The 111,685-nt window shown below is 67.2% G+C and carries 108 protein-coding genes and 1 riboswitch (1 of these 109 cut by a window edge); of the genes, 58 read left to right on the top strand and 50 right to left on the bottom strand.

Annotation, left to right across the window (positions count from 1 at the left end; all coding sequences use genetic code 11):
* The 4 genes from DBZ45_RS06500 to DBZ45_RS06485 all read right to left on the bottom strand — a co-directional run.
* Positions 1 to 507 carry the 5' portion of a heavy metal translocating P-type ATPase gene (locus DBZ45_RS06500; RefSeq protein WP_111903115.1) on the bottom strand. The gene continues 1,860 nt to the left of window position 1, outside the view, so the window shows 507 of its 2,367 coding nt (coding positions 1-507); the start codon lies at positions 505 to 507; the stop codon falls past the left edge of the window.
* Positions 508 to 567: 60 nt separating this feature from the next.
* On the bottom strand, positions 568 to 798 hold the full coding sequence (locus tag DBZ45_RS06495) for a heavy-metal-associated domain-containing protein (protein WP_003799993.1): 231 nt from the start codon (positions 796 to 798) through the stop codon (positions 568 to 570).
* A gap of 59 nt (positions 799 to 857) precedes the next feature.
* Positions 858 to 1,214, bottom strand: coding sequence for a metal-sensitive transcriptional regulator (locus DBZ45_RS06490; protein WP_111903114.1), 357 nt, complete (start codon positions 1,212 to 1,214; stop codon positions 858 to 860).
* Positions 1,215 to 1,498: 284 nt separating this feature from the next.
* Positions 1,499 to 2,005: a universal stress protein gene (locus DBZ45_RS06485; RefSeq protein ID WP_111903113.1), complete on the bottom strand. Its 507-nt coding sequence runs from the start codon at positions 2,003 to 2,005 to the stop codon at positions 1,499 to 1,501.
* A gap of 177 nt (positions 2,006 to 2,182) precedes the next feature.
* On the opposite strand from DBZ45_RS06485, the gene DBZ45_RS06480 reads away from it, so the two are divergent.
* Positions 2,183 to 2,383, top strand: coding sequence for a hypothetical protein (locus DBZ45_RS06480; RefSeq protein ID WP_102972543.1), 201 nt, complete (start codon positions 2,183 to 2,185; stop codon positions 2,381 to 2,383).
* Positions 2,384 to 2,410: 27 nt separating this feature from the next.
* Here DBZ45_RS06480 and DBZ45_RS06475 read toward each other — a convergent pair whose 3' ends face one another.
* On the bottom strand, positions 2,411 to 3,694 hold the full coding sequence (locus DBZ45_RS06475) for a Y-family DNA polymerase (protein ID WP_111903112.1): 1,284 nt from the start codon (positions 3,692 to 3,694) through the stop codon (positions 2,411 to 2,413).
* Positions 3,687 to 4,118 carry a LexA family protein gene (locus DBZ45_RS06470; RefSeq protein ID WP_111903111.1) on the bottom strand — a complete coding sequence of 144 codons (432 nt, stop codon included), beginning with the start codon at positions 4,116 to 4,118 and terminating at the stop codon, positions 3,687 to 3,689. The genes DBZ45_RS06475 and DBZ45_RS06470 overlap by 8 nt, the downstream gene beginning before the upstream one ends.
* Before the next feature lie 175 nt (positions 4,119 to 4,293).
* On the opposite strand from DBZ45_RS06470, the gene DBZ45_RS06465 reads away from it, so the two are divergent.
* From DBZ45_RS06465 to DBZ45_RS06455, 3 genes are all read left to right on the top strand, one after another.
* Entirely contained in the window at positions 4,294 to 4,581 is a 288-nt protein-coding gene (locus DBZ45_RS06465) for a hypothetical protein (protein WP_111903197.1), read from the top strand.
* 75 nt (positions 4,582 to 4,656) lie between these two features.
* Complete coding sequence (locus tag DBZ45_RS06460; protein ID WP_111903110.1) at positions 4,657 to 5,787, top strand: WD40/YVTN/BNR-like repeat-containing protein; 1,131 nt, start codon at positions 4,657 to 4,659, stop codon at positions 5,785 to 5,787.
* Between the two features lie 9 nt (positions 5,788 to 5,796).
* Entirely contained in the window at positions 5,797 to 6,084 is a 288-nt protein-coding gene (locus DBZ45_RS06455; RefSeq protein ID WP_111903109.1) for a MoaD/ThiS family protein, read from the top strand.
* 5 nt (positions 6,085 to 6,089) lie between these two features.
* Here DBZ45_RS06455 and DBZ45_RS06450 read toward each other — a convergent pair whose 3' ends face one another.
* Positions 6,090 to 6,326, bottom strand: coding sequence for a hypothetical protein (locus DBZ45_RS06450; RefSeq protein WP_102972536.1), 237 nt, complete (start codon positions 6,324 to 6,326; stop codon positions 6,090 to 6,092).
* A gap of 253 nt (positions 6,327 to 6,579) precedes the next feature.
* On the opposite strand from DBZ45_RS06450, the gene DBZ45_RS06445 reads away from it, so the two are divergent.
* On the top strand, positions 6,580 to 8,388 hold the full coding sequence (locus DBZ45_RS06445; RefSeq protein WP_111903108.1) for a glycoside hydrolase family 13 protein: 1,809 nt from the start codon (positions 6,580 to 6,582) through the stop codon (positions 8,386 to 8,388).
* On the opposite strand, the gene DBZ45_RS06440 is transcribed toward DBZ45_RS06445, so the two are convergent.
* Together DBZ45_RS06440 and DBZ45_RS06435 are read right to left on the bottom strand one after the other, a co-directional pair.
* Entirely contained in the window at positions 8,385 to 10,079 is a 1,695-nt protein-coding gene (locus tag DBZ45_RS06440; protein ID WP_111903107.1) for an alpha-amylase family protein, read from the bottom strand. The genes DBZ45_RS06445 and DBZ45_RS06440 overlap by 4 nt on opposite strands.
* Positions 10,076 to 11,047, bottom strand: a complete 972-nt coding sequence (locus DBZ45_RS06435; RefSeq protein ID WP_111903106.1) for a TIGR03885 family FMN-dependent LLM class oxidoreductase — start codon at positions 11,045 to 11,047, stop codon at positions 10,076 to 10,078. Before DBZ45_RS06435 ends, DBZ45_RS06440 begins: the two co-directional genes overlap by 4 nt.
* Positions 11,048 to 11,154: 107 nt before the next feature.
* On the opposite strand from DBZ45_RS06435, the gene DBZ45_RS06430 reads away from it, so the two are divergent.
* Complete coding sequence (locus DBZ45_RS06430; protein WP_111903105.1) at positions 11,155 to 12,222, top strand: ATP-dependent DNA ligase; 1,068 nt, start codon at positions 11,155 to 11,157, stop codon at positions 12,220 to 12,222.
* A gap of 140 nt (positions 12,223 to 12,362) precedes the next feature.
* Here the strand turns inward: DBZ45_RS06430 and DBZ45_RS06425 are convergent, their stop codons facing one another.
* Positions 12,363 to 13,682: an MFS transporter gene (locus DBZ45_RS06425; protein WP_111903104.1), complete on the bottom strand. Its 1,320-nt coding sequence runs from the start codon at positions 13,680 to 13,682 to the stop codon at positions 12,363 to 12,365.
* A 227-nt stretch (positions 13,683 to 13,909) separates the two neighbouring features.
* Between DBZ45_RS06425 and DBZ45_RS06420 the strand changes: the two genes are divergently transcribed.
* From DBZ45_RS06420 to DBZ45_RS06335, 18 genes are all read left to right on the top strand, one after another.
* Complete coding sequence (locus DBZ45_RS06420) at positions 13,910 to 14,761, top strand: IclR family transcriptional regulator (protein WP_190243040.1); 852 nt, start codon at positions 13,910 to 13,912, stop codon at positions 14,759 to 14,761.
* A gap of 159 nt (positions 14,762 to 14,920) precedes the next feature.
* Positions 14,921 to 15,802, top strand: coding sequence for a shikimate dehydrogenase (locus DBZ45_RS06415; RefSeq protein WP_111903103.1), 882 nt, complete (start codon positions 14,921 to 14,923; stop codon positions 15,800 to 15,802).
* Positions 15,802 to 17,703 (top strand): bifunctional sugar phosphate isomerase/epimerase/4-hydroxyphenylpyruvate dioxygenase family protein, encoded by a 1,902-nt coding sequence (locus DBZ45_RS06410; RefSeq protein WP_111903102.1) that lies wholly within the window; start codon positions 15,802 to 15,804, stop codon positions 17,701 to 17,703. The genes DBZ45_RS06415 and DBZ45_RS06410 overlap by 1 nt, the downstream gene beginning before the upstream one ends.
* A 58-nt stretch (positions 17,704 to 17,761) precedes the next feature.
* Positions 17,762 to 18,664, top strand: coding sequence for a protocatechuate 3,4-dioxygenase subunit beta (gene pcaH / locus DBZ45_RS06405; protein ID WP_111903101.1), 903 nt, complete (start codon positions 17,762 to 17,764; stop codon positions 18,662 to 18,664).
* Positions 18,657 to 19,247 carry a protocatechuate 3,4-dioxygenase subunit alpha gene (pcaG, locus tag DBZ45_RS06400; RefSeq protein ID WP_111903100.1) on the top strand — a complete coding sequence of 197 codons (591 nt, stop codon included), beginning with the start codon at positions 18,657 to 18,659 and terminating at the stop codon, positions 19,245 to 19,247. The genes pcaH and pcaG overlap by 8 nt, the downstream gene beginning before the upstream one ends.
* Positions 19,248 to 19,315: 68 nt before the next feature.
* Positions 19,316 to 20,779: a lyase family protein gene (locus DBZ45_RS06395; protein WP_111903195.1), complete on the top strand. Its 1,464-nt coding sequence runs from the start codon at positions 19,316 to 19,318 to the stop codon at positions 20,777 to 20,779.
* Positions 20,772 to 21,590, top strand: a complete 819-nt coding sequence (locus tag DBZ45_RS06390; protein WP_111903099.1) for an alpha/beta fold hydrolase — start codon at positions 20,772 to 20,774, stop codon at positions 21,588 to 21,590. Before DBZ45_RS06395 ends, DBZ45_RS06390 begins: the two co-directional genes overlap by 8 nt.
* Complete coding sequence (gene pcaC / locus DBZ45_RS06385) at positions 21,587 to 22,027, top strand: 4-carboxymuconolactone decarboxylase (protein ID WP_111903098.1); 441 nt, start codon at positions 21,587 to 21,589, stop codon at positions 22,025 to 22,027. The genes DBZ45_RS06390 and pcaC overlap by 4 nt, the downstream gene beginning before the upstream one ends.
* The gene (locus DBZ45_RS06380; protein WP_111903097.1) at positions 22,024 to 23,235 is read left to right on the top strand and encodes a thiolase family protein; all 1,212 of its coding nucleotides are present in this window, start codon (positions 22,024 to 22,026) and stop codon (positions 23,233 to 23,235) included. The genes pcaC and DBZ45_RS06380 overlap by 4 nt, the downstream gene beginning before the upstream one ends.
* 4 nt (positions 23,236 to 23,239) lie before the next feature.
* Entirely contained in the window at positions 23,240 to 23,947 is a 708-nt protein-coding gene (locus DBZ45_RS06375; protein ID WP_111903096.1) for a 3-oxoacid CoA-transferase subunit A, read from the top strand.
* A gap of 1 nt (position 23,948) precedes the next feature.
* On the top strand, positions 23,949 to 24,632 hold the full coding sequence (locus tag DBZ45_RS06370) for a 3-oxoacid CoA-transferase subunit B (RefSeq protein WP_111903095.1): 684 nt from the start codon (positions 23,949 to 23,951) through the stop codon (positions 24,630 to 24,632).
* Between the two features lie 131 nt (positions 24,633 to 24,763).
* Positions 24,764 to 25,603 carry an IclR family transcriptional regulator domain-containing protein gene (locus DBZ45_RS06365; protein WP_111903094.1) on the top strand — a complete coding sequence of 280 codons (840 nt, stop codon included), beginning with the start codon at positions 24,764 to 24,766 and terminating at the stop codon, positions 25,601 to 25,603.
* 177 nt (positions 25,604 to 25,780) lie between these two features.
* Positions 25,781 to 27,010, top strand: a complete 1,230-nt coding sequence (locus tag DBZ45_RS06360; RefSeq protein WP_111903093.1) for a Re/Si-specific NAD(P)(+) transhydrogenase subunit alpha — start codon at positions 25,781 to 25,783, stop codon at positions 27,008 to 27,010.
* On the top strand, positions 27,010 to 27,360 hold the full coding sequence (locus DBZ45_RS06355) for an NAD(P) transhydrogenase subunit alpha (protein ID WP_111903092.1): 351 nt from the start codon (positions 27,010 to 27,012) through the stop codon (positions 27,358 to 27,360). The genes DBZ45_RS06360 and DBZ45_RS06355 overlap by 1 nt, the downstream gene beginning before the upstream one ends.
* Entirely contained in the window at positions 27,357 to 28,730 is a 1,374-nt protein-coding gene (locus DBZ45_RS06350; protein ID WP_111903091.1) for an NAD(P)(+) transhydrogenase (Re/Si-specific) subunit beta, read from the top strand. Before DBZ45_RS06355 ends, DBZ45_RS06350 begins: the two co-directional genes overlap by 4 nt.
* Before the next feature lie 149 nt (positions 28,731 to 28,879).
* Positions 28,880 to 29,050, top strand: a riboswitch (cyclic di-AMP (ydaO/yuaA leader).
* A 4-nt stretch (positions 29,051 to 29,054) separates the two neighbouring features.
* Positions 29,055 to 29,984: a C40 family peptidase gene (locus tag DBZ45_RS06345; RefSeq protein WP_111903090.1), complete on the top strand. Its 930-nt coding sequence runs from the start codon at positions 29,055 to 29,057 to the stop codon at positions 29,982 to 29,984.
* Positions 29,985 to 30,258: 274 nt separating this feature from the next.
* Positions 30,259 to 30,672: a YybH family protein gene (locus DBZ45_RS06340; protein WP_111903089.1), complete on the top strand. Its 414-nt coding sequence runs from the start codon at positions 30,259 to 30,261 to the stop codon at positions 30,670 to 30,672.
* Positions 30,669 to 32,216 carry a purine-cytosine permease family protein gene (locus tag DBZ45_RS06335; RefSeq protein WP_111903088.1) on the top strand — a complete coding sequence of 516 codons (1,548 nt, stop codon included), beginning with the start codon at positions 30,669 to 30,671 and terminating at the stop codon, positions 32,214 to 32,216. Before DBZ45_RS06340 ends, DBZ45_RS06335 begins: the two co-directional genes overlap by 4 nt.
* 20 nt (positions 32,217 to 32,236) lie before the next feature.
* Here the strand turns inward: DBZ45_RS06335 and DBZ45_RS06330 are convergent, their stop codons facing one another.
* Positions 32,237 to 33,142, bottom strand: a complete 906-nt coding sequence (locus tag DBZ45_RS06330) for an ArgP/LysG family DNA-binding transcriptional regulator (RefSeq protein WP_111903087.1) — start codon at positions 33,140 to 33,142, stop codon at positions 32,237 to 32,239.
* 69 nt (positions 33,143 to 33,211) lie between these two features.
* Here DBZ45_RS06330 and DBZ45_RS06325 point away from each other — a divergent pair, with 69 nt between their 5' ends.
* On the top strand, positions 33,212 to 33,817 hold the full coding sequence (locus DBZ45_RS06325; protein ID WP_111903086.1) for a LysE/ArgO family amino acid transporter: 606 nt from the start codon (positions 33,212 to 33,214) through the stop codon (positions 33,815 to 33,817).
* Between the two features lie 9 nt (positions 33,818 to 33,826).
* Here the strand turns inward: DBZ45_RS06325 and pdxR are convergent, their stop codons facing one another.
* Complete coding sequence (gene pdxR / locus DBZ45_RS06320) at positions 33,827 to 35,212, bottom strand: MocR-like pyridoxine biosynthesis transcription factor PdxR (protein ID WP_440130505.1); 1,386 nt, start codon at positions 35,210 to 35,212, stop codon at positions 33,827 to 33,829.
* 100 nt (positions 35,213 to 35,312) lie between these two features.
* Here pdxR and DBZ45_RS06315 point away from each other — a divergent pair, with 100 nt between their 5' ends.
* The 3 genes from DBZ45_RS06315 to DBZ45_RS06305 all read left to right on the top strand — a co-directional run bounded on the left by DBZ45_RS06315 (position 35,313) and on the right by DBZ45_RS06305 (position 38,583).
* Positions 35,313 to 36,242 (top strand): dihydrodipicolinate synthase family protein, encoded by a 930-nt coding sequence (locus DBZ45_RS06315; RefSeq protein ID WP_317616948.1) that lies wholly within the window; start codon positions 35,313 to 35,315, stop codon positions 36,240 to 36,242.
* Between the two features lie 11 nt (positions 36,243 to 36,253).
* Entirely contained in the window at positions 36,254 to 37,540 is a 1,287-nt protein-coding gene (locus tag DBZ45_RS06310; RefSeq protein WP_111903083.1) for an MFS transporter, read from the top strand.
* A gap of 125 nt (positions 37,541 to 37,665) precedes the next feature.
* The gene (locus DBZ45_RS06305) at positions 37,666 to 38,583 is read left to right on the top strand and encodes a diacylglycerol/lipid kinase family protein (protein WP_111903082.1); all 918 of its coding nucleotides are present in this window, start codon (positions 37,666 to 37,668) and stop codon (positions 38,581 to 38,583) included.
* Positions 38,584 to 38,636: 53 nt separating this feature from the next.
* Here DBZ45_RS06305 and DBZ45_RS06300 read toward each other — a convergent pair whose 3' ends face one another.
* The 7 genes from DBZ45_RS06300 to DBZ45_RS06270 form a co-directional block, all read right to left on the bottom strand.
* Complete coding sequence (locus tag DBZ45_RS06300) at positions 38,637 to 39,383, bottom strand: maleate cis-trans isomerase family protein (protein WP_111903081.1); 747 nt, start codon at positions 39,381 to 39,383, stop codon at positions 38,637 to 38,639.
* Positions 39,384 to 39,392: 9 nt separating this feature from the next.
* Positions 39,393 to 40,814: an amidohydrolase family protein gene (locus DBZ45_RS06295; protein ID WP_111903080.1), complete on the bottom strand. Its 1,422-nt coding sequence runs from the start codon at positions 40,812 to 40,814 to the stop codon at positions 39,393 to 39,395.
* Between the two features lie 33 nt (positions 40,815 to 40,847).
* Positions 40,848 to 41,633, bottom strand: coding sequence for an aspartate/glutamate racemase family protein (locus DBZ45_RS06290; protein ID WP_111903079.1), 786 nt, complete (start codon positions 41,631 to 41,633; stop codon positions 40,848 to 40,850).
* Positions 41,630 to 42,313 carry a GntR family transcriptional regulator gene (locus DBZ45_RS06285; RefSeq protein WP_111903078.1) on the bottom strand — a complete coding sequence of 228 codons (684 nt, stop codon included), beginning with the start codon at positions 42,311 to 42,313 and terminating at the stop codon, positions 41,630 to 41,632. The genes DBZ45_RS06290 and DBZ45_RS06285 overlap by 4 nt, the downstream gene beginning before the upstream one ends.
* A 57-nt stretch (positions 42,314 to 42,370) precedes the next feature.
* Positions 42,371 to 43,882 carry an amidase gene (locus tag DBZ45_RS06280; RefSeq protein WP_190243039.1) on the bottom strand — a complete coding sequence of 504 codons (1,512 nt, stop codon included), beginning with the start codon at positions 43,880 to 43,882 and terminating at the stop codon, positions 42,371 to 42,373.
* A gap of 11 nt (positions 43,883 to 43,893) precedes the next feature.
* The gene (locus DBZ45_RS06275) at positions 43,894 to 45,261 is read right to left on the bottom strand and encodes an MFS transporter (RefSeq protein ID WP_111903076.1); all 1,368 of its coding nucleotides are present in this window, start codon (positions 45,259 to 45,261) and stop codon (positions 43,894 to 43,896) included.
* 175 nt (positions 45,262 to 45,436) lie between these two features.
* A complete protein-coding gene (locus DBZ45_RS06270) occupies positions 45,437 to 46,795 on the bottom strand; it encodes an MFS transporter (protein WP_111903075.1) in 1,359 nt (452 codons plus the stop codon).
* A gap of 267 nt (positions 46,796 to 47,062) precedes the next feature.
* On the opposite strand from DBZ45_RS06270, the gene DBZ45_RS06265 reads away from it, so the two are divergent.
* Positions 47,063 to 48,046, top strand: a complete 984-nt coding sequence (locus DBZ45_RS06265; protein ID WP_111903074.1) for an aldo/keto reductase — start codon at positions 47,063 to 47,065, stop codon at positions 48,044 to 48,046.
* Here DBZ45_RS06265 and DBZ45_RS06260 read toward each other — a convergent pair.
* Complete coding sequence (locus DBZ45_RS06260; RefSeq protein ID WP_111903073.1) at positions 48,028 to 48,903, bottom strand: amino acid-binding protein; 876 nt, start codon at positions 48,901 to 48,903, stop codon at positions 48,028 to 48,030. The genes DBZ45_RS06265 and DBZ45_RS06260 overlap by 19 nt on opposite strands.
* A 203-nt stretch (positions 48,904 to 49,106) precedes the next feature.
* Here DBZ45_RS06260 and DBZ45_RS06255 point away from each other — a divergent pair, with 203 nt between their 5' ends.
* The 5 genes from DBZ45_RS06255 (at position 49,107) to DBZ45_RS06235 (ending at position 54,706) form a co-directional block, all read left to right on the top strand.
* Complete coding sequence (locus DBZ45_RS06255; protein ID WP_111903072.1) at positions 49,107 to 50,108, top strand: hypothetical protein; 1,002 nt, start codon at positions 49,107 to 49,109, stop codon at positions 50,106 to 50,108.
* Between the two features lie 161 nt (positions 50,109 to 50,269).
* Entirely contained in the window at positions 50,270 to 51,346 is a 1,077-nt protein-coding gene (locus tag DBZ45_RS06250; protein WP_111903071.1) for an FUSC family protein, read from the top strand.
* A gap of 194 nt (positions 51,347 to 51,540) precedes the next feature.
* Positions 51,541 to 52,290, top strand: a complete 750-nt coding sequence (locus tag DBZ45_RS06245; protein ID WP_111903194.1) for an IclR family transcriptional regulator — start codon at positions 51,541 to 51,543, stop codon at positions 52,288 to 52,290.
* A gap of 131 nt (positions 52,291 to 52,421) precedes the next feature.
* On the top strand, positions 52,422 to 53,606 hold the full coding sequence (locus DBZ45_RS06240; protein WP_111903070.1) for a 4-hydroxybenzoate 3-monooxygenase: 1,185 nt from the start codon (positions 52,422 to 52,424) through the stop codon (positions 53,604 to 53,606).
* Between the two features lie 68 nt (positions 53,607 to 53,674).
* Positions 53,675 to 54,706, top strand: coding sequence for an FAD-dependent monooxygenase (locus DBZ45_RS06235; protein WP_111903069.1), 1,032 nt, complete (start codon positions 53,675 to 53,677; stop codon positions 54,704 to 54,706).
* A gap of 43 nt (positions 54,707 to 54,749) precedes the next feature.
* On the opposite strand, the gene DBZ45_RS06230 is transcribed toward DBZ45_RS06235, so the two are convergent.
* From DBZ45_RS06230 to purB, 4 genes are all read right to left on the bottom strand, one after another.
* Positions 54,750 to 55,184, bottom strand: coding sequence for an acyl-CoA thioesterase (locus tag DBZ45_RS06230; protein WP_111903068.1), 435 nt, complete (start codon positions 55,182 to 55,184; stop codon positions 54,750 to 54,752).
* 74 nt (positions 55,185 to 55,258) lie between these two features.
* Positions 55,259 to 55,762, bottom strand: coding sequence for a GNAT family N-acetyltransferase (locus tag DBZ45_RS06225; RefSeq protein WP_111903067.1), 504 nt, complete (start codon positions 55,760 to 55,762; stop codon positions 55,259 to 55,261).
* A 103-nt stretch (positions 55,763 to 55,865) separates the two neighbouring features.
* Positions 55,866 to 56,531 (bottom strand): histidine phosphatase family protein, encoded by a 666-nt coding sequence (locus tag DBZ45_RS06220; RefSeq protein ID WP_111903193.1) that lies wholly within the window; start codon positions 56,529 to 56,531, stop codon positions 55,866 to 55,868.
* 131 nt (positions 56,532 to 56,662) lie between these two features.
* A complete protein-coding gene (gene purB / locus DBZ45_RS06215; protein WP_111903066.1) occupies positions 56,663 to 58,105 on the bottom strand; it encodes an adenylosuccinate lyase in 1,443 nt (480 codons plus the stop codon).
* Positions 58,106 to 58,310: 205 nt separating this feature from the next.
* Between purB and DBZ45_RS06210 the strand changes: the two genes are divergently transcribed.
* Both DBZ45_RS06210 and DBZ45_RS06205 read left to right on the top strand, forming a co-directional pair.
* Complete coding sequence (locus tag DBZ45_RS06210) at positions 58,311 to 58,655, top strand: hypothetical protein (RefSeq protein ID WP_223256957.1); 345 nt, start codon at positions 58,311 to 58,313, stop codon at positions 58,653 to 58,655.
* The gene (locus DBZ45_RS06205) at positions 58,655 to 60,250 is read left to right on the top strand and encodes a PE-PPE domain-containing protein (RefSeq protein ID WP_111903065.1); all 1,596 of its coding nucleotides are present in this window, start codon (positions 58,655 to 58,657) and stop codon (positions 60,248 to 60,250) included. The genes DBZ45_RS06210 and DBZ45_RS06205 overlap by 1 nt, the downstream gene beginning before the upstream one ends.
* On the opposite strand, the gene DBZ45_RS06200 is transcribed toward DBZ45_RS06205, so the two are convergent.
* Positions 60,204 to 60,632: a phage holin family protein gene (locus DBZ45_RS06200; RefSeq protein WP_111903064.1), complete on the bottom strand. Its 429-nt coding sequence runs from the start codon at positions 60,630 to 60,632 to the stop codon at positions 60,204 to 60,206. The genes DBZ45_RS06205 and DBZ45_RS06200 overlap by 47 nt on opposite strands.
* Positions 60,633 to 60,691: 59 nt before the next feature.
* On the opposite strand from DBZ45_RS06200, the gene DBZ45_RS06195 reads away from it, so the two are divergent.
* The 5 genes from DBZ45_RS06195 (at position 60,692) to DBZ45_RS06175 (ending at position 66,521) form a co-directional block, all read left to right on the top strand.
* Positions 60,692 to 61,810 (top strand): histidinol-phosphate transaminase, encoded by a 1,119-nt coding sequence (locus DBZ45_RS06195; protein ID WP_111903063.1) that lies wholly within the window; start codon positions 60,692 to 60,694, stop codon positions 61,808 to 61,810.
* Positions 61,811 to 61,957: 147 nt separating this feature from the next.
* Positions 61,958 to 63,202: a pyruvate dehydrogenase (acetyl-transferring) E1 component subunit alpha gene (pdhA, locus tag DBZ45_RS06190; protein ID WP_111903062.1), complete on the top strand. Its 1,245-nt coding sequence runs from the start codon at positions 61,958 to 61,960 to the stop codon at positions 63,200 to 63,202.
* Positions 63,202 to 64,182, top strand: a complete 981-nt coding sequence (locus DBZ45_RS06185) for an alpha-ketoacid dehydrogenase subunit beta (RefSeq protein WP_111903061.1) — start codon at positions 63,202 to 63,204, stop codon at positions 64,180 to 64,182. Before pdhA ends, DBZ45_RS06185 begins: the two co-directional genes overlap by 1 nt.
* Positions 64,183 to 64,268: 86 nt before the next feature.
* Entirely contained in the window at positions 64,269 to 65,804 is a 1,536-nt protein-coding gene (locus DBZ45_RS06180) for a dihydrolipoamide acetyltransferase family protein (protein ID WP_111903060.1), read from the top strand.
* A gap of 87 nt (positions 65,805 to 65,891) precedes the next feature.
* A complete protein-coding gene (locus tag DBZ45_RS06175) occupies positions 65,892 to 66,521 on the top strand; it encodes a phosphatase PAP2 family protein (RefSeq protein ID WP_111903059.1) in 630 nt (209 codons plus the stop codon).
* A 14-nt stretch (positions 66,522 to 66,535) separates the two neighbouring features.
* On the opposite strand, the gene DBZ45_RS06170 is transcribed toward DBZ45_RS06175, so the two are convergent.
* From DBZ45_RS06170 to DBZ45_RS06160, 3 genes are all read right to left on the bottom strand, one after another.
* Positions 66,536 to 66,874 (bottom strand): hypothetical protein, encoded by a 339-nt coding sequence (locus tag DBZ45_RS06170; RefSeq protein ID WP_111903058.1) that lies wholly within the window; start codon positions 66,872 to 66,874, stop codon positions 66,536 to 66,538.
* A 212-nt stretch (positions 66,875 to 67,086) separates the two neighbouring features.
* Positions 67,087 to 67,518 (bottom strand): universal stress protein, encoded by a 432-nt coding sequence (locus tag DBZ45_RS06165; protein WP_111903057.1) that lies wholly within the window; start codon positions 67,516 to 67,518, stop codon positions 67,087 to 67,089.
* Positions 67,519 to 67,572: 54 nt separating this feature from the next.
* Positions 67,573 to 68,868: an aminotransferase-like domain-containing protein gene (locus DBZ45_RS06160; protein ID WP_111903191.1), complete on the bottom strand. Its 1,296-nt coding sequence runs from the start codon at positions 68,866 to 68,868 to the stop codon at positions 67,573 to 67,575.
* A 124-nt stretch (positions 68,869 to 68,992) separates the two neighbouring features.
* On the opposite strand from DBZ45_RS06160, the gene DBZ45_RS06155 reads away from it, so the two are divergent.
* On the top strand, positions 68,993 to 69,880 hold the full coding sequence (locus DBZ45_RS06155; RefSeq protein WP_111903056.1) for an isocitrate lyase/PEP mutase family protein: 888 nt from the start codon (positions 68,993 to 68,995) through the stop codon (positions 69,878 to 69,880).
* Here DBZ45_RS06155 and DBZ45_RS23170 read toward each other — a convergent pair.
* Together DBZ45_RS23170 and DBZ45_RS06145 are read right to left on the bottom strand one after the other, a co-directional pair.
* The gene (locus DBZ45_RS23170) at positions 69,877 to 70,833 is read right to left on the bottom strand and encodes a GerMN domain-containing protein (RefSeq protein WP_223256956.1); all 957 of its coding nucleotides are present in this window, start codon (positions 70,831 to 70,833) and stop codon (positions 69,877 to 69,879) included. The two genes, DBZ45_RS06155 and DBZ45_RS23170, sit on opposite strands and share 4 nt — an antisense overlap.
* Before the next feature lie 214 nt (positions 70,834 to 71,047).
* Positions 71,048 to 71,614, bottom strand: a complete 567-nt coding sequence (locus tag DBZ45_RS06145; RefSeq protein WP_111903055.1) for an NAD(P)H-dependent oxidoreductase — start codon at positions 71,612 to 71,614, stop codon at positions 71,048 to 71,050.
* 124 nt (positions 71,615 to 71,738) lie between these two features.
* Here DBZ45_RS06145 and DBZ45_RS06140 point away from each other — a divergent pair, with 124 nt between their 5' ends.
* Positions 71,739 to 72,359 carry a TetR/AcrR family transcriptional regulator gene (locus tag DBZ45_RS06140; protein ID WP_111903189.1) on the top strand — a complete coding sequence of 207 codons (621 nt, stop codon included), beginning with the start codon at positions 71,739 to 71,741 and terminating at the stop codon, positions 72,357 to 72,359.
* A 32-nt stretch (positions 72,360 to 72,391) separates the two neighbouring features.
* Positions 72,392 to 73,456 carry a Gfo/Idh/MocA family protein gene (locus DBZ45_RS06135; RefSeq protein WP_111903054.1) on the top strand — a complete coding sequence of 355 codons (1,065 nt, stop codon included), beginning with the start codon at positions 72,392 to 72,394 and terminating at the stop codon, positions 73,454 to 73,456.
* Between the two features lie 75 nt (positions 73,457 to 73,531).
* Here DBZ45_RS06135 and ald read toward each other — a convergent pair whose 3' ends face one another.
* Entirely contained in the window at positions 73,532 to 74,650 is a 1,119-nt protein-coding gene (gene ald, locus DBZ45_RS06130; RefSeq protein ID WP_111903053.1) for an alanine dehydrogenase, read from the bottom strand.
* Positions 74,651 to 74,883: 233 nt separating this feature from the next.
* Between ald and DBZ45_RS06125 the strand changes: the two genes are divergently transcribed.
* Complete coding sequence (locus DBZ45_RS06125) at positions 74,884 to 76,101, top strand: PucR family transcriptional regulator (RefSeq protein WP_111903052.1); 1,218 nt, start codon at positions 74,884 to 74,886, stop codon at positions 76,099 to 76,101.
* Between the two features lies 1 nt (position 76,102).
* On the opposite strand, the gene DBZ45_RS06120 is transcribed toward DBZ45_RS06125, so the two are convergent.
* The 4 genes from DBZ45_RS06120 to DBZ45_RS06105 all read right to left on the bottom strand — a co-directional run bounded on the left by DBZ45_RS06120 (position 76,103) and on the right by DBZ45_RS06105 (position 78,577).
* Positions 76,103 to 76,390, bottom strand: coding sequence for a hypothetical protein (locus DBZ45_RS06120; protein WP_146617458.1), 288 nt, complete (start codon positions 76,388 to 76,390; stop codon positions 76,103 to 76,105).
* 119 nt (positions 76,391 to 76,509) lie between these two features.
* On the bottom strand, positions 76,510 to 77,229 hold the full coding sequence (locus DBZ45_RS06115) for a PDC sensor domain-containing protein (protein WP_111903050.1): 720 nt from the start codon (positions 77,227 to 77,229) through the stop codon (positions 76,510 to 76,512).
* A 1-nt stretch (position 77,230) separates the two neighbouring features.
* The gene (locus DBZ45_RS06110; RefSeq protein ID WP_111903049.1) at positions 77,231 to 78,007 is read right to left on the bottom strand and encodes a FadR/GntR family transcriptional regulator; all 777 of its coding nucleotides are present in this window, start codon (positions 78,005 to 78,007) and stop codon (positions 77,231 to 77,233) included.
* Between the two features lie 135 nt (positions 78,008 to 78,142).
* Positions 78,143 to 78,577: a helix-turn-helix domain-containing protein gene (locus tag DBZ45_RS06105; RefSeq protein ID WP_111903048.1), complete on the bottom strand. Its 435-nt coding sequence runs from the start codon at positions 78,575 to 78,577 to the stop codon at positions 78,143 to 78,145.
* 48 nt (positions 78,578 to 78,625) lie between these two features.
* On the opposite strand from DBZ45_RS06105, the gene DBZ45_RS06100 reads away from it, so the two are divergent.
* A complete protein-coding gene (locus tag DBZ45_RS06100) occupies positions 78,626 to 79,462 on the top strand; it encodes an alpha/beta fold hydrolase (protein WP_223256955.1) in 837 nt (278 codons plus the stop codon).
* A 75-nt stretch (positions 79,463 to 79,537) separates the two neighbouring features.
* Here DBZ45_RS06100 and ptsP read toward each other — a convergent pair whose 3' ends face one another.
* Complete coding sequence (gene ptsP, locus DBZ45_RS06095) at positions 79,538 to 81,223, bottom strand: phosphoenolpyruvate--protein phosphotransferase (protein WP_111903046.1); 1,686 nt, start codon at positions 81,221 to 81,223, stop codon at positions 79,538 to 79,540.
* Positions 81,224 to 81,385: 162 nt separating this feature from the next.
* On the opposite strand from ptsP, the gene DBZ45_RS06090 reads away from it, so the two are divergent.
* The 3 genes from DBZ45_RS06090 to DBZ45_RS06080 are packed head-to-tail and all read left to right on the top strand — an operon-like array spanning position 81,386 to position 85,355.
* Entirely contained in the window at positions 81,386 to 82,114 is a 729-nt protein-coding gene (locus DBZ45_RS06090) for a TetR/AcrR family transcriptional regulator (protein WP_087872806.1), read from the top strand.
* Between the two features lie 53 nt (positions 82,115 to 82,167).
* On the top strand, positions 82,168 to 84,192 hold the full coding sequence (locus DBZ45_RS06085) for a PTS mannitol transporter subunit IICBA (RefSeq protein ID WP_111903045.1): 2,025 nt from the start codon (positions 82,168 to 82,170) through the stop codon (positions 84,190 to 84,192).
* Positions 84,192 to 85,355, top strand: coding sequence for a mannitol-1-phosphate 5-dehydrogenase (locus tag DBZ45_RS06080; RefSeq protein ID WP_111903044.1), 1,164 nt, complete (start codon positions 84,192 to 84,194; stop codon positions 85,353 to 85,355). Before DBZ45_RS06085 ends, DBZ45_RS06080 begins: the two co-directional genes overlap by 1 nt.
* 306 nt (positions 85,356 to 85,661) lie before the next feature.
* On the opposite strand, the gene DBZ45_RS06075 is transcribed toward DBZ45_RS06080, so the two are convergent.
* Positions 85,662 to 86,534, bottom strand: a complete 873-nt coding sequence (locus DBZ45_RS06075; protein ID WP_111903043.1) for an SDR family oxidoreductase — start codon at positions 86,532 to 86,534, stop codon at positions 85,662 to 85,664.
* Between the two features lie 97 nt (positions 86,535 to 86,631).
* Here DBZ45_RS06075 and DBZ45_RS06070 point away from each other — a divergent pair, with 97 nt between their 5' ends.
* On the top strand, positions 86,632 to 87,012 hold the full coding sequence (locus DBZ45_RS06070) for a winged helix-turn-helix transcriptional regulator (RefSeq protein WP_111903042.1): 381 nt from the start codon (positions 86,632 to 86,634) through the stop codon (positions 87,010 to 87,012).
* Positions 87,013 to 87,105: 93 nt separating this feature from the next.
* Here DBZ45_RS06070 and DBZ45_RS06065 read toward each other — a convergent pair whose 3' ends face one another.
* From DBZ45_RS06065 to rraA, 3 genes are all read right to left on the bottom strand, one after another.
* The gene (locus DBZ45_RS06065; RefSeq protein WP_111903041.1) at positions 87,106 to 88,542 is read right to left on the bottom strand and encodes a sugar porter family MFS transporter; all 1,437 of its coding nucleotides are present in this window, start codon (positions 88,540 to 88,542) and stop codon (positions 87,106 to 87,108) included.
* 316 nt (positions 88,543 to 88,858) lie between these two features.
* A complete protein-coding gene (locus DBZ45_RS06060) occupies positions 88,859 to 90,523 on the bottom strand; it encodes an MDR family MFS transporter (RefSeq protein ID WP_111903040.1) in 1,665 nt (554 codons plus the stop codon).
* Between the two features lie 209 nt (positions 90,524 to 90,732).
* Positions 90,733 to 91,221 carry a ribonuclease E activity regulator RraA gene (gene rraA, locus DBZ45_RS06055; RefSeq protein ID WP_111903039.1) on the bottom strand — a complete coding sequence of 163 codons (489 nt, stop codon included), beginning with the start codon at positions 91,219 to 91,221 and terminating at the stop codon, positions 90,733 to 90,735.
* A 159-nt stretch (positions 91,222 to 91,380) separates the two neighbouring features.
* Here rraA and DBZ45_RS06050 point away from each other — a divergent pair, with 159 nt between their 5' ends.
* The 6 genes from DBZ45_RS06050 (at position 91,381) to DBZ45_RS06025 (ending at position 96,952) form a co-directional block, all read left to right on the top strand.
* On the top strand, positions 91,381 to 92,682 hold the full coding sequence (locus DBZ45_RS06050; protein ID WP_111903188.1) for an MFS transporter: 1,302 nt from the start codon (positions 91,381 to 91,383) through the stop codon (positions 92,680 to 92,682).
* Positions 92,683 to 92,838: 156 nt separating this feature from the next.
* The gene (locus tag DBZ45_RS06045; RefSeq protein ID WP_223256954.1) at positions 92,839 to 93,402 is read left to right on the top strand and encodes a TetR/AcrR family transcriptional regulator; all 564 of its coding nucleotides are present in this window, start codon (positions 92,839 to 92,841) and stop codon (positions 93,400 to 93,402) included.
* 291 nt (positions 93,403 to 93,693) lie between these two features.
* Positions 93,694 to 94,899 carry an NAD(P)-dependent malic enzyme gene (locus DBZ45_RS06040; protein ID WP_111903038.1) on the top strand — a complete coding sequence of 402 codons (1,206 nt, stop codon included), beginning with the start codon at positions 93,694 to 93,696 and terminating at the stop codon, positions 94,897 to 94,899.
* Between the two features lie 139 nt (positions 94,900 to 95,038).
* Positions 95,039 to 95,542 carry a DUF456 domain-containing protein gene (locus DBZ45_RS06035; protein ID WP_111903037.1) on the top strand — a complete coding sequence of 168 codons (504 nt, stop codon included), beginning with the start codon at positions 95,039 to 95,041 and terminating at the stop codon, positions 95,540 to 95,542.
* Between the two features lie 26 nt (positions 95,543 to 95,568).
* Positions 95,569 to 96,531 carry a hypothetical protein gene (locus tag DBZ45_RS06030; protein ID WP_111903036.1) on the top strand — a complete coding sequence of 321 codons (963 nt, stop codon included), beginning with the start codon at positions 95,569 to 95,571 and terminating at the stop codon, positions 96,529 to 96,531.
* 61 nt (positions 96,532 to 96,592) lie between these two features.
* On the top strand, positions 96,593 to 96,952 hold the full coding sequence (locus DBZ45_RS06025; protein ID WP_111903035.1) for a YybH family protein: 360 nt from the start codon (positions 96,593 to 96,595) through the stop codon (positions 96,950 to 96,952).
* A 68-nt stretch (positions 96,953 to 97,020) separates the two neighbouring features.
* Here the strand turns inward: DBZ45_RS06025 and DBZ45_RS06020 are convergent, their stop codons facing one another.
* Positions 97,021 to 97,668, bottom strand: a complete 648-nt coding sequence (locus tag DBZ45_RS06020; RefSeq protein WP_111903034.1) for a LysE family translocator — start codon at positions 97,666 to 97,668, stop codon at positions 97,021 to 97,023.
* Positions 97,669 to 97,773: 105 nt separating this feature from the next.
* On the opposite strand from DBZ45_RS06020, the gene DBZ45_RS06015 reads away from it, so the two are divergent.
* Positions 97,774 to 98,229 carry an Lrp/AsnC family transcriptional regulator gene (locus DBZ45_RS06015; protein ID WP_111903033.1) on the top strand — a complete coding sequence of 152 codons (456 nt, stop codon included), beginning with the start codon at positions 97,774 to 97,776 and terminating at the stop codon, positions 98,227 to 98,229.
* Positions 98,230 to 98,353: 124 nt separating this feature from the next.
* On the opposite strand, the gene DBZ45_RS06010 is transcribed toward DBZ45_RS06015, so the two are convergent.
* Positions 98,354 to 101,077 carry an FG-GAP-like repeat-containing protein gene (locus DBZ45_RS06010; protein WP_111903032.1) on the bottom strand — a complete coding sequence of 908 codons (2,724 nt, stop codon included), beginning with the start codon at positions 101,075 to 101,077 and terminating at the stop codon, positions 98,354 to 98,356.
* Positions 101,078 to 101,262: 185 nt separating this feature from the next.
* Complete coding sequence (locus tag DBZ45_RS06005) at positions 101,263 to 101,721, bottom strand: Lrp/AsnC family transcriptional regulator (protein WP_190243046.1); 459 nt, start codon at positions 101,719 to 101,721, stop codon at positions 101,263 to 101,265.
* A 368-nt stretch (positions 101,722 to 102,089) separates the two neighbouring features.
* Between DBZ45_RS06005 and gluQRS the strand changes: the two genes are divergently transcribed.
* Complete coding sequence (gene gluQRS / locus DBZ45_RS06000) at positions 102,090 to 102,983, top strand: tRNA glutamyl-Q(34) synthetase GluQRS (RefSeq protein WP_111903030.1); 894 nt, start codon at positions 102,090 to 102,092, stop codon at positions 102,981 to 102,983.
* On the opposite strand, the gene DBZ45_RS05995 is transcribed toward gluQRS, so the two are convergent.
* The 7 genes from DBZ45_RS05995 to DBZ45_RS05965 all read right to left on the bottom strand — a co-directional run.
* The gene (locus DBZ45_RS05995) at positions 102,980 to 104,230 is read right to left on the bottom strand and encodes a low temperature requirement protein A (protein WP_111903029.1); all 1,251 of its coding nucleotides are present in this window, start codon (positions 104,228 to 104,230) and stop codon (positions 102,980 to 102,982) included. The genes gluQRS and DBZ45_RS05995 overlap by 4 nt on opposite strands.
* 3 nt (positions 104,231 to 104,233) lie before the next feature.
* Complete coding sequence (locus DBZ45_RS05990) at positions 104,234 to 104,851, bottom strand: transmembrane-type terpene cyclase (protein WP_111903028.1); 618 nt, start codon at positions 104,849 to 104,851, stop codon at positions 104,234 to 104,236.
* Between the two features lie 109 nt (positions 104,852 to 104,960).
* Positions 104,961 to 106,277 (bottom strand): ATP-binding protein, encoded by a 1,317-nt coding sequence (locus tag DBZ45_RS05985; protein ID WP_111903027.1) that lies wholly within the window; start codon positions 106,275 to 106,277, stop codon positions 104,961 to 104,963.
* A gap of 108 nt (positions 106,278 to 106,385) precedes the next feature.
* Positions 106,386 to 106,934, bottom strand: coding sequence for a universal stress protein (locus DBZ45_RS05980; protein ID WP_223256953.1), 549 nt, complete (start codon positions 106,932 to 106,934; stop codon positions 106,386 to 106,388).
* Positions 106,935 to 106,973: 39 nt separating this feature from the next.
* Positions 106,974 to 108,344: an MBL fold metallo-hydrolase gene (locus DBZ45_RS05975; RefSeq protein WP_111903026.1), complete on the bottom strand. Its 1,371-nt coding sequence runs from the start codon at positions 108,342 to 108,344 to the stop codon at positions 106,974 to 106,976.
* Between the two features lie 130 nt (positions 108,345 to 108,474).
* Entirely contained in the window at positions 108,475 to 109,851 is a 1,377-nt protein-coding gene (locus tag DBZ45_RS05970) for an FAD-binding oxidoreductase (protein ID WP_111903025.1), read from the bottom strand.
* A gap of 418 nt (positions 109,852 to 110,269) precedes the next feature.
* On the bottom strand, positions 110,270 to 111,685 hold a 1,416-nt coding region (locus tag DBZ45_RS05965; RefSeq protein ID WP_111903024.1), incomplete at its 5' end, for an amino acid permease.

Below are 111,685 nucleotides of genomic sequence, written 5' to 3'. Positions count from 1 at the left end.
GGCGAAGTGGCGGGCATTGATGGCGGCCGCCTTGTGGAAGGGCCACGCCGCCCAGCTGACCACAGGCAGCGCCAGGGCGCCGGCCACCCAGCCCCAGTTGGGGAACTGGAAAGCCGGGAACATTGAGATGAGGAACACCGGTACGGCCAGGACCGCCGCGACGAGCAGGCGCGGCTTCAGCTCCGATGCCTTGCCGCCGTGCGCCATATGGTCTTCGTGGTGCGGGGCGGCGTCGGCCGGGGTCTCGTCGTGGTCCTCCCCGATGACCGTTTTGATGCTCGCCTTGTAGCCGGCGGAGGCTACCTGGTCTGTGATCTGTTGGTCCGTGATGCCAGCCGGGACGGTCACGTGCGCTGTTTCCAGGGGGAGGTTGACGGTGGCCTCGACGCCTTCGAGCTTGGCGAGCTTCTTTTCCACCCGGTTCACGCACGACGCGCAGGTCATGCCCTCGACGTCGAGTTCGATCACCCGGCTGGCGGAGCCTGCGGAAAGGTGTTCGGTGCCCATGGCTGGCCCTTCTCTGGTCGTGCTGAACTTCTGCCGTGTTCGGTGACAACGGGAGGCGGGTCAGGCCTCGTTGGCCACCACCAGGTAGCCCGCCTCGGCCACTGCCTCACCGATTTCGGAGGGGGAGAGCTTCTGCGTGGAGGTAATGGTGACGGTCGAAACGCCGCCGGCATTGAGGTCGATGTCGATCTCCTCGACGCCGGCCAGTGCCTCAAGCTCCTCGCTGACGGCCGATACGCAGTGCCCGCAGGTCATGCCGGAGACGTGGACTTTGGTGGAGATGGTGCTCATTACTGACTCCTTGTAGGTGTGACGACGGGGTTTGGTCGGCTGATGGGTGGTGGTTGCGGCTACCGCAGCAGGCGCCCGATGGCACCCGCCGCCTCCTTCACCTTGAGGTCGATGGCTTCAGCCCGCAGGTCAGGATCAGGTTCGGAGGCCGCCCCGACAACGCAGTGGCCTATGTGTTCTTCCACCAGCCCCAGGCTGACGGCGTGCAGGGCTTTGGTCACGGCCGCCACCTGCGTCAGGATGTCGATGCAGTACTTGTCTTCTTCAACCATCCGGGCGATGCCACGGACCTGTCCCTCGATCCGCCGGAGCCGGCGCAGGTAGGCATCCTTGTCCGCCGTGTAGCCGTGCTGCGGCCCCTCCGCGATCGCTTCTTCGTTAGGCGCCGTGGACGTCCGTCCTTCGGAAGTTTCCATCTCCTCAAGATATACCCCTAGGGGGTATCAGTCAAGGGTGGCGCGACAGGTCGACGGGGGTGCGGGAAGTGATGGTGCGCACAGGAACAGTCCGGCGCCGGAAGCCCTCCGGGCAACAAAAAAGCTCCGGAGCGCGTTATTGGGGGATACGCACTCCGGAGCAGTCTTTGGGCGGGCCTGCGTAGGCCTGCCTGATCAGCTTACTTGCCGGTAGCCATGTTGGCCACCACCTCGAATAACTACTTTCGCTTTACTTTTCCGCGGCTGCCTTGGGCCACTACTGGCTATTCGGGCTGGTCCTGGTGAGCGGCCATCCGGAACGGGACCACCAGCACGGGACGGCTTTGATGGTGGGTGAGCCAGGCGGCCACGGAGCCGTTCAGGAGTTCCGTGATCCGGTGCCCGAAGCCGCGCTCCGGAGTGCCCACAATGATCATGGGAGCATTGACTTCCGACGCCAGCCTGCCGAGGGCGCGGGCGGGATCCCCGGCAAGCGTGCGCAAGGTCCACGCCGGCCCTCCGTCCTGCAGGGCCGAGCCGATGGCCGACTTCAGTTCCGTCGTTACGGAACGGATGTCGTCGTCGTCCCTGTCGGGATGCAGGGAAAGCCGGTGCGCAGAGCGCCCGGGATCCCACTCCACCAGGTAGCTTGCCTCGTCCACGTAGGCGCACAGCAGCGGGGCGGACAGCTTTTGCGCCAGAGTGACGGCAGTCTTGAGGACCTCCGGATGCTGGCCGGGAACCATGCCCACTAGGAGGGGAGGCGGGCCGCTGAAATGCTCTGCATCCATAATCAATTGTGTGCCTGCGGCATCAGGAAAGACCAGAGCCACAGCGGCCTTCGCCCCAGCTCAGGGGCGGTTTCTACCCCCGCGGGACGGCTGCTGTCCCGCGGAGAAGAGTGCTGATTTTCCCTTGAATCCCGGCCGCGCCGAGCCTAGCGTGGAGACGTAGAAAGGCGGCGTCCCATGCAGATTTACATGTGGTGGCTTGATCTGGACCTGAAAAGCAAGGAATGGCTTCGCGAGAACCTGCGGGCCGGCGACGTTCCGCTGTTCGTGATGCAGGGGATTGCCGAGGCGGGAGGTCCGCACCCGGATACGCCCCAGGCAGTCCTGACCGAAGCCGAGTGGGATTTCATCGAGACGCAGTCTGAATTTGTGGACTGAGCGGTCCGTGGTGGACGCGCGGGCCGGTCAGGCCGCGCGCACCACCGGCAACTCGTCCCAGTGCGTCGTGTAGCGTGGCGAACGCATTCCACGCTTCATGCTCCAATCCAGGCCGGTCCTCAGGCCTGCAAACCCGAGACCGATGGTGCCCCTGCCGTACTTGCGGCTGATCTGTTCAACCAGCGGGCCGATCCCGCGTTCCTCGTGCGGGTTGGCGAAGGGCTCAAGGGGCTGCTGGTTGCCGGACGGCCGCAGGTCGGTGACGAGGATCCCGGCGCGGGCGTATTTGACGCCGTCCTGGATCGCGGGAAGCAGGGCCTGGGCAGCCCTAGTGAGCAGTACCGGGTCTGAGGTGGGCATGGGCAGCGGAACGCATACCGAGGGGAACGACTTGTCCTCCGCGTTGTAATGGGACGTGCCGGCGAACGCGGTGAGGACCTTGGCCTGAAGGTGGTGCCGGGCCAGCCGGGCACTCGCCTGTTGCGCGTAGACGCTCAGAACCTGGCGAAATTCCGGAGCTGACGTCAGGGGAGTGGAAAACGAGCGGGAGAAGATCAGCTGGTCCCGGCCCATGCGCTCTTCCTCCAGCGGTATGCAGGGTGTTCCGCGCAGTTCGAGCACGGTGCGCATCAGCACCACCGAAAAGCGGTCGCGGATCACTACCGGATCTGCCCGGCTGAGCTCCAGGATGGTGCAGATCCCCAGGGCGTTCAGCCGCTTTTCGAGCCGGCCCGCAATACCCCACACCTCCGAGACCGGCAGCCGGGCCATGAGCAGTTCACGTACCTCCGGCTCCATCGACTCCCAGCGGCACACCCCGCAGAGCGCGGGGTTGTTCTTCGCCCACCGGTTGGCGAGTTTGGCGAGCGTCTTGGTGGCGGCGATGCCGACGCATACGGGCACCCCGACGTTGCGCTGGACCGCGGCCTTGATGGTCCGGCCGAGACCCAGCACCTGATCGGGGCTGCCCTTGATGCCCAGGAACGCCTCGTCGATGCTGTACACCTCAAGCCAGGCCGAGTAGCGCCCCAGCAGTTCCATGACGCGGGCGCTGATGTCGCCGTACAGTTCATAGTTGCTGGACCGGGCAATGAGGCCCCACTCCTTGGCCCGAGGGGCGAGCTTAAACCACGGATCGCCCGTGCTGATCCCCAGGGCCTTGGCCTCCGGACTGCGGGTCACGGCGCAGCCGTCATTGTTGGAGAGCACGACGAGCGGCTTGCCTTCCAGGGAGGGGTCGAAGGCCCGCTCCGCACTGGCATAAAAACAGTTCACGTCCACCAGCGCTATCTGCTGCGGCGAACTAGACATGATGCAGGCACCTCGTGGCCACGCCCCAGATGGTGAGGTCGGCCAGGACGGGGACGCTGATGTCCGGATACAGAGGGTTGGCGGCCTGGAGCACCACGCCTGCCGCGGTGATCTTCAGGCGCTTGACGGTGAGCTCGCCGTCCAGCACTGCGACGACCACGGATCCGTCGCGTGGTTCCAGCGCCCGGTTGACGATCAGTTCGTCGCCGTCGCTGATGCCGGCCTGTTCCATCGAGTCCCCGGAGACCCGCACGATATACGTGCTGGTGATGTCCTTGATCAGGTGCTCGTTGAGGTCGATCCGCCCGTCAAAGTAGTCCTGGGCGGGGGACGGGAAGCCCGCCGCCACGGCCACGGGCGAAATCAGCACCAGCCGCAGGGAAAGTCCCGCCTCTATCACGCGGGGTCCGATGATCACGCCCACAACACACCTTTTTCGAATATATGTTCGATAGTTCAGTGTAGTCCCCGCGACTGACAGAATGCAGCCAGGCCAGGCAGCGGTTGTATTCATCACACGTTCGCCGTGCCGTCTCCGTGACGGCGGGTCTGCGTCGCATACTGGTCTCATGGGGATGCAAGGCGCAGGAGGATCAGTGGTGGAAACCTTGAAGAGGGTGGTGCGGAACGAGTACTTTCCGGCGGCAGCCGTGCTGACGCTGGTGGTGCTCTTCTGGGTGGCGGGCCTGTTCGGTGGCCTGTCCCTGCTGAGCCGGAGCCAGCCTCCGATCGCCACGCTGACCTGGCTGCTGTTCGTTTACGCCGCCGCCGTCCTGACGCCCCTGGCCGGAATCCTGGCAGCCGCCGACCTGCTCCGCCGGTGGTGGCGAAACCGCCGTGCCGGGAAGGCCGGCAGCGCCAAAGCCGGTGCGGGGATCGGGTCCTAGGTCCCGCCCGGGCGACGAACCCAGGAAAACCCGCGGGGGCCCAAACCATTGCAGCCCCTCCACCGGAGTGGTTGCATGGGGAGCATGAATGCCGCAGAGAGTTTCGTCTTAGCGATCGGGACCAAAAAAGGCCTCTGGCTGGCCACCAGCCAGGACCGGAAACAATGGTCCTTTTCCGGCCCGCACTTCCTGATGAGCGAGATACCGAGCATCGGAATCGACACGCGGGACGGCCGCACACGCATCATGGTGGGAGTGCGCTCCGAGCACTGGGGCCCCCACGTTGCCCACTCGGATGACCTCGGCGCCAGCTGGACCGAGCCCGAGCAGGGTGCCATCAAGTTCCCCGAAGGCACCGACGCCGCCGTGGAACGCATCTGGCAGATCTACCCCGACGCCGAATCCCGCCCGGGGGTGGTCTGGGCCGGCGCGGAGCCGATTTCGGTGTGGAAATCGACCGATGGCGGCGAGCACTTCGAGCTGAACCGCGGACTGTGGGACCACCCGCACCGCAGCGAATGGGGTGCAGGATATGGCGGCGCGGCCGCCCACTCGATCGTGGTCAACCCCTCCGGGGACAACGTGCACGTCGCCATGAGCACGGGGGGCGTCTACCGCTCGCTCGACGGCGGGACGTCCTGGGAGCCCCGGAACAAAGGCATCTCCGCCTACTTCATGCCCGACCCCAACCCGGAATTCGGCCAGTGCGTCCACAAGATTGCCGCCGATGCCGCCGTCGACGGCCGCCTTTACGCGCAGAACCACCACGGCGTATACCGCACCGACGACAATGCCGAGAACTGGGAATCGATAGCGGAAGGCCTGCCGGCCGATTTCGGGTTCGTCATGCTGACGCACCCCCGGCGCGCAGGCACGGCCTGGGTTGTTCCCCTGAAAGCCGACGGCGAACGCATCCCGCCGGACGGAAAGCTCGCCGTGCACCGTACGGACGACGCCGGCACCACGTGGAAGCGCCTGGATTCGGGGCTGCCGCAGTCAGAATTCAACGCTGTGCTCCGTGACGCGGCCTCCGTGGATTCCGCCGAACCCGCCGGGGTCTACTTCGGAACGCGCGGCGGCACGGTGTATGCCAGCGCCGACGAAGGAGAAACCTTTGCGGAAGTGGCCTCCCACCTTCCGGATGTGCTGTGCGTCCGCGCTGCCGTCGTGGCCGGAGCCCCGGTTACAGCGGGGACTCCCGCATGAGGAAGTGCAGTGGCTGAGATCAGTGTGGTCCTTCCCGGCGTCCTCCAGCCACTCGCCGGCGGGCAGTCCATACTGACTACACCCGCCGACGGGGCGGTGACTGTGGGTTCGTTGCTGGATTCCGTGACCGGGACGTATCCGGTACTGGCCAGGCGGCTGCGGGACGAGACGGGTGCGCTCCGCCGCTACGTGAATATTTACGTGAACGGTGAGGAGGTCCGGCGTCTCCGCGGCCTGGAAACGGAAGTTTCTGCCGGCCAGGAAGTGCTGATTATTCAGTCGGTGGCTGGCGGCTAGCTGGCTCAGGCGACCCGCCAGACGCTGCATTCGTCCGTATTGATGGCCTTGCGCATGCCCGAGTGATGATCCATGATCCACACGACGCCGATGCCCGGGGCTGTCTCCTGGACGCTGCCGCGGCGGACGATGACGTCGTCATAGCTGGGGCCCACCGACAGGCGGGCCTCGATCTCGTCGCCGCGATGCAGCTGGTCCAGGGCACGGACCCGGGTGATGTGGGGTTTGGCTTCCTTCAACATGGCGTGGCCTCCTGAGCTGGAGCTGGTGCCTGCAATTGCCGGCACAACCAAGTGTGGCGTGGCATTGTTGCGCACGCGTTTCCTGCCCGTTAGCACCCGGTTAGTTTCCGGCGCCAAGGCGGTTTCCGCCGCCATCACTGTCCGGACGGCTATTCCGCGTAGGCCTTTGAGTCAAACCATTGACCGCCGATTCTTCTGGAACAAGACTTTCAGGGGGCAGCAGCCCGCCACCGTCGACCAGGAGGAGCCAGCGATGACCACGCAGGAAACCGAGGCAGAAGCGGCCTACCGCGCCGGCAGGGAGTGGTTCAAGAGCGCGGTGGTCTACCAGATCTATCCGCGCAGCTTCGCTGACTCGGACGGCGACGGCGTCGGCGACCTCCGCGGGATCATCGGCAAGCTGGACTACCTGCAAAAGCTGGGGGTCGACGTCGTCTGGCTTTCACCCGTGTACCGCTCACCGCAGGATGACAACGGCTACGACATCAGCGACTACCGCGACATTGATCCCGTGTTCGGCGACCTGGAAACCCTCGACGAACTGCTGGACGGCCTGCACTCGCGGGACATGAAGCTGGTGATGGACCTGGTGGTGAACCACACCTCGGACGAGCATCCGTGGTTCGCTGAGTCCCGCTCCAGCAAGGACAACCCCAAGCGGGACTGGTACTGGTGGCGGCCGCCGCGCGAGGGCGCCGGGCCGGGTGCACCTGCTCCTGGAATGCCGGGTGCAGAACCCAACAACTGGGGCTCTGCCTTCTCCGGGCCCGCCTGGGAGTACGACGCGGAGACGGGGGAGTACTACCTGCACCTGTTCTCCCGGAAGCAGCCGGACCTCAACTGGGAAAACCCGGAGGTGCGGGCCGCCGTGTACGACATGATGAACTGGTGGCTGGACCGCGGCGTGGACGGCTTCCGGATGGACGTCATCAACTTCATCTCAAAACAGCAGTCGCTGCCGGACGGCCCGCAGGCCGAAGGCATGCTCTACGGCGACGGCGGCCCGCACTTCATCTGTGGCCCGCGCATCCACGAGTTCCTGCAGGAGATGCACCGGGAAGTCTTCGCGGGGCGGGACAAGGACCTGCTCACCGTGGGCGAGATGCCGGGCGTCACCGTCGAGGACGCCGCCCTCTTCACCGATCCCGGCCGCGGGGAGGTGGACATGGTGTTCCAGTTCGAGCACGTGGCCCTCGACCAGGAGGGCGGCAACAAGTGGCGGCCCAAGAAGCTGCTGCTCACCGACCTCAAGAAGTCCCTGGGCCGCTGGCAGGAAGGGCTCGCGGAGCGCGGCTGGAACAGCCTCTACTGGGGCAACCACGACCAGGCCCGCGCCGTCTCCCGGTTCGGCGACGACGGCCAGTACCGCGAGCTGTCGGCGAAGATGCTGGCCGCCGTCCTGCACCTGCACCGCGGCACGCCGTACGTCTACCAGGGCGAGGAACTGGGCATGACCAACATGGCGTTCGGCGCCATCAGCGACTACCGCGATATTGAAGTCCTCAACCACCACCGCGAAGCCACCACACACCTGGGCCACACCGACGCGGAGGTCCTCGCCGCTCTGGCGCCGCTGAACCGGGACAACGCCCGGACACCCGTGCAGTGGGACGCCAGCCGGCACGGCGGCTTCACCACCGGGGCGCCCTGGATTGCAGTGAACCCCAACGCGAACACCATCAACGCCGCCGCCCAGGTTGACGACCCCGACTCCGTCTTCAGCTTCTACCGCAAGGTGATCGCGTTCCGGCACGCGGACCCTGTCGTGGCGTACGGGGATTTCAGCATGCTGCTGCCCGACGACGAACACGTCTACGCGTTCAAGCGCTCGCTTCCGGAAGCGGAACTGCTGGTGCTGGCCAACTTTTCGGGGACCGTCCGGACGGCCGGGCTCGACGACGGCTGGTTTGGCAGCGGCGGCTTGGACGGCCAGGGAACGGCCGAGCTGGTGCTGGGGAACTATCCGCCGGACGCCGGCGAAGCGCCGGCGTCGGGACCACAACAGTTGGACCTGCGCCCGTGGGAGGTGAAGGTGTTCCGCCGGGACCTCCAGAGCCCCTAGGGCGCCAGGCGGTCACCGGGCCGGTGGACCCGGAACCAGCGGTAGCCGTACCGTCCCAGCTCAACGGTGAACCCGCCGTCGGCCTCCAACGGGACGTCCCCGCCGTCGAACAGATCCAGCAGGATGGCGTCCCTGAAAGCCCGCGCCGAACTGTCCCCGGATCCGACGTTCGCGGCGACCTTGACCGGCGCCTCGCCGAAGTTGTGCAGCAGCACCACGGTGGCCTCCGCCGAGCTGCAGCGGTGGGCAAAAACGGCCGGCTCCGGCTGCTCAAGGACGGCGAACTCGCCCCATCCCAGCTCCGGTGATTCGCGGTACCGCTGGATGAGCGTTGCCATGAAGTTCCACAGCGACTCAGGGTCCCGTTTGGCGCTGGCGGCGTTCACCTTTTCCGGGCCGTACTCACCGCGGGCCAGCGGGACCACCAGCTCGGACGCCTTCGCGCTGGAGAAGCCGCCGTTCTTCTCGCCGTTCCACTGCATGGGCGTGCGGACGGCGGCGCGGCCCTTCTGCCGCAGGTCCTCGCCCATGCCGATCTCCTCGCCGTAGAAGAGCACCGGCGTGCCCGGCAGGGAGAACATCAGGGAGTAGACCATGCGGATCCGGTCGGCGTCGCCGTCCAACATCGGCGGCAGCCTGCGCCGCAGCCCCCGGCCGTAGAGCTGCATGTTCTTGTCCGGTCCGAAGGCGGCGAAGACCTCCTCCCGCTCGCCGTCGCTGAGCTTGTCCAGGGTTAGCTCGTCATGATTGCGCACGAACATCGCCCAGTGGTTGTCCGGATGCAGCTGCGGTCGCGTCTTCAGCGTCTCGGCCAGCGGGCGGGCGTCCTGCCTGGCGAGCGACAGGTAGATGTGCTGCATGGACATGAAGTCGAACTGCATGTTCAGCTCGTTGCCTTCGGCACCGCCGAAATACTCCAGCTGGTCCTTGTACGGCAGGTTCACCTCGCCCAGCAGCACGGCGCCGCCGTTGCGCCGGTTGACGAAGCTGCGCAGGGCGCTGAGGTAGTCATGCGGGTCGATGGTGGCTGCCTCGTCCTTGGGTGCCCCGCGGGTCTCCAGGAAAAACGGCACCGCATCGAGCCGGAAACCGTCGAGCCCGAGCTCCAGCCAGAGGCCCATGGCCTTGGCGATCTCGTTGCGGACCTTGGGGTTGGTCACGTTAAGGTCCGGCTGGTGCTCCATGAACATGTGCAGGTACCACTCGCCGGTGGCATCGTCCTGGGTCCAGATGGAGGTCTGCTCGCCCGGAAACACCACTTCCGAGGACGTGTCCGGCGGCGGATCGCCCCGCCAGACGTAGTAGTCCCGGTACGGGTTGTCCACAGATTTTCGAGCCTCTACGAACCAGGGGTGCTGGTTGGAGGTGTGGTTGACCACGAAATCCGCGATCACCCGGATGCCGCGGTCCTTCGCGGTGCGGATGAACTCCACAAAGTCGCCCAGCGTGCCCAGCCGGCGGTCTACGTCGAAGAAGTCCGTGACGTCGTAACCGTCGTCCCGGTCCGGGGACGGATAAAACGGCATCAGCCAGATGCAGTTCACCCCCAGCGCCGCCAGGTAGTCCACCCGCTGGGTCAGGCCGCTGAAATCGCCGGTGCCGTCACCGTCGTGGTCAAAGAAGGTTTCCACATCCAGGCAGTAGACGACGGCGGTTTTCCACCACAGGTCCGATGTCTCCGCGATGTTCATGCCACCGGCACCTTCCGCAGCTGCGGCAGGACACTGTCCGCGAAGGCGTCGATGAACGGGGCCTGGTCCTGTCCCACGAAGTGAAGGTACAGCTCGTCGAAGCCGAGGTCCAGGTACTCGCCCAGCCACTGCACATGGCGGTCCAGACTGGCGGAGACGTTCACCGATTTCCGGACCTGGGCCTCCCCGACGTCGGAGCTGACGCCGTCGAAGTGCGCCGCCGTCGGCAGGTCCCACGGGATGGGCGGGGCGAAGACGTTCGAACGCCACTGGTCCAGGGCAATGGCGACGGCGTCCTCCTCCCGGGAAGCCCAGGACAGGTGGATCTGCAGCACGGCCTTCCCCTTGCCGCCCCCGGACCGGTACGCTCCCAGCATTTCGGTGAGCTTTTCGGCCGGCTGGTTCACCGTTACCAAGCCGTCAGCCCAGCCGGCGGCCCGGCGGGCCGTTTCAACGCTGATGGCCGGTGCGATCAGGGGCGGCGGTGGCGAAGGCACATCCCAGATCCGCGCCTGTTCCACCGTGACGAGGCCGTGGTGGGTCACTTCCTCGCCGGCGTGCAGCCGGCGGATGACGTCCACGCACTCCTCCAGCCGTTGCTGGCGGGTCTCCTTCAGCGGCCAGGGGTCGCCGGTGACGTGCTCGTTCATGTTCTCGCCGCTGCCCGGAGCCATCCAGAACCTCCCCGGAAACATGGACGCCAGCGTGGCCGAGGCGTGGGCGATGATGGCGGGGTGGTACCGCTGCCCCGGAGCAGTGACCACGCCGAAGCGCAGGTTGGTGCTGGCCAAGGCAGCCCCGAGCCAGGACCACGCGAAGCCCGAGTGCCCCTGCCGCGCGGACCACGGTTCGATGTGGTCCGAGCACATTGCAGCGTCGAAGCCCGCCTCCTCAGCACGTTGCACGTCCTTCAGGAGCTGGCCGGGGCTGATCTGTTCGTGCGATGCGTGGAAACCGATAGCTGCCATCGTTAATGTCTACCGGCGAGGGGGGGCCATGTCGAGGGGCCGGCCTGGTGCGGGCGCGCCGGGGATGGGGGTGGCGTCCGGGCGGGTGCCGGGCAAGAATGGGGCCTATGCAGCTGCCGGTCATGCCCCCTGTCGCCCCCATGCTGGCCAAATCGGTCGGCGCCATCCCCGAAGGCCGCCTGAGCTACGAGCCGAAGTGGGACGGATTCCGCTCCATCATCTTCCGCGACGGCGATGACGTGGAGATCGGCAGCCGCAACGAGAAGCCGATGACGCGCTACTTCCCTGAACTTGTGGAGGCGCTGAAGGCCAACCTGCCGCCCAAGTGCGTGCTCGACGGCGAGATTGTCCTGGTGGGCTCCTCCGGGGACCGGCTGGACTTCGACGCCCTGCAGCAGCGGATCCATCCCGCCGCCAGCAGGGTCAAGATGCTGTCCGAGCAGACGCCGGCGAAGTTCGTGGCCTTCGATCTGCTGGCCCTCGGCGACGAGGACTTCAGCGGCCGTCCCTTCGCGGAGCGGCGTGCGGCCCTGGAACAGGCCTTCGCCTCCGCCAGCGCCCCGGTCCACCTGACCGCCGCCACGCAGGACCCGGAGTTGGCCGGTAAGTGGTTCCACCAGTTCGAGGGCGCCGGCCTGGACGGGATCATTGCCAAGCCGCTGGACGGGCCCTACCAGCCGGACAAGCGCGTCATGTTCAAGATCAAGCACGAACGGACCGCCGACTGCGTCCTGGCAGGCTACCGCGTGCACAAGAGCGGGCCCGGCACGATCGGCTCGCTGTTGCTGGGCCTGTACAGGCCCGACGGCGAACTCGCCAGCGTGGGCGTTGTGGGAGCCTTTCCCATGAAGCGGCGCAAGGAACTTTTCGAGGAACTCCAGCCCCTGGTCACCAGCTTCGACGAGCATCCCTGGGCCTGGGCCAAGCAGGAGGACGGCACCCGGACACCCCGCAACGCGGAGGGCAGCCGCTGGAGCGCGGGCAAGGACCTGTCCTTCACGCCGCTGCGGCCGGAACGGGTGCTGGAAGTGAAATACGACCACATGGAGGGTGAGCGGTTCCGCCACACCGCCCAGTTCGTGCGCTGGCGGCCGGACCGGGACCCGGAGTCCTGCACCTATGAACAGCTCGAGGAGCCGGTGAAGTTCGACCTCGCCGAAGTGCTTGCCACCTGAAAACAGGGGGGCCGCCGTCGCGACCTTCTTTAAAACCAAAATGGCCTGAAATCGCGGCGACCCGCCGGTCGTGACCCGGTCTGGGGAGCAAACGGGGTCACGACGGCGGGACGCACGTTAGGTAGGCGGCCTGAGTAGGGCTACTTAAGGCCGAGCTCCTTGGTGGGAACCTTGAAGGTCTCCTTGGCCGTCAGGGCCGAGATCGCGGCGACGCCGCAGATGACCGCGGTGAAGATGCTGATCTGCACCCAGCCGCCGGGCTTGATGCCGCCCATGGCCGCGACGATGGCCGGCGCGAACCCGGCCATCAGGAAGCCGAGTTGCGTGCCGATGGCCAGGCCGGAGAAACGCACCCTGGTGCTGAACATCTCGGCGTAGAAGGACGGCCAGACGGCGTTCGAGGCTGCGTAGCCGCAGGAGAAGAAGCCGATGGCGGCGAGGAACATCAGCGGGACGCTGCCGGATTCGAGGCTCAGCAGGAACACGGGGGTCAGGACGGCGCTGACCACTGCGCCGTAGATGAACACCGGCTTCCGGCCGATCCTGTCGGCCAGCTTGCCGAACAGCGGCTGGGTGCCCAGGGCCACCAGGTTTGCGCCGACCACGAGCCACAGGGTGGTGGTGCCGTCCACGCCGGCAACGGTCTTGGCGTAGCTGATGGCGAGGGTGCCGAACACGGTGGAGACGGCGGCGATGAAGGCGCAGCAGATGACCCGGAGGACGTCGCGCCAGTGGGACTTCAGCAGGTCGGCCACGGGCAGCTTGGCGATTTGGGCGGTCTTCTGGGCTTCCTCGAAGGCGGGCGGCTCGTGCAGCGTGCGGCGGATGAAGAACGCCACGATCACCACCACGGCGCTGAGCCAGAACGGGATGCGCCAGCCGATGCCGTATTTGATCTCGTCAGGCAGCGCGAGGACCGGGATGAAGACGAGGGCGGCGAGGATCTGGCCGCCCTGGGTGCCGGTCAGGGTCCACGAGGTGAAGAAGGAGCGCTGGTTGTCCGGAGCGTGCTCCAGGGTCATGGAGGATGCGCCGGCCTGTTCACCGGCGGCCGAGAGGCCCTGGCAGAGGCGGGCCAGCACCAGCAGCGCAGGCGCCCACCAGCCAACGGTGTTGAAGTCCGGCAGGCAGCCGATCAGGAAGGTGGAGGCACCCATGAGGACCAGGGTGAACATGAGGACCTTGCGCCGGCCCACCCGGTCACCGAAGTGGCCCAGGATGACGGCGCCGACGGGACGTGCGATGTACGCAAAGCCGAAGGTCGCAAAGGACATGACGGCTGCATTGGCGTCCGCGTTCGGGAAAAACACGTGGGGGAAGATCAGCGCGGCTGCCGAGCCGAAGATAAAGAAGTCGTAATACTCGACGGCGCTGCCGAGGAAGCTGGCAAGGGCTGCCTTCTTCGGTGTCCCGGCCTGGGCAGCGTTGCCCGCCGTAGGGGACTGGGTGGTGTGGCTCATGGGTGTTCCTTCAGGGGGACGACGTTGTCGCGGGACAGATCAGGGGTCGCGGCCGCCGTCCCGGTTGGGGAAGGGGCGGCAGGAGGTTCTTGGAAAGACCCGGACTCAGTAGCCACATGGTGGGAGCTACTTGTGCGATACAGCAATGATGGCTGTGAGGGCAGTCACCTGTCAAGAAACTTACTCACGATCTAGAAACAGCTCTCACATTGTGGCAGCATCAAGATATGAGTGTGAAGGAAGCCACAGGCGAAGACGCCTCCTCGGGGCGCCCCGTCGCTGCCGCAGATACCCCCGCCGAAGAAGCAAGAACCGCCAAAGGAGAATCCCGCACCGACATGGTGGGCAAGGCTCTGGGCCTGCTGGTCCTGCTGGGGGATGAGCCCCGCGGCGCCAGCGCGGCCGAGATTTCCCGCCGCGCGGACCTTCCCTTCAGTACCACCTACCGGCTGCTTGGCTCGCTCACCCGCGACGGTTTTGTGGACTACGAGCCGGACGGCCGCCGCTACCACCTCGGCCTGCGCATCTTCCAGCTCGGCCAGCGCGTCTCCAATCATCACGGCTTTGCCGGCACGGCGCTGCCCATCCTGCGCCGGGTGACTGAAGAGACGGGAGAGGCCACCATCCTGTCCGTCCGGGACGGCATCCACCACCTGACCGTGAACAAGGTGGACGGCCCGCAGACGTTCCGCGTGACCAGCGACCCCGGCTTTCTCGGCGCGCTCCACACCACCTCCGTCGGCAAGGCGCTCGTCGCCTTCGCTGAGGACGAGGACCGCGAACAGTTGCTCGAGGAACTCCCGTTGGAGCCGCTGACTGCCCTGTCCATCACCGACCGGGATGCCTTCCGCGCCGAGATCGAGAAGGTTCGGCGGCAGGGGTACGCGGTCATGGATGAGGAGAACGAGTTGGGCATGCGCGCCGTGGCGGTCCCCGTCTTCAACTCCCAGGGCGTCGCGTTTGCGTCCCTGGCCACCGCCGTTCCGGTGTTCCGGCTCAGCATGGAGGCGCTGGTGGCGCTGGTTCCCCTCCTGCAGGCGGCCGCCGTCGAGCTTTCTGCCCGGCTGCCGCAGCGCTAAGACGCGCGAGAAACAGATGCGCGGGAACCAATTGTTCGCATGTAGAACGGAAGTGCATCATATGAACTTCTGTTGTATTGTTATCCGTATCACCCGGCCAGCACGGGGCGCTGCAGGCGCCCGAGCCGGCCGAGTGCCGTTGTCAAAGGAGCCGCACGCATGAGCAATCGAACCGAGTCCTATCTGATAGGACTTGTCGGGGACGGCGTGATGCCGTCGCTCTCGCCCCATATGCACGAGCGTGAAGGTGACGTCCAGGGCGTCCGTTACCTCTACCGGCCAATCGACCTGCATGAGCTTGACCTGCCGGCCACCGCCGTTGGCGATCTGCTGCAAAGTGCGTACCGGATGGGCTTCAACGGGCTGAACATCACCCACCCGTGCAAGCAGCTGGTCCTCGAGCGCCTGGACGAGATCGCCCCCGATGCCGAACGCCTAGGCGCCGTCAATACCGTGGTGATCCAGGACGGACGGTTCATCGGCCACAACACCGACTTCTCCGGCTTTGCCGCCGCCCTTGCCTCCGGACTTCCGGACGCCAAGCTTGACCGCGTGGTGCAGCTGGGAGCGGGCGGCGCCGGATCCGCCGTCGCCTACGCCCTGCTCACCGCCGGCGTGCAGACGCTGGAGCTCGTGGACATGGATCCGGCGCGCTGCGCGGAACGTGCCGCCGAACTGGCCGGCTTCTTCCCGGACCGCACCGTCACGGCACGCGCGACGGCGGAGCTGCCGCAGCTGATGCCCGCCGCCGACGGACTGGTGCACTGCACCCCCGTGGGCATGGCCGCCCACCCGGGCACCCCGCTGGACATGGCGCTCGTGGAGCCCCGGCACTGGGTGGCGGACATCGTCTACCGCCCGATCGACACCGAGCTGGTCCGCGAATCGCGCGCCAAGGGCTGCCAGGTGCTGGACGGCGGACGCATGGCCGTGGGCCAGGCCGCCGACGCCTTCCGCATCTTCACCGGGCTCGAGCCCGACGCCGAACGGATGCGCGCCCACTTCCTCGAGCTCATCGCGGCCGAAGAGATGGCCGTCTGATGCGCACCGGAATCGCCACCGTCTGCCTCTCCGGGACGCTGAAGGAAAAGATGCAGGCCTGCGCCATCGCGGGCTTCGACGGCATCGAAATTTTCGAGCAGGACCTGGTCACCTCAGCACTCAGCCCCGAGGACGTCCGCAAGATGGCCGCGGACCTGGGCCTCACGCTGGACCTCTACCAGCCGTTCCGCGACTTCGACAGCGTGACCGAGGACCTGCTCGCCGCCAACCTCCGCCGGGCCGAGGCCAAGTTCCGGCTCATGTCCCGGCTGGGCATGGACACCATCCTGGTCTGCACCAACGTCGCCACCGCCACGATCGACGACGACGACCTCCGCGCCGCTCAGCTCGCCGCCCTGGCGGGCCTTGCCGGCGAGCACGGCGTCAAGGTCGCCTACGAGGCCCTCGCCTGGGGCAAGTACGTCAACGACTACGAGCACGCCCACCGCCTCGTGGAAATGGTGGATCATCCCCACCTCGGCACCTGCCTGGACTCCTTCCACATCTTGTCCCGGGACTGGGACACCGCGCCGATCGAGGACATCAACGCGGACAAGATCTTCTTCGTGCAGGTGGCCGACGCCCCCAAGCTCTCCATGGACGTGCTCTCGTGGAGCCGGCACTACCGCGTCTTCCCGGGGGAGGGCCAGTTCGAGCTCGCCAAGTTCATGGGCCACGTGGTCCGCGCCGGCTATACCGGCCCGGTGTCCCTTGAGGTCTTCAACGACGTCTTCCGCCAGTCCGACGTCGAACGCACCGCCGTGGACGCGATGCGTTCGCTGATCTGGCTGGAGGAGCAGAGCGCCAAGTGGCTGGACACTGCCCTTCTTGGCGCCACCGGTTCCGCCGGCACGCAGGCGGCATCGCGCCGTCGTTATCCCATGGAACTGGCCACCCTGCCGCAGGTGGCGGAGCCTGCCGGCTTCAACTTCGCCGAGGTGAAGGCCGCGGACACCGGGGTGCTGGAAGAGGTGCTCGGCCAGCTTGGCTTCGAGTTCAACGGCCGCCACCGCACCAAGGATGTCCAGCTCTGGTCCATGGGCCACGCCCGGGTGATCATCAACGAACAGGCTCCCGCGGCCGCCGAACCCGCCATTGCCGCCCTGGGGTTCGACGTCGACTCCCCGGTGATTGCCTCCGCCCGCGCCCAGCAGCTCAAGGCCCCCGTGGTTCCCCGGAAGAGCCAGGCCAACGAGGAAGTGTTCCAGGGCTTCGCCGCCCCCGACTCCACCGAGATCTTCCTGTGCCAGGGCAACCCGGACGGGACGGCCGCCTGGACTGCTGAATTTGGGCAGGGGCTGGAGGTTCCGTCCGGTGCCCGGACCGCGGTGATCGACCACGTGAACCTGGCCCAGCCGTGGCAGCACTTCGACGAGGCTGTCCTTTTCTACACGAGCGCGCTGGCGCTGGAGCCGCAGCCGTACGCAGAGGTCGCCAGCCCCAGCGGCCTGGTCCGCTCGCAGGTCATGCAGACCTCAGACCGGGACGTGCGCCTGGTGCTGAACCTGGCCCCGGTCATCCAGCAGGACGGCGCCGACGCGGGAACCGCACCGCGGAAGACCTACCAGGAGCACATCGCCTTCGCGGTGGAGGACCTGGTGGCAACAGCCCGCGCCGCCCGCGACCGGGGACTGGCCTTCCTGCAGATCCCGGAGAACTACTACGAGGATCTGGACGCCCGCTTCGACCTCGAGCCCGGTTTCCTGGACACGCTCCGGGACCTCAACCTGCTGTACGACCGTGACGCCGATGGCGAGTTCCTGCACTTCTACACCGCCACGGTGGGCAGCGTGTTCTTCGAAATGGTGGAACGCCGCGGCAGCTATGACGGCTACGGTGCGCCCAACGCGCCGGTGCGCCACGCCGTCCAGTACGACCACCTGCACCAACCGACCAAGTAGCCACCCACCGCCCAAACCACAAAAGATTTGCCCAACCACAGATTGAAAGGAGGCTGCTGTGCCTGAAGACGTGAATCTCGCAACGTACAACGCCGACGCGCTGACCGAGGACCTGTCGGACGCAGTACCCGCAACCCCGGCCGCCGGGACGGCCGTTCCGGCTGAAGCGCCGCGGGTGGAAACCCAGCAGGATCTCACCGAGGAGATCAAGGCCATCGGAGACGCCTACGCCCGGGCGCTGAAGGACGGTGCGGCGCCGGAAACCCAGCCGCGCCTGGACTTCGCGCCGTACCGCAGCAGCCTCCTGCGCCACCCCACCAAGAGCCTGCACCACGCTGACCCGGAAACCATCGAGCTGTACTCCCCGGCGTTCGGCCACCAGGACGTCCACGCCCTGGAATCGGACCTGACCATCCAGCACAACGGCGAACCGCAGGGCGAACGCATCATCGTCGCCGGCCGCGTGCTCGACGGCGACGGCAGGCCGGTAGCCGGCCAGCTGGTGGAGATCTGGCAGGCAAACTCCTCCGGCCGCTACATCCACAAGCGCGACCAGCACCCCGCACCGCTGGACCCCAACTTCACCGGTGTGGGCCGCTGCATCACCGGCCCGGACGGCTCCTACCGCTTCACCACCATCAAGCCGGGCGCCTACCCGTGGAAGAACCACCTGAACGCCTGGCGTCCAGCGCACATCCACTTCTCGCTGTTCGGCCAGGAGTTCACGCAGCGGATCGTCACCCAGATGTACTTCCCGGGCGACCAGCTCTTCCCGCTGGACCCGATCTACCAGTCGATCGTGGACCAGGATGCCCGCGACCGGCTCGTGGCCACCTACGACCACGACCTGACCGAGCCCGAATGGGCGCTGGGCTACAACTGGGACATCGTCCTGACGGGCTCCAAGCGGACCTGGACCGAGAACGAGGCGCTGGGCGCGGAAGGCGACGACCATGAGTAACTCCACCAAGCTAGTTCCCACCCCGGGCCAGACCGTGGGCCCGTTCTACGGCTACGCCCTGCCCTACAACAAGGACCGCGAGCTGCTGGCGCCCGGTTCCCCGGGCTCCATCCGCCTGCAGGGCACCGTCTACGACGGCGCCGGGCACACGATCCCGGACGCCATCCTCGAAATCTGGCAGCCGGATACCGAGGGCAACATCGTCCACCGGACCGGCTCGCTGGTCCGTGACGGCTACACCTTCACCGGCTTCGGCCGGAGCGCCGTGGGCAACAGCGGCATCTACACCTTCACCACGGTGAACCCCGGCCCCACCGAACCGGGCGCCGCGGCATTCATCTCCGTCGCCATCTTTGCGCGCGGCCTGATGAACCGCCTCTTCACCCGCGTTTACCTGCCGGAGAACGAGGAAGCGCTGGCGAAGGACCCGCTGCTGTCCTCACTGGACCCCGAGCGCCGCAAGACGCTGATCGCACGCCGCGACGCCGACGGCGGCCTCACCTGGGACATCCGCCTGCAGGGTGAAGGCGAAACCGTCTTCCTCGACTTCGAGGGAACCGGAACCGGGGGCGCCGCAAAGTGACCGGGTTTCAGGCAGCGGGCGCCGGCGGCGGCCTTCACGGCGATGCCGGGCTCCACGGTGATGCGGGACTGAACGGCGACTTCGGCCTGCTCAGTCCTGTGTCGGCGTCGCCCCTGGTGGCGGCGCTGACCGGTGACCGGGCCGTCCTCGCGGCAATTCTCGCCGTCGAGGCCGGCTGGGCCGCCGTGCTGGAGCAGCATGATCTCGCTCCCGCCGGTTCCGCTGCCGTGGTGGCCCACGCCGCCGATCCCTCCCGGTACGGTCTTGCCGATATTTCCCGGCGGGCGCAGGGCGGCGGAAATCCGGTCATCCCGCTGCTGGCCGACCTCAGGGTCCAGGTCAAGGCGCTGGACACTGCCGGCGTCGGTGCTGCGAAGGCCGTGCACACCTCGCTGACCAGCCAGGACGTGCTGGACACGGCCCTGATGCTGGTGGCCCGCAACACCGTCGAAGCGCTGCTCGCGGACGTGAAAGGCACGACGGCGGCCCTCGCCCGTTTGGCCCAGCGGCATGCGGACACGCTGTGCGTGGGCAGGAGCCTGACCCAGCACTCGCTGCCGTTTACGTTCGGGCTTCGGGCGGCGCAGTGGTTCCATGGGCTGGCGGCCGCGGCTCGCCGGCTCGAGGGACTGGAGCTGCCGGTGCAGTTCGGCGGCGCGGCGGGCACGCTGGCCGCGGGCACCGTGTTGACTTCAAATGCAGGGCTGACGTCCGGTTCCGCCACGGATCCCTTTGCACTCTCCGATGCGCTGGCCACCCAGCTGGGCCTGGCCGCCGCGCCGGCACCGTGGCACACCAACCGGCTGGCCGTGACGTCGCTGGGTGACGCCGTGGCCTCCGTAGTTGACGCGCTCGGCAAGATCGCCGCGGATGTCCTGTTCCTGAGCCGTCCCGAGGTAGCCGAAGTGGCCGAACCGCGCGCCCCCGGCCGTGGAGTTTCCTCGGCGATGCCGCAGAAGCAGAACCCCGTGCTGTCCGTGCTGGTCCGCAGTGCCGCCCTCCAGGCCCCCGCCCTGGCTGCGCAGCTGCACCTTGCCGCGGCAACTTTCAACGACGAACGCCCCGACGGAGCATGGCACAGCGAATGGCCGGCCCTGCGCCAGCTGCTCGCGCTGGCCCTCGGCGCCTGCGGCCACATCCGTGAACTCGCGGAGGGGCTGCAGGTCTTCCCCGACGGCATGCGGAAAAACCTGGACCTGTCCGGTCCGCTGCTGCTCAGCGAGGGCGTCTCCGCCGCGGTGGCGCCGCTCCTTCCCGCCGGGGAAGCCGGAATGGACGGGAAGCAGCAGCTGCAGGCCGTCGTCGACAAGACGCTGCAGGCGCCGGTAGCCGAACAGGCCGCCACCTATTGCCGGCTGCTGCGTGAGGCCGTCCCCGCGGATACGCTTTCCGACGCCCAGCTGGAGGAGCTGCTCAATCCCGCCAGCTACCTCGGACAGGCAGCCGGGATCTCGCGTCGGATCGTGGCGGCTTTTCCGGATTTTGCGCTTACTTCAACCGAACCAGACGGAAACGGAGATTCCCGTGGCTAAACCAGCAGTCAAGGCAGTGCTGCTTTCCCCCCAGCGCACGCTGGGGGACAAACCGCTCCTGATCGTCGGGCCCTCGCTCGGCACCTCCTCGGTGCTGTGGGCGCAGGTCGGCTCGCTCCTGGGCAACGATCTCGACGTCATCGCCTGGGACCTGCCCGGCCACGGCGTCTCTCCCGCCGCCGCCGAAACGTTCAGCGTCGCCGACCTGGCGGACGCCGTCGTCGAACTCGTGGATTCGATCGCCCCCGGCGAGAAATTCCACTACGCCGGCGTTTCCCTGGGTGGGGCCACCGGCCTGCAGCTGGGCATCAAGCACGCCGACCGGCTGAAGAGCCTCTCCGTGCAGTGCTCCGGCGCCAAGCTTGGCACCCCCGAGGGCTGGCTGGAACGCGCCGAGACCGTCCGCAGCCAAGGCACTCCCGTGATGATCCAGGGCTCCGCCGAACGCTGGTTCGCGCCCGGGTTCATGGACCGCGAACCGGAACTCAGCAGCCGGCTCCTGCACTCCCTGCGCGACGCCGACCGCTTCAGCTACGCCTTCTGCTGCGAGGCCCTGGCCGCCTTCGATGTGCGTAACCAGCTCGGCAGCATCACTGTCCCGACGCAGGTGGTGGCGGGTGCGCTGGACGGCGTCGCCCCGCCGTCGGTCGCCGAAGAGGTGGCCGCCGGAATCACCGCGGGTGGAGGCACCGCCTCCGCAGCCACGCTGGAAGGCGTGGCGCACCTGGCGCCCGCCGAGGCGCCGGCCCACGTGGCCGAGCTGATGCGGAGCCTGATTTCCTGGACTGAATCCCGGGGAGCTGCCAAGTGAGCGGCGCTGAAGTTACCGGCAGCCAGCGCAACGGGGTGGTTCAGCCGGACGCCACCAGCCAGGAGATTTACGACGGCGGCATGGTGGTCCGGCGCGAAGTGCTCGGCGACGCGCACGTGGACCGGGCGAACGCCAAAAAGGATGCCTTCACCGAGGACTTCCAGGACATGATCACCCGCATCGCGTGGGGCGGCATCTGGACCCGTCCGGGCCTGCCGCGCCAGATGCGCTCCGCCGTCACCATCACCGCGATGGTGGCGCACGGACACTGGGAAGAACTGGCCATGCACATCCGCGCGGCCATCACCAACGGGCTGAGCAGGGACGAGATCAAAGAGATCCTGCTGCAGACCGCCATCTACTGCGGAGTTCCTTCCGCCAACACCGCCTTCAAGACCGCCCAGCAGGTCTTCAAAGAAATGGACAGCACGCCATGAACCAGGCCTTCATCTACGACGCCGTGAGGACGCCCTTCGGCAAGTTCGGCTCCGGCCTCGCCGCCGTCCGCCCGGACGACCTCGCCGCCCACGTGATCCGCGAATCCGTGAAGCGCGCCCCGCAGCTCGACGTCGAGCGCATCGACGAGGTGGTCTTCGGCAACGCCAACGGCGCCGGCGAGGAGAACCGCAACATCGCCCGGATGGGAACGCTGTTGGCTGGCCTTCCGGTCTCGATCCCGGGCACGACTGTGAACCGGCTGTGCGGTTCGTCGCTGGACGCGGCGATCATCGCCTCCCGCCAGGTCAACGCTGGCGACGCCGAGGTCATGCTGATCGGCGGCGCCGAATCCATGAGCCGCGCCCCCTGGGTGCTGCCCAAGACCGAGAAGCCCTACCCGGCCGGGGACATGACCCTGGCGTCCACCACGCTGGGCTGGCGCCTGGTGAACAAGGCCATGCCCAAGGAGTGGACCATCTCCCTGGGCGAGGCGACCGAACGGCTCCGCGAGAAGTACGGGGTGACCCGCGAACAGCAGGACGAATTCTCCGCCAACTCCCACAACCTGGCCGCGGCCGCCTGGGACGAGGGTTTCTACGACAACCTCGTGGCTCCGGTTCCGGGCACCGAGCTGGTCCGGGACGAGGGCATCCGCGCCGGCTCCTCGGCCGAAAAGCTGGCCGGGCTCAAGACCGTGTTCCGCACCGAGGACGGCACCGTCACGGCCGGCAACGCCTCCCCGCTGTCAGATGGCGCGTCCGCGGCGTGGGTCGGGTCCGAGAACGCGTCCTCGATCCTGGGCCTGGAGCCGCTGGCCCGGATCGCCGGGCGCGGTGCGCACGGCAACGACCCGCAGTACTTCGGCTTCGCCCCCGTGGAGGCGGCAAACAAGGCCCTTGCGAAGGCGGGCATCGGCTGGGACCAGGTGGGCGCCGTCGAACTTAACGAAGCGTTCGCCGCGCAGTCCCTGGCCTGCATCAACGCCTGGGGCATCGACCCCGCAATCGTGAACCGGCACGGCGGCGCGATCGCGATGGGCCACCCGCTCGGCGCATCCGGCACCCGCATCCTGGGCACCCTCGCCCGGTCCCTCCAGGTGTCCGGAGAGCGCTGGGGTGTCGCGGCGATCTGCATCGGCGTGGGCCAGGGCCTCGCTGTGGTGCTTGAAAACGTAACTGCTTCCTCCCCTGCAAACGGAAAGGCGTAGGCGAATGCTGAGCTTTGTAGATTCGGTCCAGGAGGCTGTGGCCGGCGTCAAGGACGGGTCCACGGTGATGATCGGCGGGTTCGGCAATGCCGGGCAGCCGTTCGAACTGATTGACGCGCTGCTCGAGTGCGGCGCCACGGACCTGACCGTGGTGAACAACAACGCCGGCCAGGGCGACCAGGGCCTGGCGCTGCTGATCAAGGAAGGCCGGGTCCGCAAGATGATCTGTTCCTTCCCGCGGCAGTCCGACTCCTGGCACTTCGACGCGAAGTACAAGGCCGGGCAGATCGAGCTGGAGCTGGTGCCGCAGGGCAACCTGGCCGAACGCATCCGCGCCGCCGGCGCCGGCATCGGCGGGTTTTTCACCCCCACCGGGTACGGCACCATGCTGGCCGAGGGCAAGGAAACCCGCATCATCGACGGCCGTGGGCAGGTGTTCGAGACCCCCATCCACGCCGACGTCGCCCTGATCAAGGCGCTGAAGGCCGACGGCGTCGGTAACCTGGTCTACCGCAAGACTGCCCGGAACTTCGGGCCGATCATGGCCGCCGCCGCCAAGCACACCATCGTGCAGGTGTCCGAAATCGTGCCCACGGGTGCGCTGGATCCGGAGAACATCGTGACGCCCGGCATTTACGTCACCAGCATTGTCCGTATTGATTCCAGCGGTGCTGCCGCCGCCGGCGCGGACCTGAAAGGACAGGTGGCCTGAGATGAGCCTTGTAGAGACGAGCATCCAGACGTCCGAAACGCCGCTGGGCCGCGACGACCTCGCCCGCATGGTGGCGCGGGACATCGCGCCGGGATCCTTCGTGAACCTGGGCATCGGCCAGCCCACCCTGGTGTCGAACTACCTCAAGCCCGAGCAGAACATCACCCTCCACACCGAGAACGGCATGCTCGGCATGGGCCCGGTGGCAACCGGCGACCAGATCGACGGTGACCTCATCAACGCCGGCAAGATCCCCGTCACCGAACTCCCCGGCGCGTCCTACTTCCACCACGCCGACTCCTTCGCGATCATGCGCGGCGGGCACCTGGACATCTGCGTCCTCGGCGCGTTCCAGGTTTCCGCCACCGGCGACCTCGCCAACTGGCACACCGGGGCACCGGACGCCATCCCCGCCGTCGGCGGCGCGATGGACCTGGCCACCGGAGCCAAGGACGTCTTCGTGATGATGACTCTCCTGACCCGCGAAGGTGCCTCCAAGATCGTGGAGGCCTGCACCTACCCGCTCACCGGCGTGGGCTGCGTGACCCGCGTCTACACCGACAAGGCTGTCTTCCTCACCGGCCCCGACGGCGTCCGCGTCCGCGAAACCTTCGGCTGCACCCTCGAAGACCTCCAGAAACTCGTCCCCGTCCCCCTCACGGCCGCCCCCGCCGTCGAGCACTAACGCTTTCCCCCTCCCAGCGCGAACTGGCAGCAAATGACCGCAAACCCGGGTTTTGAGGGCATCAGCTGCCAGTTCGCGTGAGTGGTGGCGGGGCCGGAAGTGTCCGTTCGCGCCGATTAGGATTGGTAACCATGACCGACGCAGCAGCAGCGACCACGCCTCGGGCGGGCCGCCAGCCGAAAGACGGCGCGACACCGGCGGCGAGCGACCAGTATGTGCAGTCGCTCGCGCGCGGGCTCGCGGTGATCCGCGCGTTCGACACCGAGCATGCCGACATGACGCTCACCGAGGTGGCTGCCCGCACGGATCTCACGCGCGCCACGGCCCGGCGATTCCTGCACACGCTGGTGGAGCTCGGCTACGTTCGGACCGACGGCAAGACTTTCGCGCTTACGGCCCAGGTGCTGCAGCTCGGCTACGCCTACCTTTCAGGCCTCTCCCTGCCGCAGCTGGCCCAGCCGCACCTGGAGGAGCTGTCCCTGAAGCTGGGAGAGTCGACGTCGGCGGCGGTGCTGGACGGAACGGACATCGCCTACATCGCCAGGGTCACCACGCGCCGGATCATGACCATCGGCATCACCGTGGGCACCAGGTTTCCCGCCTATGCGACGTCGATGGGCAGGGTGCTGCTCGCGGGGCTCCCGCCGGAGCAGCTGAAGGATTACCTGGCCGCGGCGGAGATCAAGCCGCTCACTCCACGCGCGATTGGCACGGTGAAGGACCTGCTTGCCGTCCTGGACAAGGTCCGGGCTCAGGGCTGGTGCCTCTTGGACCAGGAGCTCGAACTGGGGCTGATGTCCGTGGCCGCGCCTGTTTATCACGGTCCGAAGGTGGTGGCCGCCGTCAACGTCTCGCTGCAGGCACAGTCTGTGGCCGCCAAACCGGACCGCGAGGCCTACCTCGAGTCCGTGCGGAAGGAAATCGTGGCCACGGCAGAGCGAATTTCGTCGGACTTCTCCAGCGGGCGATAGGTCCGGCAACCAGTGCGGACTTTTCCGCATACTTCTAAGCGGCCCGCCACCCTCCCGCCACGCGCCCTTGGGCCATAGACTCTAGCCAACTACGTGCAGCAGCGCCGCTCCGTGAATACCGCCCCGGGCGGGACCCCCAGAGCAGGAGCCGCTGCACCCGTTGGAAGGACGTGGCGGGTGAAGCTGGGCATAGCGCGGGAGCGCCGGGAAGGCGAACGGCGGGTCGCTGCGACGCCGGAAACCGTAAAGCAGCTGGCGGGACTGGGCCTGGAGGTGCTGATCGAGTCCCGTGCGGGCGTCTCTGCCGGGCATGCCGACGACGAATACCGCCATGCCGGCGCCCACATCGTTGACGACCTCGATCCCGCCGGGCTGGACATCCTCGCCCACGTCCGTCCGCTGGAACTTCCGACGGCGACAGCCCTGAAACGCGGCGCCGTCACCGTGGGCCTGGCCTCGCCGTCGTCCGAACTGGCCACCGTCAGGGCGCTGGCCGAAGGCGGAGTCACGTCCTTTGCACTGGAACTCGTGCCGCGCATCTCCCGGGCCCAGTCCATGGACGCCCTGTCCTCGCAGGCCCTCGTGGCGGGCTACCGTTGCGTCCTTGAAGCCGCCATCCGCCTGCCCCGCTTCTTCCCGCTGTACATGACTGCCGCCGGAACCGTCCCGCCCGCACGGGTGCTGGTGCTCGGCGTCGGGGTGGCCGGGCTGCAGGCAATCGGGACGGCGAAGCGGCTCGGCGCACGCGTCTCCGCCAACGACATCCGGCCCTCCTCGGCGGAAGAGGTCACGTCCATGGGCGGCACCTTCATCAAGCTGGACCTGGAGACCGCAGAGGCGGCCGGCGGGTACGCCCGTGAGCTCACCGCCGACCGCGGCGCCCTGCAGCGGCAGCTGCTGGCACCGCACGTCGCCGATGCCGACGTGCTGATCACCACGGCTGCCGTTCCCGGCCGGCACGCCCCGCTCCTGGTGACCCGTGAAATGGTGCAGGGCATGCGCCCCGGGTCGGTCGTCGTCGACCTCGCCGCGGAGTCCGGCGGCAACGTGGAGGGGTCCGTCGCCGGCCGGGACATCCACGTCCCCACGGCCGACGGAAAGGGGACCGTCGCCGTCGTCGGCCTCAAGGACGCGCCGTCGGCCATGCCCACGGACGCCTCCCGGCTCTACGCGAAGAACGTGGCAAACCTGCTGGCGCTGATGACGCGGGACGGGACGGTGGCCCCGGATTTTGACGACGACGTGATCGCAGGTGCATGCCTGACGCACGACGGCGTGGTGCGGCACCCGCCGACGGCAGAGGCTCTCGCGGTGCTCGCCGGGGAGAACGGGACAGCGGACAGCGAACTCGCCGACGAGTTGGCGAATGACCCAGTGAAGGCGTCGGAAAACGAAGGGGTGGTCTGATGGACGGCATCAGCCTGCTGACCATCACCGTCCTTGCGGTGTTTGTCGGCTTCGAAGTGGTGTCGAAGGTTTCCAGCACGCTGCATACGCCCCTGATGTCCGGTGCGAACGCCATCCACGGGATCATCCTGGTGGGTGCCATCATCGTTGCCGGCCAGGCCACGCACCCCTGGGTCCTCGCGGTGGCGCTGCTGGCCGTGGTGCTTGCCACGGCCAACCTGGTGGGTGGCTTCGTGGTAACGGACCGCATGCTGGAGATGTTCCGGGGCCGCAAGCCGGATAAGCCGGCCAAGCCCACACCGGATGAAACTCAGCCTGACACCAAGGAGAATACGGAGGCCACACGTTGACCCTCCTCGACCCCAACGTCACCGCCCTGCTTTACCTCGCGGCCGCCGTCTTCTTCATCCTGGCCCTGAAGGGCCTGAATTCCCCGCGCACCGCCCGCCGCGGCAACCTCATCGGTGCGTTCGGCGCGCTGGTCGCCGTCGTTACCGTCTTTTTCTCGACCCGGCTGGACAACGTCCCCCTGATCCTTGGGGCCATTGTGGTCGGTTCAGGTGTGGCCGCCCCGGTGGCCAGGCGCGTCAAGATGACCCAGATGCCGCAGCTCGTCGCCCTCTTCAACGGCGTGGGCGGCGGCGCCGCCGCCCTCGTGGCGCTGCTGGAACTGCCGCATGCGGAGGACGCCTGGGTGCGCGTCGCCGTCGTCTTCACCCTGCTGGTGGGGGCGGTGTCCTTTGCCGGTTCCGCCGTGACGTTCGCGAAGCTGCAGGAGCTCATGACCACCCGCCCCGTGGTGTTCCCCGGCCTGCCGGTGCTCATGGGCGCGGTGCTGCTCGCAGCGGTGGGCGCGGCTGCCGCCGTCGTGCTTGGGGGTTCGCTGGTCCTGGCCCTCCTGCTCCTGCTGCTCGGCCTGGTGGCAGGCGTGCTGCTGGTGCTGCCGGTGGGCGGCGCCGACGTGCCGATCGTCATCTCGCTGCTCAACGCCTTCACCGGCCTCGCGGTTGCGGCGTCCGGCCTGGTGCTGGGCAACGTGCTCCTGGTGGTGGCCGGCACGCTGGTGGGGGCGTCGGGCACCATCCTCACCCGGGCGATGGCCGCTGCCATGGGCCGCAGCGTGGCCGGCATCCTGTTCGGTGCGTTCCGGGGAGGTTCGACGGCGGGATCCACCGCCGTGAGCGACCGTCCGGTCCGGTCGTCGAGCCCGGAGGACGTGGCGGTGCTGCTGGGCTACGCGCAGCGCGTGATCATCGTCCCCGGCTACGGGCTGGCCGTCGCGCAGGGACAGCACACCGCGGCGGAGCTCGCCCAGGCCCTGGAATCCCGGGGTACCCGCGTGGACTTCGCCATCCATCCCGTGGCGGGACGCATGCCCGGGCACATGAACGTGCTCCTCGCCGAGGCCAATGTGCCCTACGAATCGCTCAAGGAAATGGGCGAGATCAACTCCGAGTTCCGCACCGCCGACGTCGCGCTCGTGGTGGGCGCGAACGACGTCGTGAACCCCGCCGCCAAGACCACCGCCGGCTCGCCGATCTACGGGATGCCGATCCTTGAGGTGGCGGACGCGCGGCAGGTGGTGTTCCTCAAGCGCTCCATGCGCCCCGGGTTCGCGGGGATCGAGAACGATCTCATGTTCGAGCCGCAGACCACGCTGCTGTTCGGCGACGCCAAGGAGTCCCTGATGAAGGTGCTGGGCGCCGTGAAGGCCCTGTAGGCTGCAGCATCCGGGGGGTGTCCCCAACCCTTCCGACACACCCTCGTTACTCAAATGTGACTTTTGGGGCATGAATGCGATAGCCTCGGCCGGTGCCCTGGTTCCGCTCAGGGCATTCCCGGGCAGAATGCCGAGCCCTGCCGCTGACCGGGATCCGTTCGCTATGACCAACAGGCAGGGACGGGGGAACCACCTTTGTACCGGCCTTGCGCGCCAAGGCCTAGGGGTTAAGTCCAGACGCTCCGCCCAACGGCGGGCAGGACCGGGTGACTCCCATCCGAACCCGACAGCTCACCCCGCAGGCATGGGAGAGGCACATCAACCATGTCACGTAAGTTCACCCCGGCGCGCCACCGCGCCACCCCGACGACGTCCATCGCTTTGCAGGGCCTGCAGTATTCCCTCAAGTCCAACGCCGCCTCGGTTGCCAAGCCGGCGGCCGCAGCCGCCGTCGCTTCCGGGCTCCTCTTCGGCGCGGGAGCACCCGCACACGCAGGTGCCTACGCGCCGGAAACGCCTGACGCTGCTGCTGCAGTCCAGTCCGCCGCTGGCCAGGCGCTGGCAGCACCCGCCCAGGCCGTCCCCGCTCCGGCGCAGGCCGCCCCGGCAGTCCCCGCGCCGGCAAGTGGCGGATCTGCTGTTGCCGGCGCGTCGCACACCGTTGTGTCCGGCGACACCCTTGGTGCCATCGCAGCACGCCATGGTGTCAGCCTCGATACACTCCTCGCGGAGAACGGCCTGTCCCTGGCGTCTGTCATTTACCCCGGCGACCAGATCCTCATCCCGGGACCGGGTGCAGTTGCAGCCCCGGCAGTACCTGCGGCTCCCGCCGCTCCGGCAGTTCCCGCGGCTCCGGCACCGGCAGCCCCGGCGCCCTCCGGCATGGGAATCTACAACGCCTCCGCCTCGATTACACCGGCGGCTGCAACCCAGTCAGCCAGTGGCGTGGGCGGAGCCATTGTGGCCTCTGCCCGGGCACAGCTCGGCGCCACCCAGGACTGCACCATCCTGGTGGAGCAGGCACTGCGCTCTGTCGGCAAGTCCGTCGGCGACCTGGCCCCCGCGCAGTTCTACCAGTACGGGACTCCGGTCTCCGCCCCGCAGCCCGGGGACCTGATGATCAGCGCCGGACACGTCGGCGTCTACATCGGCGGCGGCCAGGCCATCAGCAGCGGCATGAATGGCGTCAACGAAACCATCGTGCACCCGGCCTCCTGGCTCACCGGCTCCACCTACGTGCGGGTGAACGCTTAACAGCGGGTGAATGCCTGACGGGCGACAGCCAGGCAGGCGGAACGGAACAACGCAGCGGCGGGTGCATAAGCACCCGCCGCTGCTGTGTTTGCTGGGTTTTGGATCACCCGCGGCCCCGCTGTGGTCTGCACCCGACGGCGAGCAACAAAAGTGACTCACAAGCAACAATTGTTGACTAGAGGATAAGTTGCCCGGTTTACTGAGACCCTGACCGGATGTGAGCTGAGACACGTCACGGCCGAAACTTTGCACGCAACGCCGAGAGTGAGCTCCCGTGGACCTAATAACCATCGCCGAGGTTGAGGCAGCAGCGCAGCGGCTGATGACCGCCTTCGCGGCCACCGACACTGACGACTACTTCGACTGCTTCGCGCCTGACGCGACCTTCGTCTTCCATTCCGAATCGGACCGTTTGGGTTCGCGCGGGGAATACCGCGCCCTGTGGCAGGGCTGGCTCGAGGATGGTTGGCGGGTCGCAGAATGCGCCAGTTCCAATGCGCACATCCGGATCGCCGGCCCATGCGCCGTGTTCAGCCATGATGTCAAAACCGTCATCGACGTGGCTGGCACAAAAGGGACACTTCACGAGAGGGAGACCATCATCTTCACCAGGACGGAGCCTGGCAACCTGCTGGCCATTCACGAGCACCTTTCTCCGGCGCCGGTTAGCCCGAAGGCAACCTCATGACACAAGATTTCAAAGCCCCTGCCGTGACCGAAGTCGAAAAGCACGGCATCGAACCGATTCCTGCCACCGACAGGACCGCTAAACCGCTGGACCTCTTCCGTCTGGTATTTGGCGGCGCAAACACATTTGCCACGGTGGTCCTGGGATCGTTCCCCATCCTCTTCGGGTTGTCCTTCAAGGACGCGCTGCTGGCCACGGTCCTGGGCGTCGTGGTTGGCGGCCTGATACTTTGCCCAATGGCTGTTTTTGGTCCGACCAACGGAATGAACAATGCTGTTTCGTCGTCCGGGCATCTGGGCGTGCACGGCCGGGTTGTGGGATCCTTCTTGTCACTCCTGACGGCGTTCGCGTTCTTCTCCATCTCTGTGTGGAGTTCAGGGGACGCGCTGGTAGGGGGCGCGAACCGCCTGATCGGCCTGCCCCAAAACGCGGTGACGTTAAGCCTCGCCTACGGCGTCTTTGCTGTTCTCATCCTTACTGTGTGCATCTATGGGTTCCGCTTCATGCTCTGGGTCAATAAGGTCGCGGTGGTAGCTGCGTCCCTGCTGTTCCTGCTCGGCATCGTTGCGTTTGCGGGTGCGTTTGACCCGTCCTACGCCGGAACGTTCGGGCAGGGGGCGGACGCCGCCACCAGCGCCCTGTTCTGGCCATCCTTCATAGGATCTGCACTGATCGTCATGTCCAACCCCATCTCCTTTGGCGCGTTCCTAGGTGACTGGTCCCGGTACATTCCGGCTGAGACACCAAAGCGAAAGGTCATGGCTGCTGCCTTCCTCGCCCAGGTGGCCACCCTCGTGCCGTTTGGCTTCGGGCTGGTCACGGCCACCATCATTGCCACTGAGGCGCCAGCGTTCTTCGAGAACTCTGACTATGTGGGCGGGCTTCTGGCGGTTTCCCCCGCGTGGTACTTCCTGCCGGTGTGCCTCATTGCCCTGGTGGGCGGCATGTCCACGGGCACCACGGCGCTTTACGGAACAGGTCTTGACTTCTCCAGCGTCTTTCCCCGGTTCTCGCGCGTCCAGGCCACGTTGTTCATCGGGTTCATCGCCATTGTCTTCATTTATGTGGGCCGCTTCGCCTTTAACATTGTGCAGAGCATCTCCACATTCGCGGTGCTCATCATCACCTGCACCGCTCCGTGGATGATCATGATGATGATTGGGTACGTGACGCGGCGGGGCTGGTACGACGCCGACTCCCTCCAGGTCTTCAACCGCCGCCAGGTCGGCGGCCGGTACTGGTTCAACCGAGGGTGGAACTGGCGTGCGATGGGCGTCTGGATCTTCGCAGCAGTCATGGGAATCATGTTCGTGAACGTTCCGAACCAGTTCGTCGGTGCCCTCGGCAATCTCGCCGCGGGAGTAGACCTGAGCATTCCCATTTCCATTGGCCTGGCTGCGGTGCTTTACCCCGCGGTGCTCTGGCTCTTCCCGGAACCGGCAGACGCGTATGGCCCGGCCGGACCAAGGTTCGTCAGGGCCGCAGCTCCCAAGAACATCCCTATCGTTGACGAGAAGAATGATCTCGAGCCCGTGCTGTCCTAACGGACCCGCCGCCACCGAAGCTAGGTCCGGTGCGGCGGCAGCGTTTGGGCGGCGCGGACGACGGCGTTTGTCACCTCCGTGAGGCCCGGCGATTCCAGCGTCCACGCCTGCCAGTAGAGTCGCAGGTCCTCACTCCAGGCCGGGTCGAGCTCAACGAGCGAGTCCTCGGGATCCTGCTGGTCCGGCACCATGCCCCAGCCCAGGCCGGCGTGAACTGATTCGACGAACTGCACGGAATCGGGGATGAAGTGCTGTGGGGGGGTCGCATCCGGGGCTACGAGCGCGAGGATTGCGAGCTGGTGGGTGTCCTTCCGGTCGTACTGCATGACGGGGGCGACGGCGAGGGCCTCCGGAGTGGGACCGCCGGGGAACCAGCGGTCCGCGAACTCGCGCGAGGCCTTGGCCCTGTACACCATGGTGCCCAGCGGGCGGATCGTGCACCCCTGCACCGGCCGGGGATCCGCGGTGATCGCGCCTACGGCGTCGCCGGACCGCAGGAGGTCAGCTGTGGAATGCTCGTCGTCGCGCAGCAGCTCGAGGGCCACCCGGCCGCCAAGCGCAATTTCCCGGTAGGCCGCCGGGAGCCAAGTCGCGATCGAGTCCGCGTTTGCCACGATGGGAACCCGCAGCCGCTCGGCACCCGGCCGCCCGCCGTCGTCCTCCGCTGCAGTGTCTGGTCCGCGCAGGGCGAGGACCGCCTCGTCCGCGAGGAGCAGCAGCTGGCGCGCGGAGCGGAGGAGCTGTTCGCCCGCCGGCGTGGGCCGAACCGGCTTGAGGCGCCGCACCAGCACGCTGCCCACGGAGCGTTCAAGCGCCTTGATGCGCTGGCTCACGGCTGAGGGCGTGAGCCGCAGTTCGCTCGCTGCGGCGTCGAAGGTCTCGTGGTCGACGACGGCGGCGAGAGCGCGGAGCTGATCGAGTTCCATGAAGATACTCTAATGGAACTGCAGAAAAAGTAAATTGCTTTTCAGATTTGGCGGCCGTACCTTCGAAGAATGCTTCCCTTCCTGACCGGGCTCGGCGCCGGGCTCGGCCTCATAATCGCCATCGGCGCACAGAACGCCTTCGTCCTGCGGCAGGGCCTCAAGCGGGAGGCCGTCCTGCCGGTTGTCCTGGTGTGCCTCGCCAGTGACGCGGTCCTGATCCTGGCCGGCGTCGCCGGAATCGGGGCGCTCATCCAGAACGCTCCCGCCCTGCTCGCCGTGGTGCGATGGGTCGGGGCCGCGTTCCTTCTCGCCTACGCAGTTTTCGCTGCCCGGCGCGCCCTGCGGCCCGGGATCCTCAAGGCCGCGGATTCTCCGGGCAGGGGGACGGTCTGGTCGGCAGTGCTCACCGCCGCCGCCCTCACCTGGCTCAATCCGCACGTGTACCTCGACACGCTGGTGCTGCTGGGCTCCCTGGCCAACGCCCAGGGCGATTCCGGCAAGTGGCTCTTCGGGGCAGGGGCTGCCGCCGGCAGCGCACTCTGGTTTCCCCTGATCGGCTACGGCGCTCGCGGCCTCAGCGGCTTCTTCGCGCGGCCGGCGTCGTGGCGTTTCCTCGACGGCGGCGTCGCCGTGCTCATGCTCACCCTGGCCATCGTCCTCGCGACCGGCCGCTGAATTGCCCCGTTACACGGGGTTGCCGGCCATTCGGTCGAGTATCCCGGCAATGATGTCCAGCGCACGGGCAAGCTGAAGATCTGTCGGGGCGCCATACCCGATGACCAAGCCGTTCTCCGGCGTCCGCTCTGCAAAGTAGCTTGCCAGCGTAACGACCCGGACCCCCTGTGCCAGTGCTTCCTCGGCCAAGCGCTCGGCAGGAACGCCCGGCTCAAGCCGAATGACGGCGTGCAGGCCGCCGTCGAGGCCCGCCAACTGGACGTCTGTCCGTCCTCCGAAGCGGTCGAGAAGCAGTTCGCGGCGGTGGGCGTACTGGCGCCGGGCCCGGGCGATGTGCCGTGCGAGGCCGCCGCCGGCGATGTAGTTGGCCAGGGCCGACTGCATGACTCCAGGAACGGGCGTGCCGAGGTCATGCCGCGCAGCCTTGAGCCGCTGCCCGGAGGCGCCGCGAACCACGAGATAGCCGCAGCGCAGCCACGGGCTCAGTGACTTTGAGAAGGTGCCTACCAAAACGACTTCGGCGGCGGAGGGCAGTGAGGCAAGGGCGGGTAGGGGCATCCTGCGGTGCCGGAACTCGCTGTCATAGTCGTCTTCCAGGATGAGCACGCGGTTGGCCTCAGCCCAGGCCAGCAGGGCAAGCCGTTCCCTTACCGGCATCCGCCCGCCCAGGGGGTACTGGTGGCTGGGCGTCACCAGGACGGCGTCCGGATGGTGGCCAAGGGCCGCAAGCTGTGCTGCCTCCAGCCCGTCGCCGGCAACCGGCAGGGTTTCCACCGCGGCTCCGGCCGCGGAAAGCACGCGCCTGGCCGTGGGGTAGCCGGGGTCCTCCATCAGCACGAGGGGCGCGCCCGCCTGGCCACGGAGCGCTGCGACGATCAGCTGCAGGGCGTCACTGGTGCCCGCTGTGATGATGACGTCCTCAGCACTCACCGTAAGTCCGCGGGACGCGGCGAGGTGACCTGCCACGGCGGTGCGAAGGACGGGGGTGCCCAAGGCGTCCGGAAGCTCAACCTGCACCGGCTCGGCAACAGCTTTCCGCCAGACGGCCCGCCAGTCACGGTCACGGAACGGGGCGCCGGACGGCCGGCCCGGCGTGAGGTCTATCGATACGGTTAGCCCGGTGCCGGCAGTCTCTTGGGCGACATCCGACGCCATGCCCCGGCCGTCGGCGCGTACTGCCACGCGCGTACCGCCCGAGCCCCGGCTTTCCAGGTACCCCTCGCCGGCAAGCTGTTCGTAGGCGCGGACCACAACACCGCGGGAGATGCCCAGCCCGGCGGCAAGACGCCGAGACGCCGGCAGGCTGTGTTCCGGCCTCAGGGTTCCGTCCAGGATCGCTTCCCGGAGGCGGCCGACCAGCTGGGCGGCAAGCGGGACGCGGCTCTGGTGGTCCAGAACGAGCGGAAGTTCGGCTTCGATCTTGGTTCTCCTGAAACGTGGATTCTTGGATCTATGCTAGGACCAATCCGGCTGTGAGCATGAGGGAACAACCAAATTGACTGAAGAAAGGACCCCCGTGTTTAACGGCCTTTGTGCATTTCCCCTGACGCCGCTCGCCGGGAACGACATCGACGAAGCCGCCTTTGCGCGGCTGGTCTCGCGGTGCGCGGATGCCGGAGTGGACTCCATTGGTGTGCTGGGGTCGACAGGCATCTACACCTATCTGCTGCGCGACGAACGCCGCAAGGCGGTGGAGGCGGCCGTCGAAGCTGCCCAGGGGACACCGGTGGTGGCAGGTGTCGGTGCCATGCGCACCCGTGACGTTCTGGACTGCGTCGAGGATGCCCAGAGTGCGGGTGCCTCGGGTCTGCTGCTGGCGCCGGTGTCGTATCAGCGGCTGTCCGACGAAGAGGTTTACGGCCTCTACCGCGAGGTCTCGTCCGCGTCCGATCTGCCGATTGCCGTCTACGACAACCCGGCCACCACCGGGTTCACCTTCTCCGATGAACTCCACGGCCGCATCGCCGAACTTCCGGGCATCGCAGCGATCAAGTTCCCGCCCCCGGCACTGGGGCAGGCCGCCGACCGCATCGCCCGGCTCCGGGCCGCAGTTCCCGAGGGTATTTCCCTGGGCATCAGCGGCGACTGGGCCGCAGCGGAGGCACTGCTCGCCGGCTGCGACGTTTGGTATTCGGTCATGGCCGGCCTGTTTCCCAACACCGCCAGGGGAATCGTTGACCTTGCCCGGACAGTTCAGACCGACCATCAAACCGGCCAAGGCACCCCAGCGCTGGCAGCATCTGCCGCGCTGGAGCCCGTGTGGGCGCTCTTCCGCGCCTACGGGAGCCTGCGGGTCACTGCCACCATGGCCGAAGTGCTTGGTTTCGTGGAGGCGCCGTGCCTGCCCCGCCCACTGCAAAGCCTGGACACCGAGGGCCGCACCAGGGTCGACGAAGCCCTGCGCCTCAGCGGACTGGGAGCCTGAGCAGGTGCGGCATGGGTAGCCTGAACCGCGGCACGGCGGAGCAAAAATCGCCGGCAGAGCAAGAAGCGCCGGGGTGGCGGACAGCCCAGCGCGGTCAGCCAACTCCGGACCTGTCCCGGAAAAGCGGCGGATTGGCCCGCTACGTGGCGGCCGCGGCCCTGGCGCGCACCGCGGACGGCGGGGTCGTTGTGGCGATCGTCCTCATGGTCACCACCAGCGGGGCGCCCGGCTGGCTGGCCGGCGTACTCGGCGCCTGCATCACGGCCCCGCACCTGCTGGGGCCGCTGGTGGCACGGAGCCTGGACTCCTGCCGCGACGGCCGAGTCCTGATCGCGTGGGCGTGCGTCCTCCATGGCGCTACCCTGGCGGCTGCCGTGCTCCTGTACCCGGTCATTTGGCCGGCGGTGACTGGCGTTCTGCTCGTGACGTCAGGGCTGGTTGGTCCATTGTTGACCGGCGGCATCAGCAGCCGCCTTCCGGCAATCGCCGGCCCGGACCAGGTCAGCCAGCGCCGCGCCCAGGGCTGGGATGTTGCCACCTACGGAATCGGCGGGACCATCGGTCCGAGCGTCGTGGCCGCTGTCTCAGCGTGGGCCGGACCCACGGCTGCCGCGCTCATTCTCGCGGCGGCCACATTCGTTGCCGCCGCCGTCGTGCGGTTGCTGCCATACGCGCCCCCGGCAGCGCGGGCAGCTGATGTTCCGAAGCCGGCTGAGATCCTTCGGCTGATGGCTGTCACGGGGCGCCTGCGAAGGATGCTGTACCTGACCGTAACGGTGGCGTTCTCCGTTGCGGCGCTTCCCATCGCGGCCGTCGCCTCCACGGCAATGTTCCAGGTCCAACCGGCGGCTTCCGGCGTTCTGACGGCCGCCTACGGGCTGGGCGGCCTGGCGGGTTCGGCGGGAGTCATGTGCCGCCCGCTGCGGGGCGACGCGGACCGGCTGGTGACGCGGCTGGCCGGCTTGGTGGCCGCGGCGCTCGCCGTAGCCGCGCAGTCGGCGTCTTTTGCGCCTGCCGTCGCCGCCTACGGCGTTGCGGGGGTCATGAACTCATACTTTTTCGCCGCAACGCTGGCCGCCCGCAGCGAGTTTGCCCCGCCGCAGGTCCGGGCGCAGGTGTTTGTTTGGGTAGGTGCCCTCAAGATTGCCGCCGGGTCGGCCGGAACGGCGGCGGCCGGCGTCGTCATCACCGGGGTGCCGCAGCTTCCCCTGTTCCTTGCCGCCGCACTCATCCTGACCGTTGCGGGGACATCGGCCCTGGACCGCCGCAGCGCCAGCAGGCTGGGGCCGGGGGGATGAGGGCGGGGGTGCTGAGGGCCGCCGCTGCGAGTCGACCGACTTAGCTTCGTGCCCATATCCCGGGATCGCGGCTACGATTTGAGTTCCGGGGCTTTCGGGCCCGCCCGCAGCAGCCGAAGGACACCATGACCGCCCAGAATGCTTCCTCGCCGCCACGGGCCGCCGTGATCGTGAACCCCGCCAAGGCTGTTGGCGCCGACCTCCGCGCCGCGCTGGTCCGGCTGTGCGACACACAGGGCTGGGCCGAGCCGTTGTGGCTGGAAACCACCGTTGAAGACCCTGGCGTCGGCCAGGCCCGCGAGGCCCTGGAGGCGGGGGTCGACGTCGTTATTGCCGCCGGCGGCGACGGTACCGTGCGGTGCGTGGCTGAGGCGCTGGCCGGCACCGATACGCCGATGGGGATGGTGCCGCTGGGGACCGGCAACCTGCTGGCCCGCAACATGGGCGTGGACATCTCCGATCCCGTCTCCGCTGCGTACGACGTCCTGAACGGCACCGTCCGCACGATTGACGTCGCCAGGAGCACCTTTGACGGGTCCGACCACGAGAACGTCTTCCTGGTGATGGCCGGCGTGGGCTATGACGCCGCGATCATGGCGGACACGGTGGACGCACTGAAGGACCGCATGGGCTGGCTCGCTTACGTTGAAGCAGGCATCCGCAAGCTGCCGGGCAAGCCCGTTCGGGCCACCGTCAGGGTGGACGACAAGCAGCCCGTCAAGCGGCGGATCCGCAGTGTCATGGCCGGAAACTGCGGCCGGATCATGGGCGGCATCGAGATTTTCCCCGAGGCAAAGGTCGACGACGGCATCCTGGACCTGCTGATCCTGGCCCCCCGCGGCCACTTCGGCTGGCTGGGCGTCGCGGCGGGCATTTTCGGCCGCAGGAAGAACCAGAAGGAATCCGCCGAGTACTTCCAGGGCAAGAAGATCGAGGTCACCCTGGAGCACGGGGAGGAGTTCCAGCTCGACGGCGACCACGTGGGCACCGTCAAGAGCCTCTCCATCTGGGTGGATCCCGGGGCGCTCAAAGTCCGGATGTAGACCCGATCCGGGTAGGATCCGCTCCGGAAGCAGAGCGCCCCGGGGATGGGGAATCAGTCCCCGAGGAGCCTGCCCCACCTTGGTGCGAGCAAGGGGGAGCCGGCAAGTTTCAGGCAGTGCCACAGCGTGACGGCCACCGAATCCAGCACCGGAACGCCGGTGCCCGCCTCGATTTCGGCCGCGATGTTGGCGCCGTACAGGTTGGTGCAGAGGTAGATCAGCGCGTCCGGGGCGTCGGCAGCGAGCTCCAGCGAGCCGGGACGCATTTCATCGTCCGTGACCCGGCCGAAGGACTCGTTGTCGCTCAGGCCCAGGCAGCGGTGGCTGACGGTTTTGATGCCGTCCCGCTCATAGGACCGGATGATGGCCTCGTTGACGTCCTCCGTGTACGGCGTGAACAGCCCGATCCGCTCAGTGCCGAAGGCCCGGAACGCCTCCAGGTACGCGAGGGTGGACGTCGTGGCGGGGATGCCGGTGGCGTCGGTGATTTCGAGGACGAGCTCGCGGTCGTGCCCGGAACCCAGCCACGATCCCGAGGTGCCGTTCCAGGCGATCACGTCCACGTCCGCCGTCGCCAGCAGCCTGGCGGCCTCGCGCATGACGGCGGGGTCGAACTGCCTGTCCGATGAATCGTCCAGGGCGATCCGTGTCACCGGGATCCGGGTGAAGTGGATGGTGACGTCCGTCCGGTCGCCCAGGATGCGGTAGCTCTGCGGCTCCAGGCAAATGTTGGAGGACGGCACGACCATGCCGATCCGGGTTGGCCGGACAGATGATGCGGGACGGTTGGGAGAAGTCATGGCGTGCTCCTAGAGGGTCGCGGGGGACAGGTCGGCAGTGGCGGCAAGGTGTTCGCGGAACCCGTTCCGGGCCACGAAGCGTCCCACGGCCCCCGGATCGTGGAAGCCATCACGGTCCAGTACCACGCGGCCTGCGGAAACCACGACGGCGGGCCAGCCGGCCAAGGCGCGGCCGTCGAAGGGTGAGAAGTCGGTTCCCATGTGCAGCGCCCCGCCGTCCACGGTCCGCTGTTCTGATGGATCGAAGAGCACCAGGTCCGCGTCGAAGCCCTCGGCGATAGCGCCCTTGCCGGGCAGGGCGTTGACGCGCGCCGGTCCGGCCGAGAAGACCTCCACGAAGTCCTCCACGCTGCTGCCGGATTCGGCCATCACCGTGAACGTGACGGGCATGCGCGTTTCCACACCCGGGAGGCCGTGTGGCATGGCGCGGATGTCATCCGTGCGTTCCCGCTTCTGGGTCAGGTCGTAGCAGGAATGGTCCGAGGCCACGGTGTGGATGGCGCCGCCGGCCAGCCGCTCCTTAAGCGCCGCGACCGTCTCCGGGTTGCGCATCGGCGGGCAGCAGGCGTACCACTCCGGGAAGGCCGAGCCGTATACGGTGTCGTCGAGCGTGAGGTAGTGCGGGCACGTTTCCGAGTAGGCCTCCTGGCCGCGGGCACGGGCGTCGGTGACCAGGTCGACCGCCGCGGGGGTGGACTGGTGCACGAAGTACACCGGGGCCTTCGTGTACTGGGCCATGGCCAGGGTTTCCTTGACCGAAATTTCCTCGGCAAGCTCGGGGCGGGTGCGGTGCAGGTGCTCGATGCCGATCCGTCCGTCGTCGGCGTGCTGCTGGGTGCAGTCGGTGACGATTGGGTCGTGTTCGGCGTGGATGTAGGTGAGGCCGTCCAGCCGGACCATTTCGCGCATGACCTTCAGGATGGTGTCCCCATCCGCCATGGTGGTGCCGCGGTTGGTGGTGTACATCTTCACCGAGCGGACGCCCTCGGCGGCAAGCTGCTCCAGCTGCCATGGAACGGTCTCGTCCCAGCTGATCACGGACCCGTGGAGAGCGACGTCGCAGCGGGATTGCTGCGCCAGCTCCTTCTTGTTGAGCACGGCCTCGAGCGGGGTTTCGCGGGCGTCGCGGGGGATGCCGAAGTCGATGATGGTGGTGGTGCCGCCCCACAGGGCAGCGGTTGAGGTGGTCCGGTAATCGTCCAGGGTGCGGAACCGGCCGGTCACCTGGGCCACGTGGCAGTGCCCGTCCACACCGCCGGGGATCACCAGCTGGCCGGTCGCGTCGACGGTGCGGACGGCGGCGGGGGCTGGTTCTGCGGCATCAATGAGCTGGCTGATCTTGCCGTCCACCACCACGACATGGGCGTGCCGGCGGCCAAAACTGTTGACCACGGTTCCGTTGGCGATGACGAGTTCGGGTATGCGGGACATCGTTGTCTTCCTTACGGGGAAAGTATGTTGGGCTTACTTGGCGGCGGCGTTCGACGCCGTCTGGGCGGCGGTCAGGGCGGCGTCGAGATTTTCGGACAGGCCCTTGCGGGCCTTGACCGGCGGCGGAGCGAACGCGCCGGCACGGTGCGGGCCGGACTGAAGCCCCACCACGGCTTCGGCCATCCGGATGCCGGCGGAGATGCCGTCCACGACGGGGACGGGGATCTGCGCCCGGAGTTCGCGGGCCAGCCCCGCCAGCGGCGCTCCGGCGAGGATGACGACGTCGGCCCCGTCTTCCGCGACGGCCTGCCGGCTGAGTGCCAGAAGGGTTTCCTTGAAGTCCTGCTGCACCGAGCCGATGGCCTTCAGGGTCTCGTTGATGGAGCGGATGGACGCCAGCCGGCCGCCGAGGCCGAACCGCTCCACGCAGTCCAGGTACCACGGGCGGATCCGGTCCGAGATGGCAATGATGGAGAACCGGTGCCCCTGCAGCGCCGCGGCGCAGAGGGCTGCCTCGGTGATCCCGATGACGGGCACGTCGGCGAGTTCCTTCAGGGCCGGCATTCCCGGATCCCCGAAGGCCGCCACCACGACGCCGTCAATAGGTTCCCGGGCCAAGCCGGCGGTGTGTTCGGCGATGATCTCGGCGACGGCGCCCGCAGCGATGAGTGATTCAAAGCGGGTTTCGATGTACTCCACTCCGTGGCCGGCCGTGCGGACCGCCAGGCTGGTGCCGGGGGAGGCGGACCTCAAGGCTTCAGATTCGATGAGCGCCGTGACGTCGTCGCTGATGTTGGGGTTGATGACAAGGAGTTTCATTTTTTCTTCCGGTGCAGGGCTGGTTCGGTTTTCTGGAAGTCGTCGGGGAACTGTTCGCGGTATTTGCCGATGTGCGACGCCGACTGGGCAGCGGCACGGTCCGGATCGCCGCTGGCGATGGCCTCGTACAGGTCCCGGTGTTCCTGGATCAGTTCGGGCAGGTCGCTGACGTGCCGGAACAGCCAGTGCATCCGGCCCTGCAACGGCTCCAGCGCGGCCTTGAGGAAGCCGTTGTCCGCGATACGGGTGATGGCGTCATGGAAATCGCTGTTGGCCCGGTGGGCCTCCATGACGGCGCCTTTGGCGAGGCACCGTTCGGCCTCCTCCAGTAGTCCTTCGAGGAGGCCAAGGTCCTCCGGCGTTGCCCGGACCGCGACGAGCCGGCAGGCGAGCACCTCCAGTGACTGGCGGACGTCGAAGAGGTCCTCCACGTCCTTGGGGCTGAGCGAGCTGACCTCTGCGCCCCTCGCTCCGCGGTCGCTGAGCAGGCCTTCCTGCCGCAGCATCCGGAGCGCCTCGCGGACGGGAAGCCGGGAGACGTTGAACTCCGCGGCAAGGTCGCGTTCCACGAGCCGGGCGCCGGGAGCGTAGTGGCCTTCGAAGATCCTGGTGCGGAGCGTGTCCCGGACAGTCTCGCGGAGGGGGCGGTCCGTGGCCGGCGTTTGATCTGCGGTCAGCATCTTTGCTCCATTCGTGGTTTTTAGTGACTCTATGTGCTCGGCGGCATCCATCACGGCTCAGTCCTCTGACCTGGGACTGGGTGACGGAGGGCTGAAGCGGCCAAACTCCCGTTCCAAGGCCGCAGCAACAGCGAGTACTTCGCGATCGCGGTACGGCCGGCCCACCACCTGGACACCAACCGGGAGGCCTTCACGGGAAAGCCCGCACGGCACAACCGCCACCGGAAAGCCAAGGATGCTGATGGCCCGGCAGCAGGACCCCAGCTCCGTCCAGGGAATGTCCTGGCCGCTGACGGTGAAGGAACCGGTCCGGGGATCCGACGCCGGCACGCTGGCCACAGGGAGCAGCAGGATGTTGTGCTGTTCCATGAACCCGAGCACCTGCGCGCGGATCGCATCCCGCTCCGCGGCGGCCTTGCGGTAGTCCGCCACCGAGACGGGTTCTGCGCCCAGCAAGGTGTTGCGGAGGTTGCTGCCCAGCTGGTCCTCGCGCCCGGAGGCAAGCTCCACCACTTCGGGCATTCCCTCAGCAGTGCGAAGGGCCACAAAGGCGGCCGCCGCCCGCTCGAGGCCCGGCGGCCTGCCGTGCGTCGTCGGAACGCCAAGGCCGTTGAGGGTTGCGGCGGCCCGCCGGACGGCAGCCACCAGATCCTCCCGGACCGGATGCGTGCCCTCGTCCTCGAACCAGGCGCAGCTGATCCCGTCCAGTGTTTCCACCGGGCCGCCCAGCGGTACGGGGACAGTGGAAGGGTCCCCACCGTCCGGACCGGCGAGGATCCCGAGCAGCACGCCCAGATCGTCCACGCTCCGGGCCAGCCAGGCCACGGTGCCGAGACGGTGCAGGGCAGACATGGAGTTGGGTACGGGGAGGCTTTCTCCGGCCGCCGGCGGTAAGTACGGGAGGAGCCCCGTCTCCGGCACCAGTCCTACCGTGGGCCGCAGGCTCGCCAGCCCCGTGCAGTGGGCCGGCCAGCGGATGGACCCGCCGAAGTCCGTGCCGAGCCCGAAAGCGCTCATGCCGGAGGCCACGGCCGCGCTGTCGCCCCCGGTGGAACCGCCGGACGTAAGGCCGGGGCCCCAGGGGCTCCAGGTGTCCCCGAAAAGCGGGTTGCGGGTGTGTGTTTCCACCGCAAACTCCGAACAGTTGGTCTTGCCCAACAACACCGCTCCGGCCTCCCGCAGGCGGCGGACCGCCGTCGCGGACTGTTCCGGAACGTAATCCCCCAACAGGGGGCTTCCTGCCGTGGTCCGCAGGCCCTTCGTTGCGAGGGTGTCTTTCACCGTGAACGGCACGCCGTGCAACGGGCCCAGCGATCGGCCCTCGGCGGCAGCCCGGTCCGCGGCGGCGGCTTCCTCAGCGGCCAGCGGGTTGAGGGTGACGATGGCATTCAGGCGGGGGTTTGCTTCGGCTATCCGCTCGAGGTGCACTTCCAGGCACTCAATGGCTGTCAGGCGGCCCTCCCGCAGGGCTGTCGCCCATTCGGTCATGGAAAGCCGGGTTAGCTGCTCCCTGTCAATGGAGTCCCTGTCCGTGGAAGCGTGCGTCGAAGCCGGGGCGGTGTTGTTCATGTCCATGATCCTTAGTGCGTGATGCCGGCTGACTTGCCGGCCTCGTTCATGGTGATCCTGGACGTTTCCTTGGCCATGTAGACGCAGAACACCATGAGCAGCAGCGCGGCGGAAAGATATCCGGCCACAGCGAATCCGGAGCTGGTCAGGACGATCAGCTGGATGGCGATCAGCGGGGCAAAGCCGCCGCCGAAGACGCCGGCGAGCTGGAAGCCCACGGCGGAGCCGGTGTACCGGACCTTGGTGGCGAACAGTTCGGGGATGAACGAGGCCACCGGGGCGTACATGGCCGCAACGATCACCAGGCCGATGGCAGGGGCGATGAGCACCAGGAACGGGTCCTTGGAGTTGAGCATCGCGATGAACACGAAGCTGTAGATAATGCCCCCGACGGCGCCGCCGATCATGACAGGCCTGCGGCCCACCCGGTCCGAGAGCGCGCCGAAGAGCGGGATGCTGATCATCTGGGCAACGGCCGAAATCGTCGATGCCGCGAGGGCCAGGCTCTTGGGCAGGCCCAGGTGTTCGGTTCCGTAGACGAGGACGAACAGCGCGAAGATGTAGAACGCGATATCACTGCCGATCCGGGCGCCGACCGCAAGGGCCAGCTGCTTCTTGTAGTGCCTGAAGACGTACAGGAGAGGAGCCTTGACTTCCTCCTGCTGCTTCGCCGCAGCCTTCTTCTCCGTCTCTTCGAAGATCGGGGACTCCGCGAGTTTCAGCCGGATGTACAGGCCGATTGCCACCAGCGCGAAGCTGATCAGGAACGGGATCCGCCAGCCCCAGGCGAGGAAGGCTTCCTTGGACAGCGCCGAGGTCATGAGCGTGAAGATGCCGGTGGCCAGCAGCAGGCCCGTCGGCGCGGCTGTCTGGACGAGGCTGCCGAAGAGCCCGCGCCGGCCGCTCTTGTCCGACTCGGTGACCATGAGGGCGGCGCCGCCCCATTCGCCACCGATGCCGATGCCCTGCAGGAAGCGCAGGCTGACCAGCAGGACCGGAGCCCAGACCCCGATGTTTTCGTAGGTGGGAAGGAGTCCGACGGCGGCACTGGCCAGGCCCATCAGGAGCAATGTGGTGACGAGGACGTTCTTGCGGCCAATCTTGTCGCCGAAGTGGCCGAAGATTGCGGCGCCCAAGGGGCGCACAACATAGCCGACCGCGTAGGTGGCCAGGGCCAGAAGGAGGCCCGTGGCGGGTTCGGAGCCGGGGAAAAACAGGATGGGGAAGACGATGGAAGCTGCCGTGCTGTAGGCAAAGAAGTCGTAGTACTCAAGTGTGGTGCCGACAAAGCTCGCGGCGACGACCCTCTTCATTGAGTTTCCGCCGCCCTTCGGCTTGGCGTCGGACACGGAACCTCGGGTTTGGGAGTTGATCGACATGTGGCCCTCCTGGGCGATGCGACGGGGGTACGGGACCGGTGTTGGGGTGGGGCGAGGATGTTCTCCTCGGAGTGCCGGTTTGGGATCCCAATATGACGGTAAGTTGCGGGTGGGCTGATGTCAATGCTTTGGGATCCCAAATCGGGAGACTGCTGCTCGGCTTGGCTTGGGAGGCTTAGACAGGCAGGCGCTTGTTGTAGTTCAGGGTGAGCACGGAGACGCCCATGATGATGGCGGATCCCACGAAGTAGAGCAGCGCCCAGGTGTAGGAGCCGGTGGCACCGACGATCAGGCCGACGGCGATCGGCGTGACGAACCCGGAGATGTTGCCGCTGAAATTCATGGCTCCGCCGAGGACGCCGGCGTTGGTGCGGCCGCCCAGGATGGACGGGATGCTCCAGAACAGGCCCACCCAGCGGAGGAAGAACATCACCACGGAGAGAAGGACGACGGCGGTGGTCGGGTCCGCGACTACGGTTACCCCGATGAGGCCGCCCACCACCACGACGCTGGAGATTCCCAGCAGCGTCCGCATGACGCGGTTGGCCGAGGCGCCGGACGCCCGCCACTTGTCGGCAATGGTGCCGCCCAGGATCTCGCCGACAAAACCGGCGCCGAAGATCACGAAGGTGGACCAGCCGATGGTTTTCAGGTCGAAGCCCTTGGCCTGGGCAAGGTACAGCGGACCCCAGGTGAGCAGGCCGTAGAACACGCCGTTGAAACCCAGCCAGCCGAAGCACATGGCCCAGAAGGACCGGAACTTCAGGTAGGGGAGCAGTGCACGCTTGCCCTTGCTGCCGTCGAGTTCGGCCTCGGCGTCTTCGGCGGCATGGGAGGCTTCGATGTACTCGGCCTCGGCCTCGTTGACCGCGCGGTGCTGGCGGGGGTTGTCGCGGACATACCACCAGACGGCCAGGCCCATGAGGACGGTGGCGGCTCCGGCGATGACGAACGAGCTGCGCCAGCTGCCGGTGGCGGCGATGAGTCCGGCGATGAGGATGCCGCCCAGGCCGGCGCCGAGGGGAGCGCCGGCGTCCAGAATGGTGGCGCCGCGGCCGCGCTCCGACTTGTGCATCCAAATGGCGTTCAGCTTGCCGCCGGCCGGCATGACGCCGGCCTCGGTGACGCCGATGCCCAGCCGGGCGATGAACATGCTGAGGAAGCCGCCGGCCATGCCGGAGGCGGCGGTGGCGGCGCCCCAGCCCACGCACGAGGCGGTCATGACCTTGCGCGGACCGAACTTGTCGATCAGCAAACCGACCGGGATCTGCATCAGGGCGTAGGTCCAGAAGAACGCGGAGAGCAGGAGGCCAACGAGCTCCGGGGCGAGGTTGAATTCCTTTTGGATGATGGGCAGCGCCACGGAGATGGAGCCGCGGTCGATGTAGTTGACGGCGACCAGGACGAGCAGCAGCAGGAACAGCTTCCAGCGGACGTTGGTGCGCCGTTGCACGCCGTCCTTGCCCGGCTTGGTGCCGCGGGATTCCGGGGAACGGGCCTGGGTTGTCACTGCTTCAGTATCTGGGAGAGACACAGCTTCTCCTTAGTGGGAAGGGTGCGGACATGGGATGGGGGATGAAGTGGGGCGGTGCGGCCGCGATTCGGCGAATCTTTGGGCCGGCGGATTGGTTTGCGCCGGCGGAATGACCCCGCCGTTTTGGGATCCCGTTTTGGGATCCCAAATTCAAGATAGGTGTGGCGTGGAACACTGTCAAGGGATTTCGGGGAAGATAGCCGTGGCCCCCGAAAAAACGGATTGTGACTGCGGGCCGCACGGCAAAACATCGGAAGGAAGTACCGAATGAAGACGGTCCGACTTGGAAACTCCGGGCTGGAAATCAGCGCCGTTGTCCTGGGCATGATGAGCTACGGCGATCCGGAGAAGGGGTCGCACGGGTGGAGCGTGGGACTCGATGAAGCCAGGCCATTCGTGCGGCGCGCCTACGAGGCGGGGATCACCACCTTCGACACGGCAAATGTGTACTCGGCCGGCTCAAGCGAGGAGATCACCGGCACCCTGCTCAAGGAACTGGCCCCCCGGGAGGAGGTCCAGATCGCCACCAAGGTCCACGGCCGGATGCGCCAGGCCCGCAACGGAGGTGGCCTCAGCCGGGCAGCGATCATGCACGAGATCGACGCGTCCCTCGCCCGGCTTGGCACCGACTACGTCGACCTATACCAGATCCACCGCTACGACCCGGTGACCCCGGTCGAGGAGACGATGGAGGCCCTGCACGACGTCGTGAAGGCGGGGAAGGCCCGTTATATCGGGGCGTCGAGCATGTGGGCCTGGCAGTTCGCCCGGATGCAGCATGTGGCGGAACTGCATGGCTGGACCCGGTTCGTGTCCATGCAGGACCAGTACAACCTCCTCGAACGGGAGGAGGAACGCGAAATGCACCCCTTCTGCCAGGCCACGGGTGTGGGCGTCATCCCCTGGAGCCCGCTGGCGCGCGGAAACCTGACACGGCCGTGGGGCGCTGCGGGGTCCGGGACCCGGCAGGACACGGACGAGTTCGGCAAGGGGCTGTACAAGCAGGACGAGGACGCGAACAAGGCCATCGTTGATGCAGTCGCCGCCGTGGCGGATGAACGTGGCGTGCCGATGGCGCAGATCGCTTTGGCCTGGAGCGCGGGCAAGTCCGCCGTCACCGCCCCCATCATCGGGGCGACGAAGGAACGCCATATCGACGACGCCGCTGCCGCCGTCGGGCTTGCCCTGACCGACTCCGAGGTCCGGCGCCTCGAGGAGAGCTACACGCCCCGCTACCCCTCCGGGTTCTGACCCAGCCGCTGGGGCTCCCGGTGCGCCAGGATTTCGGCGAGCTCCGCGAGCCGGTGGGCGCGGGCCGACTCGGCCGGCGTGAACGGCTCGCCGGGACGGAAAAAGGTGATGGGTCCGTGCCAGGCGGTCGGGATCTTCAGGATGGTGCCGGCGTCGTTCGTTGCACGGGCGTCCGTTTGGGCGTGGCGGGCTGACTCGCTGCCGGGGTCGAGGATCCGGGCGGACAGCAGTTCGGCCACGGCCAGTGGCAGCTCCCCGGGTGCGTCGGCGATCCGGGCGGCCAGGCTCAGGGCCTTGGTCTGCCCGTCGGCCATGGCCAGGGCGGTGGTGGGCCAGGCCTGCGGGCTCCGTCCGCCGCCGTCTGCCAGGGCCTCCAGCAGTTGGCGCTCGCTGACCGCGCCGGGGGCGGACAGCACGAATTCATCCATCACCCCGCCCTGGACCGGGTGGACGTGGATGCCCAGGATGTTGGTGTCCAGCAGCGCCAGGGACCTGGTGATCCGCTTGAGGGAGCCAGGTTCGTCGCGGAGCACGGTCCGGGCGCGCCACAGCGCCGGTGCCGTGCCAAGGTGCCGGCGGTGACGGAGCGCGGGTGCGTGGAGCCACCGCCGCAGGATCCGTGCGGCGGACGGCTCGGCCACCCAGATCACCAGGACGGTGGCCGTCAGGGCCAGGACGAGCACCTTGGCAACATAGGGCAGGTGCGTCTGCACCACCAGCGCGTGCACCAGCAGTTCGATCGGGAGCATGACGGCGACATTGGCCACCGTGAGGCGCGTTTTGGTGGGCTCGGGCATCTGCCCGCAGACTTCACAGCTCAGTTCGGCAGGGGACGGGGCAGTCGCTTGCGGCTTCATGCTCCCAGCCTGCCCGGCCGCTGTTACAGGGGGATTGCCCCCGCGTTCCGATCCCGCGAACCATCCCCAAAAACTCGCAGCCTGGGCCGGGGCGTGGCTTCCGCGTTCCCGGGATATGGCCTGCCCCCAGCCGGGTCCTTACACTGAAAAGACCAGCGTGCGGACTCCCGTACAACGGCCTGCTCGCACGGAAAAGTCGACTCGTGGAGAGCACCGCCATGCCCATCAGCACCAGTTCAGGCCATACCAGCCGCCTTGCAGCCGCAGGGTTCCTCGCCCTCGCCGCGCTCCTGGTCCCCGCACCCGTCGCCTCCGCCGGAGAGTCGCGGACCGTGCAGTCGCGATCGGACGACGTCGCCCCGGTCATCCTGCTGGACGGGGCCAAGGGCGCCGAAGGCATCGCGGCCGCCGGCAGCACCGAATTCTTCGCTGGCGACCTCGTCACTGGGGACATCTACCGCGGCGACATCCGTAGGGACAAGGCCTCCAGGTTCATCGATGCGCCCGCGGGCAGGGTGGCCGTGGGCATGAAGGCAGACCGGCACAATGATCTGCTGTTCGTGGCCGGCGGCCCCACCGGCCAGGCCTACGTGTACGACACGGACACAGGAAAGACGGTCAAGACCTACCAGCTGACCAAGAAGGAAGCCTTCATCAACGACGTGGCGCTCACGGACCACGGAGCCTGGTTCACCAACTCGCGGCGGGGCGAGCTGTACTTCATTCCGGTGGACGACGACGGTGACCTCGGCAACGTCCGCACGCTGGCGCTGAAGGGCCCCGCGGCCGATACCAGCAAGCAGTTCAATCTCAACGGCATCGCCTACTCACGCGACGCCGGCCGTCTGGTGGTGGCCCACACGGGCAATCAGGCGCTGTACACGGTCAGCCCGCGGTCCGGCGCCAGCACCGCGATCAAGGGCGTGAAGGTGCCCAACGTCGACGGCATCCTGGTCAAAGGCGATACCGTCTGGGCGGTGCAGAACATGTCCAACCAGATCAGCAGGCTCCGGGTGAACTTCCACGAATCAACCGCAAAGCTGCGGGAGGTCATCACCAGCCGGCACTTCAACATCCCGACGACGGCCGCACTGTTCGATGACACGCTCGCCGCGGTCAACGCCAAGTTCGGAATGCCAAACGCCAAGACCTTCGAAGTGGTCACCGTGGACGCACGCACCAATGCCGCCAAGCAGCCGCGTTGAGTAGCCCGGTCAGGCTGAGTAGCCCGGGTCAGGGAGACGAACGCAACAGGACAGCGGGCGGCCTCCACGGGAATGGCGGGGACCGCCCCCCTTAAGCTGGTAAGCGGACGCCAGTGCCGCCGTCGTCAGTTCCAAACTGCAACGAAAGGCGCGAATCACCCGTGAAGCTGCTGGCCGAGATGTTCACCCTTGCCCCTGCAAACAAGGATCATCAGGTCGCCGTGCGGTGCGCCGTGGGCGTCTTCGTGCCGCTGATCACCCTGGTGCTGCTGGGCCGCCTGGACCTGGCGATCTTTGCCTCCTTCGGCGCCTTCACAGGCATCTACGGCCGCGGCGAGCTGCACCGCAAGCGGTTCTTCATCCAGGTCCGTGCGGGTGCGCTCATGCTGCTGGTGATCCTGCTCGCCACACTGACCGCCCGCACGGTGCACGCCGGCGGCCTGTCCCAGACGGCGAGCATCTGGCTGCAGGTGCTGGCCACCACCCTTGTGGCCGGCGGCTGCTCGCTGGTGATTGCCCGGTGGCGGCACCGGCCGGCCGGCTCGCTGTTCCACATCTTCGCCTTCGCCGCGATCGCGTCCATCCCCAGCCAGCCGCCGTTGTGGCAGTGCTTGCTGGTGTCCGTACTGACCACGCTCTTTTGCCTGGCCGTGGGGCTGTCCTCCAGGGTGCTGCGGAGCCGCCGGACCCCATGGGAGATGCCCCCGCCTGTCCGCCTGACCGCGGAAGAGAAGCGGGCGGCGGGGCTCGAGGCGCTGGGCTACCTCGTGGCAGCGGGGCTCGCAGGCACCATCGCCACCCTCGTAGGCCAGCGGCTCGGCTTCGGGCACAACTACTGGGCCATGGTGGCGGCAGTGGTTCCGCTGGTGGGACGCACCACGCGGCACCGCATCGCCCGCGGCGTGCAGAGGATCATCGGCACCGTGCTCGGCCTCGTCCTCCTCGCGGGCATCCTGCTGCTGCAGCCCGTGCCGTGGCAGACGGTCCTGGTGATCGCCATCTGCCAGTTCGGCGCCGAGCTCTTCATTGCGCGGAACTACGTACTGGCCCAGCTCTTCGTGACGCCGCTGGCGCTGACCTCCACGCTGCTCGTTTCCCCGGCCGCACCCGGCATCCTGCTACGGGACCGGATCGTCGAGACGGTGATCGGCGCCACCGTCGGAATTGCCGTGGTGCTGGCCCCCGCCGTGTGGTCCCGGCTTTCGCGGCGGACTTCGGCCGGGGTCGCGGCGCGGTAGGGCCTATTCACTCAGCCGCGGTTCACGCAGCGACCAGGAGCGCCTGGGGTGCGGCCTGTTTCAGCCTGGTCCGCAGCCCTGCCCCCTCAGGGGCCCCGGCCGGTTGTGCAGGCAAGGGCCGGTCTTGATTCCAAGCACGCCCGCCCACGAGTACGCTGGGACAACCAAAACCATTCAATGGAAGCGTGGATGTGGTGGCCAACTCAGTGTCCGGGGATTCGGTGGTGGACCGTGTGGTGCGCGTCATCGCGGCATTCCCGTCCGGCGTCTCTGAACTGCAGCTGTCCGAGCTCGCGGATCGTGCCGATCTGCCCCTTACCACAGCACACCGCCTGGTGCGTCAGCTCGCGGCGCACGGGCTCCTGGAAACCAGCCCTGGCGGGTCGGTGCGGCTGGGCCTGAGACTGTGGGAGCTGGTCAACCGCAATTCGCCCACGCTGGCCTTGCGCCAGGCAGCCATGCCCTTCATGGAGGACATCCAGCACGTGCTGAACCAGAACGTGAACCTTGCGGTGCTCGACGGCTGGGAAGCGCTGTTCGTGGAGCGGCTGTCCCGCCGAGGATCCGTAGCCAACCGCGCCCAGATCGCCGGCCGCATGGCCATCCACGTGTCCTCGGCCGGACTGGCCCTGATGTCGCACCAGCCAAAGCATCTCCAGGCCGAGTATCTGGACCAGTTCGCGGATCCCGCCGGAAAGGTGAGCCGGGACGAGGTGCGCGCCTTGTTGGCTGAGGCAGCGAACCAGGGTTATGCCGAACTGGCAGGCGTGATCGATCCCGACACCTGGGGCATTGCCGTCCCCGTGCTGGACGGCCAGAAGCGCGCGGTGGCGGCAATCGGCGTCGTAGTTCCCCTGCGGGAGATGCGCATGCAGGCGCTGGTACCCGCGCTCCAGACGGCGGCGCGCGGCATCGCGCGGCGGCTGACAGAAGGAGCCGGCTGAGCCTTCACGGTGAGGCGTGCTTCCATTCAGCGGAACTAAGGTAACGCCCACCACACTCCCCGCCGCACACTGTTAGCCAGCAACCACCTTCAGCCCGGACTTCCGGGCTACGCAACGGAGCGAGGAACACCATGGCACGACAGATCATCACCACCCAGGTGGCCATCATGGGCGCAGGCCCCGCGGGACTCATGCTGTCCCACCTGCTGGCCACGGCCGGCATTCAGTCCACCGTGATCGAAATCCGCAGCCGCCAGGAAATTTCGGAGACGGTCCGCGCCGGCATCCTCGAGCACGGCACCGTGAACATGCTCGTGGACGGCGGCGTGTCCGACCGCGTGCTGCGCGAAGGAGACCGGCACGACGGCATCGAACTCCGGTTCAACGGTGAAAGCCACCGCATCGACTTCAAGGAACTCGTGGGGGAGTCCGTCTGGCTCTACCCCCAGACCGACGTCTTCACGGACCTCGCCGCACGCCGCGAAACCGACGGCGGCGACGTGCGCTACAGCGTCACCGACACCACCATCCACGGCATCGAGGACAAGCCCAAAGTCTGGTTCACTGACGCCGACGGCGTGGAGTACGAGCTTCAGGCCGACTTCATCACCGGGGCGGATGGCTCGCGCAGCCACTGCCGCTTCCAGATCCCCGAAGCGCACCGCAAGTGGTACTTCCACGAGTACCCGTTCGCGTGGTTCGGCATCCTCGCCGAGGCGCCCCGCAGTTCGGACGAGCTGATCTACGCCAACTCCGAGAACGGCTTTGCCCTCATCAGCCAGCGCACCGAAACCGTGCAGCGCATGTACTTCCAGTGCGACCCCAAGGAAAACGTGGCCGACTGGACCGAAGATCGGATCTGGGCGGAGTTCCGCAGCCGGGTCAACGGCAACGGATTCGAATTGAAGGAAGGACCGGTCATCGACAAGATGGTCCTCCCGTTCCGCAGCTTCGTGCACGCGCCCATGCGGCACGGCAAGCTGTTCTTGGCCGGCGACGCCGCGCACACCGTGCCGCCGACCGGCGCCAAGGGCCTGAACCTGGCGATCCATGACGTGAAGGTGCTGTTCGAGGGGCTGGACAGCTATTACCACAGCGGCTCCACGGCCCTCCTGGATTCGTACAGCGACCGCGCCCTGGACCGCGTGTGGAAGGCCCAGCAGTTCTCCTACTGGATGACCACTATGCTGCACACCCCTGCGGACGCCGGCGACTTCGCCCGGGCCCGCCAGCTGGGCGAGCTGCACTCCGTGGTGTCCTCGCGGCACGGCCAGGCGTACCTTGCCGAGGCCTACACCGGCTGGCCGACGCGCTAAACCCCCGGGCGCCCGCGGATGGGGCTGAGCCAACCCAGCGTCCCGCCGTCGGGCTTAAGATCGGGTCCATGGAAGCCATAACGATCATCGGCGGCGGCATCGCCGGCCTCGCGCTCGCTGCCGGCCTGGACCCACAGCGCTTCGACGTCGCCGTCCACGAGCAGCGGCCCGGCGTTCCGGCGGTGGAGACGTCGCTGGCCATGTGGCCGGAGGCGCAGGCGGCCCTGTCGGTCCTGGGGGTGCTGCCGCAGATCAGGGAGGCGGGCACGGCCTTCGGTGGGATGGCCCTGCGCGACGCCATGGGCACAGCCCTGTTGGCACCCGAGGTGCGTGGAGTCCGGGGCGTCTCTCGGGCGGACCTCATCCGGATCCTTGACGCCGCCGTGCCGGCTTCCGTGCAGCGCGTCGAGGGCAGGGTGGATGACATTCCGGCCACCGGCCCGCTGTCGTCGGGCCTGCTGGTGGGGGCCGACGGCGTCCACAGCGTGGTGCGACGCTCCTTCTGGGGCGACCGGTCGCAGGCAAAGCTGACGCCGTACCTGGCCTTGCGGGGCGTCCTTCCCGCTCCCGTCCAGGCCGGCGCCGGCGGGGAATACTGGGGGCGCGGGCAGCTGTTCGGCATCACGCCAGCGTCCGCCGGCCGGACCTACTGGTATGCCTCATTCCGCTCAAACCTCGGGCCGGCGGGCGTTGATGCGGCCGAAGCGCTGAAGCAGGCAAACGAGCGCTTCTCCGGAAGCGCGCCAGCCGTCCGCACAGCACTGGAGCAGGCCACACCGGACGCCACGCTGGCGCAGCGGATCTGGACCACGCCCACTCTCGGCAGCTTCGTGCGGCCGGGCGCCGTCCTGGCCGGCGACGCCGCTCACGGCATGACGCCGAACCTGGGCCGCGGCGCCTGCGAGGCGCTGGTGGACGCCGTCACGCTGGCCGAACTCCTCAACGCCCGTCCGATGGACGACGCGCTCAAGGCCTACAACCGGCAGCGCGCCCTCCGGACCCAGCTGCTGCGGCTGGCCTCCTCCGCCATGGCGGGTGTGGCACTGACCGAACGGGCACAGCCGCTGCGCGACGGGCTGCTGAGGCTGGCTTCCCGTTAGCGCCCCGGTCCTTCCGGGTTGAAACCAGGACGACGGCGGTGCGTCAGTCCTGCTGCAGCGTTTCGGTGAGGTGGTGCGTGGGGATGCGGTCGCGGTCGTAGGTGATTTCCGTGTAGCCGTGCGGTTCCGGCTTGCCGGTGGAGCTGAGGTTCACGAACACGATCTCCTCAATGGTGAGGATGCTCTGCCGGGTGATCATGTTGCGCACTTCGGCGCGCATGGTCATCGACGTACGGCCGAAGCGCGTGGCGGTCAGGCCCATCTCAATGAGGTCGCCCTGGACCGCAGAGCTGACAAAGTTGATTTCGGAGATGTACTTGGTGACCGCGCGGCCGTTGCCCAGTTGGAGGATGGCGTAGATCGCGGCTTCCTCGTCAATCCATTTCAGCAGGCTGCCGCCGAACAGGGTGCCGTTGGCGTTGAGGTCCTCGGGCCGCACCCACTTGCGGGTGCGGAACGTAATGTCTTTGGTTTCCATAGCGCGAGATTAGCCGACGGCGGCCTGCCCCACCGGAGTGTGACGGCCGCCGTCGGTCTGCAAAGATGGCCCGCTCAGGCCATGGCGGTGTGCGCCGCGCTGTGGCAATCGATCCGCTTTTCGAAGCAGTACGAGTGCTCGACGCCGATATAGGGGCCGAAGTTGGGAACCGGATCGAAGCCGGAGCTCGCGTAGAAATTGCGTCCGTCGGTCTGCACCGAGCCGGCCTCCGCAGTGATCCGGGTGATGCCCTGGGCGAAGGCCTCGGCCTCGAGGGCGGCCAGGATGGAGCTGGCCACGCCAGAGCCGCGGGTGTAGGGGAGAACATAGAGGCGCTTGATTTCCGCCGTCTCGGCGTCGAGCAGCCGCAGGCCCCCACAGCCCACCGGCTGGCCCGACCCCTTGTCGTAGGCCACGAGGAACACGGCCGTGTCCACTTCGGACGGCTTGGGCCCCGGCTCGTGGTCGGTGCTGCCGAAACGTGCATCGAGTTCGGCCTGCTGGGCTGCGCGCAGGTCGGCACCCACCGGGTTGGACCAGCTGACTTTCCGAATGTTTAGCCGGGGATTGGTCTGCATCTGTGCCTCGATTCGCCGAAGGGGTGATGCAGATCAAGGCTAGAAGGCCGCCGTTACCGCGGTGTTTCCTGCCGGTAAGCGCCGTGGGAACACTTGGCCGGACCTAGCCCGTGGTCTTTCCCATCGGGTCCTCGGCGGCGGGGTCGGCCAGGGCAAGGCCCCCGACGGGGCTGGCATCCCAGTGGATCAGGTTCCAGCCGGCCTCGGGATCGCCTTCCAGCGCCACGATGCCGGTGTTGGCGAGAACGTGCCGGGCGGCGAATTCCATGTCAATGTTGTCCGCGCGGTGGCCCGCCCAGACCCGGATCGCGGCGCCGTGGCTGACGACGGCGACTGCGCCGGTGCCGGCGGCTTCCGCGGACACCTTGGCGATGGCGGCGTCATAGCGTTCGAAGAACTCGTGCCCGTTGGGCCCGGCCGGCATCCGGCGGTCGAAGTCGCCGTCGGTCCAGGCGAACACGGTGCTCATGTACCGCCGGTGCGACTCGTGGTCCGTCAGCTTTTCCAGGGCGCCCGCCTCGATCTCGTGGATGCCGTCCAGGATCTCCACGTCGAGGCCGAGCTCCCGGCTCAGCGGCCCGGCGGTGATCTGGGTGCGGACCAGGGTGGAAGCGTACAGCGCGCTGATCGGCTCGTTCACCAGGGCCCGCGGCAGGGCCTCGGCTTGGCGCTCGCCCAGCTCGGTCAGGCCGGGGCCGGGGTGGGCGGTGTCCAGCTGCCCCAGCACATTCCCGGGAGTTTCGCCGTGGCGGATGAGCAGCAGCCTCATGGTTTCGCGTTCCTTGTCGTCGTCGGGAAGGTAGGCGGGACAAAACCGCCGCAAAAGGGGACGGGCCGTGTGCGGAAGCCGCCAGAAACGGAAGCGGCGCCGGGCTCCAATGCCCGGCACCGCCGCCGTACTTATTTCAGGTGGTCAACCAGCTTGTCCGCGATGCCGGTGTACTTGCCCGGCGTCAGGGCGAGCAGCCGGGCCTCGGCCTCTGCGGAGAGGCCCAGGCTCTGGACGAACTCCTGCATCCGGGCGGCGTCCACGCGCTGCCCGCGGGTGAGGTCCTTGAGCCGCTCGTAGGGATTCTCCATGCCTTCCACACCCGCGATTGCCTCTGCGCGCATCACCATCTGGATGGCTTCGCCCAAAACTTCCCAGTTGGTGTCGAGGTCGCCGGCCAGAACGCTCTCCGCCACGTCGAGCCGCTCCAGGCCCTTGGCCACGTTGGAAATGGCCAGCAGGGAGTGGCCGAAGGCCACGCCGATGTTGCGCTGGCTGGAGGAGTCCGTGAGGTCGCGCTGCCAGCGGGAGGTGACCAGGGTGGAGCCCAGCACGTCCAGGAGCCCGGAGGAGATCTCCAGGTTGGCCTCGGCGTTTTCGAAGCGGATCGGGTTGACCTTGTGCGGCATCGTGGAGGAGCCGGTGGCGCCTGCCACGGGGATCTGCGCGAAGTAGCCGATCGAGATGTAGCTCCAGATGTCCGTGCAGACGTTGTGCAGGATCCGGTTGAAGCGGGCGACGTCGGCGTACAGCTCCGCCTGCCAGTCGTGGCTTTCGATCTGCGTGGTCAGCGGGTTCCAGGTCAGGCCCAGCTTCTCCACGAACGACTTCGCGACCTGCTGCCAGTCCGCGCCGGGGACGGAAGCCACGTGGGCGGCGTACGTGCCGGTGGCGCCGTTGATCTTGCCGAGGTATTCAGTCCTCGCGACGCGCTCCAGCTGCCGGTTCAGGCGGTGCGCGATGACGGCGAGCTCCTTGCCCAGGGTGGTGGGCGTGGCGGGCTGGCCGTGCGTGCGGGACAGCATCGGAACGGCGCGGTTGTCTTCGGCCATCTTGCTGATCTGGGCCACGAGGGCGCGGGCTGCGGGCAGCCACACGTCCTCCACAGCACCCTTCACGCCCAGGGCATAGGACAGGTTGTTGATGTCCTCGGAGGTGCAGCCGAAGTGCACCATCGCGGTCAGGTTCTCGATGCCGATGGCGGGCAGGCGGCGGCCGATGTAGTACTCCACGGCCTTCACGTCGTGGACGGTGACGGCTTCGATTTCGGCCAGCTCGTTGACGGAGGCGGCATCGAATTCGGTGACAATAGCCCGCAGCTGCTGCTGCTGGTCCTCGGACAGCGGGCCTGCGCCCGGGAGCACGTTGTCCCCGGTCAGGTGGATAAGCCATTCGACCTCGACGGCGACGCGGTCGCGGTTAAGGGCTGCCTCGGACAGGTAGTCAACGAGGGGGCCGACGGCGGACTTGTAGCGGCCGTCCAGAGGGCCGAGCGCGATTTGTTCCTCTGACGCGGCGAGGGCGAGGCGTCCGGAGGGCGTACGGGTGTCAGCTGTGGCGGCAGTTTCAGGCATGACCTGATTCTTTCATGAAGTTCTGTGCCTGCTGAAGCACGGGAACTCCTGTGACTTCTCCTCCACAGCCCCGCCCTCGCGCACTTCTCCACATGGACGACGCCGGCCGTTCCGTCGGCGGGGGCCGCACCTTAGCGTCGTGGGCAGGAAGCACGGAAATGGCTGACGCCGGAACGCCGGCCGGCAGTTGGATGGGGGTATTCGGATGAGCGCCAGCATCACGGCGGGCAGCGCCCGCGTCACAGGGAGCAGTGTCAGCGTCATGGCGGCCGACGCCGCAGCATGCTCGTCGCGCAGTTTTGAGGTCCAGCTGTTGGCCGGGCGGGTTGAGGCCTGCGCGGAGCAGGTCGATGCCGTCCAGGCAAGGCTTGCGCAGCTCCAGCTGATGGACTGGCAGTCGCCCGCCGGGCTGGCTTACAGGTCCAGCCTGCGCGTACAGGCCGTTGCCCTTTGCCGGGCCCGGGAAGGAGTGCATGCCGCCGCCCTCGCACTGCGGCGACACTCCGTCCGCGTCGCCGAGTCCGTCCTCCCCGCCGCCGGGGGCTACTGATGGCCGAGGACGCGCCCGGCGGAGGCGGCGGGCAGCTCCGCCCCGTCGTGCCGGCATCCGATGCTGTCCTTTCCGTGCGGGGTGGAGTAGGTGGGATCTCCTTCCAGCTCGAGGAACTGGATTCGGGGGCACGGGAGCTGGATTTGCTCGCCCGGGACCTGGCGTCTGTCGAGCTGGGCATCTATCGGGTCTGGGAATCGCTGGGAAGCTACCAGCGGGAGGATCCGGCCAGCGGTGCCGCGGCCCTCACTGCCGTCTGGGAAGGTCAGCGCTCCGTGGCGGCGGTGCGGGAGGAGCTGGAGCGCCTGGCCGGGGGTGTTCGCGCCTGCCAGCTCGAGTACAGCGCCGCCGAGACGGCGAATCTGCTCATCACACATCTCCACTGGGACGCACCATGGTTGTGGGGGCGGCAGGCGGTAGACCTTGCCCTGGCCCGGGACTGGCGGGACTGGCGCCCCAACACGGCAAGCACCGAGGCGATCGCCTCGAGCGATCCGGTGGTGGCTGGTGCCTTTCTGGCCGCGCTTCTGGGAATGCCGTCCGGTGAGGCGGATGCCGCCGTGAAAATGGGGCTTGCCTCCGGCGGGGGTTCCAGTGCGCCGGTCCTTGTCCGCATGCTGCTGGACCGGGTAAGGCCCGACCTGAAGCCGCGGCCCGTGACGGCGCTGCAGGAAGGCTCCGGCGAGATTGCCCTGGACGCCTCTCCGTCAGGTCTCCTTGCCCGGGCAGGGGAGGTGGCAGACGCCGGCCCCGGCCGAATCGAGATCATCCAGACAACCACCGGTGGTCGGGACGCGTTTATCGTCGTCATCCCCGGAACCCAGCCCGGCAACATGGGAGGCCCCAACCCCTTCGACGAGGCCGGAGTCGGCGAATCGTTGGGGTACGGGTCCGAGTACACGGCCGCAGCCATCCGGGCGGCTCTGCGCCAGGCCGGTGCTGAGGCCGGTGACCAGGTGGTGGCCGTGGGCTACAGCCAGGGCGGAATCCACGCGATGAACCTGAGCCAGGACAAGGCCTTCCTTGCCGACTATAACCTCAAGTACGTGCTGACCGCAGGATCGCCTGTCGGCGCCATAACTCCGGAGCCGGGCGTCAGCAGCCTGCATCTGGAGCACCGGCAGGACTGGGTTCCCGGCAGCGAGGGCCTTCCCAATCCCGACACCAGGGACAGGGTGACAGTAACGCTGAACGGTTTGGTCAGGACGCCCGCCAGTGAGGACGGCGGCCTTGGCCCCGGGCACAGGCTCAGCAACTACGAGGCGGGTGCCCGGGCAGTCTCCGCGAGTCCGGATCCTTCGCTGGCGGCGTCTACGGCCGCGCTTGCCGGGGTGGTGGGCGCGGGCGGAGCGGCGAGGGTCACCCGCTTCCAGCTGGTCCGTGCACCGAGACCGCCCGTGCCCACTCCGCAGCCGCCACTGCCCGCTCTGGGCACCTCCGGTCTTGGCCAGCCCGGTCCGGCGCAACTCGGTCCCGGCAGGGCAATCCTTCCCGGCCAGTCAGTCCGCCGGGAACTCGGCGGAGCTCGCGAGCTGCCGGGCGGGGGTGTCAGCGGTGGCGGGCGCCGGGGACCCGGTCTGCCACCAGCGAAATGACGGTGATGATGATGGCGGCCAGCACGGCGGTCCAGAAGAACGTATCGATGGTGAAGTGCACGGGCGTGTAGCCGCTGATCCAGGAGGTGAGGTAGAGCATCGCGGCGTTGATCACAACGGTGAACAGGCCCAGCGTCAGGATGGTGATGGGCAAGGAGAGGAAGCTGACGATCGGCCGCACGAAGGCATTGACCAGGCCGAAAATCAGTCCGATGAACAGGTACGCGAGGACAATGCCGGCGGCGTCAGTTCCCTGGTTCACCCCGGTCTTGGCTACAGCTTCTGTGGTGGCTGTGGCGGAGATATCCAGACCGGGCAGAAGCCAGCTGGCAATCCACAGCGCCAGTCCATTAATGATCACTCGCATGATGAAAGACCGCATGCGCCCATGCTGTCACACCGCAAGGTGGGGCAGGCAGTCGGGGGCATAGGCTAGGTGGCATGACTTCATCAGAGACCATGGCGGGGGGCCTGAGGCCGCGACCGGTGGTTGACCGTTTGCCCCGCTACGCTGCCGGCAAGCCGCCCGTCGCCGTCGACGGCCTTGCCAGCTACAAACTGTCGTCCAACGAGAACCCACTGCCGCCCATCCCGGCCGTGGTGGAGGCCATTGCCGCCCAGACCGACTTCAACCGGTACCCGGACCCGCTCAGCACCAAGCTCCGCACCGCGCTCGCAGAATTCCTCGATGTCCCGGCCGAGGATATCGTCACCGGTGCCGGCAGCCTCGGCGCACTCACCCAGCTGCTGACCACGTTCGCCGGCCAGAATGACGATGGCAAGCCCGACGAAGTCATTTACGCCTGGCGCTCCTTCGAGGCCTATCCCATCTGCGTGGGGCTGGCAGGGGCAGAGAGCGTGCGGATCCCGGTGAGCGCTGACGGCCGCCATGACCTTGACGCCATGGCCGCGGCCGTGACCGCGCGAACCAGGGTGATCCTGCTCTGCACCCCTAACAACCCCACGGGCCCCATCCTGACCGCCGAGGAAACTGAGCGCTTTATCGGGGCGGTGCCGTCGGACGTTGTGGTGGTCATCGATGAGGCCTACCAGGAGTTCGTCCGCGCGGAAGACGCGGTGGACGGCATCAGGATGTACCGCAAGTACCCCAACGTGGTGGTGCTCAGGACGTTCTCCAAGGCACACGGCCTCGCCGGCCTCCGGGTCGGCTACAGCGTTTCCCAGCCCCAGCTCACCCAGCACCTGCGCGTCGCCGCCACCCCGTTCGCGGTATCGCAGATCGCCGAACAGGCCGCCGTTGTGTCCCTGCAGAATTTCGGCCAGGTTGTAGAAAGGGTACAAAGCCTGGTGGCGGAACGGGACCGTGTAACAGCAGGTCTCCGGGACCTCGGCTGGTTCGTTCCCGACGCGCAGGGGAACTTCGTCTGGCTCGATCTCGGGGAGAACAGCGCGGAGTTCGCCCGGCTCGCCGGGGAACGCGCGCTGTCCGTGCGCGCCTTCGGAAACGAAGGTGTCCGGGTGAGTATCGGCGAAGTGGAAGCGAACACGCGATTCCTGGAACTCTGTGCGGAGTACACAAAACCGCCACGCCGTTCCTAGCGCTTAACAAACAGCCGGCGCTACCTACGCCGGATAAAGTAAGGAACAGTAAGCCAAATATATATGCCTCGTCGGGAATGCATTCCTTGTGAGGCATATATCCCAGCGACATTGCAACGCATCCGGATGCGGCAGGCAGGAGACGGTATGGGCGCAACACATCTGCCCTCCACCGAGTTCGATGGAACGGAACTGGACGACCAGCTCGAGGCGCAGGCCGAGGCGGCCCTGGGCGTGCCTTCGACTGAAATGGTCCAGCTTCTGGGCCCCGATGGCACGTTGGGCACCGACTCCGTGTTCTCGGAGTATGCGGAGCGTCTCGACGCCGAAAAACTCCGGGGTTTCTACGCGGACATGGCGGCCATTCGCCGTTTCGACCAGGAAGCCACGGCCCTGCAGCGGCAGGGCCAGCTGGCGCTGTGGGTTCCGCTGACGGGACAGGAAGCAGCCCAGATCGGATCCGGGCGCGCCAGCCAGCCGCAGGACTACATCTTCCCCACCTACCGCGAGCACGGCGTCGCCCTGACCCGCAACGTGGACCTGGCCGAGCTGCTGAAGCAGTTCCGCGGCGTCTCCAACGGCGGCTGGAACCCCAAGGACACCAACTTCCACCTGTACACGCTGGTGCTGGCTGCGCAGACGCCGCACGCCGTTGGGTACGCCATGGGCATCCAGCGCGACCAGCGGCTGGCAGCGGCTAAAGGAGTGGGGAGCGACCAGGGCGCCGACGGCCCGGCCGAGCCGAAGGCGGCCGTCATGGTTTACTTCGGCGACGGTGCCAGCTCCGAGGGCGACGTCCACGAGTCCATGGTGTTCGCGTCCTCCTACGACGCCCCGGTGGTCTTCTTCTGCCAGAACAACCACTGGGCCATCTCCGTGCCCACCGCTGTGCAGACCCGGATCCCGCTCTCCAACCGCGCCAAGGGCTACGGCTTCCCGGGCATCCGCGTGGACGGCAACGACGTCGTGGCGGTCCACGCCGTCACCGAGTGGGCGCTCGAGCATGCACGCCAGGGCAACGGCCCGGTGCTCATTGAGGCCTTCACCTACCGCGTGGGCGCCCACACCACGGCCGACGACCCCACGAAGTACCGCGAGTCCTCGGAAGAGGCCCTCTGGCGCGAAAAGGACCCGCTGGACCGGCTGGAGAAGTACCTCCGCGCCGAGGGCATGGCCGATGAGGCCTTCTTCGCCCAGGTTGCCGCCGACGGCGACGAACTCGCCGCGTACATCCGCAAGTCCACGTACGAGTCGGACGCACCGGATATCAGGACCGCCTTTGCCAACACCTACGTCGAGGCGCACCCGCTTGTGGCCGAGGAACTGGCGTGGTTCGAAGAGTACAGCGCGGGCTTTGCCGGCGGCGACGAGGGAGAAGGGGCTGGCCGCTGATGACCACCATGACCATTGCCAAGGCCATCAATGAAGGCCTGCGCGCCACGCTCAGCAACAACCCCAAGTCCCTGCTCATGGGCGAGGACATCGGCCCGCTCGGCGGCGTCTACCGCGTCACCGACGGCCTGATCGGCGAATTCGGAGCGGACCGGGTGGTGGACACCCCGCTCGCAGAATCCGGCATCATCGGCACCGCGATCGGCCTGGCATTGCGCGGCTACCTCCCCGTCGCCGAGATCCAGTTCGACGGCTTCGTCTTCCCCGGCTTCAACCAGATCACCACCCAGCTGGCGAAAATGCACTCGCGCAGCAACGGCAACCTCACTGTGCCAGTGGTCATCCGCATCCCCTATGGCGGCGGCATCGGTTCCATCGAGCACCACTCCGAGTCACCGGAGGCGCTGTTCGCGCATACCCCCGGTCTGCGCATCATCACTCCGTCCAACCCCCACGATGCCTACTGGATGATCCAGCAGGCCGTGAACTGCCAGGACCCGGTGATCTTCTTCGAACCGAAGCGCCGCTACTGGCTCAAGGGCGAGGTTGACACCGAGTCAGCGGGCCCGGCCGAGGACCCGTTCAAGGCACAGGTGGTCCGGGAGGGAACCGACGCCACGGTGGTGGTCTACGGCCCGCTCGTCCCCGTGGCCCTCGCCGCCGCCAATGCCGCGGCGGAGGACGGCCGCAGCATTGAAGTGATCGACCTTCGCTCCATCTCGCCGATCGACTTCGACGCCATCGAGGCCTCCGTCAAGAAGACGGGCCGGCTGATCGTGGCGCACGAGGCTCCCACCTTCGGCGGCATCGGCGGTGAAATCGCCGCGCGGATCAGCGAACGGGCCTTCCATTCGCTGGAGGCGCCGGTCATCCGGGTGGGCGGCTTCCACATGCCGTACCCCGTGGCCAAGGTCGAAGAGGACTACCTTCCGGACATCGACCGCATCCTTGAGGCACTGGACCGCGCTTTCGCGTACTGACGCCGCCGCGCACCAGCACCTGTTGACTCTTTCGCCTACCGGCTCCGCACCTCCCGGGGCGCCGAGCTTTCGAACCCGAGGATCCCATGACGCTTAACAAGTTCAACCTCCCCGACGTCGGTGAGGGCCTGACCGAGGCAGAGATCGTTTCGTGGAAGGTCAAGCCCGGCGATGAGGTGGCCATCAATGACGTCCTGTGCGAGATCGAGACGGCCAAGTCCCTCGTTGAGCTCCCGTCGCCGTTTGCCGGTACCGTCACCGAACTGCTGGTCCCGGAAGGGGCGACTGTCGACGTCGGGACCGCAATCATCAGCGTCTCTGACGCCATGCACGGCGACCCCACACCGGCCGACGCCCCGGTGCCCGCCGTCGAGGCCACTGGGCCTGCGCTGATGTACGGAACGCTCCCGGCCGACGGCGAAGCTGCTGCTGGTGGAGCTGCCGACGGCGGCCCGGCCGCCGGTCCGCTGGTAGGTTCAGGCCCCAAGGCTGACGCCGTGAAGCGGCGCCCGCGCAAGACGAGGCCGGCGATTCCGGCCGATGCCGTTCACGGCGCTCCGGAAGTCGAGCCTGTCCAGCCGCTGTCCGCGAAGGATGCGCTCTTGGACGGTCCGGCCAGCGCCGGGCCGGTGGCCGCTCCCGTCGTGCCGAGGCGGCCCGAGTGGACGCCCGCTCTCGAGACTGACAAGCCAACGCTGGGCGGGGCCATTTCCGGGCTCATGAACAGGGTTCTGGCAAAGCCGCCGGTGCGGAAGATTGCCCGCGACCTGGGCATTGACCTGGCCGACGTCGTGGCCACGGGCGCACGCGGCGAGGTGACCCGCGAGGACCTGGTCAGCTACCAGGCGCAGCGCGATGCGGAACTGGACAAGGCGGACACCTTCTGGGGCACGTCAGGCCGTCCCCAGGAACAGCGGATCGAACGGATCCCGGTCAAGGGGGTTCGCAAGGCCACCGCGAAGGCAATGGTGGAGTCGGCGTTCTCCGCGCCGCATGTGAGCATCTTCGTGGACGTTGATGCCAGCCGCACCATGGAATTCGTCAAGCGGCTCAAGGCTTCGCGCGACTTCGAGGGCATCAAGGTCTCCCCGCTGCTGATCCTTGCGAAGGCTGTCATCTGGGCCGCAGCGCGGAACCCGAGCGTGAACGCCACCTGGGTGGACAACACGGACGGCAGCGACGCCGCGGAGATCCACATCAAGCACTTCATGAACCTGGGCATCGCCGCGGCCACACCCCGCGGGCTCATGGTACCGAACATCAAGAACGCCCAGGACCTGTCGCTCAAGGAACTGGCGCTGGCCCTCAATGAGCTCGCCACCACCGCGCGTGCCGGTAAGACCCAGCCGGCGCAGATGCAGGGTGGCACGCTGACGGTCACCAATATCGGCGCCCTCGGCATCGACACCGGAACCCCCATCATCAACCCCGGTGAAGTGGCCATCGTGGCGTTTGGCACCATCAAGCAAAAGCCGTGGGTCCTGGACGGCGAGGTCATTCCGCGCTGGATCACCACGCTCGGCGGATCCTTTGACCACCGCGTGGTGGACGGCGACCTTTCAGCCCGCTTCATGGCCGACGTCGCCGCCATCCTGGAGGAGCCGGCACTGCTGCTCGACTGACCTGCCCTGCTGCTCGACTGACGGTCCCCGGAGCGGTACCCTCCGGGGAAAGGGGGGAGGGCCGGACAATCAGGGACGGGGTTTCCCATGGGTGAGGATCGCGGGATCATCAGCATCCGCGTGGAGAACCGCGTGGCCCGGGTCATCACGGAAGCGCTTCAGCCGCCGATCACCGTGGCTCTGCTGCTGCTCCTCAGTCCGGCCCTGGAACCCGGCTTTCCGGGCACCGTCTGGTTCGGCGCCGTGGCGGTGCTGTTTGTGTGCGTGCTGCCCCTGGCCGCCGTCGTCCTTCTGGTCCGTCTGGGCAAGGTGACAGACCACCATGTGAGTAACCGCAAGCAACGGGCACCGGTGCTTGCCATGACGGTGGTGTCACTGCTCGCGGGCCTGGCGGTGCTCCTGGCCATCAATGCGCCGTACAGCGTCATTGTGGTGGTGCTGGCCATCGTGGGCGGCGTGGTGGTGCTCGCGGCCATCAGCCTGTTCTGGAAAATCAGTGGCCACGCCGGGGCGATCGCGCTGACCACGGTCAACGCGGTGCTGATCCTGGGCGCCTCGTGGCTTCCGCTGTTGCTGCTGATTCCCGCTGTGGGCTGGTCCAGGGTGGTGTTGCGCGCACATACGGTGGCGCAGGTTGTTGCAGGCGCGCTGGTGGGCGGCGGCGTCACCGCCGGGCTGTGGTGGCTGCTGCGTGAGGTGCTGGTCCGGATCGGGTGACGCCGGAGGCCGGCTTAGTAGGCGTAGGAGCCGGCCAGCAGCTGAGCCATGGCCGGATCGGCGGACATATTCGCCATGCTCACCGCGGCGGCCAGCATGACGCCGGATACGGCGGCGATGCCGGAGCTCACGAGCGTGAGGAACTTCCAGTCCTCGCGGAGGACGCTCTTCAGCGTGTCCGGCAGCTGCAGGTCGGGGGAGATGAGGTTCGGGGCGCTGTCCAAGGAGCCGTCGTCGAGGAGGGCGATCACACGGCCCGCGGAGCGGTCCACGCGCATGGCGCTGATGTGGTTGCCGTGGCGGGCGAGGAGGATGTCGTGGCCGACGAGGTGGCGCCGCTGGAGTGTAAGCACAGTGTTCCCCTGAAAGGTAGATTTGGGTTTGTCCGCACCATCGGGGGCTCCTCCAATTTTATCTTTCAGGCCATGCCGGACTGCCGGAAAACGTGGTGAGACTGCGCACCAGCCGGGGTGATCCGCGTCAAGTCAGGCTGGCGTCGGCAGGCCGCCCGTGGCGGGCAGGCCGGCCCAAGTCAGGCTGGCGCTGTGGCTAGCCCGCGCTGGGGCTAGTCCGCTCCGTAGGTATTTGCGATGTAGACGTCGCAGGACGCACTGTGTGCCACGCTGTTCGCCACGCTGCCCAGCACGCGCCCGAGGCCCTGCATGCGGCGGTTTCCCACCACGATCATCCTGGCCTCGAGGCGGTCCGCCTCCTTGACCAGGGCCTCGGCCGGCTTGCCCCGTGCGGCGGAGTAGGTGATCTTGAGTTCGCCGCCCGCCAAAGCAGCTGCCACCTCCCGGGCCACCTTTTCGGCCTCGCCGGCATCCGACACGATCCACCGGTCGCTGCCGCTGCCGAAGACTTCGGTCCGGTCGGTATCGAACGCGGACACAACATGGAGCCGGGCGCCGAGCGCGCCGGCCAAGTCTCGCGCCACCTCCGCTGCCTTACGCGCGGTGCCGCTTCCGTCCACACCCACAACAATGGTTTCCGCCATGTCCTTATCTCCTTTGAATATCGCGAATGATCTGATGTCCCCGCCGGCCGCAGCTCAAGCCAACGCGTCTATGGCTTCCTGCAGCACCGGAGCCAGACGCCGCACGCCCTCGGCGATTGCCTCCGGCGGAACGGCGCTGAAAGCAAGGCGGAGTTTGTTCGACGGGACGTCCGAGTGAGTGAAGGCGGCGCCGGGAATGAAGACGACACCGGCATCAATCGCCTTGTGGAGGAGGGGATACGTGTCCACGCCCTCCGGCAGCGTCACCCAGACGAAGAATCCGCCTTGAGGCCGAGTCCAGCTCAGCCCTTCGGGCATGTGCTTCTCCAGCGCCGCCAGCATCGCGTGGCAGCGTTCGGCATACAGCCCGCGGTACGTCTCGATCTGGCCCTTCCAGTCGTAGTCCCGGAGATAGGCGGAGACGAGCATCTGGTTCAGCGTGGGCGGGCAGAGTGTGACCGCCTCCGAGGCCAGGTAGTAGCGGCGCTGCAGGTGGGCCGGAACCAGGGCCCAGCCGATGCGCAGGCCCGGTGCAAAGATCTTCGAGAACGAGCCCATGTAGATGACGTCGTCGGGGTTGCCTGTGCGCAGCGGCGCCAGCGGCTCGCCGTCGAACCTCAGCAGGCCGTAAGGGTTGTCCTCCAGCACCAGGATGTTGGCGCGGCGGCAGATGTCCACGATCTGCTGCCGGCGCTCCTGCGCCAGCGTGATGCCCGACGGGTTGTTGAAGTTGGGGATGGTGTAGAGGAACTTGATGTTTTTCCCGGCGGTCTGGAGCGCCGCGATCCTGGCCTCAAGAAGATCAGGCACCAGCCCGTCGTCGTCCAAGGGAACGGCCTCCACCTGGACCTGGTAAGCCTCGAACGTGTTCAGCGCGCCCACGTAGGTGGGCTCCTCCACAAGCACCACGTCGCCTGGGTTGCAGAACACCTTGGTGGCCACATCCTGCGCGGACTGCGAGCCCGCGGTGATCACCACGTTCTCGGGCCGGGCGTCCAGGATCCCCTCGGCGGCCATGACTTCGCAGATCTGGGTGCGCAGTTCCTCCGTGCCCTGGCCGCCGCCGTACTGAAGCGCGGTGAGGCCGTCCTCGGCGATGATCCGGGCGGCCGTCTGGGCGAGCTTGTCGAGGGGCAGTGACTGCAGGTAGGGGCTACCGCCGGCCAGCGAGACCAAGCCCGGCCGCATGGAAATGTCGAAAACATCCCGCACCGCCGACTGCTTGATGTTCGCGGCGCGCTCGGAGAAGAGTTCGTCGTGGCGGTGGGCTGATGTCGCGGCCCGCTCGATGGCGTCGATGGCTTCGGCGGGGAGGACGGCTGCGGCGGCGTCGAGTGTCTCGTGGGTCACAGTCCCAGAGTACAGCCATCGGTTGCTGATCAGGCAACAGCTGTTGACCAGCATTTGTGGAACATCCGCAACTGGGGCCGCGGGGCGCCTTTACCTTCGGCAGACCAAGGCATGGAATGGAGCCATGACGTCACTCGAGCCCCAGCACGCACTATCCCAGCCCGCACTGTCCCAAACCGGCAAGGCCGAGGCCTTCCGCCGCATGCACGCGGGCGGTGCTGTTCCGCTGGTGCTCGTGAACGTGTGGGATGCGGCATCGGCCCGGCTCGTGGAGAAGGCCGGGGCGCAGGCCATTGCCACCTCGAGTTCGGCCATCTCCTGGAGCCTGGGGTACCCCGACGGCAGCCACGTGCCGCCGGGTCTGGCGTTCGACGCGCTCCGCAGGATCATCGCGACGACGAGTCTCCCGGTCACGGCGGATATCGAGGCCGGGTATGCGGGTGCGGACGGCGCTTTCGACGACGGGCTGCTCCGACAGACCGTCACGGCGGTGCTGGGTGCCGGCGCCGTGGGCGTGAACATCGAAGACTCGGGCGGGATACGTCTTACTGACGCCGACGAGCAGGCCCGGCGGATCAGTCTGGTCCGCAGCATCGCGGCAGAGTCCGGAGTGAACCTCTTCATCAATGCCCGGACGGACACGTACCTTTCCGGGCAGTTCGGGGACTCGGCGTTCGAGGAAACGCTGGAGCGCGCCGAACGCTGTCTTGCCGCCGGGGCCGACGGAATCTTCGTTCCCGGCGTGACGGACCTGCACATCCTGCATGAGCTCAGCAGGCGGATACCGGCGCCTGTGAATGCACTTGCCGGCGTCGGATCGGCGTCGGTGGGCGAACTGCACGACGCCGGTGTGCGGCGGGTCAGTATCGGCGGCAATGCCGCGAAGGCGGCCTATGCAACGGTCTCCCGAGTGGCCGCCGAAATCCTGGGCGACGGCAACTGGTCGGAGCTCGCGGGTTCGCCGAGCCATGCTGACATGGACGCGCTGTTCTCACCGGAAGGCAGGGGCTAGCGGAGGCCGAGAACTTCGGTCAGCGGCACGCCGCTGACGTAGATTTCCGCCCGGACGGCACCTACGGCCGTGACGGCTGTATGGGTGAGCTGTGCTTCGATCCGCGGAAGATCGCAGACGCCGCCCGGCTGCACTGCGCCGGTCAGGTTCACCACCACGGTGGTGCCGTCGAGGTAGCCGGACACGTACTGGAGCGAGGATGCTGACAGGGCGTTGTACAGGCCGCTCGCGGGCGGTGCGCCGGGGCCGGACAGCAGCCTGCCCATGGCGGCCTGCAGTGGCTCGCTGGTGGATGAGTCGGCCTGGTGCACGGCCACCAGGCTGTCGTTGCAGCCGAAGCGCACGCCGGACGTTCCGCCGTCGTCGAGGGCAACGTAGTAAACCGCAGTGCCGGCGCTGGCTTCGCCGGTCCCGGTCCCCGGCGACGTGGAACCGGCTGCGGGGCCGCCGACAGCCGGACCGGCCGCGGCCCCCGAGGCAGGCGCGGGCTGCAGTCCGGAGCCCGGCAGTTGTGCCTGGGTGTCAGGACCGGTGTCCGGACCGGCAACGCCGGCGGACGGAAGCCCGCCAGGCCCGGATCCCCCTGCAGTTGGGGAGCCGGCAGGTTGGCCGCCGGGCTTCGAGTCACCGGGCGGAGCAGTTGAGCCGGCCGGAGGCACCGGTTCGGCAACCCCGCCAACTGTTCCCTGACCTGTTGCGCCGGCACCAGGGGCACCCTGGCCCGAGGCTCCAAGCCCGGGTTCCATGCTGGATCCGGGGGCGGTGGGCGCGCCGGCTTCCTCGGGCGGGCTCACCGGAGGAGCCGGGCGGGGTTCGGGTGCCACGGCGGGGGAGGGCCCGGCGTCGTAAGCATTTTGTTCGAGCGGGACGCAGGCGCCGAGCCACAAGGGCAATGTCAGGCAGAAGGCTGCAACCGCCGCCGTCAGCGGTCTGACTCCCCAGCTCGAGTTCATGACTGCACCGCACTCCCTGCCCCGGCACGTCCCGTACATCAACGTTACGGCGGGGCGGCGGGCCGGGGAACGGTGCCCGGGTGTCAGTTTGGCGGCAGCTCAGTCACGGATTGGTTGCAGCCGTCCCCCGGCGCCCGGTCGGCGGGCTGAGGCCGGAAGAGGCGCACGCCCCCCGGCCGCTGGCGGGCCGGGGGCGTGCAAGGAGGGGAGCTGCCTAAGCGGCTGCGCCGGCGGGCTCGACGGCGGCAAGGGCAACGAAGAGTTCCTTGATCTGCTCAACAACCTCGGCGTCGTCCTTGGGATGGGTTTCCGCGAAGCGGACCATGGAGCCGGGGACGGCGAGCTTGGCATCCTCCAGGACGCGGGCGCCGGCGATGCCAACGGCCTTGCGGGCCTCGTCCTGGGCCCAGACGCCGCCGAACTGGCCGAACGCGGTGCCGACGACGGCTGTGGGCTTTCCGGTGAGGGCGCCGGCGCCGTACGGGCGGGACAGCCAGTCGATGGCGTTCTTGAGCGAGGCGGGCATGGTGCCGTTGTGCTCGGGGGTCACCAGCAGAAGGGCATCAGCCTGGCCGGCTGCCTCGCGCAGCGCGGTAGCGGCGGCCGGGACCTGACCCTCGACGTCGATGTCCTCGTTGTAGAACGGGATGTTGCCCAAGCTGTCGTGGATCACGATCGCGAGGCCCTCAGGGGCGTTCAGCTGGATGGCTTCGGCAAGCTTGCGGTTGTGGGAGTCGGCGCGCAGGCTTCCCACCAGGGCGAGTACGGTGCTCTTGGACATGTGAACTCCTTAGGTCCTGCCGCGGAACGCTCCGAGGCGAGTGGTTCTTGGAGGCAGTTGGTGCCTTCATCCAGTCTAAACGGACTGCGGTCCGGATATTATTCCCGGGACTACAATGCTTGGTGTGAGCCTCATTCCAATCCGTTCCGGATCCTCGTCCGCGTCCGGCTCCGGAGCGGAACGCAGCGATGCTGCCCGGAACCGGGAGCTGCTCCTGTGCGCTGCCCGGCAGCTCGTGGAGGAATGCGGCGCCGACGGCGTGACCATGGACAAGCTGGCCGAACGTGCAGGCGTGGGCAAGGGAACCGTGTTCCGCCGTTTCGGCAGCCGCGCCGGCCTGATGATGACCCTGCTCAGCGACGCCGAAGCCGAGTTCCAAGGCCGCTTCATGTTTGGGCCGCCGCCCCTTGGCCCCGGGGCGCCGCCGCTGGAACGGCTGATCGCCTTCGGTGCCGAACGCATCCGGTATGTCATGGAGTACGGCGAGCTCGCACGGGCCGCGGAAACGTCCCTGCACAACAGGTTTGAGGCGCCCGCGGCGGTGTTGTGGCACCGGCACATTGAGCACCTGCTGCGTTCGGCGGGATTCGATGCTGACCCGTGGCTCATGGCCATGTCCCTCAGCGCAACCCTCGAACCCGAACGGCTGCTGCACGCCGTCCGCGTGCAGCACGTTTCGCCAGGGCGGCTGGAGGATTCCTGGCGCGAGCTGGTGATCCGCGTCGTCGGAGCTGCGGGCGGCTGAAGCGGGACCGGCCCAGGGGGTAGCGTGGCACCATGAGCACCGATTCCTCCACACCCTCCGCTCCCATCCGCACCGCCGTGGTGGGGTTTGGCCTGTCCGGCCGGGTTTTCCATGCGCCGCTGGTCGCGGCGGACCCAAGCTACTCGCTGGATGTCATCGCCACCTCCGACCCCGGCCGGCAGGCGGCCGCCGTCGGACAGTACCCGGGCGTGAAGACAGTGCCCGACGGCGACGCCGTACTTGCGCTGGCCCCTGACCTTGACCTTGTGGTGCTGGGGACGCCGCCGGCCACCCACTACCCGCTGGCGAAGGCGGCGCTTGAGGCCGGGCTAGACGTCGTCGTCGACAAGCCGTTCGCCGTGACTAGCGGCCAGGGGCAGGAGCTGGTCGCGCTCGCTGAGCAGCTGGGGCGGGTGCTGACGGTGTTCCAGAACCGGCGCTGGGACGGGGACTACCTCACGGTCAAAGCCCTACTGGAGCGCGGCGTGCTGGGGGAGGTCGCGCGGTTCGAATCACGGTTTGAACGGTGGTCGCCCGAGGTTGCCAAGGCCTGGAAGGCGGAGGCGACGGCGGCCGACGGCGGCGGTGTCCTGTTCGACCTCGGCACCCACCTCCTGGACCAGGCGCTGCAGCTCTTCGGCCCGGGCGAGGTGGTCCATGCCGAGCTCCTGGCCCGGCGCCCGGGCGAAAAGACAGATGATGACTGCTTCGTGATCGTGCGGCACGAGAGCGGCGTGCTCAGCCACCACTGGATGAACATGCTCTGCGCCCAGCAGGGGCCGCGCTACCGGATCCTCGGCACCGGCGGCGGCTACACCAAGCACGGCGTGGACCCGCAGGAGCCGTACATCGTCGCCGGCGGGAGCCCGCTGGATGCGGAGTACGGCGTGGAGGCCGCCGAGTGGGCCGGGCAGCTGGGCCGCGACGGGCACCTGGACCGGCTGCCGACCGAGCGCGGGAACTACCCCGAGTTCTACCGCATTCTCGCAGCTAAGATCGCCGACGGCGGTGCCGCCTCGTCATTGCCGGTGCCAGTAGACCCGGCCGGCCCCGTGGAGGTCCTGAAGCTGATCGAGCAGGCCCGCGAGCTGGCTTAAACGAAACCGCTGGTTGAGCTTGTCGAAACCAAGGGTGGGTTTCGGCGAGCTCAACCAGCGGCGGTCTCCCCGGTGTTACGCGGAGACCAGCTCGTGCCAGTCCGCCACGAGGGGCAGGTTGTGTGCCTCGGAGACGGAGTGGTGCGCCACGTGGCCCGCGGCGATGTTCAGGCCGGCGGCGAGTGCGGGATCCTTCTCGAAGGCAGCCTTGACACCGAGGTTTGCCAGGGCCACGCCGTAGCGGAGCGTGACGTTGGTCAGCGCGTAGGTGGAGGTGTTCGGGACGGCGCCGGGCATGTTGGCCACGCAGTAGAAGATGGTGTTGTGGACCTTGTACGTGGGCTCCTGGTGCGTGGTGGGGTGCGTGTCCTCGAAGCAGCCGCCCTGGTCCACGGCGATGTCGACGAGCACCGAGCCGGGCTTCATGCGCGCCACGAGTTCGTTGGTCACCAGCTTGGGGGCTTTAGCGCCGGGAATGAGCACGGAGCCGATCACGAGGTCGGCGTCCACCACGGACTTCTCGATCTCGTACTTGTTGGAGGCGACAGTCTTGAGCCGGCCCTGGTACTGGGCGTCGAGTTCGCGCAGCCGGTTGATGTTGATGTCCAGGATGGTGACGTCGGCGCCGAGGCCCAGGGCCATGGCGGCAGCGTTGGTGCCCGCGACGCCTGCGCCCAGGACCACGACCTTGGCCGGGCGGACGCCCGGGACGCCGCCCAGCAGCACGCCCTTGCCGCCGGCCGGCGCCATCAGGGAGGTCGCACCGACCTGGACGGAGAGCCGACCGGCCACCTCGGACATGGGCGCGAGCAGGGGCAGCGTGCGGCCTTCCTGGACGGTCTCGTAGGCGATCGCGGTGACGCCGGCGTTGATGAGCTCCTGGGTCAGCTCGGGCTCGGCGGCCAGGTGCAGGTAGGTGAAGAGGATCAGGCCCTTGCGGAAGCGGTGGTACTCGGCCTTGATCGGCTCCTTGACCTTCATCACCATGTCCGCGCGGGACCAGACCTCGTCGACGTCGGCGACGATTTCTGCGCCAGCGATGGCGTACTCCTCGTCGGTGATGCCGGAACCCAGGCCGGCACCGCGCTCCACCAGGACCGTGTGGCCGTGGGTGCGGAATTCGTGAACGCCGGCAGCCGTAATGGCGACGCGGAATTCGTTGTTCTTGATCTCTTTGGGGACGCCGATGATCATTTTTGGGCTCCAGATCCGATGGCTGCAAGGCCGGAATGTGTGGGGAATGTTGTGATTCCAGAATAGATCCGGCTGTGAGGCGCACTACAGCAATCGACTGCCTCACCCTGAGCTGAACCGCGTGATTCCAGGGTTTTCCGGCGCGGTCGCTCGACTAATGTCGACCGCAGGGGCGTCAGGTGTCGCCTGATGTCCGTTCGCTCACGGCGCCCCGCGGGACGTAGTCTGTCAGCATGCAGCAGGATGTGGAACAGCTCGTCGAACGTGTCGCCCTCAAACTGGGCCGCGGGCTTTCCCTGGAGGATCTCGACGGTTTGCTGCTCGCCTACAGCTCCAACCAGTCGCACGCCGACCGGGTCCGGGTGAACTTCCTGCTCAGCAAACGCGTGCCGCTGGACGTCAAAAACTGGCAGCTCTCGCACGGCATCGCCACCGCGGTGCGGCCGGTGGTGGTGCCCGCCAACGACGAGTTGGGCATGCTCGGGCGCGTCTGTGTCCCGCTGCTGGTCCGCGGGTTCCGGGTGGGCTACTTATGGGTGCAGCTGGACGTGGAAGACCAAAGTGCGACGGCGATCCTTGCCGAGCTGCCCGGCGTCCGGGACGAGCTGGACCTGTTGTCCGGAATGCTGCTGGACTCCAACACCGCGGAATCAGAGTTCCGGCGCAGCCGTGAACGCGAGTTCCTGGCCGCCTGTGCAGGGGAAGCCAACGCGGTTGCCGCCGTGGCGGGCTGGAAGGAGGTCCAGGACCGCGGGCCCTGGCAGCTGGTGACGGTCCTGGACGCGGACGGCTGGATGGCCGGCCCGGACCCGATCGCCTCCACGCTCATCCACCGAGCCGCGGCACTGCAGGCCACCATTGGCGTGGATGCTGTCCTGTTCAGTGCAGGCGCGGAGACTCATTCCGTGGTCCTCTTTCGGGAGTCCACAGGGCGCGCCAGCCAGGCGCAGGTTCTGGTGCACTACCAGCTGGAGCTCGCCAAGCGCGCCGGCAGGTCCGTGGAGCGGATCATCCTGGGAACCAGTGAGGGATTCGGCCGGATCAAAGACCTGGCAGAGGCGTACCGGCAGTCGAAGGTTGCCGCCCTGGCGGCGGCGGTTGATCCGCGGCTCGGTGAGCTGGTGGATTGCCGGGCTACGGGCGTCTACCAGCTCCTGGCTTCGGCCGGCGGCGGGGCCGGGGTCTGGAGTGATGCAAGTTCAGTAAACTTCCGGGCCCTGGAGGACCACGACCGGAACGGTGAATTGCTGCCCGTGCTGGAACTGCTGTACGACAATGACGGTTCGGTCCAGGACGTCGCCGAAAGACTGCATCTGCACCGCAGCAGCATCTACAACAGGCTGGGCCGCATCCGTCAGCTGCTGGGCGTCGATCCGCTCAAGGGGATGGTGCGGCTGGAGCTGCACGCCGCCCTGAAGGCGCGGCGCTGGGCTTCAAGGCCAAGGATCTGAACTAGGCGGCGTTGCCTTCGCCGCTGGGCAGCTGCTCGGCAGGACGTTCTGTAGTCCGCTCTGCGGTCCGTTCCAGCGTGACGCCGTCGGGGAGATGCTGCGGAAGTCCCTGAAGCCGGGTGCGGAACTTCTCGAGGCGGCTCTGGACGAACAGCGATACAGCCACGTAAACCACGCAGCTGGAGGTAAAAACGGCGGTATTGTTCAGGCCCATAATGATTCCCAGGGCAGCCGCCACGCCCATGGCGACGATGCCCGCCACGATGTGCAACCCCCTGAATCTCACCACGAATAAAGAGTAACCCCGGGCGCCAGCCGGAAACCCTGGTTACGGGGGATCGTTGCTTGATCCTTATCACCCCGTCATTTCGCGGACAGTCCGGGACATCTACTGCCCCACGAGGCAGCCTAATCCCGGAGGGTGATCAGCTTCCAGGGCAGACGCGCGGGGTTGGCGGGCGAAACGTCCACCGAGATGTCGGCCCGCGCCATGTCCTCTTCCAGGAACAGGGTTCCTGTGGCGATGCGTGCGTTGTTGGACGCGATGACGCGGCCATTGGGTCCCAGCAGGACCACCACGGGCTCGCGGAGCTGAAGGGCCCGCAGGAAGATTCCCTCCAGGTTCGCCAGGGTCAGGTCGCACCCCAGGATCTGAATGCCCTGCGCTGTGGGCGTCGGAACGCAGAGCGTGATGATGCTGACGTTGATGCCGCCGAAATCAACGTAGGGTCCAACCGCCACGGGCTGCCCGCTGGCGGAAGGGATGGTGAACCAGTCCCGGGTTGTGTAGTCGTAGTAGTTCAGCGAGTCCGGGTTGAGGTCGTGGGTGACAAAACGGGGTTCCCCCGTCCGCTGCGTCCGCCACCATTCCAGCCAGTGGGTCGCTTCCCGGAGGCTCCCCGGGGCATAGGCGATGCCGGCTCCGACGATGATGTCCGAGTGCAGCTTGATGAAATTGGCCAGTTCCTGCTTCAGGAACAGGAATTCGCTGCGGCGGGGTACGCCTGACACGGCCGCCGCCGCCGCCGAAACAGTGCCTGCAATCTTCTCCAGATCAACGAAAACGCGGCTGATGCTGGAGGAGAGCGCGGCAGCCGTCCGGTCGAGGGCTTCTTCTACGGTTTCCACATCACGCACTTTCTTCGGGCCGCATCGTCAACCTGAGATGCTGCTCTATCAAGTATTCGGTCTCGTTGCGGCTGTGCCGTTCTGCCGCGCTGGCAGCCCCGTCAGCGTCCCGGGCCCTGATGGCATCAACGATTGCGGCGTGTTCTTCCACGGACTTGCCGTCACTGCCGGGCTGGCCTGAGCGCCCCCACCGCAGGGTCATCAGCTCGGCTTCAAGCTGAAGGGCTGCCGAGGTCAGCCTGCTGGACTGCGCGGCAATGCTGACGGCAACGTGGAACCGGCTGTCCATGCGGCGTCGGGCCCGGTCATCGGCCGAGTCCCGGTGGCGCCTCGCCAGATCCTCAAGGTGCTCGACGTTCTTGGGATCCGCCCGCCCGGCCGCAAGCCGCGCCGACATCGAGGCGATGGCCGCACCCAGGTCGCCGAGGTCCCTGAGTGCCTCGGTGCTCGTATCCCGAAGCTTGTCCTGCAACTGGGAATTCGTGAATTCGATCTGCCGGCGAATCACGCTGCCGCCGCTGCGCCCCCGGCTGGTTTCGATCAGGCCCTTGGTCCTCAGGGCGGCGAGGGATTGCCGGAGGGTAATCGGGGAGATGCCGAGTTCACCGGCAAGCACAGACTCCGTGGGCAGCCTGTCGCCTTCGGTGAGGATGCCCATCAGAATGGCCGTCTCGATCTGGTAGGAAACCTGGTCGGCCCTTCCCAGCCCCTCCGGTTCGCTTCCGCGGAGGAGCAGCAGCAGGTCAAGGGCGGAGGTGGAAATTGCCGCACTTCCCATGCCCGGGCCTCCCGCAGTCCGTTGCTCCGCTGTCGCCAGCGTCGATGCTCAAAGCTTCGGGCGCCGGCGCTTTTCCGATTACCTTCAATCTTTGCACGTTTATCGTTCCAGCCACCGCCAACCCGGGGTGAGGCGCTACTGTCCGCTCGCGGCGTCGGAGGTCCCGGCGTCGGGGGCTCCTCCGGCCGCGGCCGCTGCCGCCTGCTTCTTTTTCTGCCCCTCCAGCCATGCCATGACGGCGGCCAGCCGGATGCGGCGGTGTGTGCCGCGGTATTCCACCGGAATCTCACCACGGTCTGTCATATTCCGCAGGTAGGTGTGCGAGATGCCGGCCAGTTCGGCCGCCTTTGAGGTGGTGAGCATTTCTTCAACGCTGCTTACGGTCACCGCTTCGCCGCGGCTGAACCTGGCCAGGAGATCGACGACGGCGTCCCGCGCCTGGGGCGGGAGGCGGTGGACAGTGCCGTCCACGAACACGGTGATGTCAGTGCCGCCGTCGAGCGCGCGCTGCAGCGCCAGTGCCTCGTCGGCAGGAAGGGCGGGCGCCACCCTGGGAGCAATGAGAGCCATGGCAGAAGCCTAACCGCTGCGGAACGGTGAGTTGGATATGCTCGGCGGATGAGACTGAGCGATGGAGCAGCGGTGACGGCGAACGGCTTGACGGGCCGCCTGTACACGTCGAATGAGGCGTCGGCCGCCGGGCAGCCGGCCTATGTGCTGCTCCACGGTATCGGCGTCTCGCACCGCTACCTCGCCCGGCTGCATGTCGAACTGGCGGGTGGCCCGAAGGAACAGAACCAGCAGCCGGAGCGAGCCGAAGGGGGTGCTGCCGTCTACTCCTTCGACCTGCCGGGTTTCGACGGCACGCCCCGCCCCGGGCGCCAGGTGACTGTGGGCGAATATGCGGCGTTCGTTGCGGCGGTTCTGGCGGAGTATGGCGTGGAGTCCTGCATTGTGGTGGGCCATTCCATGGGGGTCCAGTTCGCCGTGGAATTGGCGCTTCAGGCGCCGGGGCTGGTGAGCCGGACAGTGCTCATGGGTCCGGTGGTGGATCCCGAACGCAGGAGTGCAGCCTGGCATGCGCTGGCGCTGACGCGAGATTCCCTGTTCTGTGAGCCGCCGTCCACCAATGCCGTGGTCTTCACCGACTATTGCCGGACGGGGTTTCGGTGGTATCTGACCGAACTGCCGGTGATGATGGAGTATCCGCTCGACTCCCGGATTCGGGGCGTGGCCCAGCCGGTGCTCGTGCTCCGTGGCGGAAGGGATCCGATCGCCCGCCGGCCATGGTGCCAGTTCCTCGCCGCGCAGGCGCCGGACGGTGCGTTTGCAGAGGTGCCCGGGTGCGGGCACGTTGTTCAGGACGCCGCTCCCGAAGATGTTGCCCGGGCCATCCGGCGCTGGGCCGGCACCGCGGCCGAGGGCTCGGCGGCAGCCGGAGGCTCCACGGCCTGAACGCCAATATGACGGCCTGAACGCCAGGAAGGCAGCGCCCGGAATTCCGAGCGCTGCCTTCCGTGAGCAGTCGAACTACAGCCCGAGTTCTTCCAGGACTGGCAGCTTTTCCCGGACCCATGCCCGGGCTTCCACGGCGCTCGGCGCGGACAGGGCCAGCTTGGCCAGCTCCTGTGCCTCCGCCAGCGTGACGGTCTTCAGAACGGCGGCCACCGCCGCGAGCGAACGGGCGGTCATGGACAGGGTGGTGACGCCCAGGCCGGTCAGCACGACGGCGAGGGCCGGGTCCGCCGCGGCCTCGCCGCAGACGCCCACCGGCTTGTTGTGCCCCTCTGCCCGTGAACCCTCAACGGTCAGGCCCACGAGGCGCAGCACAGCAGGCTGCCACGGCGTGTTCAGCCCGGCGAGAGGACCCAGCTGGCGATCGGCGGCCATGGCGTACTGGGTGAGGTCGTTGGTTCCCAGACTGGCGAAGGCCACTTCGCGCAGGATGGTGTCGGCGGTGAGGGCGGCGGAGGGAACCTCCACCATCACGCCCGGCGTCTTGATGCCGGCTTCGGCGCACATCGTGGCGAAGCGGGCTGCTTCCTCCGCCGTCGAAATCATTGGAGCCATGACCCAGACGTCAGCCTCCGACTCCTTTTCGGCCTGCGCAATCGCCTCCAGCTGCCGGTCGAGGACGCCCGGCGTGGTGAAGTCGGTGCGGTAGCCGCGGACGCCCAGGGCCGGATTGGGTTCGGTGGAGTCCGTGAGGAACGGGAGCGGCTTGTCCGCGCCGGCGTCCAGGGTGCGGAGCACCACCTTCTTGCCGGGGAAGGCATCGAACACGCCCTTGTATGCGGCGGCCTGTTCCTCGACGGTGGGCTCGGTGTCACGTTCGAGAAAGCAGAACTCGGTGCGGAACAGGCCCACGCCCTGGGCACCGAGCTTGGCCGCGGCCTGGGCGTCCTTGGCCCCGCCCACGTTGGCGAGGAGGGGCACCAGGTGGCCGTCCGCCGTCGAACCCGTCCCGTTGAAATCGGCGAGGAGGGACGCCGTGGCGGCCCAGGCCTCGGCGGCCGCGCGCAGTGACTCGTCGGGGCCGGCCGTGATGGAACCTGCGGCGCCGTCGACGTAAACCTCGGTGCCGTCCGGGAGTTCGTCCACGCCCACAGCTGCCACGACGGCCGGCAGGCCGAGAGAGCGGGCGATGATCGCGGTGTGGGACTGCGGACCGCCGCCGGCGGTGACCAGGGCGAGGACCTTGTTGGGATCGAGGGTGGCGGTGTCGGCGGGGGCTAGGTCCTCGGCCACCAGGATGAACGGTTCGTTCGACGACGGGATGCCCGGCGCGGATACGCCCCGGAGTTCGGCCACGATGCGGGCGCGCACATCCAGGATGTCGGTGGCGCGCTCAGCCATGTAACCGCCGAGGTTGAGCAACATTTCAGAAACCGAGGAGCCGGATTCCCAGATGGCCCGCTGCGGCGAGGTGCCGCGGGCGATCAGCTTGGCCGCGCCCTTGATCAGCATGGTGTCCTTGGCCATCAGGGCCGTGGCTTCCAGGACGGCCTTGCCATCACCGGTGGCGTGGTCTGCGCGGGCCTTCAGCTCATCATGGACGGCACCCGCTGCGGCCTTCAGTGCTGCCGTCGCCTCTTCGGGGGTGGTTCCGGCAGCCAGCTGTTCGCCGGCCGGAGGTTCGCTGATGGGCTTGGGCATCTGGCGGATCCTGCCGATGATGCGGCCGGGGCTGACGCCTACTCCTGGGAAGTTCTGCACTGAAGGTCCTCGTTCTCTGCCGGTAGCCAGGCCCGCCGGTATCCACCCGGGCGGGAGCCCGGAAGCTCGGAAGGGCTACGTCCGATGCTGCGTTGCGGTGCCTGAAAAAATTGTATGTGATTCAGTTCATATAGCGTTGCTATAGGTGCTAGGGTAGCGGTTATGAGTTTCGATGGCCAGCTTCCGCCCAAAATGAGGCTGTTGCGTGCGGCAGCCGAGTTGCTGGCCAAATCCGCAGGGGCAGCTGTTTCCACCCGCCAGATCACGCAGCTGGCGGGCGTTACGGCGCCCACCCTCTATCACCATTTCGGTGACAAGGAGGGCTTGTTTGACGCAGTTGTCGCCGCGGGTTTCGAAGAGTATGTGGCGGGCGAGAGGGACTTCGCCCCGTCCGGACAGCCGCTGGTGGACATCCGGCGGATGTGGGACAACCACGTGCAGTTCGGGCTCAAGCAGCCCGAACTTTATCTGGTCATGTTCGGTAACATCCGCCCTGAGAGCCGCCCCGCCATCGTTGCCGATGCGGAGGGGCTCCTGGAGGAAATGCTGAACAAGGCTGCTGCGGCCGGCCAGCTGAACGTCCAGCCACGGGAGGCCGCCAGGAGCATCCTGGCCGCCAACGTGGGCGTGACGCTCATGCTGATCGCAGAACCGGCGGCGGAACGGAACCTGGAGCTGTCCACGATGACCCGGGACGCCATGATCTTTGCGGTGTCCAGGGACCAGGGGCGGGACGCGGGACCGGAGGACTCCGGGAAGTCATCCGTGGTGGTGGCTGCCATCGCGCTGAACGCGGCGCTGCAGGCATCCCACTCGGACCAGCTCACCAGCTCGGAACTCAAGCTTTTTCTCGAATGGCTCCACCGGATCTCCACCAGTTCCACCAGCTAGACGAAACTATCGGACCATCCTGCGGTGCCGCAGGGACCACGTTAGGAAATCAAATGGCAACAGAGACAGTTGCAAAACCCAAAACCAGTGCGCGGGTGCACGTCCAGAGGTTCGGGACGTTCCTGTCCGGCATGATCATGCCCAACATCGGTGCGTTCATCGCCTGGGGCATCATCACCGCCCTGTTCATCGAAAAGGGATGGATCCCGGTACCGCAGCTCGGCGGCTTTGGCACGAATGCCGAAGGAGTTCCGAACACTGGCCTCGTGGGTCCCATGATCACCTACCTGCTGCCTCTCCTGATCGCCTACACCGGCGGCAAGATGGTCTATGACGTCCGTGGCGGCGTCGTCGGTGCCATCGGCACCATGGGCGTGATCGTCGGCGCCGGCATCCCGATGTTCATCGGCGCCATGATCATGGGCCCCCTCGGCGGCTGGACCATGAAAAAGATCGACGCCATTTGGGATGGCAAGATCCGCCCCGGCTTCGAGATGCTGGTGAACAACTTCTCCGCAGGCATCTGGGGCGCACTGCTCGCCATGCTGGGCTTCTACGGCATCTCCCCCCTGGTCCAGGCGTTCAGCACGGCCGCCGGCAACGTGGTCCAGTTCCTCGTGAACAACGGACTGCTGCCCCTGACCAGCATCTTCATCGAACCGGCCAAGGTTCTGTTCCTCAACAACGCCATCAACCACGGGGTACTGACCCCGCTGGGCATCCAGCAGTCGCTGGACCAGGGCAAGTCCATCCTGTTCCTGTTGGAGGCGAACCCCGGCCCGGGCCTGGGCATCCTGCTCGCCTACATGTTCTTCGGCCGTGGCGCCGCCAAGGCCTCTGCTCCCGGCGCGGCCCTCATCCACTTCTTCGGCGGCATCCACGAGATCTACTTCCCGTACGTCCTCATGCGCCCGCTGCTGATCCTGGCGGCGATCGCCGGCGGCATGACTGGCATCGCTACCCTGGCTGTTACCAACTCCGGCCTCGTGGCCCCGGCGGCCCCGGGATCCATCATCGCCGTCATCGCCCAGACGTCCCGCGACAGCTACCTCGGCGTGATCCTCTCCGTGCTCCTTGCCGCCACCGTTTCCTTCCTCGTGGCCTCGCTGATCCTGCGCACAACCCGTCACAGCGACGAGGCTGACCTCGGAGACGCCACCGCGAAGATGGAAGCCATGAAGGGCAAGAAGAGCTCGGTTTCCTCCGTGCTGACCGGCGCGGGCACCGGTGGCGGTGTGGGTGTTCTGACCGGTCCCATCAGCAACATCGTGTTCGCGTGCGATGCCGGCATGGGCTCCAGCGCCATGGGTGCCTCCGTGCTGCGCAACAAGATCAAGGCGGCCGGGTTCCCGGACGTGAAGGTCACCAATGCGTCCATCGCCAACCTCAGCGACACCTACGACGTGGTGGTCACGCACCAAGACCTGACCGAGCGTGCCAAGCCGGCCACGGCCAGCGCCGTCCACGTCTCCGTGGACAACTTCATGAACAGCCCGCGCTATGAAGAGATCGTGGAAATGGTCCAGCGCAGCAATGCCGAAGGCGCCGAGGCCCCCGCCGAAGCCGGTACCAGTGCCGGCGCAGCCGCCGCCGGGGCTTCCGCAACTGCCGGAACTGACGCTGCCTCCGAAACTGTCGCGGCGCCGTCGGACATCCTGGTGCCGGAGAGCGTGGTCCTGAACGGCACCGCCTCCACCCGGGATGACGCGATCGACGAGGCGGGCCAGCTGCTGCTGGCGCGCGGGGCGGTGGACGAGGACTACATCCGCGCGATGCACGAGCGCGAGGAGTCCGTCTCCACGTACATGGGCAGCTTCCTGGCCATCCCGCACGGCACCAATGCCGCCAAGGACCACATCCGGAAGTCGGCCGTCGCGGTAATCCGCTACCCCGAGGGGATCGACTGGAACGGCAAGCAGGTCAAGTTCGTGGTGGGCGTGGCCGGTGTCAACAACGAGCACCTGCACATCCTGTCCTCGATCGCCAAGGTCTTCACGAACAAGGCGCAGGTGGCGCAGCTTGAGGCGGCCACATCCGTGGACGAAGTCCTGGAACTGTTCGGAAAGGTCAACGCATAGTGAAGGCTGTACATTTTGGGGCCGGCAACATCGGCCGGGGGTTTGTTGGCCTACTGCTGCACGAGGCCGGGTATGAGGTGGTGTTCGCCGACGTTGCGGATGCCCTGATCTCCGAGCTCGCCGGAGCGGACAGCTACAGCGTGCACGAGGTGGGGGAGCACCCCGCCGTGCGCACGGTGGACAACTTCCGGGCCGTGAACTCCGGCACCCAGGAGGCGCAGCTCATCGAGGAAATCGCGACGGCGGACATCGTCACCACAGCGGTGGGCCCGCACATCCTGAAGTTCGTGGCCCCCGCGATCGCCAAGGGAATCGCCGCCCGGGCCGCAGGGCTGCCGCCGCTGCAGGTGATGGCGTGTGAGAACGCCATCAACGCGACGGACATCCTGCGCGAGTCGATCGTCTCGTCCTGGGACGAGGCCGCCGGATCCTTGGCGGACTCGGCGGTGTTCGCCAACACAGCCGTGGACCGCATCGTGCCCAACCAGGAACCCGGGCAGGGCCTGGACGTCACGGTGGAGACGTTCTACGAATGGGTCATCGACCGCACGCCGTTCGGGGGTGCCGCCCCGGTGATACCGGGTGCCACCTTCGTGGACGAGCTGGGGCCCTACATCGAGCGCAAGCTGTTCACGGTGAACACGGGCCACGCCTCCGCGGCCTACTTCGGTTTTGAAGCCGGGCTGGAGAAGATCTCCGACGCCATGGCGGACGAGGACGTTGCCGCGGACGTGCGCGCCGTGCTGGACGAGACCAAGCAGCTCCTCGTGTCCAAACACGGCTTCAGCTACGACGAGCAGGAAGCCTACGTCCAGAAGATCCTGGGCCGCTTCACCAACCCGCACCTGCCGGACACCGTGAACCGCGTGGGGCGCGCGCCGCTGCGCAAGCTCAGCCGGCACGAGCGGTTCATCGGCCCGGCGGCGGAACTGGCCGAACGCGGGATCGTCCCGGAGGCCCTGCTCGGGGCCATCGCTGCTGCACTGCGCTTCAACGACCCCGCCGACACCGAGGCCGTTGAGCTTGGCCAGATCCTGGCCTCGTCCGAACCGGCCGCGGCCACGGAGCGCATCACCGGACTGGGGCAGGACCACCCGCTCTTCGCGGCGGTATGCGGCCTCGTCGAGGAACGCAAAGCGGAGGATGTCGCCGCCCCGGCCTAGCTGGCACAACCGTTAAACGCCCGACGCCGGAACCCAAGGTGAGTTCCGGCGTCGGGCGTTTAACAGGCACCATTCGGACGCTCTCTCAGCTCCTGCGGCTTTTCTCCCGACGCGCCCTCAGCTCCTGCGGCTTTTCTCCCGACGCGCCCTCAGCTCCTGTCGCCTTTGGTGCGACCCTTCCTCACCTGAGACCGGTTCGGGGGAATCCTGCTGACGCCAAGTGAGGAAGGGTTGCCCGGAAACCTGCAGGACGTGAGGAAGGGTTTGAAGAAAGCCTGCAGGATCTGATGCAGCGTGTGCCTTGGGTTAGCTTGCCGGCAGGCTCACGGCAGCAGCCTGCACGGCTTCGCGCAGCGGCGTGGTGGGCCGGCCAATCAGGGCGCTGAGGTCTCCGCTGGTGACAAGGAGATCGCCCCGGGCGATGCCGAGGTCGCTGTCAGCCAGGATGGCCGCGTAGGGCTCCGGCAGTCCGGCGTCCACGAGGACCTCGGTGTACTTCTCCGCGGGCAGGTCCTTGTACTCCACGGGCTTGCCCGACGCCGCGCTGACCTCCCCGGCCAGCTCGCTAAGGGTGAAGGCATCGTCGCCGCCCAGCTCGTAGACCTTGCCGGCCTGGTCATCCTGGAGCAGCACTGCTGCTGCCGCCGCAGCGTAGTCGGCCCGGGCCGCGGCGCTGACGCGGCCGTCGCCGGCGCTGCCGAGAACGGCGCCGTGCTGGACCTGGACCGGGAGCTGGCCGGTGTAGTTCTCCAGGTACCAGCCGTTGCGGAGCAGGACGAACGGCACGCCGGAGTCCCGGAGGATCTCTTCAGTGGCGATGTGCTCGGCGGCCAGCTTCATGGCGGTGGTGTCAGCGTTGGCGACGCTGGTGTAGGCGATCAGCCCGACGCCGGCCTCCTTGGCCGCCTGGATGGCGTTCCGGTGCTGCTCGACGCGCTGGCCAACCTCGCTGCCTGAAACCAGCAGGACCTTGTCCGCGCCTGCGAACGCCTGCCGAAGGGACTCCGGCTGGCTGTAGTCGATGGTGCGGACCTGGACGCCGCGCTGGCCGAGGTCGGCGATCCTGTCCACGGTTCGGCCTGCGGCCACGATCTGCTCCGCGGGGAGGCCGCTTTCAAGCAGTGCTTCGACGACAAGACGGCCGAGCTGTCCGGTGGCTCCGGTGATGACGATGGTCATGATTGGTCCTTTCTGAGGTGACTGTCAGTGATGCCAACCCGGTTCATTCGGGAATGCTTCCCAAAAGAGAGTACGCACTTTAAGGTAAGGTACTGTCATGAAGGTAAGTACCCCAGTTATGGTCCCCGCGTTCCCCTTCGCCGACGGGATCTTTCCCGCGGGCTGCCCCAGCCGGACCGTGCTGGACCACGTCACGAGCAAGTGGGGCGTGCTGCTCCTGGTGGCGCTGTCCGAAGGGCCCCAGCGCTGGAGCGAACTACGCCGCCGTGCCCAAGGCATCAGCGAGAAGATGCTCGCCCAGACGCTGAAGACCCTCGAAGCCGACGGGTTCGTCCGCCGCGACGCCCAGCCGGTAATCCCGCCCCGGGTGGACTACAGCCTGACCGGCCGCGGGGAGGAACTGGCCGCCCTGCTGCTGCCACTGGTCGCGTGGGTGGCCGAGCATGCCGAGGCGATCGTGAACCGTCCCCAGTCCTAACCAACAGTCTTAAGCAGAAAACGCCCACGTTCCCAAGACAAAGTAGGGAACGTGGGCGTCTTCCGTTTTCATGCCGGAGGAGCCAAGAGCCGGTCAGACCTTGACGGACCCCTTCGGAACAAACAGGGTCTCAGCCTGTTCCAGCGACATGCCGTTCGTCTCCGGCACCTTGTACATGACGAAGAAGAATGAAGCCGCCGCGAAGAGCGCGTACATGGCGTACGTCAGCGGCAGCGAGCCTGCGGCCATCACGGGGAAGCTCAGCGTGATGGCGAAGTTGGCGATCCACTGGGCGGCTGCGGCAAGGCCCAGGGCGCGGGCGCGGATGCGGGCCGGGAAGATCTCGCCCAGCAACACCCACACCAGCGGTCCCCAGGATGCGCCGAAGCTGATTACGAACACGTTCGCGGCCACGAGGGCAACGGGACCCCAGGCGCCGGGCAGCGTGATGTCGGAGCCCGTGCCTGTGGCCGAGGCGAAGGCCAGGGCCATGGCGCCGAGGGAAACGGCCATGCCGATGGAGCCGGCCAGCAGAATGGGGCGGCGCCCGATCCTGTCCACGAGGGCGATGGCCACGAGCGTGACCAGGATGTTGGTGATGGACGTGGCCACCGAGATGGTCAGCGAGTCCTTTTCCTGGAACCCTACGGCCTTCCAGAGCGTGGTGGAGTAGTAGAAGATCACGTTGATGCCCACAAACTGCTGCAGGACGGACAGCGTGATGCCGATCCAGACCACGGCCTGCAGGCCGAACGCCTTGCCGCGCAGCGAGCCCTTCCTGCCCGCGAGCTGGTCCTCCTCGATAGCCTCACGGATTTCCCGCAGGTGACGGTCGGTGTCTTCATCCGGGGCAATGGAGTCGAAGACCTTCCGGGCCAGGTCCTCCTTGCCCTGGACCACCAGGAAGCGCGGGGACTCGGGGAGCGTGTAGGCGACCACCCCGTAGAGCACGGCCGGAACAGCGGCGGCCAGGAACATCCAGCGCCAGGCCTCGATGCCCAGCCAGAATGCCTGGTGCGCACCTCCTGCAGACGTGGCGAACAGGGCGTCGGACAGCAGGGCGGCGAAGATACCCGTGGTGATGGCCAGCTGCTGCAGCGACGCCAGCCGGCCGCGGACGTGCCGGGGCGAAATTTCGGAGATGTACGCCGGGGCAATCACCGAGGCCAGGCCGATGCCCAGCCCGCCCACCAGGCGCCAGAAGATGAGGTCCCAGACGCTGAAGCAGAAGCCGGTGCCGATGGCGCTGATGAGGAACAGCAGTGCCCCCAGCTTCATGGCGGGGATGCGGCCGTAGCGGTCCGCCACCTTGCCGGCCATGTACGCGCCGGCCGCGCAGCCCAGCAGTGCCACGGCCACGGCGAAGCCGGTGACGGCCTCGCCGAGCGCGAATTCATCCTTCATGGCGTCCACGGCGCCGTTGACCACGGACGAGTCAAAGCCGAACAGGAAGCCGCCCACGGCGCCGGCAAGCGCCAGCCAGATCACCCGCTTGGGGATCTTGGCGGTTGTCTGCTTGTCGGTGGACATGGTTCTCCCTTGGTTCGGGGGTGGTGGATGCGGTGCAAACGTCGTCGGCTGCGGAAAACCGGCCCTGTCGGCCGGCGCACACGCGCCTAACAGTGTGCCACGCCACCGGGCGCTGATCCACTCCGGGACGGATGACGACGACGGAGGGAGGTCCCGCCGTCGTCGTCCGTTTGGTGCCGCATCCGGGAACCGGTGGCTGGCGGCGCGCCACGCGGCGCGGTCTTTTGGCCGCCCTGGGCCGCGAAGGGCGCGGGATTCCGGGAAAACAGAACGGCAGGCAGCCCGAAAGGCTGCCTGCCGTGACGAGCAGGTGTGGCTAGTGCGCCGGAACGGACTCTGCTCCTGCTCCCTGAGCAACTGCCTTCGGATCCGTGAGCTTCTTCTTCGGCAGCGCGAAGCTGATGAGGAAGGCAATGCCGGTGAGGACGGCAGCGGTGAGCATGACGGTGTCTATCGACTGGGCAAAGCCCTCGGTGATGGGCCGGGTAAGCACCGGGTTCGCGGTGTGCAGCCAGCTGGTGTCGTTGAGCGAATCGTTGCTGGCGCCGTTCTTGAAAAAGTCATAGAGCTTGGCGTTCGCGGGATCGGCGGCGACGGCCGGGTCCGTCAGGACCTTGAGGTAGTCGGCGTTCTGCGCGGCGTCCTTCATGCCGTTGGCGATCTTGTCCGCGGCCAGGCTGAAGAGCATGGAGATGAACACGGCCGTTCCTACGGCGCCGCCCATGGAACGGAAGAACGCGGCGGTGGAGGTGCCAACGCCCATGTCCTTCGAGGGCACCGAGACCTGCATCGCGAGGGTGAGCGGCTGCATGCAGAAGCCCAGGCCCAGGCCGAAGAAGACCGCGATCAGGCCGGGGACCCAGAGGTCGGTGTCGGCGCCGAGGGACAGCCCCATGACGATGGCGGCGGTGGTCAGGATGGCGGTGCCGAGGATCGGGAAGATCCGGAAGGTGCCCGACGACGAGATGGTGCGTCCGGCGGTGATGGAGCCGGTCAGGATTCCGATGGTGAAGGTGATCATCATCAGGCCGGCCTCGGTGGGCGTGAGGCCCTTGACCAGCTGCAGGTACATTGGCAGCATCGCGATGGCTCCGAACATGCCGATGCCGATGATGAAGTTCAGCAGCGAGGACAGCCCGAAGGTGACGTTGCGGAAGAGCCGCAAGGGGATGAGCGCGTAATCGCCGGCGCGGCGCTCGGCCAGCAGGAACGCAACGATGCCGAGGACGCCCAGGCCGTAGCAGATGAAGGAGTTGGCCGAGGTCCAGCCCCAGCTGCGGCCCTGTTCGGCGACGAGCAGCAGCGGCACGATCGCCAGGGTGATCGCTGCGGCGCCCCAGTAGTCGATCTTCTGCTTGACGTGCTTGGCGGGCAGGTGCAGGTAGAGGAACACCACGGCCAGCGCGGCCAGGCCGATGGGCAGGTTGATGAAGAACACCCAGCGCCAGCCGTCGAAGCCGAGGATGCTCTCGGACCCGGCGAAGGCGCCGCCCACCACGGGGCCGAGGACCGAGGAGATGCCGAACACGGACATGAAGTAGCCCTGGAACTTGGCGCGGTCCTTGAGCGGGACGATGTCGCCGATGATGGTCAGCGCCAGAGCCAGGAGGCCGCCGGCGCCCATGCCCTGGATGCCGCGGGCGATGGCCAGTTCGGTCATCGAGTGCACGGAGCCGGCATACAGCGAGCCGGCCAGGAAGATGATGATCGCCGCGAGGTAGAGGGGGCGGCGGCCAAAGATGTCGCTGAGCTTGCCGTACAGCGGGGTGGTGACCGTGGAGGTGATCAGGTATGCCGTGGTGGCCCACGCCTGGAGGGACAGCCCGTCGAGGTCGTTGGCGATGGTGTAGATGGAGGTGGACACGATGGTCTGGTCCAGCGAGGACAGGAACATGCCGAGCATCAGCCCCACCATGACGGTGATGGTCTGCCGCTGCGTCAGGGCCTCTCCGGGCGCGGGTCCTGCGGTGGTTTTGGACATGGCTGCTCCAGGGTCAAGAGAAAGGGGGATCGCATTTTGATAGTTGCTTTCAGTAACTATGTTACTTGCTGCTTTGTTCCCCTGAGCAACGGAAATTCCCTCGGACTGCTCCGGGGCGGTTGGCTCCGCCGGTCAGGGCCCGCCGAGAGGTGAGATCTCGACGCTTAGATCGCGCCTAAACGCCGAGATCTCACTTCTCGCGGCGCGTCTCAGCGCTCGATGAGGATTCCGTCCGGATCGCACCAGATCGTGGCGCCGGTTCGGATGGTCACGCCGTCGATCACCAGGTCCACGTCAGTCTCTCCCGCTCCCGCCTTGGCACTCTTGCGCGGATTGCTGCCCAGGGCTTTGACTCCGAGTGGCAGTTCCGCGATGGCCTCACGGTCGCGGATGGCGCCGTTAATAACGACGCCGGCCCAGCCGTTCGCCACGGCGCTCGCCGCGATCAGGTCCCCCATCAGCGCGGTCCGCAGGGAACCGGCGCCGTCGACGACGAGCACGGCACCATTTCCGGGTGTGGCGAGGACGGACTTGACGAGGGCGTTGTCCTCGAAGCATCGCACGGTCCGGACGGGGCCGCTGAAATGCGAGTGGCTGCCCAGGGACTGGAACTGCAGGGAGATGGAGTCCAGCTCGTCGCCGCGCTCATCGTAGAGATCGGCGGTGTTGACGGCGGCATTGGCAGGCGAAGCGGTCATTGGTTCTCCTCGGGCGGTCTGTTGGCACCGGTCTAAAGCAACGCGGGGTCACTTAGCGCCCAATGCGGTGCCCGGATTGGGCCGTAAATGACCCCGCGTTGCTGTTGATGCCCACGATAGTCTGATTCCATCATCACGATGTTCCAGGGGGAGACCGCCATGAGCCTGTCCGACATACCCGGTGCGGTACCCGACCCCGGACTGACGGGTACGCGGTCATCCGCCGAGCTCGCTGAACCGACGGAGCGGGTCAGGTCCCTCTGGGTCACGGGCGTGGTGCTGGTCAACCTCGGCATCAACGCGGCGTTTTTCGGCCCGATTCAGGTGCTCCTCGCGCAGCAGGCGGAGCATTTTGACCCCGGGCAGAAGGAAGCCATCCTCGCGCTGGTGACAGGTGCCGGGGCAGCGGTATCGCTGGTGGCCAACCCGCTCTTCGGCGCCTTCAGCGACCGCACGGCGTCCCGGTTCGGCCGGCGCGTGCCGTGGGTGCTGGCCGGCGCCGTCCTTGGTGCAGTTGGGTTGGTGGGGTTGGCGGGGGCGCCGAACGTGGCGGTGATGACGCTGCTCTGGTGCCTGGTGCAAGCCGGCTGCAACGGCGCCTACGCCGCGATCACCGCCGCCGTCCCCGACCGAGTTCCCGTCCCGCAGCGCGCTACGGTTGGCGGCTTGGCGGCGATGGGGCAGACGGCCGGAATCCTGGTCGGCGCGGTGATTGCCGCCGTCGTCAGCGGAAACTTTGTGCTCGGCTATATCGTCTGCGCTGTGGCCCTCGTGGCGGGTGTCGTGATGTACCTGGTCAAGAGCGACGACGCCCCGCTTCCGGCCGGGGCTGGCCAGCCACTGGCCTGGGGCGGCTTCCTGCTTGGGTTCATCCGGCCCTTGGGGCACCCCGACTTCGCCTGGGCCTGGATAACCAGGCTGCTGGTCAACATCGGCAACCACATGGTGACCCTGTACCTGCTGTTCTTCCTCGCGGACGCAGTGCACCTGAAGGAAACCACAGGCCTCGAACCCGAGTTCGGCGTGCTGGTGCTGACTGGGCTTTATGCCGTGTTCGTGATCATCACCAGCGTGATCGGCGGCAGGCTCAGCGACAGGACGGGCAAGCGCAAGCCGCTGGTGATCGCATCCTCCGTGATCATCGCGCTGGCATCACTGATCCTGGCCTTCGCCCCGACCTGGGTAGGCGGCATCGTGGGTGCGAGCGTGCTGGGGATCGGGTTCGGCGCCTACCTCGCCGTGGACTTCGCGCTCATCACCCAGGTGCTCCCCAACGCTGCCGACAGGGGCAAGGACCTCGGCGTCATCAACGTCGCCAACTCCCTGCCACAGGTCATCGCGCCGGCACTTGCGTGGCCGTTCGTCACCCTGTGGGGCGGCTACGTATCCCTTTACATAGCCGCCGCCGTCATCGGCCTGCTGGGCGCCGTCTTCGTGGTCAAGATCAAGGGTGTGGCCTAGCGTCGGGACATGTCCGGCTCCCGGGGAGCCCGGAAGCCTGTGCCGTATAGTGGAGCGCGAATCGTGGCAGGACACGGAATGGGGCTCTCCCTGACTGCACCAGGAATCTCAACCTTCGGACTGATGATGCTTGACGCTATGCCTGATCTTCCGCCCATGGCTGACCCGCCCTCCCTTCCCCGGCAGCAGCGCCGCCATAACCGGATTTTGGAGGCGGCCGCCGGTTTCGCACGGAAGGGCCTCCAGTCCGTGACCCTGTCTGAGGTTGCCGACCAGGCCAACGTCCCCCTCGGCACCCTGTACCGCTACTTTCCCTCCGCAACGCACCTGATGTTGGCCCTCTACCGGCACCAGCTCGGTGAGCTCAAGACGGGGGCCGGGCCTGGCGCCGTCCGCATCCATGCGCTCTCCGGTGTGGCCATGGAAATCTTCCACATGCGCGTCATGCAGCCCGCCGTCGAACAGTGCCTCAGCCAGGGTGTTTACCTCAAGGACCGCGACACCACCGGCCTGCTGCGGGAGATCGATTCCCTGGCTGAACGCGCCGTTACCGCCGTATGTGGCGACCCTGCCGTCGCCCGGGTCCTACTGCCGACCATCACCGGTCTAGTCCAGTCAGTGCGCTGCCGGAGATTGTCTCTGTTTGAGGCCGACGAAGACCTGAAAAGGGCGTGCGCGCTGCTGATGCCGACCTCCCGTTTGGCCCGGAATACTGCGTAACCGGTCTAGACCGGTAGGTCATAAAGGCTGCGGAAAGCGGTGAAATGAGCCACAAATCAGCTTTAAAACCGTTCCGTTCGGTCCGGCAGGCCAGAAATGGCAAAAGATGGGCCTTTGTCCTGTCTAACATGGCAGTAGCGGAGTGGCCAGCACCCACCAGCTCCACTGGCTTTCTGACGGGACCCGCCACCTTTGGGCCGTCAGCGGAAGCGCGTATCTGACCATCTTGAGCCTCGATTGCTTGAGCCATACTGTGCCGTGCGCCCACGGCTAGCTACAGGAGACAACGACGTGTCCACTGAAACTATCGCTACGAATGACACCAGCGCAGCCACAGAGCTGACTGACCAGGAGATCTTCGCTGCCCACGAGGGCGGCAAGCTTTCCATCGCCAGCACCGTTCCCCTCAGCAACAAGCGGGACCTTTCCATCGCCTACACGCCGGGCGTCGCCCAGGTCAGCCGTGCCATCCACGCTGACCCGGAACTCGCCAAGAGCCACACCTGGGCCCAGCGCCTCGTGGCCGTCGTCAGCGACGGCACGGCCGTCCTCGGCCTGGGAAACATCGGCCCCAGCGCCTCGCTGCCCGTCATGGAAGGCAAGTCGGCCCTCTTCAAGGCCTTCGGCGAGCTGGACTCCATCCCGCTGGTCCTCAACACCACCGATGTGGACGAGATCGTGGAAACCCTCGTCCGCCTGCGCCCCAGCTTCGGTGCCGTCAACCTCGAGGACATCGCCGCTCCCCGCTGTTTCGAGCTGGAGGAAAAGCTCATCGAAGCACTGGACTGCCCCGTCATGCACGATGACCAGCACGGCACCGCCGTCGTAGTCCTCGCCGCGCTGACCGGCGCTGCCAAGGTCACCGGCCGCGGGCTCGAGGAACTCCGCGTAGTGATCTCCGGTGCCGGCGCCGCGGGCATCGCCATCGCCGAAATCCTGCTCACCGCGGGCATCGAGGACGTGGTGCTGCTGGATTCCCGCGGCGTGATCAATTCCGAGCGGGCCGACATCGCCGCCGACCCCGACAGCAAGAAGGCCCAGATGGCGCAGCGCAGCAACCCGCGCGGCATTTCGGGCGGACCCGGGGAAGCCCTGCTGGGCGCTGACGTCTTCGTCGGCGTTTCCTCCTCCAAGCTGGACGAGGAGCACCTGAAGCTGATGAACCACAGCTCCATCGTGTTCGCACTGTCCAACCCGGACCCCGAAGTCCTGCCCGAGGTCGCTTCCAAGTACGCCGCAGTGGTGGCGACCGGCCGCAGCGACTTCCCCAACCAGATCAACAACGTCCTGGCGTTCCCCGGCATCTTCCGCGGCGCTCTGGACGCCGGTGCGCGCCGCATCACGCCTGCGATGAAGGTTGCCGCGGCCCGCGCCATCGCCGAACTGGCCGATGACGAGCTGTCGGCGTCCTACATTGTGCCCAGCCCGCTGGACCCGCGCGTTGCGCCGGCCGTCACGGCCGCTGTTGCCGCGGCGGTCGAAGCGGACGCAGTCTGACACCAGAAGCTGACTGAAAAGGGCTGACTGAAGCCCGACGGCGGTGCCTCCCGTGCTGGGGAGGCGCCGCCGTCGTCGTTCCCGGCAAAGTCCGCGCTCCGCCGACCAAGCCAGGCCTGCCCCGCCCTAGACTGGGGACATGAACGCCCAAACCCTTGTGACCGTCCTGTGCGGCCTGGCCATCCTGGTTGGCGTCGCCGGCACCGTCATCCCTGTCCTGCCCGGCAGTTTCCTGATCGGCCTGAGCCTGCTGGCATGGGCAATCTGGGGCGGCGAGGGCGTGACGGGCTGGGTGGTTTTCGCCGTGGGAATGGTGTTTGTGCTGGCAGGCATGGCGGCCAGCGCCGTCCTCGCCGGCCGCAAACTGAAGGAGCACCGGATTCCCAACCGGAGCGTCGCCGTCGGGGTTGTGCTGGGCATTGCCGGCATGTTTGTCATTCCCGTGGTGGGCCTGTTCGTGGGCTTTGCCGCCGGGCTACTGCTCAGCGAAGTCCTGCGCACGCGCAATTTCCAGGCCGCCCTGACTTCCAGCTGGGCCGCCCTGAAGGCCACGGGCCTGGGAATGCTCGCCGAGTTCGGCCTGGCCTGCCTCGCGGCCAGCACCTGGGTGGTGGGCGTCTGGGTGGGTGCCGCTTCGGCTTAGATCCGTCGCGCTATTAGCATGGTGGAATGAGCGCGGGGGAGTTTCCAGGACCGATCTACCGCGACACGCGCGACCTCACACCCTTCGGCGGCGGCAAGGTCCGCACCCCGGTGCGCGAAATAGCCGAGGGCATGGGCGGGCTGATCCACGGTGTCCTCGGGGGAGGGGACTCCCGGATCAGCGTGGACGGCAGCGTCCCGCGGCTCAAGCTGCTGCCCGGCAAAGCGGCCAGGACCGTGTACGACGCCATCTTCTCCAGCACGGACCCCAACCGGCTCATCGCCGCCGGCCGCGCCTATCCCGGCTGGGCAGGGCTGTGCTGCGTGATGGCCGGTCTGCTCGCCTACAAGCAGGGCGGTTACCTGCGGGCCGCGGAGCTCCTGCAGCGCGGGCTTTCCATCAGGAACGACGACGAGGCGAACCAGTTCGCCGCCAGTTACCTCACGCACGTGGTCACACGGGTGGAAGTCGCCGAACGCGTCGTGGTGCCGGTGCTGTTTAGTGAGGAGTCGGTTTTCCTTGCGCTCTCCCATTCGCTCCGGGAAACGGGACAGACCGAGGCGGCCCTTGAAACGCTGGTCAGGCTGCCGCCGTCCTTGCCCACCGCGCTGGCGAGGTGCGCCCTCGCGGCAGCCTTGGGCCGGGACCAGGAGGTGGTGGTCTGGACCGAGGGCCTGATGAATGCGGACGACCTGTCGGCGGCGCTGCTTCTGATCCGGGCCCGTTCGCTCCGCCGGCTAGGCGCCCACAGTCAGGCCCAGCAGGCACTCAAGGAAGTCCTGCGGCGGCAGAAGACCAGCCTGTCCCTCCGCAACGACGCCCTGACCGACCGCGCCCTGATACTGCTGGACAACGGGCGGAAGTCCCTCAACCCGCGGGATTGGCAGCGAAGCAAGCAGGCGGAGCTCGAAACCTTCGAGGTCATCCGCAAGGACATCGCAGCGCGCCGGGCGTGGGAACAGAAGTGGAAGCAGTTCGGAGGGGACTGAGGCTTGCTCCTGTGGGCGGCAGGCTCTTGTGGGCAGTGCGGGGCCGCGATACAACGGACCCATGACTGACGCAATCAGGCAGTGGATGGACAAGTACGTAGCAGCATGGACCACGAACGACCCCGAAGACATCGGGGCCCTGTTCACCGAGGATGCCGTGTACGCCACGCGGCCCTACGACCCCGACCCGTGGCGCGGCCGCGAACAGATCGTGGAGCGCTGGATCGGGTCGGCGGACCAGCCTGAGGACTGGACGTTCGAATGGTCGCTGCTGGGGTCCGACGGCGACCTCGCGTTCGTGCAGGGCCGCACGTCGTACCTTGATGACCGCCCGAACTACGAAAACCTGTGGGTGATCCGGCTCGATGCCCACGGGCGGGCCTCGGGCTTCACCGAGTGGTTTATGGAGCAGAAGGTCTGAGCCTGCCGCCGGGTCGGATTCCGGGCGGCCCGGATCCTACGCGGAGCTGCCTCTGTACGAATCTGCTCTTATACGAATCTGCCCAGGGCAGGCAGCAGCTGCTCCGAGAGCAGCGCGGCGCCCAGGAGCACCATGATGACGCCGCTGGTCAGCGTCACGCGGCGGGCCGCATTAGGCCGGGACTGCAGCAGTTTCCGCGACAGCAGGGCCACGCAGGTGTACACCAGGGCCGCGAGCAGCACGAACGTCAGGCCCAGCAGTCCGGACTGTACCGGCACGGGCAGCGGAGCGTCGGCGCTGACGAACTGCGGCACGAGGGCGAGGAAGAACAGCAGGCCCTTGGGATTGATGCCGCTGGTCCCCATGCCCTGGAGGAAGGACCGGAGCTGATTCTGCCCCGGATTCCCGACGGCGGCACCTGCCGTGAAGCTCGCACCGCGCCATGACCTGATGGTGACAGTCCCCAGCCACAGCAGGTAGACGGCACCGGCCACCGTGATCCAGCCCAGCAGACCCGGCATACTGGCCAGGACTGCGGCCAGGCCGGCGACCATCAGCAGGGTGTGCAGTACGTAACCGCTGCACAGCCCCGCCACGGCAGGCACGAAACTGCGGCGGCCCAAGCCCGCAGTGATGGAGTAGGCCCAGTCCACCCCCGGGGTACAGGCGAGGGCGGCTGCGACCACGATAAAGGCGAGGAAAAGCTGGGGATTCATGGCGGGCTCCTGCGTGTTGGGCTGTAAGGAAAGCCTAGGCAAAACGCAGCCAGAAGTGCTCGCCCATTTTCGCCTGGATCGCGGCCTTGGGAGTAAGATTTTTGCGTGATCGACCATATCGACAGAAATATCTTGCGTCACCTCAAGGAAGACGGCAGAATGACTGCCACGGCCCTGGCCGCCAAGGTGGGGCTCACCGTGGCCCCGTGCCACCGCCGGCTCCGGGACCTCGAGCAGTCCGGCGTAATCCGCGGCTATAAGGCGGACATTGACCCGGCCGCCGTCGGGCTCGGTTTTGAGGCGATTGTGTTCGTGACGCTCCGGCAGGTGGACCGCCCCACTATGGAGATCTTCGAGAGCCGGGTGGCGGAGAACCCGAACATCGTGGAGGCGCAGCGGCTGTTCGGATCGCCGGACTACCTGCTCAAGGTGATCGCGGCGGACCTGCCCTCCTACCAGCGTTTCTACGACAGCGAGCTGACGGTCCTTCCGGGCGTGGAACGGCTGACCTCAACCCTGGTGATGAAGAACCTGAAATCCAATGCAGGCCCGCCTGTCTGAGGAGGCCCGGCCGCCGTCGTCCCCGAACGCGAACATTCCGCTAGCGCGAAGGGACACTTGGGGCCCCGTATCCGAGTGGATCCGGGGCCCCAAGTGTCCGTTCGCGCCTAACTGTCTCCCGTGCTCAGCGGGGATTCAGGATCACGCTGCGGAAGCTCCCGGTTCCCGTCCCGCTGTAAAGAACGAGCGTCCCGTCCAGTGCTACGGCGACGAGGTTCGGGCTGCCTGTTCCAGTGAATCGACCCACACCCGCCATGGTGGTGTAGGTGTTCCATCCGGCGCCGATCTGTCTGCTTGGAAGGAAACCCGATGCCCCATTGCCGGGATAGAGAAGGAGCGTCCCGTCACCCGTCCGGGCCATCAAGTCGGCCTTCCCGTCGCCGGTGAAGTCGCCGGAGCCGATGACGTCAGAGAAGGAGTTCCAACCAGCACCGATCAGCTTTTTGGGCTGGAAGCCCCCTGTGCCGCTGCCCGGGTAGAGCCACATCGTGCCGTCCGCAGACTGTCCTATGATGTCCGCCTTCCCGTCGCCGTTGAAGTCGCCGGGTGCAAGTATCCGGGAAAAGACGTTCCAGCCGTTGCCGATCCGCTTCGAGGGATAAAAGTTACCCCGGCCGTCAGTGGGATACATCAGCAGCCCGCCATCTGGGGAAGAAACGATCAGATCCGGACCGCCGGCACCGTCGAAGTTCCCGGCGGAGAGAATCTGGGTGAACGCGTTCCAGCCGCTGCCGATCAGGCGAGAGGCCCGGAAGCCGCCAGATCCGTTGCCCGCATAGAGCAGCAGGTCGCCCTGGGACGTGCGGGCGAGGATGTCCGGCCGTCCATCACCATCAAAGTCTCCGGCCTCCCAGACCTTGTTGAACCGGCCCCAGCCGGCCCCGATTGTCAGGCGCCCTGCAAAGCCACCTGATCCGTTTCCGGCATGAACCGTCATGGAGCCGGCCGTGCTGGCGGCCAGCATGTCAGTTTTTCCGTCGCCCGTGAAGTCCTGGTCACCGACGATGTCGGCTACGCCGTTCCAGCCCGTGGACATGGTTTTCCGGGGCCCGAACCCGCCGGTTCCATTTCCGGGATAAAGGTAGACCACTCCGTCGCTTGAGCGTGCCAGCAGACCCGGCGAATCGTCCGCCAAGCCGTTGGCTGAAGCCACAGCAGTGAACGCCTGCCAACCGGAGCCCACCTGGCGTGCGGCAGCAAAGCCGCCGATCCCGTTTCCGGGGTACAGCAGGAGGGTGCCATCGCCCCGGATGGCCAGCAGGTCCCGCTTGCTGTCGCCGTCGAAATCACCCGCGGCCACGACGCGCTTGAAGATCTGCCACCCGGAGCCAATCTGCTTGCGGGGCTGGAAGCCGCCGGTTCCGCTGCCGGGGTAAAGCCACAGGCCGCCGTCGGAGGTGCGGGCAATGATGTCCGATTTTCCGTCCCCGTTGAAGTCCCCGTTGCCGAGGACCAGGTTGAAGGCATTCCAGCCGGAACCGATCTTGACGGGGGTGCCGAGCTTATTTCCACCCAGGCCGGGGAGCAGCAGGAGTGAACCGTCGGCTTCGCGGGAGACCATGTCCGGGCGTCCGTCACCGTTGAAGTCGCCGGCCGAGAACTGGATCTTGGTGTGCCGCGCGAGGTCGGCATCGATGGTGACAGAGGCCGAGGTGGCGGTGACGGCATTGATGGTGACCCGGGTTCCCGCATTCGTGATGAACGTGCTGCCGGCCTGCCACGTGTGATTGTTGGCGTAGTACCCGCTGAATGGAACGGTGGACGGCATCAGTACCAGCGAGGACGAGGGGGTGGCGCCGCCCCGCTGGACCACCTTTACGCCGCGGTTGCCCGCGGACCCGCTGGCCAGGTAGGCGTCGTAGCCGACCGGCTGGCGGAGCTCCAGGTAGTAGACCTCCCGGCTGACCGGATCTGCGAACTTCACCGCACGGTAGGCCAACTTCGTGTCGCCCCACGGCTTCAGTGTGTAGCTCTTCACGCCGGAAGCCACGCCGAGATCGCGGACATCAGTGCCATTTCCGAGGCCCCTGGCCTCCCAGAACGGCGAACTGATCACCGGCATGCTGTAGCTGGACAGCCCCATCAGGTCGGTGCTGTCGCCGTATTCCCGGATATAGCAGGAGGAATCAGTGAACTGCCCGGTGCTGGTGACGCCCACATCCGAAACGCCGCTGCTGCACTGCAGGGCGTCGGCGTGCATGGATCCCAGGACGTGCCCGAACTCGTGTGCGATCACGCTGCTGGTGAAGCCGCTAATCTTCGGCATCAGCACCCGACCGCTGTTGCCGTTGCTGCTGTAGCCGGCGCCCAGGGCGCCCCCGCCGAGCGTGGCGCTGGGCACAAAGATCACGAGCGCCTTGTTGGCGCTATAGGTCCACTTCAGCTCGCTCGTGATCTTGTTGATCATGTCGTAGTACGAGTCCGTCGACCGCGCTGTTTTGGAGTCGAAGGTGGCCCGCTCGGTCACGGTCATGGAGATGCGGCCGGCGGACATCGCCTTCCAGTAGTTGCTGGAGGCCGTTACGGCCGTTTCTGCCTGGGCCATCGGAACGACGTCCCTGTTATCGACGAGGGTGGCCACGACGAGTTTGACTGTGATTGGAACGGGAGCGGTCACCCCCGCCTCGGTCTGCAGGGCCAGTCCGGAAGGCGGCCCGTCCATCGGCACGCCGGGCGCGGATTCGTATCCGTGGTGCTCCTGTTCCGTCGGGGACTCCACCGGCAGTGCAGTGCCGCCCGCGGCAGGATCTGTGGCAGCCACCGAGGCGGCGGCGGGAAGCGAGACGAGGCCCGCGGCGAGAACCAGCAATCCGGTGACCGACGCGATTGAACGGGAAAAAGAGCGCATTGAGTTCCTTATTGAGACCGACCCCCCGGCGGAGACCCCGAGCGAACAATGCACCCGCTGCGTGCCCAGTGCTGCGGCAGATGCTAAATCAGATTACAGCTGCCACCGCAGGACAGCCCCCGGAATATGCGCAGTTTTCCCCAATGATTTGCGCAGTATCGGAGCGCCACTCCAAGGGGGTTTGGTCAGTGCTCTAGGAGGCCCGTAGTCCGGTAGGGAATTACCTCGCGCAGGAACATGCTGGTGGACGTCCGGACGATTCCCGGGCATAGGCGGATCTCCTCGGAGACCCGGTACAGGTCATCAGGGCTGGTGGCCACCACCCGGATCAGCAGGTCCGTGTCGCCGGCAGGGGCGTGGCACTCCAGTACTTCCGGGATTTCGCGCAGCGCAGCGATGGCCTCGTTGAGGTGGCTCTGGTCCAGTTCGGCGCTGACCGCGGCGGCAACGCCGCGGCCCAGCGCCGCAGGCAGAACACGGCTGCTATTGGGCCGGAGGGCGCCCGACGCCGTCATCCGCTCCAGGCGCGACTGTACAGTTCCGCGGGCCAGGCCCAGCCGCTGGGACAGGACCATGATGGGCAGCCGCGGATCCTCGTCCAAGGCCGAAAGGATCCTCCGGTCGGTGGCGTCGAGCTCCTGCAATCTGATCACTTCCTGTCCTGTTCAGGCCCGCATAACTAGTCAGATTGACCAGTCGGTTCAGCGCCCGTTGCGCCTACTGTAAGTCTTCTGCTCAGATAGTGGCAACGCAGGCAACGGTTACCCCCGCAGCCAGCAGGCTACAGGCCCCCGGCACACCACCCGGCCCCCTGGACCACGCTTCCCGCAAGGAGGCAGCCGCTGATTGACACTTGTTCACGCATTCGTCTTTCCGCAGGAAGTGCCTCGATTCCGGAACGCAGTTCGTTCAGGGCAGGCACGGCAAGAGCCCCTGAGCCACCGATCCCCGGCCAACGCCCGGAGCGCGGTAGCTGAGGGGCTCTTGTGGTGTTCGGCATAGAGTGGATGGCATGACTTGCGCTGGCCGCTTCGCACCGAGCCCGTCCGGTGAGCTCCATGTGGGAAACCTCCGGACGGCAATCCTTGCATGGCTCTTTGCCCGTTCCACCGGACGGCGGTTTCTGCTGCGCGTCGAAGACCTCGACCGCGCGCGGGCAGGGGCTGAGGCCGTGCAGCTGCGGGACTTGGCGGCCGTCGGGGTGACCTGGGACGGTGCGGTGGTGCGTCAGACGCACCGCGAAGCGCTGTACACGGCGGCCATCGGACGGCTGGCCGCCGCCGGGCTGACGTACGAATGCTTCTGCACCCGCCGTGAGATCCAAGAGGCACCCTCCGCGCCGCACGCACCGCAGGGAGCCTATCCCGGCACATGCCGCCGATTGTCGGCGGCGGAGCTCGAGTTCAAGCGGTCCACCCGTCCGGCCGCGATCCGGCTGCGTTCCTCTGTTCCCGGGTGGACGGTGGAGGACGTGCTGCACGGGACGTTCACGGGCGTCGTGGACGACTTTGTCCTGCGCCGGAACGACGGCGTGACCGCGTACAACCTGGCCGTCGTCGTGGATGATGCCGAACAGGGCATAGACCAGGTGGTCCGCGGCGACGATCTTCTGCCGTCCACACCCCGGCAGGCATATCTGGCATCACTCTTGAATATTCCCGTCCCGGAATATGCCCACGTGCCGCTGGTGGTGAACGCCGACGGCGCCCGTCTTGCAAAGCGGGACGGCGCGGTAACGCTGAGCGACCTGGCCGCCGTCGGAAGGTCCGCGGAAGCCGTGCAGCGCATCATTTTGGAATCACTGGGCCTCCCTGGCGCATCCCTGGAGACCGCCCTCAAGGGGTTTTCACCTGCCCGCCTGCCGCGTGGTCCGTGGGTTTGGCGTGAGCGTAGCGGAGCGAGTTAGGCGGGCTTGGCCCGCTGCTCCAGCTTCGCCAGCGCCGCGTGCAGCAGATCCGTGCTCCGGCGCTCATCGATGACGATCGAGGCACCGAGCGCCGCAACAATGACAAGCAGGCAGACGGGAACGGAGACGCCCGCGGCCGCCAGTGCCACGCTTCCCGCGAGCACAACCACCACTCCTGTAGTGACGGCGATGAGGGTGCGGTCGACGCACGTCATGACGCTGAAGAGTGCCGTAAGCGAGATCTTGAAGAGCGCCACGGGAACGGCGATGCTGGCGACTGCGGCGGCGGCGCTGATGTGCGCGGCGTGGTCGATGTAGTACGCAGCGACGTGCAGGCCAGCGCCCGTGGCGGCGATTGCGGCGAAGACGGGGATGTGGCCGTAGCCGAAGAAGTAGGAACGGTGCCGCTGCAGGTGCAGTGCCCGGCCGGCGGGAAGGATGAAGTAAATCCACCACATGCTGAAGGCCAGCGCGGTGCCGCCGAAACCCACCAGGGCGGCATCAACGGACCAGCCATGGCTGGCAACGATGGCCCGGAGTGTCTCGACGGCGCCGATCAGGCATTCGCCGAGCGCGATGATGGCCAGCAGGCCGTAGCGTTCAGCGGTGTGGTGGGCGTGCCAGGGCGTGGCGGCGTTCCGTTCGGCGGCGTACGGAGTGGCCAGCTCCAGGACATACAGCGGTGCGATCATCAGGAAGGTGGTGGCGACGTCCGCCTGGATGAACAGCACAGCGATCCACCCAAGCTGGACCACTGCCAGGTATCCCGCGTAGCGCAGGCACGTCTGCCTGCGGGCCGGATCCTGCCGGGCAGCGCGCAGCCACTGAAAGACCAGGGCAAGCCTCATGATGACGTAGCCGCCGACGATGGCCGTGTTCTCCACATGCCTCCCCTCCACCAGGGAGTGGAACATGGGCTCGATGCCCATCGCCAGGATCAGGACACCGAGCAGCTGAACCATGGTGACCACCCGGAACACCCAGTCGTCGGTGTCGTAGGCGCTGGCGAACCAGGTGAAATTGATCCACGCCCAGATGACGGCAAACATCGCGAAGGAAAAGCCGAGCAGCCCGGCGCCGAAGTGTCCCTCTGCGATCTCGTGGGCGAACTGGCTGCCAGCCACCCCGAAGGCGATCACGAAAGTCAGGTCGAAGAAGAGTTCCAGCGGGGTGGCTGTCCGGTGCAGCTGGTGCGGATCCCGGCCGCCCATGCGGGCCACGGCGTGCCGAAGCGGATTAGAGGGCATGGATCAAACAGTAGCGGTTCTTCGTGCCCGCCAGAGCAGGGCAATGTATGCCAAGTCGAACACGCTGCACAAGGCTCCGAGCCCCAGGATGAGCGCCGAGTTCCCAAACCCGCCGTAGACGATGGTGGGCGCCAGCGTACCGATCCACTTGGACACGGCGATGACGAGTGACTGGCCGCGGCCGCCGCCGCGCGCGACGAACATCGCGATGAAGAGCCCGGACATCAGCAGGTTCTGCAGGAAGGCGGCGTACTTGGTGGCGTCGTCCCAGCCGAACTGAGCCACGAACAGCAGCTGCACCGCGAATGACGTGGCGCCCAGCAGGACGGCCCAGCCGACGAAGAGCGGCCGCGTGATCCAGACCGGCAGCTCGGCCCGCCCGAACCTCAGGAAGGTGTACACAATCGCGATGTCTGCCAGGCCCCACAGGATGTTGAAAATCCCCTGCGCCGATATTCCCGTGGCCACGGAGCGCGAGGCGTAGATGGCCTCCCAGGCGAAGTTGAGCGCAAGAGCCGCCGCCGGGATGGCGTAGGTGCGTTCCCGGAGGCCCAGCCTGATCGCCTCGACATACACCACGGTCCAGGCCACGCCGCTGACGATGGTGAGGAAAAGGATCACGTTGCTCCTCGACTCGGCAATGACTGCAACGCGGGGTCACTTAGCGCCCAATTCGGGCCCACATATGGGCGTTATCTGACCCCGCGTTGCTTTGGCTGCAGCGAAGAGGCTACACGCGGCCGAGGGCGTCGATGTCCTCCAGGAACTCCTGGTGCACCTCGTCGCTGACGGTGGTGCGGGTGTCCGCGATGGCGTCGAGGTAGTCCTGGGTGGCGGGACCTTTCCGGACCGCCTCGCGGACGGACACGCCGCCCCCGGAAGCCAGCCCGCCGTCGTCGTACACTGCTTTTTCCAGCGCCCGCTGCGAGGCGCTGCGCGCGGCAAACTCGATGTCCGCGGGGGAGAAGCCCTTGGTCCGGTCCACGAGCTGCTCCACGTCCACGTTGTCCACGACGGCGGCGGGGATGAAGCGCTGCCACATGGCTTCACGTGCCTGCCGGTCCGGGAGGCCGATGGGAATCACGTAGTCGAACCGGCCGTGCCGCAGGAAGGCGGAGTCGAGGGCGCGGATGAAGTTGGTGGCGCAGACCAGGATGCGGCCGGGCTGTTCGCGGAAGGCCGGGATGATCTTGAGCAGTTCGTTGGTGACGCCCTGCAGCGGAGACGGCGGGTCCCCGGCGCGCTGGGAGGCGATCTCCTCCACTTCGTCGATGAACACGACGGCGTGCTCGAGTTCCGCGATCTCCAGGAACGTCTCGCGCAGTGCGCCAGCCAGGCCCTTGGGGTCGGAGGCCAGCCGGGAGGGGAAGACTTCCACGAAGGGCCACTCCAGCCGGGAGGCGATCGCCTTGGCGAAGGTGGTCTTGCCGGTACCGGGGGGCCCGAACAGCACCACTGCCCGCGGCGGCACCACGCCGAATTCGTCGGCGAGGTCCGCCTCCGCCAGCGGCAGGACCAGGCGGCGCTCCAAGAGTTCCTTTTCCCGGCGCATGCCGGCCACGTTCTCCCACAGGTCGCGGGCCAGGATGCGCCCGCCCAGCAGGCTCAGGGGTTCGAGTTCCTGGCGCTGCACGGGGATGGTGCGCTCGAAGTAGCGCAGGTTTTTCTTGAGCACGAAGCCGCGGCTCAAGAAGGCCTCCACACGGGTCTCCGACTCGGGCATCAGGGCAGAAAGCTTGTTCAGTCCGTGCGGCGCCATCCGGTTTTCGACGGCGGCCAGCAGTGAAGTGCCGATGCCCCGGCCGCGGAATTCCGGCAGCGTGGCCAGGAAAACGACCCAGCCCTGGTCATGAGCTGCCCGGCCGACGGCGGCGCCCACCACCTGGTCGCCGAGGACGGCCACCACGGCATGGTCCTTTTCGCAGGATGCCAGCACCTCGGAGAGCGCGTAGACCGGCTCGACGTTGGTTGCCTTCAGCGACTCCCAGAGGTGCAGGATGCCGTCCAGGTCCGCGGAGTGGAAGTCCCGGATCCGCCAGTTGGTCATGAGGTGTCTCCCGTGGTTCGACGTTGAGCCAGTTCTGAGCTGCTCAGCCGAGCATAGGCGATGGCGCGCCCGCAGGGGGTTGCAGGTGCGTTGCGTTACGCGGAGGGGTCAGCGCGTGGCCGTGTCCACGGATGCGTCCCTGCCCGGGTCCTTGTGTGCGTCCCCGTGTGCGTCCTTGTGTGCGTCCTTGGACGATGCGCCCCTGCGGAAACGGTGGGTACGCTCGTGGTCATCCTTGGTGTGCACCACCAGGACCGGGCATTCGGCGTGCGCCACGCACGCGGTGCTCACCGAGCCGAGGTGCAGGCCCATGAATCCGCCGTGGCCCCTGCGTCCCACCACCAGCATCGCCGCTCCGGCGGCCGCTTCCACCAGCTTGGCCGGGGCCGGTCCCCGCACGAGTTCACTGGTCAAGGTCTCCGGGACGTCCGGTCCGAATGCCTTCTCGATGGACTGGGCCAGGATCTTTGCAGCCGAGGCCTCGAACGCCTCGAAATCCGGGGGGATGTACCCGGCGTACATTTCCGGAAAGTGCCAGCACGCCACGGCATGAACGCGGGCGCCCAGGCCCGGTGCCAGCCGCGCCCCCAGACGGAGGGCCTCCACCGAGGAGTCCGAGCCGTCCACGCCCACAACCACTTTGCCTTCAGCATCCATCGCTGTTCTCCTTTGCAACCTCGACTTGGAACTTGGACTTCACCGCCGCTGCAGCGGCTGCATTTGCAAGGCCACTCCGGCGGCCGCCGCGTCCCGGAAGCGGGCATCGATCTGCACCACCTCCCGCCCCGCCCGCTGCAGCAGGCTGGCTGCGACGCCGGCACGGTAGCCGGTGGCGCAGTGCACCCAGAGGCGCCCCTGGGGCAGTTCACCCAGACGACCCAGCAGTTCGTGCAGCGGCACGCTGATGGCGCCAGCAACGTGGGAGGCAGCAAACTCGTCGCTGCGCCGCACGTCCAGTAAGGGGTCGCCGTCGGGCTTTTCATGAACGACGGCGGGCCATCCGGCCCGGGGATAAGAGGCGACGGGGGCTCCCGGCGCCAGTTCGCCGGGTTCTGTTCCCACTGCGGCATCGGGGCGGTCGATGCCGATGCGGGAAAGGTCGCGGATGGCGGCTTGCAGATCCTCGCGGCTGCCGACGAGCGTCAGTTTTTCGCCCCAAGGGAGAACCCAGCCGAGGTAGGAACTGAAGCTTCGTCCCGAGCCGTATTCGAAGCTGACGGTGCCCCGCAGGTGGTTGCTGGCGAACAGCACGCGGTGGCGCAGGTCGACCACCCATTCGCCGTTCGCCAGCCGCTCCGTCAGCTCAGCGGCGCCGAGTGACTCCGGCAGGCCCAGGTCCGCGGGCTCGGGGCCGGTCATGTTGATGGGGGCCATGTGGGCGTAATAGGAAGGGTACGCGGAGAGATTGGCCATGAGCTCGGCCGCGAAGTGTTCGGGATCCGGGTCCGCCAACGCGTGGTTGGCGTCGCGCTGCTCCGCAATGGTCGACGTCTCAGCACGCGCGGCGGGCCCGACCGAGCAGAACGAGCCGAACCCATGGGTGGGGTAGAGGGCAGCATCGGGTCCGGCCTCGTCAGCGAGCCGGTGGACGGAGGTGTACTGGTCCCGTGTCAGCCCGGCGGTGTCGCCGGGACCGAGAAGATCGGTGCGGCCCACGGAGCCGAAGAGCAGGCTGCCGCCGGAAAACACGGCCCGGCCCGGACCGTCCGTAACGATGTAAGACAGGTGCGTATGGGTGTGCCCGGGAGTGGCCACGGCGCGGAGCGTGAGCGCGCCGATCTGCAGGGTTTGGCCGTCCTCAACAGGCTCCCGTTCATAAGCCAGCTGGTCCGCGGCGTTCACCAGATATTTGGCGCCGTGGGCGCGGGCGAGGATCAGACCTCCGGTGAGGTAGTCGTTGTGGACATGGGTTTCGGCGACGTGGGTGATCCTCACTCCGGCGTTCCTCGCGGCCTCCTCGATGCGGTCCGTGTCCCGCTGCGCATCGACCACCAGCGCCACGCGGCCGTCATGGACCAGGTAGCTGCGGTCCCCGAGCTGCGGGGTTTCGATGACAACGACGTCCATTCGTCCGGCCCTTCGACGCACCGTGGAGGCAGCGCTCATCGCGGGCCTCGCCCCGGATGCCTCCATGGTAGGCCGAATGGCGGCGGAAGGAACCTGCCAAACTATGGAGCCCGGCCCGGCGTCTGCGGTGTCAGCCGGCTGGCTTGATGTTTTGGTTGATGTGGAACAGGTTGCCGGGGTCGTACTTGGCCTTCACCTGGGCGAGCCGGGAGTAGTTCCCTGCGTATGTGTCCTCGATGTGGGGCTGGTCATCGGCGTCGAGAAAATTCACGTAGCCTGCACCGGAACCGAGGGGGTGGAGCTCGGCATAGTACTCTCGCACCCACTTCGTGTTGGCTTCGTTGTGGGCCGGGTCCTCCCAATGGCAGGCAATGTCCACGGCAAAGTTGACGTCGCGGTAAGGGAATGCGGTCTCGTCCCGCCCGACCCGCTGGACGGCACCGTTCATCGGGTAGAAGTGGTTTGCCGTCTGGACGCTGGGAATGCCCTCCCCGAACTTCTTGGCGACACTGACAACGTCATCGGTTATGGCGGGCAGGAACTCTGACTTCCAGTAGGCTTGCAGGCCCTTCGGATACATGGGGTCGAAGAGCGTGTTGAGAACCGTGTAGGGAAGGGGACCCAGAAAGGAGCCGGCGACGGGAGCAACATCAAGGAACGGCTGCCATTGACGTTCACCCGCGTTGTGGGGGCCTGCCCAGCCGCCCACGAGCACAACCACGGGTTCTCCGTGATACTCCTCAGGCAGGAACGGGACCGGCGGACCCTGGTGGAAGCCCAGGAACGCACCCATTTCCTCCGGTGCCGTGGCGATGTACTCCCTGAAGAGCCCGGCCACGGCTTCGGCATGTTCCAGCAGGTAAATAATCACTCCGCCGTAGAGAACATCAACGGGGTGCACGTTGAACTCAAGGGAGGTCACGACGCCGAAGTTGCCCGTCCCACCGCGCAAGGCCCAGAAGAGGTCCTCATTTTCCGTGGCACTGGCAATCAAAAATTTCCCGTCGGCAGTCACCACGTCCGCGGATTTCAGGTTGTCACACGACAGCCCGTACTTCCGTGCGAGATAGCCGATGCCTCCGCCGAGAGTTAGTCCCGCAACGCCCGTGGATCCGATGATGCCACCCGTGGTGGCCAGCCCAAAGGCGCTGGTGGCGTGGTTAAAGTCTGCCCACGTCGTACCCGCTTCAGCCCGGGCCGTGGAATCCGCAGGGTTGACTCGCACCCCCCGGCAACCTGCGAAGTCGATGACGAGGGCGCCGTCGTGTGTCCCGAAACCGGGCGCGCTGTGGCCGCCGCCGCGCAGCGCCAGATCCAAGCCTGCGTCGCGCGCGAAATTCACGCCCGCAATGACGTCCGCTACCTGCGACACACGCAGGATGGCCGCAGGGCGTCTGTCGATCATTCCGTTGAAAACCGCCCGCGCGGCGTCATAGTCTGCGTGGTCGCTCGTGATGACCTGGCCCCGCACCTTCTCCTGCAAGGCCTGGAAGGAGTTGCTGTCCATGGCGTACTCCGATTCATCCGGGGCGCACGCCCCGGTATGTGTGGGGGCAGCCGCCGCACGGCCGCGCCGGGTGATTGTTTAAGCAGCCGGTGCGGGCCCACCTCGTGGAGGGGCAGTGGTCCGGGCGGCGGACTTCCACAGCGGCGGAGACCGGATGCACCTTGGCAGGGGCGGCAGCGTGGCGCGGCCTGCCTTGGCGTGATTCAGACAGGAGGTTCGTCCCCGTGTCGGCGGTTAGTGCCGGTGGCCCAGCGGTTACGGCACGGCTAGTCGTAAATTACTCCCGCTCCAAACGGCGGTCAATAATGCAAACACCCCTTAAGCGCGAACGGACACTTGTGGCCCCCGGAGTGGAGCCTCAAATGTCCGTTCGCGCTCAGCGGCGCGCTGCTGGTGCCGCGAGGGGTGAGCTGCCGGGTTAGATCCGGTCCGCGCTGCCCGGGGTGGGGCGGTTGGCGACGACGGGGGACATGCCGGTGAAGCCTTCGCGGGCTTCGGCGATTTCGTGGATGCGTTTGCGGCAGGCGTACCAGCCGGCGATCATGAGTGCGATGGCGATGAGGGTGACCAGAAGTGTCAGGGGTGAGTCGATGAAGACCATGATCAGTACGCCGGCGAGGAACAGCAGCGAGAGGTAGCCGGTGTAGGGGGCGCCGAACATCCGGAATGAGGGGCGTTTGAGCCAGCCCTTGTCCGCCCAGCGTTTGAGCTGGATCTGGCACAGGACGATGGTGGCCCAGGTGACGATGATGCCTACGGAGGCGATGTTCAGGACGATCTCGAAGGCCTGTGAGGGGACGAGGTAGTTCAGCGGGACGCCGAGCAGGGAGACGCCGGCGGTGATGGCGATGCCGCCGTAGGGGACGCCGGCTTTGTTCATGCGCTGGGCGAATTTGGGGGCGGAGCCGGCCACGGACATGGAGCGCAGGATCCGGCCGGTGGAGTAGAGGCCGGCGTTGAGGGAGGACAGGGCTGCGGTGAGGACCACGAGGTTCATGATGACGTCCACGCCCTCGATGCCGATCGAGCCGAAGAACGTCACGAAGGGGCTGACGCCCTTTTGGTAGGCGGTGAAGGGCAGGAGCAGGGCGAGCAGGATGACGGAGCCGACGTAGAACACGGCGATGCGGAAGACCACGGAGTTGATGGCTTTGGGCATGATCTTTTCGGGGTTTTCGGTTTCGCCGGCGGCGGTGCCGACGAGTTCGATGGAGGCGTAGGCGAACAGGACGCCCTGCATGAGGATGATCATGGGCAGCAGGCCGTTGGGGAAGATGCCGCCGTTGTCGGTGATGAGGTTGAAGCCGGTTTCCTGGCCGGGGACGGGGGTGCCGAAGATGACGAAGTAGGTGCCGATGAGGAGGAAGGCCACGAGGGCGGCGACCTTGATGATGGCGAACCAGAATTCCATTTCGCCGAAGACCTTGACGGAAACGAGGTTCAGGCAGAGGACGACGACGAGGGCGGTCAGTGCCCAGACCCATTGGGGGACGTCGGCCATCCAGGGGATGTAGTTGCCGAAGAAGTTCATGTAGAGGGCGGCGGCGGTGATGTCCACGATGGTGGTGGTGGCCCAGTTGATCCAGTAGAACCAGCCCGAGACGAAGGCTGCTTTCTCGCCGAAGAATTCGCGGGCGTAGGAGACGAAAGAGCCGGACGAGGGCCGGTGCAGCACGAGTTCGCCGAGGGCGCGCAGGATCAGGAAGGCGAAGAAGCCGCAGACGGCGTAGGCGATGACCAGGGACGGCCCGGCAGCGTTGAGCCGGCCGCCGGCGCCGAGGAACAGGCCGGTGCCGATCGCGCCGCCGATGGCGATCATCTGGATCTGCCGCGG

Source organism: Arthrobacter globiformis, assembly GCF_003261175.1.
GTDB classification, from domain to species: Bacteria; Actinomycetota; Actinomycetes; order Actinomycetales; family Micrococcaceae; genus Arthrobacter; species Arthrobacter globiformis_A.
This window is presented reverse-complemented; position numbering and strand designations above follow the sequence as displayed.

What these genes read in the sequence shown, in the direction of transcription:
- DBZ45_RS06495 (WP_003799993.1), bottom strand. Translation starts at nt 798, where the DNA reads ATGAGCACCATCTCCACCAAAGTCCACGTCTCCGGCATGACCTGCGGG.
- DBZ45_RS06490 (WP_111903114.1), bottom strand. Translation starts at nt 1,214, where the DNA reads ATGGAAACTTCCGAAGGACGGACGTCCACGGCGCCTAACGAAGAAGCG.
- DBZ45_RS06485 (WP_111903113.1), bottom strand. Translation starts at nt 2,005, where the DNA reads ATGGATGCAGAGCATTTCAGCGGCCCGCCTCCCCTCCTAGTGGGCATG.
- DBZ45_RS06480 (WP_102972543.1), top strand. Translation starts at nt 2,183, where the DNA reads ATGCAGATTTACATGTGGTGGCTTGATCTGGACCTGAAAAGCAAGGAA.
- DBZ45_RS06475 (WP_111903112.1), bottom strand. Translation starts at nt 3,694, where the DNA reads ATGTCTAGTTCGCCGCAGCAGATAGCGCTGGTGGACGTGAACTGTTTT.
- DBZ45_RS06460 (WP_111903110.1), top strand. Translation starts at nt 4,657, where the DNA reads ATGGGGAGCATGAATGCCGCAGAGAGTTTCGTCTTAGCGATCGGGACC.
- DBZ45_RS06450 (WP_102972536.1), bottom strand. Translation starts at nt 6,326, where the DNA reads ATGTTGAAGGAAGCCAAACCCCACATCACCCGGGTCCGTGCCCTGGAC.
- DBZ45_RS06445 (WP_111903108.1), top strand. Translation starts at nt 6,580, where the DNA reads ATGACCACGCAGGAAACCGAGGCAGAAGCGGCCTACCGCGCCGGCAGG.
- DBZ45_RS06440 (WP_111903107.1), bottom strand. Translation starts at nt 10,079, where the DNA reads ATGAACATCGCGGAGACATCGGACCTGTGGTGGAAAACCGCCGTCGTC.
- DBZ45_RS06435 (WP_111903106.1), bottom strand. Translation starts at nt 11,047, where the DNA reads ATGGCAGCTATCGGTTTCCACGCATCGCACGAACAGATCAGCCCCGGC.
- DBZ45_RS06430 (WP_111903105.1), top strand. Translation starts at nt 11,155, where the DNA reads ATGCAGCTGCCGGTCATGCCCCCTGTCGCCCCCATGCTGGCCAAATCG.
- DBZ45_RS06425 (WP_111903104.1), bottom strand. Translation starts at nt 13,682, where the DNA reads ATGAGCCACACCACCCAGTCCCCTACGGCGGGCAACGCTGCCCAGGCC.
- DBZ45_RS06420 (WP_190243040.1), top strand. Translation starts at nt 13,910, where the DNA reads ATGAGTGTGAAGGAAGCCACAGGCGAAGACGCCTCCTCGGGGCGCCCC.
- DBZ45_RS06415 (WP_111903103.1), top strand. Translation starts at nt 14,921, where the DNA reads ATGAGCAATCGAACCGAGTCCTATCTGATAGGACTTGTCGGGGACGGC.
- DBZ45_RS06410 (WP_111903102.1), top strand. Translation starts at nt 15,802, where the DNA reads ATGCGCACCGGAATCGCCACCGTCTGCCTCTCCGGGACGCTGAAGGAA.
- pcaG (WP_111903100.1), top strand. Translation starts at nt 18,657, where the DNA reads ATGAGTAACTCCACCAAGCTAGTTCCCACCCCGGGCCAGACCGTGGGC.
- DBZ45_RS06380 (WP_111903097.1), top strand. Translation starts at nt 22,024, where the DNA reads ATGAACCAGGCCTTCATCTACGACGCCGTGAGGACGCCCTTCGGCAAG.
- DBZ45_RS06375 (WP_111903096.1), top strand. Translation starts at nt 23,240, where the DNA reads ATGCTGAGCTTTGTAGATTCGGTCCAGGAGGCTGTGGCCGGCGTCAAG.
- DBZ45_RS06370 (WP_111903095.1), top strand. Translation starts at nt 23,949, where the DNA reads ATGAGCCTTGTAGAGACGAGCATCCAGACGTCCGAAACGCCGCTGGGC.
- DBZ45_RS06365 (WP_111903094.1), top strand. Translation starts at nt 24,764, where the DNA reads ATGACCGACGCAGCAGCAGCGACCACGCCTCGGGCGGGCCGCCAGCCG.
- DBZ45_RS06355 (WP_111903092.1), top strand. Translation starts at nt 27,010, where the DNA reads ATGGACGGCATCAGCCTGCTGACCATCACCGTCCTTGCGGTGTTTGTC.
- DBZ45_RS06345 (WP_111903090.1), top strand. Translation starts at nt 29,055, where the DNA reads ATGTCACGTAAGTTCACCCCGGCGCGCCACCGCGCCACCCCGACGACG.
- DBZ45_RS06335 (WP_111903088.1), top strand. Translation starts at nt 30,669, where the DNA reads ATGACACAAGATTTCAAAGCCCCTGCCGTGACCGAAGTCGAAAAGCAC.
- DBZ45_RS06330 (WP_111903087.1), bottom strand. Translation starts at nt 33,142, where the DNA reads ATGGAACTCGATCAGCTCCGCGCTCTCGCCGCCGTCGTCGACCACGAG.
- DBZ45_RS06325 (WP_111903086.1), top strand. Translation starts at nt 33,212, where the DNA reads ATGCTTCCCTTCCTGACCGGGCTCGGCGCCGGGCTCGGCCTCATAATC.
- DBZ45_RS06310 (WP_111903083.1), top strand. Translation starts at nt 36,254, where the DNA reads ATGGGTAGCCTGAACCGCGGCACGGCGGAGCAAAAATCGCCGGCAGAG.
- DBZ45_RS06305 (WP_111903082.1), top strand. Translation starts at nt 37,666, where the DNA reads ATGACCGCCCAGAATGCTTCCTCGCCGCCACGGGCCGCCGTGATCGTG.
- DBZ45_RS06300 (WP_111903081.1), bottom strand. Translation starts at nt 39,383, where the DNA reads ATGACTTCTCCCAACCGTCCCGCATCATCTGTCCGGCCAACCCGGATC.
- DBZ45_RS06295 (WP_111903080.1), bottom strand. Translation starts at nt 40,814, where the DNA reads ATGTCCCGCATACCCGAACTCGTCATCGCCAACGGAACCGTGGTCAAC.
- DBZ45_RS06290 (WP_111903079.1), bottom strand. Translation starts at nt 41,633, where the DNA reads ATGAAACTCCTTGTCATCAACCCCAACATCAGCGACGACGTCACGGCG.
- DBZ45_RS06285 (WP_111903078.1), bottom strand. Translation starts at nt 42,313, where the DNA reads ATGCTGACCGCAGATCAAACGCCGGCCACGGACCGCCCCCTCCGCGAG.
- DBZ45_RS06280 (WP_190243039.1), bottom strand. Translation starts at nt 43,882, where the DNA reads ATGAACAACACCGCCCCGGCTTCGACGCACGCTTCCACGGACAGGGAC.
- DBZ45_RS06275 (WP_111903076.1), bottom strand. Translation starts at nt 45,261, where the DNA reads ATGTCGATCAACTCCCAAACCCGAGGTTCCGTGTCCGACGCCAAGCCG.
- DBZ45_RS06265 (WP_111903074.1), top strand. Translation starts at nt 47,063, where the DNA reads ATGAAGACGGTCCGACTTGGAAACTCCGGGCTGGAAATCAGCGCCGTT.
- DBZ45_RS06260 (WP_111903073.1), bottom strand. Translation starts at nt 48,903, where the DNA reads ATGAAGCCGCAAGCGACTGCCCCGTCCCCTGCCGAACTGAGCTGTGAA.
- DBZ45_RS06240 (WP_111903070.1), top strand. Translation starts at nt 52,422, where the DNA reads ATGGCACGACAGATCATCACCACCCAGGTGGCCATCATGGGCGCAGGC.
- DBZ45_RS06235 (WP_111903069.1), top strand. Translation starts at nt 53,675, where the DNA reads ATGGAAGCCATAACGATCATCGGCGGCGGCATCGCCGGCCTCGCGCTC.
- DBZ45_RS06230 (WP_111903068.1), bottom strand. Translation starts at nt 55,184, where the DNA reads ATGGAAACCAAAGACATTACGTTCCGCACCCGCAAGTGGGTGCGGCCC.
- DBZ45_RS06225 (WP_111903067.1), bottom strand. Translation starts at nt 55,762, where the DNA reads ATGCAGACCAATCCCCGGCTAAACATTCGGAAAGTCAGCTGGTCCAAC.
- DBZ45_RS06220 (WP_111903193.1), bottom strand. Translation starts at nt 56,531, where the DNA reads ATGAGGCTGCTGCTCATCCGCCACGGCGAAACTCCCGGGAATGTGCTG.
- purB (WP_111903066.1), bottom strand. Translation starts at nt 58,105, where the DNA reads ATGCCTGAAACTGCCGCCACAGCTGACACCCGTACGCCCTCCGGACGC.
- DBZ45_RS06210 (WP_223256957.1), top strand. Translation starts at nt 58,311, where the DNA reads ATGAGCGCCAGCATCACGGCGGGCAGCGCCCGCGTCACAGGGAGCAGT.
- DBZ45_RS06205 (WP_111903065.1), top strand. Translation starts at nt 58,655, where the DNA reads ATGGCCGAGGACGCGCCCGGCGGAGGCGGCGGGCAGCTCCGCCCCGTC.
- DBZ45_RS06200 (WP_111903064.1), bottom strand. Translation starts at nt 60,632, where the DNA reads ATGCGGTCTTTCATCATGCGAGTGATCATTAATGGACTGGCGCTGTGG.
- DBZ45_RS06195 (WP_111903063.1), top strand. Translation starts at nt 60,692, where the DNA reads ATGACTTCATCAGAGACCATGGCGGGGGGCCTGAGGCCGCGACCGGTG.
- pdhA (WP_111903062.1), top strand. Translation starts at nt 61,958, where the DNA reads ATGGGCGCAACACATCTGCCCTCCACCGAGTTCGATGGAACGGAACTG.
- DBZ45_RS06185 (WP_111903061.1), top strand. Translation starts at nt 63,202, where the DNA reads ATGACCACCATGACCATTGCCAAGGCCATCAATGAAGGCCTGCGCGCC.
- DBZ45_RS06180 (WP_111903060.1), top strand. Translation starts at nt 64,269, where the DNA reads ATGACGCTTAACAAGTTCAACCTCCCCGACGTCGGTGAGGGCCTGACC.
- DBZ45_RS06175 (WP_111903059.1), top strand. Translation starts at nt 65,892, where the DNA reads ATGGGTGAGGATCGCGGGATCATCAGCATCCGCGTGGAGAACCGCGTG.
- DBZ45_RS06165 (WP_111903057.1), bottom strand. Translation starts at nt 67,518, where the DNA reads ATGGCGGAAACCATTGTTGTGGGTGTGGACGGAAGCGGCACCGCGCGT.
- DBZ45_RS06155 (WP_111903056.1), top strand. Translation starts at nt 68,993, where the DNA reads ATGACGTCACTCGAGCCCCAGCACGCACTATCCCAGCCCGCACTGTCC.
- DBZ45_RS23170 (WP_223256956.1), bottom strand. Translation starts at nt 70,833, where the DNA reads ATGAACTCGAGCTGGGGAGTCAGACCGCTGACGGCGGCGGTTGCAGCC.
- DBZ45_RS06145 (WP_111903055.1), bottom strand. Translation starts at nt 71,614, where the DNA reads ATGTCCAAGAGCACCGTACTCGCCCTGGTGGGAAGCCTGCGCGCCGAC.
- DBZ45_RS06135 (WP_111903054.1), top strand. Translation starts at nt 72,392, where the DNA reads ATGAGCACCGATTCCTCCACACCCTCCGCTCCCATCCGCACCGCCGTG.
- ald (WP_111903053.1), bottom strand. Translation starts at nt 74,650, where the DNA reads ATGATCATCGGCGTCCCCAAAGAGATCAAGAACAACGAATTCCGCGTC.
- DBZ45_RS06125 (WP_111903052.1), top strand. Translation starts at nt 74,884, where the DNA reads ATGCAGCAGGATGTGGAACAGCTCGTCGAACGTGTCGCCCTCAAACTG.
- DBZ45_RS06110 (WP_111903049.1), bottom strand. Translation starts at nt 78,007, where the DNA reads ATGGGAAGTGCGGCAATTTCCACCTCCGCCCTTGACCTGCTGCTGCTC.
- DBZ45_RS06105 (WP_111903048.1), bottom strand. Translation starts at nt 78,577, where the DNA reads ATGGCTCTCATTGCTCCCAGGGTGGCGCCCGCCCTTCCTGCCGACGAG.
- DBZ45_RS06100 (WP_223256955.1), top strand. Translation starts at nt 78,626, where the DNA reads ATGAGACTGAGCGATGGAGCAGCGGTGACGGCGAACGGCTTGACGGGC.
- DBZ45_RS06090 (WP_087872806.1), top strand. Translation starts at nt 81,386, where the DNA reads ATGAGTTTCGATGGCCAGCTTCCGCCCAAAATGAGGCTGTTGCGTGCG.
- DBZ45_RS06085 (WP_111903045.1), top strand. Translation starts at nt 82,168, where the DNA reads ATGGCAACAGAGACAGTTGCAAAACCCAAAACCAGTGCGCGGGTGCAC.
- DBZ45_RS06075 (WP_111903043.1), bottom strand. Translation starts at nt 86,534, where the DNA reads ATGACCATCGTCATCACCGGAGCCACCGGACAGCTCGGCCGTCTTGTC.
- DBZ45_RS06070 (WP_111903042.1), top strand. Translation starts at nt 86,632, where the DNA reads ATGAAGGTAAGTACCCCAGTTATGGTCCCCGCGTTCCCCTTCGCCGAC.
- DBZ45_RS06065 (WP_111903041.1), bottom strand. Translation starts at nt 88,542, where the DNA reads ATGTCCACCGACAAGCAGACAACCGCCAAGATCCCCAAGCGGGTGATC.
- DBZ45_RS06060 (WP_111903040.1), bottom strand. Translation starts at nt 90,523, where the DNA reads ATGTCCAAAACCACCGCAGGACCCGCGCCCGGAGAGGCCCTGACGCAG.
- rraA (WP_111903039.1), bottom strand. Translation starts at nt 91,221, where the DNA reads ATGACCGCTTCGCCTGCCAATGCCGCCGTCAACACCGCCGATCTCTAC.
- DBZ45_RS06050 (WP_111903188.1), top strand. Translation starts at nt 91,381, where the DNA reads ATGAGCCTGTCCGACATACCCGGTGCGGTACCCGACCCCGGACTGACG.
- DBZ45_RS06045 (WP_223256954.1), top strand. Translation starts at nt 92,839, where the DNA reads ATGGCTGACCCGCCCTCCCTTCCCCGGCAGCAGCGCCGCCATAACCGG.
- DBZ45_RS06035 (WP_111903037.1), top strand. Translation starts at nt 95,039, where the DNA reads ATGAACGCCCAAACCCTTGTGACCGTCCTGTGCGGCCTGGCCATCCTG.
- DBZ45_RS06030 (WP_111903036.1), top strand. Translation starts at nt 95,569, where the DNA reads ATGAGCGCGGGGGAGTTTCCAGGACCGATCTACCGCGACACGCGCGAC.
- DBZ45_RS06025 (WP_111903035.1), top strand. Translation starts at nt 96,593, where the DNA reads ATGACTGACGCAATCAGGCAGTGGATGGACAAGTACGTAGCAGCATGG.
- DBZ45_RS06020 (WP_111903034.1), bottom strand. Translation starts at nt 97,668, where the DNA reads ATGAATCCCCAGCTTTTCCTCGCCTTTATCGTGGTCGCAGCCGCCCTC.
- DBZ45_RS06010 (WP_111903032.1), bottom strand. Translation starts at nt 101,077, where the DNA reads ATGCGCTCTTTTTCCCGTTCAATCGCGTCGGTCACCGGATTGCTGGTT.
- gluQRS (WP_111903030.1), top strand. Translation starts at nt 102,090, where the DNA reads ATGACTTGCGCTGGCCGCTTCGCACCGAGCCCGTCCGGTGAGCTCCAT.
- DBZ45_RS05995 (WP_111903029.1), bottom strand. Translation starts at nt 104,230, where the DNA reads ATGCCCTCTAATCCGCTTCGGCACGCCGTGGCCCGCATGGGCGGCCGG.
- DBZ45_RS05985 (WP_111903027.1), bottom strand. Translation starts at nt 106,277, where the DNA reads ATGACCAACTGGCGGATCCGGGACTTCCACTCCGCGGACCTGGACGGC.
- DBZ45_RS05980 (WP_223256953.1), bottom strand. Translation starts at nt 106,934, where the DNA reads ATGGATGCTGAAGGCAAAGTGGTTGTGGGCGTGGACGGCTCGGACTCC.
- DBZ45_RS05975 (WP_111903026.1), bottom strand. Translation starts at nt 108,344, where the DNA reads ATGGACGTCGTTGTCATCGAAACCCCGCAGCTCGGGGACCGCAGCTAC.
- DBZ45_RS05970 (WP_111903025.1), bottom strand. Translation starts at nt 109,851, where the DNA reads ATGGACAGCAACTCCTTCCAGGCCTTGCAGGAGAAGGTGCGGGGCCAG.